The 113,894-nt window shown below is 73.8% G+C and carries 92 protein-coding genes, 1 tRNA gene and 1 riboswitch (1 of these 94 cut by a window edge); of the genes, 38 read left to right on the top strand and 55 right to left on the bottom strand.

What is annotated here, in order from left to right; genetic code table 11:
* The first annotated feature begins 330 nt into the window (after positions 1-330).
* Positions 331-1,710: a YncE family protein gene (locus tag ACZ3IL_RS24925; RefSeq protein ID WP_467393576.1), complete on the top strand. Its 1,380-nt coding sequence runs from the start codon at positions 331-333 to the stop codon at positions 1,708-1,710.
* Between the two features lie 16 nt (positions 1,711-1,726).
* Here the strand turns inward: ACZ3IL_RS24925 and ACZ3IL_RS24920 are convergent, their stop codons facing one another.
* Positions 1,727-2,092, bottom strand: a complete 366-nt coding sequence (locus ACZ3IL_RS24920) for a hypothetical protein (protein ID WP_467393574.1) — start codon at positions 2,090-2,092, stop codon at positions 1,727-1,729.
* Positions 2,064-2,687: an RNA polymerase sigma factor gene (locus ACZ3IL_RS24915; RefSeq protein WP_467393572.1), complete on the bottom strand. Its 624-nt coding sequence runs from the start codon at positions 2,685-2,687 to the stop codon at positions 2,064-2,066. Before ACZ3IL_RS24915 ends, ACZ3IL_RS24920 begins: the two co-directional genes overlap by 29 nt.
* A gap of 325 nt (positions 2,688-3,012) precedes the next feature.
* Here ACZ3IL_RS24915 and ACZ3IL_RS24910 point away from each other — a divergent pair, with 325 nt between their 5' ends.
* Positions 3,013-3,387, top strand: coding sequence for a hypothetical protein (locus tag ACZ3IL_RS24910; RefSeq protein WP_467393570.1), 375 nt, complete (start codon positions 3,013-3,015; stop codon positions 3,385-3,387).
* A 26-nt stretch (positions 3,388-3,413) separates the two neighbouring features.
* Here ACZ3IL_RS24910 and ACZ3IL_RS24905 read toward each other — a convergent pair whose 3' ends face one another.
* Positions 3,414-4,043: a LysE family transporter gene (locus tag ACZ3IL_RS24905; protein ID WP_467393568.1), complete on the bottom strand. Its 630-nt coding sequence runs from the start codon at positions 4,041-4,043 to the stop codon at positions 3,414-3,416.
* Complete coding sequence (locus ACZ3IL_RS24900; RefSeq protein ID WP_467393566.1) at positions 4,043-4,354, bottom strand: DUF2087 domain-containing protein; 312 nt, start codon at positions 4,352-4,354, stop codon at positions 4,043-4,045. The genes ACZ3IL_RS24905 and ACZ3IL_RS24900 overlap by 1 nt, the downstream gene beginning before the upstream one ends.
* 270 nt (positions 4,355-4,624) lie before the next feature.
* Between ACZ3IL_RS24900 and ACZ3IL_RS24895 the strand changes: the two genes are divergently transcribed.
* Positions 4,625-5,737, top strand: a complete 1,113-nt coding sequence (locus ACZ3IL_RS24895; protein WP_467393564.1) for an ABC transporter substrate-binding protein — start codon at positions 4,625-4,627, stop codon at positions 5,735-5,737.
* A gap of 89 nt (positions 5,738-5,826) precedes the next feature.
* Here the strand turns inward: ACZ3IL_RS24895 and ACZ3IL_RS24890 are convergent, their stop codons facing one another.
* Positions 5,827-6,198: a ClpX C4-type zinc finger protein gene (locus ACZ3IL_RS24890; RefSeq protein ID WP_467393562.1), complete on the bottom strand. Its 372-nt coding sequence runs from the start codon at positions 6,196-6,198 to the stop codon at positions 5,827-5,829.
* A 239-nt stretch (positions 6,199-6,437) separates the two neighbouring features.
* On the opposite strand from ACZ3IL_RS24890, the gene ACZ3IL_RS24885 reads away from it, so the two are divergent.
* Entirely contained in the window at positions 6,438-7,112 is a 675-nt protein-coding gene (locus tag ACZ3IL_RS24885) for an HD domain-containing protein (protein WP_467393560.1), read from the top strand.
* Positions 7,113-7,215: 103 nt separating this feature from the next.
* On the opposite strand, the gene ACZ3IL_RS24880 is transcribed toward ACZ3IL_RS24885, so the two are convergent.
* Entirely contained in the window at positions 7,216-8,334 is a 1,119-nt protein-coding gene (locus tag ACZ3IL_RS24880) for a serine hydrolase domain-containing protein (protein ID WP_467393558.1), read from the bottom strand.
* 168 nt (positions 8,335-8,502) lie between these two features.
* Between ACZ3IL_RS24880 and ACZ3IL_RS24875 the strand changes: the two genes are divergently transcribed.
* On the top strand, positions 8,503-9,162 hold the full coding sequence (locus tag ACZ3IL_RS24875) for a TetR/AcrR family transcriptional regulator (protein ID WP_467393556.1): 660 nt from the start codon (positions 8,503-8,505) through the stop codon (positions 9,160-9,162).
* A 160-nt stretch (positions 9,163-9,322) separates the two neighbouring features.
* Here the strand turns inward: ACZ3IL_RS24875 and ACZ3IL_RS24870 are convergent, their stop codons facing one another.
* Both ACZ3IL_RS24870 and ACZ3IL_RS24865 read right to left on the bottom strand, forming a co-directional pair.
* Positions 9,323-9,592, bottom strand: a complete 270-nt coding sequence (locus ACZ3IL_RS24870) for a DUF4031 domain-containing protein (protein WP_467393554.1) — start codon at positions 9,590-9,592, stop codon at positions 9,323-9,325.
* A gap of 46 nt (positions 9,593-9,638) precedes the next feature.
* Positions 9,639-9,995, bottom strand: coding sequence for a hypothetical protein (locus ACZ3IL_RS24865; RefSeq protein ID WP_467393552.1), 357 nt, complete (start codon positions 9,993-9,995; stop codon positions 9,639-9,641).
* A gap of 132 nt (positions 9,996-10,127) precedes the next feature.
* Here ACZ3IL_RS24865 and ACZ3IL_RS24860 point away from each other — a divergent pair, with 132 nt between their 5' ends.
* Both ACZ3IL_RS24860 and murQ read left to right on the top strand, forming a co-directional pair.
* A complete protein-coding gene (locus ACZ3IL_RS24860; RefSeq protein ID WP_467393550.1) occupies positions 10,128-11,045 on the top strand; it encodes a MurR/RpiR family transcriptional regulator in 918 nt (305 codons plus the stop codon).
* Between the two features lie 79 nt (positions 11,046-11,124).
* Positions 11,125-12,069 (top strand): N-acetylmuramic acid 6-phosphate etherase, encoded by a 945-nt coding sequence (murQ, locus tag ACZ3IL_RS24855; RefSeq protein WP_467393548.1) that lies wholly within the window; start codon positions 11,125-11,127, stop codon positions 12,067-12,069.
* A 123-nt stretch (positions 12,070-12,192) separates the two neighbouring features.
* Here murQ and ACZ3IL_RS24850 read toward each other — a convergent pair whose 3' ends face one another.
* The 5 genes from ACZ3IL_RS24850 to thrC all read right to left on the bottom strand — a co-directional run bounded on the left by ACZ3IL_RS24850 (position 12,193) and on the right by thrC (position 18,757).
* Positions 12,193-13,884 (bottom strand): eCIS core domain-containing protein, encoded by a 1,692-nt coding sequence (locus ACZ3IL_RS24850; RefSeq protein ID WP_467393546.1) that lies wholly within the window; start codon positions 13,882-13,884, stop codon positions 12,193-12,195.
* Positions 13,885-14,196: 312 nt separating this feature from the next.
* Complete coding sequence (gene groL / locus ACZ3IL_RS24845; RefSeq protein ID WP_062753193.1) at positions 14,197-15,825, bottom strand: chaperonin GroEL; 1,629 nt, start codon at positions 15,823-15,825, stop codon at positions 14,197-14,199.
* A 659-nt stretch (positions 15,826-16,484) separates the two neighbouring features.
* Positions 16,485-16,688: a cold-shock protein gene (locus ACZ3IL_RS24840; protein ID WP_015035246.1), complete on the bottom strand. Its 204-nt coding sequence runs from the start codon at positions 16,686-16,688 to the stop codon at positions 16,485-16,487.
* Positions 16,689-17,136: 448 nt separating this feature from the next.
* Positions 17,137-17,415: a MoaD/ThiS family protein gene (locus tag ACZ3IL_RS24835; protein WP_467393544.1), complete on the bottom strand. Its 279-nt coding sequence runs from the start codon at positions 17,413-17,415 to the stop codon at positions 17,137-17,139.
* Positions 17,416-17,446: 31 nt separating this feature from the next.
* Positions 17,447-18,757, bottom strand: coding sequence for a threonine synthase (gene thrC, locus ACZ3IL_RS24830; RefSeq protein ID WP_467393683.1), 1,311 nt, complete (start codon positions 18,755-18,757; stop codon positions 17,447-17,449).
* Positions 18,751-18,898, bottom strand: a riboswitch (SAM riboswitch). Its footprint overlaps the gene before it by 7 nt.
* 149 nt (positions 18,899-19,047) lie before the next feature.
* On the opposite strand from thrC, the gene ACZ3IL_RS24825 reads away from it, so the two are divergent.
* The 4 genes from ACZ3IL_RS24825 (at position 19,048) to ACZ3IL_RS24810 (ending at position 22,766) form a co-directional block, all read left to right on the top strand.
* Positions 19,048-19,989: a glucosyl-3-phosphoglycerate synthase gene (locus tag ACZ3IL_RS24825; protein ID WP_467393542.1), complete on the top strand. Its 942-nt coding sequence runs from the start codon at positions 19,048-19,050 to the stop codon at positions 19,987-19,989.
* 38 nt (positions 19,990-20,027) lie between these two features.
* On the top strand, positions 20,028-20,327 hold the full coding sequence (locus ACZ3IL_RS24820) for a hypothetical protein (RefSeq protein ID WP_467393540.1): 300 nt from the start codon (positions 20,028-20,030) through the stop codon (positions 20,325-20,327).
* Between the two features lie 94 nt (positions 20,328-20,421).
* The gene (locus tag ACZ3IL_RS24815) at positions 20,422-21,789 is read left to right on the top strand and encodes an alpha,alpha-trehalose-phosphate synthase (UDP-forming) (RefSeq protein WP_467393538.1); all 1,368 of its coding nucleotides are present in this window, start codon (positions 20,422-20,424) and stop codon (positions 21,787-21,789) included.
* Between the two features lie 353 nt (positions 21,790-22,142).
* Positions 22,143-22,766 (top strand): histidine phosphatase family protein, encoded by a 624-nt coding sequence (locus ACZ3IL_RS24810; protein ID WP_467393536.1) that lies wholly within the window; start codon positions 22,143-22,145, stop codon positions 22,764-22,766.
* 93 nt (positions 22,767-22,859) lie between these two features.
* Here ACZ3IL_RS24810 and otsB read toward each other — a convergent pair whose 3' ends face one another.
* The 3 genes from otsB to ACZ3IL_RS24795 all read right to left on the bottom strand — a co-directional run bounded on the left by otsB (position 22,860) and on the right by ACZ3IL_RS24795 (position 25,444).
* Positions 22,860-23,702: a trehalose-phosphatase gene (otsB, locus tag ACZ3IL_RS24805; protein ID WP_467393534.1), complete on the bottom strand. Its 843-nt coding sequence runs from the start codon at positions 23,700-23,702 to the stop codon at positions 22,860-22,862.
* Positions 23,703-23,794: 92 nt separating this feature from the next.
* Positions 23,795-24,148 carry a DUF3263 domain-containing protein gene (locus tag ACZ3IL_RS24800; protein WP_467393532.1) on the bottom strand — a complete coding sequence of 118 codons (354 nt, stop codon included), beginning with the start codon at positions 24,146-24,148 and terminating at the stop codon, positions 23,795-23,797.
* Positions 24,149-24,160: 12 nt separating this feature from the next.
* Positions 24,161-25,444 (bottom strand): extracellular solute-binding protein, encoded by a 1,284-nt coding sequence (locus ACZ3IL_RS24795; RefSeq protein WP_467393529.1) that lies wholly within the window; start codon positions 25,442-25,444, stop codon positions 24,161-24,163.
* A gap of 209 nt (positions 25,445-25,653) precedes the next feature.
* Between ACZ3IL_RS24795 and ACZ3IL_RS24790 the strand changes: the two genes are divergently transcribed.
* The 3 genes from ACZ3IL_RS24790 to ACZ3IL_RS24780 all read left to right on the top strand — a co-directional run bounded on the left by ACZ3IL_RS24790 (position 25,654) and on the right by ACZ3IL_RS24780 (position 28,792).
* Entirely contained in the window at positions 25,654-26,604 is a 951-nt protein-coding gene (locus ACZ3IL_RS24790; protein WP_467393527.1) for an ROK family protein, read from the top strand.
* On the top strand, positions 26,604-27,749 hold the full coding sequence (gene nagA / locus ACZ3IL_RS24785) for an N-acetylglucosamine-6-phosphate deacetylase (RefSeq protein ID WP_467393525.1): 1,146 nt from the start codon (positions 26,604-26,606) through the stop codon (positions 27,747-27,749). The genes ACZ3IL_RS24790 and nagA overlap by 1 nt, the downstream gene beginning before the upstream one ends.
* 122 nt (positions 27,750-27,871) lie before the next feature.
* A complete protein-coding gene (locus ACZ3IL_RS24780) occupies positions 27,872-28,792 on the top strand; it encodes a 1-phosphofructokinase family hexose kinase (RefSeq protein WP_467393523.1) in 921 nt (306 codons plus the stop codon).
* Positions 28,793-28,845: 53 nt separating this feature from the next.
* On the opposite strand, the gene ACZ3IL_RS24775 is transcribed toward ACZ3IL_RS24780, so the two are convergent.
* Together ACZ3IL_RS24775 and cdgB are read right to left on the bottom strand one after the other, a co-directional pair.
* The gene (locus ACZ3IL_RS24775) at positions 28,846-29,814 is read right to left on the bottom strand and encodes a CBM35 domain-containing protein (RefSeq protein WP_467393521.1); all 969 of its coding nucleotides are present in this window, start codon (positions 29,812-29,814) and stop codon (positions 28,846-28,848) included.
* 108 nt (positions 29,815-29,922) lie between these two features.
* Complete coding sequence (gene cdgB / locus ACZ3IL_RS24770; RefSeq protein WP_467393519.1) at positions 29,923-31,659, bottom strand: diguanylate cyclase CdgB; 1,737 nt, start codon at positions 31,657-31,659, stop codon at positions 29,923-29,925.
* A gap of 273 nt (positions 31,660-31,932) precedes the next feature.
* Here cdgB and ACZ3IL_RS24765 point away from each other — a divergent pair, with 273 nt between their 5' ends.
* Positions 31,933-32,499 (top strand): flavin reductase family protein, encoded by a 567-nt coding sequence (locus ACZ3IL_RS24765; RefSeq protein WP_467393517.1) that lies wholly within the window; start codon positions 31,933-31,935, stop codon positions 32,497-32,499.
* A gap of 125 nt (positions 32,500-32,624) precedes the next feature.
* On the opposite strand, the gene arfB is transcribed toward ACZ3IL_RS24765, so the two are convergent.
* Positions 32,625-33,053, bottom strand: coding sequence for an alternative ribosome rescue aminoacyl-tRNA hydrolase ArfB (arfB, locus tag ACZ3IL_RS24760; protein WP_467393515.1), 429 nt, complete (start codon positions 33,051-33,053; stop codon positions 32,625-32,627).
* Positions 33,054-33,195: 142 nt separating this feature from the next.
* Here arfB and ACZ3IL_RS24755 point away from each other — a divergent pair, with 142 nt between their 5' ends.
* Both ACZ3IL_RS24755 and ACZ3IL_RS24750 read left to right on the top strand, forming a co-directional pair.
* Positions 33,196-33,771 carry a TerD family protein gene (locus tag ACZ3IL_RS24755; protein WP_467393513.1) on the top strand — a complete coding sequence of 192 codons (576 nt, stop codon included), beginning with the start codon at positions 33,196-33,198 and terminating at the stop codon, positions 33,769-33,771.
* 163 nt (positions 33,772-33,934) lie between these two features.
* Entirely contained in the window at positions 33,935-34,537 is a 603-nt protein-coding gene (locus tag ACZ3IL_RS24750; RefSeq protein ID WP_467393511.1) for a hypothetical protein, read from the top strand.
* A gap of 175 nt (positions 34,538-34,712) precedes the next feature.
* On the opposite strand, the gene ACZ3IL_RS24745 is transcribed toward ACZ3IL_RS24750, so the two are convergent.
* Positions 34,713-36,116: a M1 family metallopeptidase gene (locus ACZ3IL_RS24745; RefSeq protein WP_467393508.1), complete on the bottom strand. Its 1,404-nt coding sequence runs from the start codon at positions 36,114-36,116 to the stop codon at positions 34,713-34,715.
* 367 nt (positions 36,117-36,483) lie between these two features.
* Entirely contained in the window at positions 36,484-37,023 is a 540-nt protein-coding gene (locus tag ACZ3IL_RS24740; RefSeq protein ID WP_467393506.1) for a GlcG/HbpS family heme-binding protein, read from the bottom strand.
* A gap of 385 nt (positions 37,024-37,408) precedes the next feature.
* Between ACZ3IL_RS24740 and ACZ3IL_RS24735 the strand changes: the two genes are divergently transcribed.
* From ACZ3IL_RS24735 to ACZ3IL_RS24720, 4 genes are all read left to right on the top strand, one after another.
* Positions 37,409-38,578 carry a sensor histidine kinase gene (locus ACZ3IL_RS24735; protein ID WP_467393504.1) on the top strand — a complete coding sequence of 390 codons (1,170 nt, stop codon included), beginning with the start codon at positions 37,409-37,411 and terminating at the stop codon, positions 38,576-38,578.
* A complete protein-coding gene (locus ACZ3IL_RS24730) occupies positions 38,578-39,201 on the top strand; it encodes a response regulator (protein WP_388688607.1) in 624 nt (207 codons plus the stop codon). The genes ACZ3IL_RS24735 and ACZ3IL_RS24730 overlap by 1 nt, the downstream gene beginning before the upstream one ends.
* Positions 39,202-39,312: 111 nt before the next feature.
* Positions 39,313-40,518: an FAD-dependent monooxygenase gene (locus tag ACZ3IL_RS24725; protein ID WP_467393501.1), complete on the top strand. Its 1,206-nt coding sequence runs from the start codon at positions 39,313-39,315 to the stop codon at positions 40,516-40,518.
* Positions 40,519-40,694: 176 nt separating this feature from the next.
* On the top strand, positions 40,695-41,195 hold the full coding sequence (locus tag ACZ3IL_RS24720; protein ID WP_467393499.1) for a hypothetical protein: 501 nt from the start codon (positions 40,695-40,697) through the stop codon (positions 41,193-41,195).
* 36 nt (positions 41,196-41,231) lie between these two features.
* On the opposite strand, the gene ACZ3IL_RS24715 is transcribed toward ACZ3IL_RS24720, so the two are convergent.
* Positions 41,232-41,909 carry a pentapeptide repeat-containing protein gene (locus tag ACZ3IL_RS24715; protein WP_467393497.1) on the bottom strand — a complete coding sequence of 226 codons (678 nt, stop codon included), beginning with the start codon at positions 41,907-41,909 and terminating at the stop codon, positions 41,232-41,234.
* Positions 41,910-42,010: 101 nt separating this feature from the next.
* Between ACZ3IL_RS24715 and ACZ3IL_RS24710 the strand changes: the two genes are divergently transcribed.
* Together ACZ3IL_RS24710 and ACZ3IL_RS24705 are read left to right on the top strand one after the other, a co-directional pair.
* Positions 42,011-43,201: an NAD(P)-binding protein gene (locus ACZ3IL_RS24710; protein WP_467393495.1), complete on the top strand. Its 1,191-nt coding sequence runs from the start codon at positions 42,011-42,013 to the stop codon at positions 43,199-43,201.
* A 43-nt stretch (positions 43,202-43,244) separates the two neighbouring features.
* The gene (locus ACZ3IL_RS24705) at positions 43,245-44,243 is read left to right on the top strand and encodes a zinc-binding dehydrogenase (RefSeq protein ID WP_467393493.1); all 999 of its coding nucleotides are present in this window, start codon (positions 43,245-43,247) and stop codon (positions 44,241-44,243) included.
* A 47-nt stretch (positions 44,244-44,290) separates the two neighbouring features.
* On the opposite strand, the gene ACZ3IL_RS24700 is transcribed toward ACZ3IL_RS24705, so the two are convergent.
* From ACZ3IL_RS24700 to eccD, 12 genes are all read right to left on the bottom strand, one after another.
* The gene (locus tag ACZ3IL_RS24700) at positions 44,291-44,641 is read right to left on the bottom strand and encodes a hypothetical protein (RefSeq protein WP_467393492.1); all 351 of its coding nucleotides are present in this window, start codon (positions 44,639-44,641) and stop codon (positions 44,291-44,293) included.
* A gap of 66 nt (positions 44,642-44,707) precedes the next feature.
* Positions 44,708-46,231, bottom strand: a complete 1,524-nt coding sequence (locus ACZ3IL_RS24695; protein WP_467393490.1) for a hypothetical protein — start codon at positions 46,229-46,231, stop codon at positions 44,708-44,710.
* 47 nt (positions 46,232-46,278) lie between these two features.
* On the bottom strand, positions 46,279-48,852 hold the full coding sequence (locus ACZ3IL_RS24690; protein WP_467393488.1) for a hypothetical protein: 2,574 nt from the start codon (positions 48,850-48,852) through the stop codon (positions 46,279-46,281).
* A gap of 257 nt (positions 48,853-49,109) precedes the next feature.
* Positions 49,110-62,060: a WXG100-like domain-containing protein gene (locus ACZ3IL_RS24685; RefSeq protein WP_467393486.1), complete on the bottom strand. Its 12,951-nt coding sequence runs from the start codon at positions 62,058-62,060 to the stop codon at positions 49,110-49,112.
* Between the two features lie 6 nt (positions 62,061-62,066).
* On the bottom strand, positions 62,067-62,387 hold the full coding sequence (locus tag ACZ3IL_RS24680) for a hypothetical protein (protein ID WP_467393484.1): 321 nt from the start codon (positions 62,385-62,387) through the stop codon (positions 62,067-62,069).
* Positions 62,384-62,881, bottom strand: a complete 498-nt coding sequence (locus tag ACZ3IL_RS24675; RefSeq protein ID WP_467393482.1) for a YbaB/EbfC family nucleoid-associated protein — start codon at positions 62,879-62,881, stop codon at positions 62,384-62,386. Before ACZ3IL_RS24675 ends, ACZ3IL_RS24680 begins: the two co-directional genes overlap by 4 nt.
* Positions 62,882-62,936: 55 nt before the next feature.
* Positions 62,937-65,906, bottom strand: coding sequence for an AAWKG family protein (locus ACZ3IL_RS24670; protein WP_467393480.1), 2,970 nt, complete (start codon positions 65,904-65,906; stop codon positions 62,937-62,939).
* Between the two features lie 54 nt (positions 65,907-65,960).
* Positions 65,961-66,449: a type VII secretion system-associated protein gene (locus ACZ3IL_RS24665; RefSeq protein WP_467393478.1), complete on the bottom strand. Its 489-nt coding sequence runs from the start codon at positions 66,447-66,449 to the stop codon at positions 65,961-65,963.
* A 65-nt stretch (positions 66,450-66,514) separates the two neighbouring features.
* Positions 66,515-66,850, bottom strand: a complete 336-nt coding sequence (locus tag ACZ3IL_RS24660; protein ID WP_467393476.1) for a WXG100 family type VII secretion target — start codon at positions 66,848-66,850, stop codon at positions 66,515-66,517.
* 47 nt (positions 66,851-66,897) lie between these two features.
* Positions 66,898-67,257, bottom strand: coding sequence for a hypothetical protein (locus tag ACZ3IL_RS24655; protein WP_467393474.1), 360 nt, complete (start codon positions 67,255-67,257; stop codon positions 66,898-66,900).
* A 196-nt stretch (positions 67,258-67,453) separates the two neighbouring features.
* Positions 67,454-68,920, bottom strand: a complete 1,467-nt coding sequence (gene eccB / locus ACZ3IL_RS24650) for a type VII secretion protein EccB (protein ID WP_467393472.1) — start codon at positions 68,918-68,920, stop codon at positions 67,454-67,456.
* A gap of 13 nt (positions 68,921-68,933) precedes the next feature.
* Positions 68,934-70,340, bottom strand: coding sequence for a type VII secretion integral membrane protein EccD (eccD, locus tag ACZ3IL_RS24645; RefSeq protein ID WP_467393470.1), 1,407 nt, complete (start codon positions 70,338-70,340; stop codon positions 68,934-68,936).
* A 320-nt stretch (positions 70,341-70,660) separates the two neighbouring features.
* Here eccD and eccCa point away from each other — a divergent pair, with 320 nt between their 5' ends.
* Complete coding sequence (gene eccCa / locus ACZ3IL_RS24640) at positions 70,661-74,731, top strand: type VII secretion protein EccCa (RefSeq protein WP_467393468.1); 4,071 nt, start codon at positions 70,661-70,663, stop codon at positions 74,729-74,731.
* Between the two features lie 105 nt (positions 74,732-74,836).
* Here eccCa and ACZ3IL_RS24635 read toward each other — a convergent pair whose 3' ends face one another.
* From ACZ3IL_RS24635 to ACZ3IL_RS24625, 3 genes are all read right to left on the bottom strand, one after another.
* The gene (locus ACZ3IL_RS24635) at positions 74,837-76,018 is read right to left on the bottom strand and encodes a S8 family serine peptidase (RefSeq protein ID WP_467393466.1); all 1,182 of its coding nucleotides are present in this window, start codon (positions 76,016-76,018) and stop codon (positions 74,837-74,839) included.
* Positions 76,019-76,240: 222 nt separating this feature from the next.
* Positions 76,241-79,543, bottom strand: coding sequence for a right-handed parallel beta-helix repeat-containing protein (locus ACZ3IL_RS24630; protein ID WP_467393464.1), 3,303 nt, complete (start codon positions 79,541-79,543; stop codon positions 76,241-76,243).
* Positions 79,544-79,689: 146 nt separating this feature from the next.
* Positions 79,690-80,580 (bottom strand): aminoglycoside phosphotransferase family protein, encoded by an 891-nt coding sequence (locus tag ACZ3IL_RS24625; RefSeq protein WP_467393462.1) that lies wholly within the window; start codon positions 80,578-80,580, stop codon positions 79,690-79,692.
* Positions 80,581-80,703: 123 nt separating this feature from the next.
* On the opposite strand from ACZ3IL_RS24625, the gene ACZ3IL_RS24620 reads away from it, so the two are divergent.
* Entirely contained in the window at positions 80,704-82,092 is a 1,389-nt protein-coding gene (locus ACZ3IL_RS24620) for an NAD(P)/FAD-dependent oxidoreductase (RefSeq protein ID WP_467393460.1), read from the top strand.
* 204 nt (positions 82,093-82,296) lie between these two features.
* Here ACZ3IL_RS24620 and ACZ3IL_RS24615 read toward each other — a convergent pair whose 3' ends face one another.
* A complete protein-coding gene (locus ACZ3IL_RS24615) occupies positions 82,297-84,411 on the bottom strand; it encodes a restriction endonuclease (RefSeq protein ID WP_467393458.1) in 2,115 nt (704 codons plus the stop codon).
* Positions 84,412-84,597: 186 nt separating this feature from the next.
* Positions 84,598-85,050 carry a MerR family transcriptional regulator gene (locus ACZ3IL_RS24610; RefSeq protein WP_467393456.1) on the bottom strand — a complete coding sequence of 151 codons (453 nt, stop codon included), beginning with the start codon at positions 85,048-85,050 and terminating at the stop codon, positions 84,598-84,600.
* Positions 85,051-85,541: 491 nt separating this feature from the next.
* On the opposite strand from ACZ3IL_RS24610, the gene ACZ3IL_RS24605 reads away from it, so the two are divergent.
* Entirely contained in the window at positions 85,542-87,053 is a 1,512-nt protein-coding gene (locus ACZ3IL_RS24605; RefSeq protein ID WP_467393454.1) for a SulP family inorganic anion transporter, read from the top strand.
* A gap of 104 nt (positions 87,054-87,157) precedes the next feature.
* Here the strand turns inward: ACZ3IL_RS24605 and ACZ3IL_RS24600 are convergent, their stop codons facing one another.
* Positions 87,158-87,571, bottom strand: coding sequence for an Imm10 family immunity protein (locus tag ACZ3IL_RS24600; protein ID WP_467393452.1), 414 nt, complete (start codon positions 87,569-87,571; stop codon positions 87,158-87,160).
* A 125-nt stretch (positions 87,572-87,696) separates the two neighbouring features.
* Positions 87,697-87,957 carry a hypothetical protein gene (locus ACZ3IL_RS24595; RefSeq protein WP_467393450.1) on the bottom strand — a complete coding sequence of 87 codons (261 nt, stop codon included), beginning with the start codon at positions 87,955-87,957 and terminating at the stop codon, positions 87,697-87,699.
* Positions 87,958-88,283: 326 nt separating this feature from the next.
* Between ACZ3IL_RS24595 and ACZ3IL_RS24590 the strand changes: the two genes are divergently transcribed.
* Positions 88,284-88,589, top strand: a complete 306-nt coding sequence (locus ACZ3IL_RS24590) for a hypothetical protein (protein ID WP_467393448.1) — start codon at positions 88,284-88,286, stop codon at positions 88,587-88,589.
* A gap of 433 nt (positions 88,590-89,022) precedes the next feature.
* Here the strand turns inward: ACZ3IL_RS24590 and ACZ3IL_RS24585 are convergent.
* Positions 89,023-89,096, bottom strand: a tRNA-Thr gene (locus ACZ3IL_RS24585).
* Between the two features lie 182 nt (positions 89,097-89,278).
* Here ACZ3IL_RS24585 and ACZ3IL_RS24580 point away from each other — a divergent pair.
* The 3 genes from ACZ3IL_RS24580 (at position 89,279) to ACZ3IL_RS24570 (ending at position 91,944) form a co-directional block, all read left to right on the top strand.
* Entirely contained in the window at positions 89,279-90,376 is a 1,098-nt protein-coding gene (locus tag ACZ3IL_RS24580) for an ABC transporter ATP-binding protein (RefSeq protein WP_467393446.1), read from the top strand.
* A gap of 215 nt (positions 90,377-90,591) precedes the next feature.
* Positions 90,592-91,002 (top strand): hypothetical protein, encoded by a 411-nt coding sequence (locus ACZ3IL_RS24575; protein WP_467393444.1) that lies wholly within the window; start codon positions 90,592-90,594, stop codon positions 91,000-91,002.
* Positions 91,003-91,227: 225 nt separating this feature from the next.
* Positions 91,228-91,944, top strand: a complete 717-nt coding sequence (locus ACZ3IL_RS24570; protein ID WP_467393442.1) for a nucleotidyltransferase family protein — start codon at positions 91,228-91,230, stop codon at positions 91,942-91,944.
* Between the two features lie 76 nt (positions 91,945-92,020).
* Here ACZ3IL_RS24570 and ACZ3IL_RS24565 read toward each other — a convergent pair whose 3' ends face one another.
* The 6 genes from ACZ3IL_RS24565 to ACZ3IL_RS24540 form a co-directional block, all read right to left on the bottom strand.
* A complete protein-coding gene (locus tag ACZ3IL_RS24565; protein WP_467393440.1) occupies positions 92,021-93,619 on the bottom strand; it encodes a DoxX family membrane protein in 1,599 nt (532 codons plus the stop codon).
* Positions 93,620-93,726: 107 nt separating this feature from the next.
* Entirely contained in the window at positions 93,727-94,683 is a 957-nt protein-coding gene (gene rlmB / locus ACZ3IL_RS24560) for a 23S rRNA (guanosine(2251)-2'-O)-methyltransferase RlmB (RefSeq protein ID WP_467393438.1), read from the bottom strand.
* A gap of 76 nt (positions 94,684-94,759) precedes the next feature.
* Entirely contained in the window at positions 94,760-96,160 is a 1,401-nt protein-coding gene (gene cysS, locus ACZ3IL_RS24555; protein ID WP_467393436.1) for a cysteine--tRNA ligase, read from the bottom strand.
* 81 nt (positions 96,161-96,241) lie between these two features.
* Entirely contained in the window at positions 96,242-96,769 is a 528-nt protein-coding gene (gene ispF, locus ACZ3IL_RS24550; RefSeq protein WP_467393434.1) for a 2-C-methyl-D-erythritol 2,4-cyclodiphosphate synthase, read from the bottom strand.
* A complete protein-coding gene (ispD, locus tag ACZ3IL_RS24545; protein WP_467393432.1) occupies positions 96,759-97,508 on the bottom strand; it encodes a 2-C-methyl-D-erythritol 4-phosphate cytidylyltransferase in 750 nt (249 codons plus the stop codon). Before ispD ends, ispF begins: the two co-directional genes overlap by 11 nt.
* Positions 97,509-97,933: 425 nt before the next feature.
* On the bottom strand, positions 97,934-98,416 hold the full coding sequence (locus tag ACZ3IL_RS24540; protein WP_003953493.1) for a CarD family transcriptional regulator: 483 nt from the start codon (positions 98,414-98,416) through the stop codon (positions 97,934-97,936).
* A 645-nt stretch (positions 98,417-99,061) separates the two neighbouring features.
* Here ACZ3IL_RS24540 and ACZ3IL_RS24535 point away from each other — a divergent pair.
* On the top strand, positions 99,062-99,700 hold the full coding sequence (locus ACZ3IL_RS24535; RefSeq protein ID WP_467393430.1) for a copper chaperone PCu(A)C: 639 nt from the start codon (positions 99,062-99,064) through the stop codon (positions 99,698-99,700).
* Between the two features lie 97 nt (positions 99,701-99,797).
* Here ACZ3IL_RS24535 and phoP read toward each other — a convergent pair whose 3' ends face one another.
* Positions 99,798-100,469 carry a two-component system response regulator PhoP gene (gene phoP, locus ACZ3IL_RS24530; protein WP_465270246.1) on the bottom strand — a complete coding sequence of 224 codons (672 nt, stop codon included), beginning with the start codon at positions 100,467-100,469 and terminating at the stop codon, positions 99,798-99,800.
* A gap of 5 nt (positions 100,470-100,474) precedes the next feature.
* On the bottom strand, positions 100,475-101,704 hold the full coding sequence (phoR, locus tag ACZ3IL_RS24525) for a two-component system sensor histidine kinase PhoR (protein ID WP_467393428.1): 1,230 nt from the start codon (positions 101,702-101,704) through the stop codon (positions 100,475-100,477).
* A 404-nt stretch (positions 101,705-102,108) separates the two neighbouring features.
* Here phoR and phoU point away from each other — a divergent pair, with 404 nt between their 5' ends.
* Positions 102,109-102,789, top strand: a complete 681-nt coding sequence (phoU, locus tag ACZ3IL_RS24520) for a phosphate signaling complex protein PhoU (protein ID WP_467393426.1) — start codon at positions 102,109-102,111, stop codon at positions 102,787-102,789.
* Between the two features lie 123 nt (positions 102,790-102,912).
* A complete protein-coding gene (locus ACZ3IL_RS24515; protein WP_467393424.1) occupies positions 102,913-103,065 on the top strand; it encodes a hypothetical protein in 153 nt (50 codons plus the stop codon).
* Positions 103,066-103,109: 44 nt separating this feature from the next.
* Here ACZ3IL_RS24515 and ACZ3IL_RS24510 read toward each other — a convergent pair whose 3' ends face one another.
* Positions 103,110-103,613: a GNAT family N-acetyltransferase gene (locus ACZ3IL_RS24510; RefSeq protein ID WP_467393422.1), complete on the bottom strand. Its 504-nt coding sequence runs from the start codon at positions 103,611-103,613 to the stop codon at positions 103,110-103,112.
* A 351-nt stretch (positions 103,614-103,964) separates the two neighbouring features.
* On the opposite strand from ACZ3IL_RS24510, the gene ACZ3IL_RS24505 reads away from it, so the two are divergent.
* Positions 103,965-105,086, top strand: coding sequence for an endonuclease NucS domain-containing protein (locus tag ACZ3IL_RS24505; protein ID WP_467393420.1), 1,122 nt, complete (start codon positions 103,965-103,967; stop codon positions 105,084-105,086).
* A 263-nt stretch (positions 105,087-105,349) separates the two neighbouring features.
* Here the strand turns inward: ACZ3IL_RS24505 and ACZ3IL_RS24500 are convergent, their stop codons facing one another.
* Together ACZ3IL_RS24500 and ACZ3IL_RS24495 are read right to left on the bottom strand one after the other, a co-directional pair.
* A complete protein-coding gene (locus ACZ3IL_RS24500; RefSeq protein ID WP_467393418.1) occupies positions 105,350-105,679 on the bottom strand; it encodes a hypothetical protein in 330 nt (109 codons plus the stop codon).
* Between the two features lie 823 nt (positions 105,680-106,502).
* Positions 106,503-107,264: a phosphoglyceromutase gene (locus tag ACZ3IL_RS24495; RefSeq protein ID WP_467393416.1), complete on the bottom strand. Its 762-nt coding sequence runs from the start codon at positions 107,262-107,264 to the stop codon at positions 106,503-106,505.
* 124 nt (positions 107,265-107,388) lie between these two features.
* On the opposite strand from ACZ3IL_RS24495, the gene ACZ3IL_RS24490 reads away from it, so the two are divergent.
* Positions 107,389-108,741 carry an MDR family MFS transporter gene (locus tag ACZ3IL_RS24490; RefSeq protein WP_467393414.1) on the top strand — a complete coding sequence of 451 codons (1,353 nt, stop codon included), beginning with the start codon at positions 107,389-107,391 and terminating at the stop codon, positions 108,739-108,741.
* Positions 108,742-108,778: 37 nt separating this feature from the next.
* Here the strand turns inward: ACZ3IL_RS24490 and ACZ3IL_RS24485 are convergent, their stop codons facing one another.
* Both ACZ3IL_RS24485 and mshA read right to left on the bottom strand, forming a co-directional pair.
* Positions 108,779-109,348: a type III secretion system chaperone family protein gene (locus ACZ3IL_RS24485; protein WP_467393412.1), complete on the bottom strand. Its 570-nt coding sequence runs from the start codon at positions 109,346-109,348 to the stop codon at positions 108,779-108,781.
* On the bottom strand, positions 109,341-110,708 hold the full coding sequence (mshA, locus tag ACZ3IL_RS24480) for a D-inositol-3-phosphate glycosyltransferase (RefSeq protein WP_467393410.1): 1,368 nt from the start codon (positions 110,706-110,708) through the stop codon (positions 109,341-109,343). Before mshA ends, ACZ3IL_RS24485 begins: the two co-directional genes overlap by 8 nt.
* A 436-nt stretch (positions 110,709-111,144) precedes the next feature.
* Between mshA and ACZ3IL_RS24475 the strand changes: the two genes are divergently transcribed.
* The 3 genes from ACZ3IL_RS24475 to ACZ3IL_RS24465 form a co-directional block, all read left to right on the top strand.
* Positions 111,145-111,939, top strand: coding sequence for a class I SAM-dependent methyltransferase (locus tag ACZ3IL_RS24475; protein WP_467393408.1), 795 nt, complete (start codon positions 111,145-111,147; stop codon positions 111,937-111,939).
* 387 nt (positions 111,940-112,326) lie between these two features.
* On the top strand, positions 112,327-113,376 hold the full coding sequence (locus tag ACZ3IL_RS24470; RefSeq protein WP_467393407.1) for a C40 family peptidase: 1,050 nt from the start codon (positions 112,327-112,329) through the stop codon (positions 113,374-113,376).
* Positions 113,377-113,673: 297 nt separating this feature from the next.
* Positions 113,674-113,894, top strand: the start of a protein-coding gene (locus ACZ3IL_RS24465; RefSeq protein ID WP_467393405.1) for a PP2C family protein-serine/threonine phosphatase. 1,015 nt of this gene lie beyond the right edge of the window; 221 of the gene's 1,236 nt are visible here — the first part of the coding sequence; its start codon is at positions 113,674-113,676; its stop codon lies beyond the right edge, outside the window.

The following is a 113,894-nucleotide window of genomic DNA, read 5'->3' as shown; positions in this document are numbered from 1 at the left end:
GGCCGAGCGCGTCAATGGTCTGGACCAAGCTTGAACAAGTCTTGGACTAGACCACTTGCCCCCCGTCGTGCGGGGCGCGGACGCCGGAAGGGGGCGCGTACTGCGGCGATGCGCGCGGACGCCCCGGGCGATCGGGGGGAGCCACCCCTTCCGCGCGAAGCGCGCCGGGGGGTGCGGCGCGGAGGCCGTCAGGTGGTCCTGCCGGAGGTCTTGCCGGGCGGGGTCCGGGTCGTTACTTTCCAGTAGCCGGAACATGAACAACGCTCAGCTCTTCCCATGCCCCTCACCCGCGGCCCGCCCCCGGCCGGCCGCTCCATGGAAGGAACAGCGATGTCCTCTTCGAGACGGTCCCCCGACAGCACGACACCCGCCGGCACGGAACCCGGCACCACGGCACCCGGCACCACGGCACCCGCCGGCACGGAACCCGGCTCCGCGAAGGCCGCCCCGGCACGCTCCCCCTTCCGCGCGTGGCGCACGGCCGTCCCGGTGGCCGCCGCCCTCGCCCTGTCGGTCGCCGCCGGCGCCGCGCCGCCGGCCGCCGCGGCGGAGAACGGCCCGGCCGCCCTGCGCGAGGTCATGTTCGTCGGCAACAACTGGGACGGAACCGCCGACGTCATCGAGGACCGCGGCGCCTTCTCCAGGATCGCCCGGGTGAACGTCGTACCGGACAAGACGCAGCGCCTGGCCGAGATCTACCTGAACCCGGTCAAACTCGCCTTCTTCCTCGGCGTCCGGCTGGGGCCGGGCGAGGGGCACGACCAGTTCGTGGACGACATGTACTCCACGCCCGACGGCTCGGCCATGGTCGTCTCCCGCCCGAGCTTCGCGGACGTCGTCTCCATCGACCTGGCCACCGGGAAGCTCAGGTGGCGCTTCCCGGTCTCGGGCTTCCGCGCCGACCACATGACCGTCTCGCCCGACGGCAAGCGGGTCGCGGTCTCCGCCTCGACCTCCAACACGGTGCACGTCCTCGACATCGAGACGGGCGTCCAGGTCGGTTCGTTCGCGACCGGGGACAAGCCGCACGAGAACGTCTTCAGCGCGGACGGCCGGTACCTGTGGAACATGTCGATCGGGGAGGTGACGACCGCGCTCGACGACCCGTTCTGGGACTTCACCAAGGGGGACCGGAGGATCACGGTCGTGGACGCGCAGACCTTCGAGCAGGTCCGCGTCATCGACATGCGCGAACGGCTCGACGCGTTCGGCCGCAAGGACCTGTCCGACGCGGTCCGCCCGGCGGTGTTCTCGCCCGACGGGTCGAAGCTGTACTTCCAGGTGTCGTTCTTCAACGGCTTCCTGGAGTACGACGTCGCCACCGACCGCATCACCCGCGTCAAGACGCTGCCGAAGAACCCGGCGACCAGCGAGGACCGCACCACCTGGGTCAACGACTCCCGCCACCACGGCATGTCCATGAGCCCGGCCGGCGACAAGCTGTGCGTCGCCGGGACGATGGACGACTACGCGACGGTCGTCGACCGGGCCACCCTCCAGGAGGGGCCGCTCGTCCCCGCCTCGAAGCCGTACTGGGCGACCGTCAGCGGGGACGGGAAGGCGTGCGTCATCTCCGAGAGCGGCGCCGACGCCGTCACCGCCATCGACTTCGCGACCGGCCGGAAGGTGGCGACGGTGACGGTGGGCGACCACCCGCAACGCGTACGCGCCGCCCGGGTCCCGGTGGGCTGGACCGGCCCGGTCGGCTGACGGCACCACCGCACCGCTACGGCCCGGCCGGGCCCGGTGACCCGGCCGGGCCCGCAGGAACGGCCGGGACCGCCGGAACGGCCGGGACCGCCGGACGCCCCTCGTGGTCCCGGTCCGCGACGGCCAGCCGGCACACGCCGTCCTCGCAGTCGCGTCGCAGACGGCCCCGCGAGACGGTCTGCGCCAGGCCGACGATCCAGCACACCGGGCAGCCGCGCAGGGCGAGCACGCCGACGGGCAGGAGGAGCAGGGAGGCCGGGCCGGCGACCGGGAGGAGCGCGACCGAGCCGGCCAGGCCCCCGAAGCCGATGGCGCCCCGGACCAGATGGCGGGCCAGGGAAGGGCTCGCGAAGTCAGAACCGGCTGTTTCGGCTTTCGCCACGAGGTCCTCCAGATGCGGACGGAAGTTCGGACGGGGCACGCAGGGACCGCCGGACCGCGGCACGGGCGCGGTGCAGACGGGATTTCATGGCGGCGTCGCTGAGGCCGAGCGCCTCGGCGACCGCGCGTCCGCCGTGGCCCTGGACGTCCCGCATGATCAGGACGTGCCGCTGCTCGGCGGGCAGGGCGGCGACGGCGGCCGCCACCCGGCCCGCCTCGATGCGCCGCAGGGCCGTCTCCTCGGCCGAGTCCACGACGGCGCCCGGCACGACCGCCCCTCCGGCCGGGCCCCCGGTGTCGTCCGGCAGGGGCGCGTGGGCCCGCGTCGCCCGGACGCGCCGCAGACACTCGTTGCGGACGATGCGGAACATCCACGACGCCAGGGCGCCGGACGCGCGCAGCATCCCGATCTTCCGGTAGAGGATGATCAGGGCTTCCTGCGCCGCGTCCTCGGCGTCCTCGGGAGTGGCGCAGAGCGAACGGGCGAACCGCCGCACGTTCGGGTGCGAGCCCGACACCAGGGCGGCGATCGAGTCGGCGTCGCCGTTCCGGGCGGCGGTGACCAGCCGTTCGCCGGGCCAGGACGCGTCAGCCACGGGTCTGCTTCCGCTTGCGCGTGAGGGCGTAGGCGCAGGTGCAGAGCAGTACGGCTCCGGCGGCGACGACGATTCCGACGATCATGAGGTCCTCCTTGTCCCGTCCCGACGTCCGTCGGCACGTGTACAGGAGGCACGGGAGCGCCGAAAGGATTCGGCCCGCACCGGAAGAAAAAATCCGATCACCCCGGGGCCTCCCCCTCCCGCCGGTGCGCGCACCCCGGACGTCCCTCCGGTCGCGTGCGCGCTCCGGGGCCGGGGCCTCCCCCGGCCGCGGCGGTCCCGCGTACTCCCGGCGGGCCCCCGCCGTCCCTAGGATCGCCCCATGGCCTCCACGTCCCCCGCCCGCGCCGGCGGTTCGCAGTTCTCCCTCTGGTCCAAGGACTCGTTCCTCTCCATCGGTTCCGTGGGTTCGATGCTCTCCATCGGCTCGGTGGGCTCCTTCCTCTCCATCGGCTCGGTGGGCTCCGCCCACTCGGTCGCCTCGATCGGCTCCTGGGCGAGCGTCGCCTCGGTCGGTTCCGCGCTGTCGGTCGCCTCGGCCGGTTCCTGGGCGAGCGTCCGTTCGGTGCTCTCGGTCCGCGCGAAGGACTCGTTCCTCTCCCTGGGCCCGTGCCGCGGGACCGTGACGGCGGGGGCGGCCGTGGGCCTGGTGGCGGGAGCGGTCCTCCTGACGGCGGGGGTACGGCGGGGCCGCTGACGTCCGGTCCCGGCGCCCGCCCCGTCTCAGGTCACCATGCCCACCGCCAGGGCCGTGATCAGCACGCCCGACGCGAGGGCCGTCGCCAGACGGCCCCGGGGCCCCGTGACGGCGCGCCCGAGGAGGGTGCCCGCGGTGGACAGGAGGAGCTGCCAGCTCGCGGAGGCGGCGAAGGCCGCGAGGACGAAGACGGCCGCCCCGGCCGGTCCCTCCGCCGGGCGTCCGCCGAGGACGAGGGCGGTGAAGTAGAGCGCGGTCAGGGGGTTGAGGAGGGTGATCCCCAGAAAGACCGGGAAGGCCGGGAGGGCGGGGGACGCGCGCCGGGGAGCGGGCAGGGGGTCCGGCTCCGCGCCCGTGGCCGCGCGGTACGCGCGTACGGCCCGCCACGAGGAGCGCGCGGCCAGGGCCACGAGGACGAGGGCCGAGGCCAGGCGCAGGGGTGTCGCCACCGGGGCGAGGAGGGGGACGAGGGCGGTGCCGCCGAGGACGGCGAGCAGCGCGTACAGCCCGTCGGCGGTGGCGACGCCGAGCGCCGCGCCCGCCCCCGTACGCCAGGGGGAACGGGCCGCGACCGCCACCAGGTGGACGCCGACGGCGCCGACCGGGACCGCGATGCCGTAACCGGCCAGGAGGCCGGCCGCCACCGCGTCCGTCATCACGCGACGGCGGTGGTCGCGCCTCCGGGGGAGCCGGCCCGCTGCTGTCGGCGGTAGGCGGAACCGTCCTTCGTCCGGACGAGGAACCCGCCGGTCACGAGGTACCGGCGCAGGGCCGGAAAGTCCTCGTGCACGGTGCGCAGCGCTTCGTTGACCTCGGGTTCGCCGTAGGCGCGGCCGGTGTCGAAGAGGGTGGCGGCGAGGTGCGCGAGCAGTGCCTCACGGCGCGCGGCGCGGCGCGGGACCGCCTTGAGACGCCCGTCGGCGGAGAACAGGTCCGCGACGGAGGAGGAGGAGGAAGGGGTGGTCATGGACGGGAAGCCTGGCGCTTCGGCTCCGCGCGCCGCAAAGGGTTTTCGGCCCGGGCGGCGGACCCGCGCGGGGGTGGACCCGCGCGGACGGCGGGGCACGGAAGGGCACAGGGGGCGCGGGAGGCCGGGCGCTCCGCCCGGACGTCCGCCGCCGCGTGCCGCGATTCCTGAGAAGATCCGTTCGGCGTCGCCGTCCCGCGCGGCGCCGGCCCCCGGCGAAGGCTTCCGGGGCCCCCGCCCGAACCGGTCCGCCCAGGAGGACGTCCGCCCGTGCACACGCCGTCACCTCCGGCCGGAACAGGGGGCTCCGCCCCGGCGGCCGTCCGCATCGGCTTCCTCGCCCCGCTCTCCCGGCCCGGCTGGACCGAGGCGGGCCGTCACCTGCTCGCCGGGTTCGAACTGGGCGTACGGGACGTCAACGACGCGGGCGGAGTCGCCGGGAGGCCGCTCGAACCGGTCGTACGGGACACCGCCGCCGACCCGTCGAGGGCCGCGGCGGCCGTGGACGAGTGCGCGCGCCTGGGCGTGGCCGCCGTGGCCGGGGAGTACCACAGCGTCGCCGCCCGCGCCGCCGCCGCCGGGGCCGACGCCCTCGGCCTGCCGTTCCTGTGCTCGTCGGCCGTGCTCGACGCGCTGACCGAGCGGCCGACGGAGTGGGTCGCCCGCCTCTCCCCGCCGCAGTCCCACGGCTGGCGGGTGTACGCGGACCACCTCCTCGGCGCGGGCCACCGCCGCGTGGCCGTGGCGGCCGAACCCGGCGCGTACTGGGCCTCGGGCGTCCGCGTCCTCCGGGACCACCTCGCCCCGCGCGGCGGCGCCGTGACCGTGTTCGACGCGCGCGCCCTCTCCCCCGCCGCCCTGTGCGACGCGCTCGCCGCCGACGGCGCGACGGCCCTCCTCCTGCTGACCGGTTTCCCCGGACCGGCGGTCCCGGTCGTCGCGTCCGTCCGCCGCGACCCGCGCCTCTCCGGGGTCCTGATCGGCGCCCCGGCCGGGCAGCCGGAGTTCGCGGAGTGGGAGGCGCTGCTGGGCGGCGACGGCGCCTCGGTCCCGTTCCTGCGCTATCTGCCCGAGCGCCTCACCCCGCTCGGCACACGGGTCGGGGCGGACCTCCGCGCGCGCCTCGGCGGGGCGCACTCCTTCGTCGCGTTCGAGGGGTACGACACGGCCCTCGTCCTCGCCGGCGTCCTGCGCGCCCACGGGCCGGAGCGGACCCGCACGGCCCCGGACTGGTCCCGCGTCGCGGTCGGGGGCACGCGGGGGGAGATCCGGTTCTCCCGCGTGCCGGGCATCGGCGTCCCGCAGTCGTCCTGGACGGCGGTCCAGGTCGTGGACCGGGACCCGGCGGACCCCGGCCGCTTCCGGGTCCTCCGTTCGGGCTGAGGGGGCGCCGGGAGGCCGGGGGCCGGGGCGCCGCGAGGAGAGGGCCGGCCACGGCCGCGCGCGGGGCGGTGGCGGGATCGGTGGCGGGGTCAGGCCTCCCCGGAGAACCGTTCCCAGGCCGACTGGCGGGTGATGCCGAGCGCCTCGCCGATCCTGGCCCACGTCACGCCGCGCCGTCGCAACTCCACGACCCACAGGCGCACATCGGCCTCGACCTGGTCGGCCACGGCCGCGACCCGGGGCAGCCGTTCCAGCATCTCCGCGTCGGCGAGACCGCCCCACGTCGGCATCCGCAGTTCGGCCGGTCCCGGGCGGTACTCGGCCACGATCGAGGCGGCCAGGTCCACGCACTCGTCGCAGATGTTCACCCCCGGCCCGGCGACCAGCTTGGCCAGTTCCGCTTCGGGCTTGCCGCAGAACGAGCAGATCCTGCCGCCGTGTTCGGGCGTTCCGCCGGGCATGGTGCCTCCTTCGCGGGCCACGTCCCGACCGCCGGGCCGTCCCCGACGGGCAGCGTACGAACGTCAGGGCCACCCTGACAAGCGACGGCCGCGCCGGGCGAGCGGTCCGTCGGGCGAGCGGTCCGTCGGACAGGGGCGGTCCACCGGGCAGGGGCGGTCCACCGGGCCGGCAAGCGGCCCACCGGACGGGGAAGCGGGTCCTCCGGCGGCCCTGGCGGTCCGGTGGGCAGAATGCCCCCATGACCGCCGAGGAAGACCACGCGCTGCTCCACCGCTGGAACGCCACCCTGCTCGCCGCCCGCGCCGGCCGCGAGGGCCCCGACCCCGCCCCGTACGGACGGAACCTGCTGGCCCGCTGGTCCGAGCCGCAGCGCCGCTACCACACGGTCGACCACCTGCGGTCGGTCCTCGACCGCGTCGACGAACTGGCCGACCAGGGCGGCGAGGGCGGGGAGCTGGAACTGGTCAGACTGGCCGCGTGGTTCCACGACGCGGTCTACCGGCCCGAGCGCTCCGAGAACGAGGAGCGGTCGGCGGCCCTGGCCGGGAAGGCCCTCACCGAGGCGGGCCTGACCGCGCGCGAGGTGACCGAGGTGGCCCGTCTGGTGCGCCTGACGGTCTCCCACGACCCGGCCGCGGGCGACCTGAACGGCGAGACCCTGTGCGACGCGGACCTCGCGGTCCTGGCGGGCGACCCCGCCGCGTACGACGCGTACGCGGCGGCGGTCCGCGAGGAGTACGGCTTCGTCCCCGACGACGCCTTCCGCGAGGGCCGCGCCGCCGTCCTCCGCCACCTCCTCGACCTGCCCCGGCTCTTCCGGACGCCGTACGGGGCGGCGGTGTGGGAGGAGCGGGCGCGGGAGAACGTGGAGCGGGAACTGAAGGAGCTGACGGGGCCGGTCGCGCGGGGCTGAGGCCGGGAAGCGGCCCGGCTCCCCGGGGCCGCGCGGGACCGGGGGCCGGGAAGCGGCCCGATCCCCAGTCCCGCGCGGCCGGCCGTGCCCGGCGCCACGCGGCTCAGCCGTACATCGCCACGTGGTGCAGACGCGCGAGCGCGCCGTCGACGGGGTGGGGCAGCGGCCTGCCGGAGGGGTCGAGCCGGTTCCACCTCTGCGTGTTCACCGCGACGGCCATCTGCCGTCCGCCGTCGGCGCGGATCACGGCGAGCGTTCCGGCGCCCCAGACCGTGCCGCCGTGGCCCCAGAAGGTGTCCCGCCCGGGTTCCTCCACCGGGTGCAGGCCGAGGCCGTAGGGGATCGTCCTCCCCTCCTGGGAGACGACCGGGACGGTGTGCCGCATCTGCTCCAGCGACGACGGGGTGACGATCTCGCCGGCCAGCAGGGCGCGGTAGAAGCGGTTGAGGTCCGTGACGGTCGATATCAGCGAGGCCGCCGGCCCGACCCACGACATGTCGTGGACGCTGTGGTCGCGCGGCGGGTCGATCATGCCGAACCAGCACTCGTACATCCGCGAGTGCGGCCCGTCGATGCCGGCTCCGGTGGGGAACCCGGTGTCCCGGAGCCCGGCGCGCTCGATGACGTCCCGGGTGACGCAGCACTCGGCCGTGGTGCCGGTCACCCGTTCCAGAAGCAGGGTGAGCAGCAGGTAGTTGGTGTTGGAGTACGTCCCGGGGGTGCCGCCCGGGGTGCCGGCGGGGGGCGCGGCGACCCCCGCCGCGATCAGTTCGGCGGGGTCGAACCGCGTGAACCGGTGGTCCTCCAGGCTCTGGGGCCCGGTGTCCGCGAGGGCGGGGAACGCCTTGAGGGAGGGATAGACGTGGGGGAGGTACTCGGCGAGGCCGCTGGTGTGGTTCATCAGCATGCGGACGGTGATCGCGTCACCGCGCGCTCCGGGAACCAGCTCCGGGAGGTACCGGCCGACCGGCGCGTCGAGATCGATCCGGCCCCTCTCGGCCTGCCGGAGGACCGCGGCGGCGGTGAAGGTCTTGGTGACGCTGCCGACCCGGTGCCGCATGCCGGCGGTGACGGGGCGGCCGGTGGCGAGGTCGGCGACGCCCGCGGCGCCGCGCCAGACCCGGTCGCCGTCGCGCACCTCGGCGAACAGGCCCGGCACTCCGGCGCGGTGGACGTCCTCGAGGGCGGCGTCCAGCGCCGCCGCGTCCAGGTGGTTCCTCACGGCATGTGTCCTTCCGGTCGTTCGGGTGGGACCCGCGCCGGCCGTCCGGTCCGGACGGCGGGGAGCGTGGGGCGTGCCGATACGGCCGGCACGCTCATGTCCTCATTATGCACGCACCGCGTGCAACGCCAAGTGCACGAGTAGACTGAGCGCGGCGAGAGGAGCCGGATGACAGGCCGAAGGCGTTGGTCGACCGAGGAGATCCTGGACGCGGCGGCGGAACTGCTGCGCACGAGCGGCGCGGAGTCGTTCAGCGTGCGCAAGCTCGCCGCGACCCTCGGGACCGACTCCTCCAGCCTGTACCGGCACTTCCGCAGCAAGACCGAGCTGCTGCGCGCGGTCGCCGACCGCATCCTCCTGGCCGCGATGGACGGCTACCGTCCCGAGGGCGACTGGAAGCGGCGCGTCACCACCCTGGCCCTGTGTCTGCGGGAGGCCTTCGGCCGGCAGCCCCAGCTCGCCGCGGTCTGGGGACGCTACGCCTCGGGCGGCGCCGGCTCCCGGCTGGTCATGGAAGAGGTGCTGGGGGCCCTGCGCACGTCGGGACTGCCCGACGAGGAGATCCCGGCGCGCTACCACCGGCTCGCGGTGCTCATCGCCTCGCTGATCGCCTCCGAGGCCGGAGTCGGCACCGTCACCCCGGAAGAGCACGAACAGGGCATGGAGCTGTTCCGCGTCGCGGTGCTCGGCGCCGACCCCGAGCACTTCCCCGCCCTGGCCCACTTCGCCCGTGACATGCGCCCCCTCGGAGCGGACCGCCGGGCCGCGTTCGAGGAGATCCTCGCCGCCCAGCTCGCCCACATCGAGGCCTCGGTCCGCCCGGCCTAGGCGTATTGCCCTGTGAGGCGCCTGTGGGGCGGGGGACGCGCCCGGACGCGGCGCCGTCCGCGCGGAGGGCGGGCCCGGGGCCGGGGCCGCGCCGGGCCCGGGGCGCGGGCGGGCCCGGGACGCGGGCGGGCCCGGGACGCGGGCGGGTCCCGGGCGGGCGTCAGGCCGCCGGACGCCCCTTCGGCCGCCGCAGGCCCGCCCCCGTGAGGCGGCGGAGCAGCTCCTTCGAGCCGACCTCGACCGCGCCGCCGGACACCGCGGCCGCGTACCGGTCGGACGGGATGTCGTAGTGGTCCCGCTCGAAGGCGCGGAGCGGGACGCCCAACGCGGCGGCGAAGGCGTGCAGTTCCTCGAAGGAGACGTCGCTGACCAGGTGCGACCACATGCGTCCGTGGCCGGGCCAGGTCGGCGGGTCGATGTAGAGGGTCATCCGCGCGCCCCTTCCGGCCCGGACCTCCCGGCCGTCCTGCGCCCCCTCACGTCAGGCCGCCCACCGGTGCCACCACCACGCCCTGCTTGCCGCAGACCCAGTGCGGGTCTGGGCCCAGCTCGGGCTCCACGTCCAGGGCGTGCGGGTCGCCCGAGGAGCAGACCGGGCAGATCGGCCAGCGGCCGTACCGTTCGAGGAGGGCGTCCTGCACGTCCTGGGCGACGAGCCCCGCGACGTACGCCACCCCCTCCGGCCACTGCTCGACCCACCAGCGCCGGTGGGTCACCGCGTCCTCCACCATCGACACCATCTCGGCGGCGGCGACCTCCCGGGCCGCCAGGTCGGCCAGTACCAGCGCACGGGCGGTGTGCAGCGCCTGCTCCACGGGGTCGATGTCGTCCATGCCCTCATTGTCACCCGACGGGGGCCGAGGACGACGGGCTCCTTCCCGGCCGGAGCCCTCCGGGGCCTCCAGGGCTTTCCGGAGGCTTCCGGGGGCTTGTCGCCCCCCGCTTTCCGAAAGTATCTTTCAGATGTGATCAATGACGTGAAGGAAAGTTTCAGCGGCGAGGCGCCCCCCGCCCCCGCCGCGCTCGCCGCCAAGGTGCGGACCCTCGCGCCGTCCATGACCCGCTCCATGCAGCGGGTCGCCGAGGCCGTCGCCGGCGACCCCGCCGGCTGCGCCGCCCTCACCGTCACCGGCCTCGCCGAACTCACCGGCACCAGCGAGGCGACCGTCGTCCGCACCGCCCGCCTCCTCGGCTACCCCGGCTACCGCGACCTGCGCCTCGCCCTCGCCGGGCTCGCCGCCCAGCAGCAGTCCGGCCGCGCGCCCGCCGTCACCGCCGACATCGCCGTGGACGACCCGATCGCCGACGTCGTCGCCAAACTGGCCTACGACGAACAGCAGACCCTCGCCGACACCGCCGCCGGGCTCGACACCGTCCAGCTCGGCGCCGCCGTCGCCGCGCTCGCCACCGCCCGCCGCGTCGACATCTACGGCGTCGGCGCCTCCGGCCTCGTCGCCCAGGACCTCGGCCAGAAGCTGCTCCGCATCGGCCTGGTCGCCCACGCCCACAGCGACCCGCACCTCGCCGTCACCAACGCCGTGCAGCTCCGCTCCGGGGACGTCGCCCTCGCCATCACCCATTCCGGTTCGACCGGCGACGTCATAGAACCGCTCCGGGTCGCCTTCGACCACGGCGCCACCACCGTCGCGATCACCGGCCGCCCGGACGGCCCCGTCACGCAGTACGCCGACCACGTCCTCACCACCTCCACCGCCCGCGAGAGCGAACTGCGCCCCGCGGCCATGTCCTCCCGCACCAGTCAACTCCTGGTGGTGGACTGCCTGTTCACCTGCGTCACCCAGCGGACGTACGAAACGGCCGCCCCGGCCCTGGCCGCCTCGTACGAGGCCCTGGCCCACCGCCACGCGCCCCGCGCCCGCTGAACCGCGCCCCGCACCCGCCGGGGCCCGCCTCCGTGAAGCCCCGGCCCCGACGCCGCCCCCCGTACCGAAAGAGCCGCACGTGTCCCCTTCCGCTTCCACGTACTCCGAGCTCCGCGCCCAGCTCGCCACCCTCGCCACCGAGGCCTTCCGCTCCGAGCTCGCGGAGATCGACCAGCTCCCGACCCTGGACATCGCCCGCACCATGAACGGCGAGGACCAGAGCGTCCCCGCCGCCGTCGCCCGGGTGCTCCCCGCCGTCGCCGCCGCCATCGACGCCACCGCCGAGCGGATGGCCCGGGGCGGCCGGCTCGTCTACATGGGCGCCGGGACCGCCGGACGCCTCGGCGTCCTCGACGCCAGCGAGTGCCCGCCCACCTTCAACACCGATCCCTCGCAGGTCGTCGGCCTGATCGCGGGCGGACCCTCCGCCATGGTCAAGGCCGTCGAGGGCGCCGAGGACTCGCGCGAACTCGCCGCCGCCGACCTGGACGCCCTCGGCGTCACCGCCGACGACACGGTGGTCGGCGTCTCCGCCTCCGGCCGCACCCCGTACGCCGTCGGCGCCGTCGAACACGCCCGCGCGAAGGGCGCGTTGACCATCGGACTGTCCTGCAACGCGGGCAGCGCGCTCGCCGCCGCCGCCGAGCACGGCATCGAGGTCGTCACCGGCCCCGAACTGCTCACCGGCTCCACCCGGCTCAAGGCGGGCACCGCCCAGAAGCTCGTGCTCAACATGATCTCGACCATCACGATGATCCGGCTCGGCAAGACGTACGGGAACCTCATGGTCGACGTCCGCGCCTCCAACGAGAAGCTCCGGGCCCGTTCGCGGCGGATCGTCGCCCTGGCCACCGGCGCGCCGGACGAGGAGATCGAGGCCGCTCTCGCCGCCGCCGACGGCGAGGTGAAGAACGCGATCCTGATCATCCTCGCCGACGTCGACGCCCCCACCGCGGCCCGCCGGCTGAAGGACTCCCAGGGCCGTCTCCGCGCGGCGCTGCATCCGGCCGGGCCCACCGCGTGACCGCACCGCTCCGCCGCCACCGCGACCCCCGTCGGCATCGGCGGAGCCCGGACGGAGCCCCTGCCCCACGGAGGCCCTGATCGTGTCGTCCACGAGCGTCGTCCACGCTCGTGGACGACACGTTCAATCCGCCTGGGAGTTCCGCCGGGTGTTGGGCGGCGTCTTGGACTCCCTGAACGTGAGGTCCTCGCCGTGCGCGCGGAACAGCTCGCTGACGTACGCGTCGAACTCGGCGACCCGGGACTGGCGGGAACGCAGCGCGGAGAGCTCCTCCCCCTGCTGCTTGTTGACCTGGCTCTGCTTCTCGTGCCAGGCCCCGTCACCGGGGGCCTTGGGCACACGGTCGAACTCCTCCTGGTTCCGTACGAGGAAGCTGCCGACCTGCACCAGTTCTTGCCGACCGGACTTCGCGTCGGGTTCCGCCCGGTAGACGACGATCTCGAGTCCGTCCGCCTGCCCGGTTCTGATCCGTTCCCTGAGAAGGGGCCACTCGATCCGGTTGAGCACGCTCGAATCCGTCGTGCCGTCCAGAACGCTGGCCGTGACACGGCCCGTCAGGGCCTCCACGTACGAACTCGACAGCCGCTCCCAGAGCGCGCTGAAGGTCGGGGACGAAGTCCACCCCGGGAGGCCGAAGAGCAGGCCGTCGAAGATCCGGCCCTGGATCGAGGACTCCAGCACCACGCCGCGCCCCACGCTCGCGTTGTCGACGGAGACGGCCGCTCCCAACTTGGACCAGAGGTGGGCGTGGTCCGCGGACTGTGCCGCACAGCGTTCCAGGGCCTGGCCGAACCCCTCTTTGCCCTGGTTCCTGACGTACCAGTCGTACTGGATCCTGTTGCCGTACACCCCTTTCTGCTGCAGTCCCTCCATGACGCGGCCGATGACCGCGCCGTTCACGGGAGTCGGCCCGTCGGCCGCGAGGTCCCGCTCGACGATCGCGAGCAATTCGTCGATGGCACCGGTGAAGCCGGAGTCCTCGGCGAGCCTGCCGATACGCGAGATCCGCTGCTTCAGCTCGGCCCGGTCGGCGGAGAACGCGCTCCGCCGCTCGGCGGTCCCCGGCCCCGAGGAGGCCTCCGAACCCGTGGAGCCCGTCGGGGACTTCTCCGGCAAGGTGGCCGGTGCCCGTTGTACCGACGCGTCCCCGGGCCGCGCTCCCGCGCCGTGGGGCGCCGCGTCGGCCTCCGCCCGCCGACCGGGGGCCGGGGCCGACATGACGCGGCGCGCGTTGGCCTCGGCCGCCCGCTCGAAACGGTCGGACGGGTCGGAGACCTGCAGGCCGGAGCCGTTGTCGGCGCCCGCGACCGGGCCCTGGCGCTGCTGGACGACATGGGTGAGTTCATGGGCGAGGGTGTGCCTGTCGCCGCCTCCCTCACCGATGACGACGTGACTGCCGGAGGTGTAGGCGCGGGCCCCGATCTCCGCCGCCGAGGCCCTGGCGGCTCCGTCGTCGTGGACGCGCACGTCGGAGAAGTCCGTGCCGAAACGGGACTCCATGTCGGCGCGCGTCGTCTCGTCGAGCGGCCGGCCGCCGGAACGCAGGACGTCGTGGACGGCGGAGCGCTGCACCGGGGGCCCGTGGCCGCAGCCGGCGTCGTGCCGGTGCTGTTCCCGCGCGTCGTCCCGCGCTCCGGGGTGCCCGGCCCGGCGGAGCAGCTGGACGACGGCGGCGTTGCCCGCGCCGCTCTGCAGGGCGAGGAGAGCGGCCTGCGGGGTTCCGGCGCCGCCGGCCTGCCGGGCCGGGGGTGCGGGGCTCTGCGCGCGGCTGTCCTTTTCCGGGGCCGAGCGCCGGACGTTCGCTTCGGTCGACACGAGTCCTCATTCGGAAGGGGCGGGGGCTCTCTTCTGGATACCGGGCCCGTGGGCGCGCGGACAGAGCCGGAAGGGCAGTGCCGGGGGCCGGCGGACGGGACCGGAAGGGCAGCAGCCGGTACGGCCCGGGGAGGCGGGTGTCGCGGGAGCGGCGGGAGTCGCGGGAGCGGCAGGGGCCGGGAAGGCGCGGGCCGCCGGGGCCGGGAGGCGCGAGTCGTGGTGTTCGGGAAACGCGCCGAGGGCGGCACCCCCCTCACGGGGGGTGCCGCCCTCGGCTGTCGCGTTCGGCGACGAACCACCGATCCCTGGGGATCAGAAGTCCATGTCACCGCCCGGCATGCCGCCGCCGGCCGGCGCGGCGGCCTTCTCCGGCTTGTCGGCGATGACGGCCTCGGTGGTGAGGAACAGCGCGGCGATCGACGCGGCGTTCTGCAGCGCGGAGCGCGTCACCTTCGCCGGGTCGATGATGCCCTCGGCGATGAGGTCGACGTACTCGTTGGTCGCGGCGTTCAGGCCGTGGCCGACGGGCAGGTTGCGGACCTTCTCCGCCACGACGCCGCCCTCGAGGCCGGCGTTGACGGCGATCTGCTTCAGCGGGGCCTCCAGGGCCAGCTTCACGATCGCGGCACCGGTGGCCTCGTCACCGGAGAGGTCGGCCTCCAGCTTCTCGAAGACGGTCGACGCCTGGAGCAGGGCCACGCCACCGCCGGCGACGATGCCCTCCTCGACGGCCGCCTTCGCGTTGCGGACGGCGTCCTCGATGCGGTGCTTGCGCTCCTTGAGCTCGACCTCGGTCGCGGCACCGGCCTTGATGACGGCGACGCCACCGGCGAGCTTCGCCAGGCGCTCCTGGAGCTTCTCGCGGTCGTAGTCCGAGTCGCTGTTCTCGATCTCGGCGCGGATCTGGTTCACGCGACCGGCGACCTGCTCGCTGTCACCGGCACCGTCGACGATGGTGGTCTCGTCCTTGGTGATGACGACCTTGCGGGCGCGGCCCAGCAGGTCGAGGCCCGCGTTCTCCAGCTTGAGGCCGACCTCCTCGGAGATGACCGTGCCGCCGGTGAGGATGGCGATGTCGTTCAGCATGGCCTTGCGGCGGTCGCCGAAGCCCGGGGCCTTGACCGCGACGGACTTGAAGGTGCCGCGGATCTTGTTGACGACCAGGGTCGACAGGGCCTCGCCCTCGACGTCCTCGGCGATGATCAGCAGCGGCTTGCCCGACTGCATGACCTTCTCCAGGAGCGGGAGCAGGTCCTTCACGGAGGAGATCTTGGAGTTGACGATCAGGAGGTACGGGTCGTCGAGCGACGCCTCCATGCGCTCCATGTCGGTGGCGAAGTACGCCGAGATGTAGCCCTTGTCGAAGCGCATGCCCTCGGTGAGCTCCAGCTCCAGACCGAAGGTCTGGGACTCCTCGACGGTGATGACGCCTTCCTTGCCGACCTTGTCCATCGCCTCGGCGATGAGCTCGCCGATCTGGGTGTCGGCGGCGGAGATGGAGGCCGTGGAGGCGATCTGCTCCTTGGTCTCGACATCCTTCGCCTGCTCGAGCAGGGCGCCGGAGACGGCCTCGACGGCCTTCTCGATGCCGCGCTTGAGGGCCATCGGGTTGGCACCGGCGGCGACGTTGCGGAGGCCCTCGCGGACGAGCGCCTGGGCGAGGACGGTGGCGGTGGTCGTACCGTCGCCGGCGACGTCGTCCGTCTTCTTGGCGACTTCCTTGACCAGCTCGGCGCCGATCTTCTCGTACGGGTCCTCGAGCTCGATCTCCTTGGCGATGGAAACACCGTCGTTGGTGATCGTGGGGGCACCCCACTTCTTCTCGAGGACGACGTTGCGGCCCTTGGGGCCAAGGGTGACCTTGACGGCGTCAGCGAGCTGGTTCATGCCGCGCTCGAGACCGCGCCGGGCCTCCTCGTCGAACGCGATGATCTTGGCCATGTGAAGTGGTCCTCCCGGACATGGGGTGGATAACGCTCCAGGACCGCGCCGACGCCCGCGACGGACGGCCTCCGGTTGCTCCGCGCGGTTCCTTGCCCCACGCGGCCGACGGCCTCGTCTACCCGATCCTCGTAGCACTCTCACCTTCCGAGTGCTAACGCCAATGATTAGCACTCGCCCTATGAGAGTGCAAGCGACTCTCGGGTTTCGGGCGGGGAACCGGGGGTTCCGGAAGGCGGCACGGAAGCCCGGACGGGAAGCCCGGCGGGCGGGAAGCCCGGCGGACGGGAAGCCCGGCGGGCGGGAAGCCCGGCGGGCGGGAAGCCCGGCGGGCGGGAAGCCCGGCGGGCGGGAGGGCCGGCGGGCGGGAGGGCCGGCGGGCGGCGGCCCGGAGGACGCGGGGCGGGGCGGCCCGGGTTGCGCGCGGACCGGGGGCCCGGCGGGCGGCGACTCGGAGGGCGCGGGGCGGCCCGAGTCCCGGGCGGACGGAGGCCCGGCGGGCGGTGGGGCGGAGGACGCGGGACGGGTCCCGCGCGGACGGGACGCCGGCGGCCGGCGGCCGGGAAGGCCCCCCGGGCCGGGAACGCGTGAGGGGCCCGCGTCCCTTCCGGGACGCGGGCCCCTCGACGGCGTTGCGTCGGTGGCCGATCGCGCCGCGCTCAGACGGCGAGCTTGACCATGTCCGCCTGCGGACCCTTCTGGCCCTGCGAGATCTCGAACTCGACTCGCTGTCCTTCTTCGAGGCTGCGGTAGCCATCCATCTGGATCGCGCTGTAGTGGACGAAAACATCCGCACCACCGTCGACCGCGATGAAGCCGTAGCCCTTCTCCGCGTTGAACCACTTGACGGTGCCCTGAGCCATGCCTAACTCCCCTGTTACTGGCCCTTGCGCGGGGCCGCACTTCACGAACCCCGGGTCAGACCCTGCGCCGGAACGCGTCGACCGCGGCTGAATGTATCTGCCCAACTGCCCTCTGCAACAGGCCGTTCGAGCGAGAATTCTGGGCACGCCGGAAAGGAGGAAAAGGGAGAATCCCTTGAATCTTCGGGCAAGTCGGGCCCGGCAAAGCGCGCAGAAGGTGCACAACGTGCGCACGGTTTGGCCACTTCTTGTCATGTCGAGGGGCGTTCTCATATGCGCCCGGCATGAGCGGGAGAGGGGGCTTCCCCAACTCTACCGCGTTCAACCATGCAGAATTGCCCCTTCCGCTTACGGGCGCGGAAGGGGCAATTCAAGGGCGATTCAAGAAGGACGGGACGGGAGGGGCGGGAGAGGAGGGGCGGGACCGCGGAACGCGGGCGCCCTCCGTTCAGCAGCCCCCGGCGACCGCGGGGATGATCGAGACGCCCGCGCCGTCCGGCGTGGCCGTCTCCAGACCCTGCTCGAAGCGCACGTCGTCGTCGTTCACGTACACGTTGACGAAGCGGCGCAGCTTGCCCTGGTCGTCCAGGACGCGGGCGGCGATGCCCGTGTGGTTCTTCTCCAGGTCCGCGATGACCTCGGCGAGGGTCGCGCCCTCGGCCCGCACCTCGGACTGCCCGGCGGTGTAGGTGCGGAGGATGGTGGGGATACGGACGTTCACGGCCATGACTTCGTAACCTTTCGGGGACCGGAGGGCTTCAGCGCGCCAGGCCGGCGTCGCGGAACGCGTCCAGGCTCGGGCGGATGGTGGCGGTCGCCTGCGAGGTGTCGGCCACGGCGTCCAGGGTCTTGAGGCCGTCACCGGTGTTGAGGACGACGGTGGTCAGTTCCGGGTCGAGGAGGCCGTTCTCCACGAGCTTGCGGGTGACGCCGACGGTCACGCCGCCCGCCGTCTCCGCGAAGATGCCCTCGGTCCGCGCGAGCAGCTTGATCGCGTCCACGATCCGCTCGTCGTCCACGTCCTCCACGGCACCGCCGGTGCGGCGGGCGATGTCCAGGACGTACGGGCCGTCGGCCGGGTTGCCGATGGCGAGCGACTTGGCGATCGTGTCCGGCTTCTGGGGCCGTACGACGTCGTGGCCGGCCTTGAAGGCGGCCGACACCGGGGAGCACCCCTCGGCCTGGGCGCCGAAGATCCTGTACGGCTTGTCCTCGACCAGGCCCAGCTTGACGAGCTCCTGGAGACCCTTGTCGATCTTGGTGAGCTGGGAGCCGGAGGCGATCGGGATGACGAGCTGGTCGGGAATGACCCAGCCGAGCTGCTCGCAGATCTCGTACGCGAGCGTCTTGGAGCCCTCGCCGTAGTACGGGCGCAGGTTGACGTTCACGAAGCCCCAGCCCTCGCCGAGCGGGTCGCCGATCAGCTCCGAGCAGAAGCGGTTCACGTCGTCGTAGTTGCCCTCGACGGCGACCAGGTCGCCGCCGTAGACACCGGCCATGACGACCTTGCCCTGCTCCAGGTCGTGCGGGATGAACACGCAGGAGCGGAAGCCGGCGCGGGCGGCGGCGGCGCCGACGGCCCCGGCCAGGTTGCCCGTGGAGGAGCAGGAGAGGGTGGTGAAGCCGAAGGCGCGGGCGGCCTCGATGGCCTGGGCGACGACCCGGTCCTTGAAGGAGTGGGTCGGATTGCCCGAGTCGTCCTTGACGAACAGCTTCCCGGGGGCGACGCCGATCTCGCGGGCGAGGTTGTCGGCCTTGACGAGCGGGGTCCAGCCGGGGTTCAGGTTCGGCTTCTCGGCCACGTCGGCGGGGACGGGCAGGAGGGGGGCGTAGCGCCAGATGCTGGCGGGGCCGGCCTCGATCCGCTTCCGCAGTTCCTCGGGGTCGCCGGCCGGCAGGTCGTAGGCGACTTCGAGCGGTCCGAAACAGAGTTCGCAGGCGAAGATCGGGCCGAGGGCGAAAACTTCACCGCATTCGCGACAGGAGAGCCCGGACGCGGGACCGAGGTCGACGGCGGTGGAGGGTGCGACGGTCTGTACAGCCATGGAGGCGAGGCCCTTTCTCCTCATCTTTCCCATGACGAATTTTTCGCCATGAGACGGATTTGGCACCTTCCCTAGCCGGTGGACCCCGATGGAGTACGAGACTGACCGACTGGAGGGTTGCCGGGGCTTCAACGGGCCGTTTCCCTCTGCCCCTCTGGATGAGCGGTATTCGGTTGTGGAACGCGGCGGACTTTCGTTCTCGCGCTCCGGCGCGGATGCCACCCCGACGTGCGGAGGGCGGTCGCGTTGTTCAAGACTGTAACCGAAGGCCCGGGTGCTTGGACGGCCCGTCCGAACCGCGAGATGGAGATGACGTGCTGGAAGAGGTGGAGCGCTGGCTGGCCCGGCGGTCCTGGTCCGTGGCGGACCGGCCGATGGAGCGGATTCTCGCCGCCAAGCGTGCGACGACGGTCAGCGTGGTGCTGCCGGCGCTGAACGAGGAGGCGACGGTCGGGGACATCGTCACCGTGATCCGGCGCGAGCTGATGTCGGAGGCGGTGCCGCTCGTCGACGAGCTGGTGGTGGTCGACTCGGGCTCCACGGACCGCACGGCGGAGGTCGCGGCGGCGGCCGGCGCCCGGGTGGTCGCGCGGGACGCGATACTCCCCCGCATACCGGCCGTGCCCGGCAAGGGCGAGGTCCTGTGGCGGTCGCTGATGGCGACGCACGGGGACGTGGTGTGCTTCGTGGACGCGGACCTGCGGGACTTCTCCGCCGACTTCGTCACGGGGATCGTCGGCCCGCTCCTGACCGACCCGGAGGTCCACCTCGTCAAGGCGATGTACGACCGTCCGCTGGACGGCGCCCCCGGCCAGGGCGGCCGGGTGACGGAGCTGATGGCGCGCCCGCTGCTCAATCTGCACTGGCCGCAGCTGGCCGGGTTCGTCCAGCCGCTCGGCGGCGAGTACGCGGCCCGCCGCTCGCTCCTGGAACGGCTGCCCTTCCCGGTCGGCTACGGGGTGGAGCTGGGCCTCCTGGTGGACGCGCTGCACACGGTCGGCCTGGACGCGCTCGCGCAGGTGGACGTGGGGGTGCGCAAGCACCGGCACCAGGACGGGCACGCGCTGGGCCGGATGGCGGCGACCATCTACCGGACGGCGCAGCTGCGACTCTCGCGGGGCCATCTGGTGCGGCCGTGGCTGACCCAGTTCGAGCGGGGCGAGCAGGGCTTCGAGCCGCGCACGTACGCGGTGGACACGGAGGAGCGGCCGCCGATGGGCGGGATCGCGGAGTACGCGCGCCGCCGCGTGGCGTAACACCGTCCGATGATCCGCTTTGTCTACCTTTCTTCTCCATGGGCTTCGGACGACGTGCGGGCAGGGCGCTGACGGTGACGGTCCTGGCGACGGCCGCGCTGGTACCGGTGACGGCGGGCCCCGCGCCCGCCTCGCCCCCGCCGGGGCCCGCACCGGCGGTGTCGCCGGTTCCGGGCCCGGAGGGCCGCGCCGTCCTTCCCGCTCCCGCCCCGGCCCCGACCCGGGGCGGGGCCGGGGGAACCACCGAACGGCTGTGGCTGCTCGGCGGGCTCGTGGCGGCGCTCGCGGGAACGGGATGGGTCGCGAGGACGGCGGCGCGCGGCACGACCGCCCCCTGACCGGCCCGGCCCGCGTCCGTGACCCTCCGTGGCCGGATCTCCTCGTCTCGTATCCGTACGTTTGAGCGTTTACGGGACGGGCTAGGTTCGCCACATGGCTACTGTGCTCGTGGCATCCAACCGGGGTCCGGTCTCGTACGCGCTCGGCGAGGACGGTTCGCTCGACACCCGGAGGGGTGGCGGCGGCCTGGTCTCCGGGCTGAGCGCCGTCTCCTCGCAGGACAGCCTGTGGGTGTGCGCGGCCCTCGGCGAGGGCGACCGGGAGGCGGTCCGGCGCGGCGTCGGGGAGCCCGGCGTGCGGATGCTGGACATCGACCCGGCCGTGTACGCCGACGCGTACAACGGCATCGCGAACTCGGTGCTGTGGTTCCTCCACCACCACCTGTACGACATCCCGCGCGAGCCCGTCTTCGACGCGGAGTTCCGGCGCCTCTGGGAGTCGTACCGCGCCTACAACCGCGCCTTCGCGGAGGCGCTGGCCGCCGAGGCGGACGAGGGCGCGGCGGTCCTGGTGCAGGACTACCACCTGGCGCTGGTCCCCGGACAGCTCCGCGAGCTGCGCCCGGACCTGCGCATCTCGCACTTCACCCACACCCCGTGGGCCTCCCCCGCGTACCTGGGGATGCTGCCGGACGACATCCGCGAGGAGCTGCTGTGGGGCATGCTCGGCGCGGACGAGGTGGGATTCCACACGCGGGCCTGGGCCGACGCCTTCACCAGCGGCGCGCCCGTCGAGGGCACCGGGACGCGCGTCGCGGTGTACCCGCTCGGCGTCGACGCCGAGGAGCTGCGGGCGCTGGCGTACCGGCCGGCCGTGGACGAGCGGCTGGCGGAGCTGCGGGCCGAGGTCGGCGACCGGAAGACCATCGTCCGCGTCGACCGCACCGAACTGTCGAAGAACATCCTGCGCGGCCTGCTCGCCTACCGGGAACTCCTGAACGCGCGCCCCGAGTGGCGCGGCCGGGTGGTCCACCTGGCGTCGGCGTACCCCTCGCGCCAGGACCTGGAGGTGTACCGCTCGTACACGGCCTCGGTGGCGGCGCTCGCGGAGGAGATCAACGCCGAGTTCGGCACGGAGGACTGGACGCCGGTCCTGGTCTCGGTGAAGGACGACTTCGTCCGCTCCCTGGCGGCCTACCGCCTCGCGGACGTGGCCCTGGTGAACCCGGTCCGCGACGGCATGAACCTGGTCGCCAAGGAGATACCGGTCGTCTCCGAGAACGGCTGCGCCCTGGTCCTGTCCCGGGGGGCGGGCGCGTACGAGGAGCTGCGCGAGAACGCCCTCACGGTGAACCCCTTCGACGTGTCGGAGACGGCGGAGGCCCTCCACACCGCCCTTTCCATGCCCCCGTCCGAACGCGCCGACCGCACCAAGCACCTGGCGGCGGCGTCCACGGCCCTGCCGCCGCAGCGCTGGTTCCTGGACCAGCTGGAGGCGCTCAGGAGCCCGGGACGGCCCTGACGGACACGGCGGCGCGGCCCGCGCCGCTCCCACGTCGTCGCCGCCGTCGGTGACGGTCGGCACGGGGTCCTGCCGCCGGTACGGGTCTGCCGGTACGGGTCTGCCGGTACGGGCCGGGGCGCCGTCGGGGGCGCTCCGGATCACCCTGGCCCGGGTCTCGGGCCGCGCGAGCCCGTGGTCCTCGCGGTTCCGCGGGACGCACCCGGTGCGGAACGGCCTGCGGCACGCTCCGCCGGGGCCGGTGAGGACCCCGTGCCCCTTCGTGGTGAACCCGTCTCGCCGGAACCGGGCGGCGCGGGCGGGCGTCCGTCCCGAGGACAGCACGATCACACATCCCGGTGAAGGACCCGCCCATGTCGGCAACGGCCGCCCGCTACCTGTACCTCACCCGGCACGGCGAGGCGACGCCGGACGAGAGCGGGCTGACGGACGACGGCCGCCGTCAGGCCGTCCTGCTCGGGGAGCGGCTGCGCGGCGCCCCGCTCGCGGTGGTCCACCACGGCCCGCTCGCGCGCGCCGAGCAGACCGCGCGGCTGGTCGGCGAACAGCTCGACGGCGTACCCCTGCGGCGTTCCGCACCGGCCGGCGACTACATCCCCTCCGTGCCCCTGCGCGAGGAGCTGCCGCCGGAGTCGGCCGACGCCCTGCTCGCCCACCTGGCCCGGTTCCCGGCGGAGGAACGCGAACAGGGCCCCGGCCTGGCCCGGAGGGCCCTCGCGCTGTTCACGGGACCCGTCGCCGGTGACGAGCCGCGCCACGAACTCGTCGTCACCCACAACTTCCTCATCGGCTGGCTCGTCCGGGCCGCCCTCGGCGCCCCGGAGTGGCGCTGGACGACCCTGAACCACGCCAACGCCGCGCTCACCGTCATCCGTTACGCGCCGGGCCGGGCCCCGTCCGTCCTCCTCTTCAACGACACCGGCCACCTCCCCGCCGGACTCCGGTGGACCGGCTTCCCGCCCGACCTCCGCGTCTGAGAGCGGCCGGAGCACCGGGCGGCACGGCGCCGGGCCCGCGCGGCGCCCGCGTGCCCGGGCGCCGTGCGAGGAAAGGGTGAGGGCGCCGCCGCGCTACGCGCCCCGCACCGCCTCCGCGAGCGCCGCCAGGAGGTCCACGACGCCGGCCGGGCCCGGGACCGAGAGGTCCGCGCGGCCGGAGAGTTCCGGGACCTCGCCGGAGTCGCTGCACACCAGCAGGCCCGGGGTGCCGTCGGAGCGGAGCTTCTCCACGGCGGCGAAGGCCGGCAGGTCGCCCAGGTCGTCGCCCGCGTACAGCACGGCCCCGGCGCCCGTCTCCCGGGCGTACGCGCCGAGCGCCACGCCCTTGTCCACGCCCGGGGGCCGCAGTTCGAGGACCATCCGGCCGGGCTCCAGGACGAGCCCGTGGCCGGCGGCCAGCGCGGCGAGCGGTTCCTTCAGCGCCTCGAAGGCGCCCTCGGGGTCGGCGGCCCGGCGGGTGTGGACCGCGACCGAGCGGCCCTTCTCCTCGATCCGGACGCCCGGCCGGGCCCCGGCCCGCTCCAGGAGACCGGGCAGTTCGGCGCGGACGGCGGCCACGCCCGGGTGGACGGGGGCGGCCTCCACGGCGCCGGTGGCGGCGTCCCAGCGTTCGGCGCCGTAGTGGCCGAGGACGACGAGGTGTTCCAGGCCGGGGACGCCGGCGAAGCCGCCGTGGCGGACGGCGACCTCGGCGGGCCGGCCGGTCACCACGACGACGGAGGCGACGGCGGGGGCGAGGGCCGCGAGGGCGGCCACGGCGCCGGGGTGGGCGCGGGCCGCTTCGGGGTCGGGGACGATGTCGGCGAGCGTGCCGTCGAAGTCGAGGGCGACGACGGTCTCCCCGGGGCGCGCGAGGATCGCGGCCAGACCGTCGCGGCCGGCGGACGTGGTCGGGTGCGGAAGGCTGGTGGCCATGGGTCCGACCCTACCCACGGCTTCCCTCCGTACCCGTGCGGAACGCCCGCGCCCGGGGTCGCGTCCGGGCCGGGCCGTCCCCGCCGCCTCCCCTACCTCCTGCGCTGCCGCTCCTCGCGGACCCGGCGCAGCCGGTTGACGGTCACCGGGTCGTGCGCGAGGGCGCGCGGGTCGTCGAGGAGGGCGTTGAGCAGCTGGTAGTAGTGCGTCGGGGAGAGGCCGAGGCGTTCGCGCACGGCCCGCTCCTTGGCACCGGGTCCGGGCCAGGAACGGCGCTCGACGGCGAGGAGCTCCCGCTCCCGCTCGGTGAGTCCCCCGCCGGGGGCCCCGGACCCGCCGGACGCGTCAGTACTACGGGACCCCTCGGCCCCGACAACTCCGTCGCGTCCGTCCGCGCCGGTCTCCCCGCCGTCCTCCTCGTGCTCCGCTTCCCGGTCCTCGGTCATACGACCAACCTATTACTCGGCGGCCTCCGCCGCCGTCGCCGCTCGGCCGATCGAGCCCAGGACCTCGGAGGGCCGCCCGTTCGGGGCGACGGCCCTGCCGATGTTCTGCTTGACGTTCTCGCTGACCTTGGCCCAGGAGGTCTTGCCGACCGGCGGGAGCTGCGCGTCGGGGAGGACCTTGAGGAAGACCCGCAGCTTGGCGTGGGCGGGGTCGGTCTCCATGCGGGTGGAGGCGCTGACGGTGACCGGCAGCAGGTCGTTGTCCCCGGCGAACTTCAGGACGTTCTCGTCGCTGAAGACGAAGTTGAGGAAGTCGCCGATCTCCTTGCGGTGACCGTTCTGCTTGAAGCCCATGATCCAGTCGGCGACGCCCATGGAGGTCCTGGGCGGGCCGTCGACGCCGGGGAGGGGCACCTGCCCGACCTTGACGCCCTTCTTCGCGGCCTCCTTGAGGAGCGAGGGGTGGCCGTTGAGCATGCCGACCTCGCCGTTCGCGAAGGCGGTGAAGGCGGCCTTGCGGTTGAGCTTGCCGGGCGCGACGGGGCCGGTCAGTCCCTTGCCGACGAGGTTGGTCCGCAGCCATTCGAAGGTGCGTATGTTGGCGTCGGAGTCGACGGCGTAGTGGTCGGTGGCGTCGGTCCAGCCGCCGCCTCCGGCGAGCAGCCACATCATGGCCTCGGCCTGGGCCTCCTCGGGGCCGAGCGGCAGCGCGAAGGGGGTGGGGACGCCCTTCTCCTTCAGCTTCCCGGCGGCCTCGGCCAGCTCGTCCCAGCTGGTGGGGGGCGTGGCGCCGGCCTTCTCGAAGAGGTCCTTGTTGTAGAAGAGGGGCCGGGTGGAGGCGACGAAGGGCATGCCGTACTGGGTGCGCCTGGTCTCGCCGGCGGCGACGAGCGGGGGCAGGAAGTTGGCCTGCACCGGTATGGAGAGGAGCTCGTCGGCGGAGTAGAGCTGCCCGGCGTCCGCGTAGTCGGCGTAGGCGCCGATCTGCGCGATGTCGGGGGCCTTGCCCGCCTTGACCATCTCGGCGACCTTGCGGTCGACGTCGTCCCAGGACTCCACCTGGACCTCGATCTTGACCTTGGGGTGCTTCTCCTCGAAGGCGGAGGCGAGGGCGGTCCAGTACTTCTTGGTGCTGTCACCGCCCGTGAGGTCGTACTCGGCGGCGACCAGTCTCAGGGTCACGTCGCCGGAGCCGCCTCCCAGAGAGCCGCAGCCGGAGACCGTGGCGGTCAGTCCGAGGGCGGCGGCGGCCGCGGTCAGTCCAAGGAATCGTCGCCGCTCCACGGCTTCATCCACCTTTTGCTCGTCGTTGAGCTGCACGTTTGCTCAGGTCAAGGCCGCAAGTCTGCCTCGCGCGCGGGCGTGAGGTCTACACCACTCGGGTATCACTTCCGCAACACCGGGGGACGGCCCGCCCGAAGAGGGTGTTCGATTTTGTACCCGCACGCAACAATCCCCGAAAGTGGACTAGACCTTTTGGGGTGCCGGGCGTCAGACTGTCCCCCGTGAGACACGTCATCGCCCTGGATGTGGGCGGCACCGGCATGAAGGCCGCCCTCGTCGGGGCGGACGGCACCCTGCTGCACGAGGCCCGCCGCGCCACCGGGCGCGACCGCGGCCCGGAGGCCGTGGTCGGGACGATCCTCGACTTCGCCGAAGAGCTGCACGCCCTCGGCCGGGAGCGGTACGGACGGCCCGCCGCGGCCGCCGGGGTCGCCGTCCCCGGCATCGTCGACGCCGGCAACGGCATCGCCGTCTACGCCGCCAACCTCGGCTGGCGCGACGTCCCCCTCCGCGCGCTCCTCGCCCGCCGCCTCGGCGGCATCCCCGTCGCCCTCGGCCACGACGTGCGCACCGGCGGCCTCGCCGAGGGCCGCATCGGCGCGGGCAGGGACGCCGACCGCTTCCTCTTCGTCCCCCTCGGCACCGGCATCGCCGGCGCCATCGGCATCGGCGACCGCATCGAGGCCGGCGCCCACGGCTACGCGGGCGAGATCGGCCACATCGTCGTCCGCCCCGGCGGCACCGCGTGCGGCTGCGGCCAGCGCGGCTGCCTGGAGCGGTACGCCTCCGCCTCGGCCGTCTCCCTCGCCTGGTCCGGGGCCGGCGGCGGTCCCGGCGCGGACGCCGCCGACTGCGCGAAGGCCGTCGCGTCCGGCGACCCCGCGGCCGTACGGGTCTGGCAGGACGCCGTCGACGCCCTCGCGGACGGCCTGGTCACCGCCCTCACCCTTCTCGACCCCCGCACGCTCATCATCGGTGGCGGTCTCGCCGAAGCCGGGGAAACCTTGTTCACACCCCTCCGGGCCGCCGTGGAGGAGCGCGTCACGTTCCAGAAGCTGCCCGCCATCGTCCCGGCGGCCCTCGGGGACACCGCCGGCTGCCTGGGCGCGGGCCTGCTCGCCTGGGACCTGCTCGCCGACCCGCGCCCCACCGACTCGGAGGTTTCCGCCTGATGGCCGATCACAAGGTTCTCGCCGGCGCACGCGTCGTGCTGCCCACCGGGATCGTCGAGAACGGGCGCGTGATCGTCGACGGCGAACGCATCGCCGGCAGCGCCCCCGAGGGCGCCCCCACCCTGGACCTCACCGGTCACTGGGTCGTCCCCGGCTTCGTGGACATGCACAACCACGGCGGCGGCGGCGCCTCCTTCACCTCCGGCACCGCCGAAGAGGTCCTCAAGGGCATCCACACCCACCGCCTGCACGGCACGACCACCCTGGTGGCCTCCTTCGTCACCGGCGACATGGACTTCCTCACCGAGCGGGCCGGACTCCTCTCCGAGCTGGCCGAACAGGGCGACCTCGCCGGCCTCCACTTCGAGGGCCCGTTCATCTCTCCCTGCCGCAAGGGCGCCCACGACGAGACGCTGCTGCGCCACCCCGACCCGGCCGAGGTCCGCAAGCTGATCGACGCCGGACGCGGCCGGGCCAGGATGGTCACCCTCGCCACCGAGCTGCCCGGCGGCCTCGACTCCGTGCGCCTCCTCGCCGAGCACGGCGTGATCGCCGCCATCGGCCACACCGACGCCACGTACGAGCAGACCGTCGACGCCATCGACGCGGGCGCCACCGTCGCCACCCACCTCTACAACGCGATGCCCGCCCTCGGGCACCGCGCGCCCGGCCCGATCGCCGCCCTCCTGGAGGACGAGCGGATCACCGTCGAGCTGATCAACGACGGCACCCATCTGCACCCCGCCGCCCTGGAGCTGGCCTTCCACCACGCGGGCGCCGGGCGCGTCGCGCTCATCACCGACGCCATGGACGCCGCCGGCTTCGGCGACGGCAGCTACATGCTCGGCACCCTGGAGGTCGAGGTGAAGGACAGCGTCGCCCGGCTGGTCGAGGGCGGTTCCATCGCCGGCTCGACCCTCACCCTGGACCGCGCCTTCAAGCGCTCCGTCACCGTCGACGGCCTCCCCGTCGAGTCGGTCGTCCAGGCCGTGTCCGTCAACCCGGCCCGCCTCCTCGGCGTGTACGACCGGGTCGGCTCCCTGGAGCCGGGCAAGGACGCCGACCTCGTCGTCCTCGACGCCGGCTTCGACCTCAGGGGAGTCATGCGCAAGGGCACCTGGATCGTCGACCCCGCCTCCGCCTGACCCCGGCGGCGTACGGAAGAGCGGCGGGCGCGGGACTGGGCCAACCGCCCTCCGTTTGGCATGATCAGGGACCGCCGGAACACACGTTCCAGCGGTCTCCACAGGGAACACGGGGTGGACAGGTGATTGTGACGGTCACCCTCAACACGGCGCTGGACCTGACGTACCGGGTCCCCGCCCTCGTCCCGCGCGCCTCGCACCGGATCACCCAGGTCGTCGAGCGTCCCGGCGGCAAGGGGCTCAACGTGGCCCGGGTCCTCGCCGCCCTCGGGTACGAGACGGTCGCCACCGGCTTCGCGGGCGGCGCCACCGGGGCCGTGCTGCGGGAGGCGCTCGCGGCGACCCCGGTCCGCGACGAGCTGGTCCCGACGGCGGGCCCGACCCGCCGCACCGTCGCCGTGGTCGACGCCGCCGACGGGGACACCACCCAGCTCAACGAGCCCGGCCCGACCGTCTCCCCCGCCGAGTGGGAGTCCTTCCGCGAGCGCTTCGTCCGGCTCCTCGGCGGCGCGGCGGCCGTCGCCCTCTGCGGCAGCCTCCCGCCGGGCGTCCACGTCGGGGCGTACGCGGAACTCGTCCGGCTCGCCCGCGCCGCCGGCGTGCCCGTCCTCCTCGACACCAGCGGCGAGCCGCTGCGGCGCGGCATCGCCGCCCGTCCCGACCTGATCAAGCCCAACGCCGACGAACTGGCCCTGCTCACCGGTTCCCGCGAGTCCCGCCGGGCCACCCTCGACGCGCGCCGCCGGGGCGCCCACGCGGTGGTGTCCTCGCTCGGCCCCGAGGGCCTGCTCGCCGCGACCCCCGACGGCTTCTGGCGGGCGGCGCCGCCCGCGCCCGTCCGGGGCAACCCCACGGGCGCGGGCGACTCGGCCGTCGCCGGCCTGCTCTCGGGCCTGGTCGACGGCGCCCCCTGGCCGGACCGCCTCGCCCGGGCGGTCGCCCTCTCGACGGCGACGGTCCTCTCCCCGGTGGCCGGGGAGTTCGACGCGGAGGCGTACGAGGAGCTGCTGCCCCGGGTGAAGGTCACCGAGGAGATCGTCTAGGCCCCGGGGGAGCGGGCCCCAGGGGGGAAGCGGGCCCCGGGGGGGGCCGCGCGTCAGCCCTTGCCGGTGTGTCCGGCCTCCAGGTAGACCTGGTCCAGGATCGCGTCGCAGGAGTTGCCCGCCTCGCAGGAGATCTTGAGCGAGTTCGAGCCCTTGCCGAGCTTCACGTAGGCGTAGGTGTAGGTCCAGCCCTTCTCCCAGTCGCCCTCGGCGGCCTTCGCGAAGTTGGACATGTTGACGTCGCGGGGGGCCTCGCCGTTGACCGTCAGGGAGGTCTTGGCGTCCTTGCCGGGCACGCTGTACGTGATCCGGAGCGTGTAGTCGCCGCTCTCGGGCACGTCCACGGACCAGCTCGCGGAGCCGCCCGTGCCGTTGAAGGTGACGTAGGCGCCGCCCGGGCCCTTCGCGCCCTTGACGGCCGTGTCGAGCTTCGCGGGGCCGCCGAGCTTGAGCGTGGCCGCGTCCTGCCTCGGCAGGGCGGACGGGGTCGGCGCGGCCGTGCTGGGCCCGCCGCTGGGGGTCTCGGCGGGCTGGGAGGAGGAGGTCGGCGGGGGCGTGGTGCCCTCGGCCCTGTCCTTGCCCTCTCCCCCGCCCTTGTTCGTGATCACCGCGGCCGCGATGCCGATCACCACGACCGCGACGACCGCGACCGCGCCGATCAGCAGGCCGCGGGTGTTGGGTCCCCGGCCGGAGCCGCCGCGCTGCGGGGCCTGGCGGGACTGCTGCCGGCCGCCGTAGGTCTCGGGCGCGGCGTACTGTGCCTGCGGCTGGCCGTACGGCGCCTGCTGCTGCGGCGGCACGTACGGCTGCGTGTGCTGCTGCCCGCCGTACTGCCGTTCGCCGACCGTTCTGACCTGGTTGTACGAGGTCCTGGGCACGCCGGGCTGGGCGGGCGCGGGGCCGGGGTAGCCGTAGCCGCCGCCCTGCGGGGGCTGGGCACCCGCTGCCTGGCCGTCCGCGTACAGGTAGCCGAACGGATCGTCGTCCTCGGGCTTGTTCGCGCCGTCGTTACCGGCAGCCATCCGGGTCATCCTCTCCATGCTCGCCAGCCGTCGCCGACCGGCCGAGCCTACCCCGAACGGACCATCGGCCGACCCGGGCCCTCGGCCCGCCCCCGGCCGGCGCGTGCGTCAGCCGGCCCGGCGCTGGACCTTGGCCCGGGAGCGCTTCTCCACGTACATGCGCTGGTCGGCGGAGTTCAGGACCTCTTCCACGGTCATCCCGCACTCGGCCCAGCCGATGCCGAAACTGGCGCCGACCCGGACCGCCCGCCCGTCCACCCGGATCGGCGGGATGATCGCGTTGCGGAGGCGTACGGCCAGGTCGGCGGCGTCGGCGGCGCCGAGGCCGTCGGCGAGGACGACGAACTCGTCACCGCCGAGCCGGGCGACGGTGTCCCCGTCCCGGACGCCGGTGGTGAGGCGGCGGGCCACCTCGATGAGGACGGCGTCGCCGGTGTGGTGGCCGAAGCGGTCGTTGATCGACTTGAAGCCGTCGAGGTCGCAGAAGAGGACCGCGAGCCCCTTGGTGCCGTCGTCGGTCTCGCCGCCCGGGGGCGCCGCCATGTGGACGTGGTGGTCGTAGGGCCCGGCGGCCCCCGCCGGCTCGAAGCCGAAGCCGTGCTCGTGCTCGTAGGGCTCGTAGGGCTCGTACGGTTCGCGCTGTTCGTACGGCTCGTAGCCGGGGCCGCCGTCGTGCGCGGGGCCGTACCCCGTCCCGTACCCGCCGTACGCGGCCTCGTCGCCCGTCGTGCGGGACGCCGGGCGCTCGCAGAGGCGGGCCGAGAGCCGGGAGCGCAGCTCGGCGCCGTTGGGGAGGCCGGTGAGGGCGTCGTGCGAGGCGCGGTGGGCGAGCTGGAGTTCGTGGCGCTTGCGCTCCTCGATGTCCTCGACGTGGGTGAGGAGGAAGCGGGGGCCGTCGGTGGTGTCGGCGACGACGGAGTTGCGCAGGGACACCCAGACGTAGGTGCCGTCGCGGCGGGCGAGCCGCAGCTCGGCCCGGCCGCCCTCGGCGGAGGTCCGCAGGAGGGTGCCGATGTCCTCGGGGTGGACGAGGTCCGCGAAGGAGTAGCGGCGCATCACGGAGGCGGGCCGGCCGAGGAGCCGGCACAGGGCGTCGTTGGTGCGCAGGAGCCGGCCGTGCTGGTCGCCGCCCATCTCGGCGATGGCCATGCCGGAGGGGGCGTACTCGAAGGCCTGCCGGAAGGATTCCTCGCTGGCGCGGAGGGCCTGCTGCTCCCGTTCGAGCCGGACCAGGGCCCGCTGCATGTTGGAGCGGAGACGGGCGTTGCTGATGGCGATGGCCGACTGCGAGGCGTACATCTGGAGCGCCTCCTGCCCCCAGGGGCCCGGGTGCCGGCCGTTGCGCGGGCGGTCGACGGATATGACGCCGAGGAGTTCGCGGCCGGAGCCCCCCGTGCGGGCGGAGCCGAGCGAGGGGGAGTACATCGGGGCGTAGAGCCGGTCGTGGGGGTGCCACTCGTCCTCGAAGCGGGGCGCGGGGCCGTCGGTGTGCCACTGGGGGACGTCGTCCTCCAGGAGGACCCAGCCCTCGGTGTGCGGGATGAACCGCAGCTCGCCCCAGGCGACGCCCATGGAGAGGCGGCGGTCCCAGGCCTCGCGGGAGCCGACCCGGCCGGTGATCAGGGCCTCGGCGGCGGAGCTTCCGGCGAAGGCGGCGACGACCAGGTCACCGTCGGGGCGCACGAGATTGACACAGGCCAGCTCGTAGTTGAGGCCGGCGACCACGCCGTCCGCGACGGTCTGCAGGGTGTCCGCCAGGCTGCGCGCGGTGTTGAGGTCCGCCACGACCTGGTGCAGCTGCCGCAGGGTCGAGAGACGGACGTAAGGCTCCGACTCGGTCTCCATCGCTCGCTCTCCCCGAGACCTCGACAGCAACTCCAGGGTTCTCATCGACTTCGCGTTGCACAGTCACGATTCGCAGTGCACTGTCACCGCCACTGAATCACAGCGAGCTGCGCACCCGGTACACAGGGTCAACAAATACTTCCTCCTGTGACTCAAGTCACAAGCCTCTGTGGTGGTTTGCGCGAGCATACGCGGGTCCTAGGACCCGCGGGGGCGGCGGTCTGGTCCCCGGGCCCGAGGCGGTCCCCCCAGGGGGCGGGCTAGCGTCGGGGCATGTCCCGGAAGACCCTCTCCCCGCCTCCCCCGTCCGCTCCCGCCGTCCCCCATGCTGAGGGGGTGAGCAACGACGAGTTCCGGGCGGCGATGTCCCGCCTCGCGTCGGGCGTGGTCCTGGTGACCGCGCACGATCCCGACGACGGCCCGCGCGGCGAGGACGTCGGCATGACGGCCACCGCCTTCGTGTCGGTCTCCCTCGACCCGCCCCTGGTCCTGGTCAGCCTGCGCAACGGCTCCCGGATGGACGACCTGCTCGCGGAGGTCCCCTGCTGGGCGGTCTCCGTCCTCACCGAGGGCCAGCGGCACGTCGCCTCGCGCTTCTCGATGAAGAACCGCGTGAGCGACCGGCTCCTCTTCGCCGGGGTGCCGCACACCCGGGGCGCGGCGAGCGGCGCCCCGCTCGTGGACGGCGCGCTGTCGGTCCTGGAGTGCCGCACCGAGAGCCGCGTGGTGGCCGGGGACCACACGCTCGTCGTGGGACGGGTCCTGACGGTGGGCCTGTCGCCGGAGGACGGCAGCGGGCCGCTCGCGTACTTCCGGGGGAGGTACCGGCGGCTGGACTGAGGGGGCGCCGGGGCCCCGGGACGGAGGCGCGGGAGTCGGGAGGGCTCGCGGTGGTTCCGGGGGGTGCGGTGGTTCCGGGGGGGGCTCGCGGTGGTTCCGGGGGGGGTGCGGTGGTTCCGGGGGGCTCAGCCCCAGTCGCGGGACCGCCGGGTGCGCTTGGTCTCCGAGCGCTGCTTCTTCTCCCGCAGCCGGCGCTCGTTGACGCCGCGCGGGATCTTCGTCGGCCGCCGGGGCTTCGGCGGCGGGGCCGTCGCCTCGGCGAGGAGGGCGGCCAGGCGGACCGCCGCCGTCTCGCGGTTGCGCCACTGGGAACGGTGCTCGGAGGCGCGTACGGTCACGACGCCGTCGACCAGGCGGGAGGCGAGGCGCTCCAGGGCGCGGGCCTTCCACACCTCGGGCAGCGCTTCCGTGGACGCGAGGTCGAAGCGGAGTTCCACCCGCGAATCGCTGGTGTTGACGTGCTGTCCGCCCGGCCCCGACGCACGCGAGAAACGCCACTGGAGCTCGGCCTCGGGGAGCGAGACGGAGCCGCGGACGGGATACGGACCGGACATGACCACCATGTTCCCCGCACTGGGCCATCGGAGTCATCCCGATTTCCGTCCCCGGCGCACGGGAACCGTCGGACGGCCGCGCGCGTTTCTCCAGGCGACGACAGCACGACGAACACTCTGCACACGATGAAAGGGACTTTCCATGGCTGTGAGCCTGTCCAAGGGCGGCAACGTCTCCCTGACCAAGGAGGCCCCGGGCCTCACCGCCGTCACCGTGGGCCTCGGCTGGGACGTCCGCACCACCACCGGCACCGACTTCGACCTCGACGCCTCCGCGATCGGCGTGGACGCGGCCGGGAAGGTCGCCTCCGACGCCCACTTCGTCTTCTTCAACAACAAGTCCACGCCGGACCAGAGCATCGTCCACACCGGTGACAACCGCACCGGCGAGGGCGGCGGCGACGACGAGCAGATCAACGTCAACCTCGCGGCCCTCCCGCCGAACGTCGACAAGATCGTCTTCCCGGTCTCCATCTACGACGCGGTCGCCCGCTCGCAGAACTTCGGCCAGGTCCGCAACGCGTACATCCGCGTCGTGAACCAGGCCGGCGGCGCCGAGATCGCCCGCTACGACCTCTCCGAGGACGCCGCCACCGAGACCGCCATGGTCTTCGGCGAGCTGTACCGCAACGGCGCCGAGTGGAAGTTCCGCGCCGTCGGCCAGGGCTACGCCTCCGGCCTGGAGGGCATCGCCCGGGACTTCGGCGTCAACCTCTGACACCCGGCCGGCCCCGCGCCGGCACCCGGACGCCGGTTCCGGAACCACGCGTGTGGTTCCGGAACCGGCGTCTTCCTTTTTCCGCGTCTCCACCCTCCCGGACCGGTCGCACCGTCCTATAACGTGCCCCCTTCGATCATCTGAACGACCCGTGGGGGGCCTGATGTACGACAGCGACGACACCGGCAGAGGGAGCGGGGGGCTCCGCGGAAGCGGAACGGGACGGCACGGGGACGGGGAGCCCACCGCGGCGCGCCGCCACGGGTACGGGCCCCGGGCGGCCCGGCTGGTGCGGCGGACCCTGGCGGGCCTGGCGCTCGTGGGCCTCACCGCCGCCTGCGGGCCGGCCTCGGCCGGCGGAGCCGCCGCCCCGCCCCCGGTCTCCGCCCCGGCCTCCGCGTCGCCGGTGCCCGTCCCCACCATGACGGAGCCCACGCCGGCCCCGACGACCGCGGCCCCCACGACGGAGGCCCCGAAGGCCACCACCGCGGCGCCCCCGCCCCCGAAGGCGAAGCCCACGACCCCGGCGCCGGCGGAGCCGACGGCGACCCGGGCCCCGAAGCCCACCACGCACGCCCCCGCGCCGAGGCGCACGACCGAGGCACCGGCCGCCGAGGCCACCTGCGAGATCGTCTCCAACGCGGGGAACTGCTACAACGCCGGTCAGTTCTGCCGGAAGTCCGACCTCGGCAGCTCCACGCACGCGGCCAACCGCCGCATGATCCACTGCGTCATGGACGGCAGCCGCGCCCGCTGGACGTACTGAGCCCCGACCGCGACCGGGCCCGCCGGCACGTCCGGCGGGCCCGGTCGCACCCTGTCCGGCGGGCCGGTCGCGGTCGCGGCGGGTGGCCGGTCGCACCCTGTCCGGCGGGCCGGTCGCGGTCGCGGCGGGTCCGGACGCGTCCTGCCCGGTGGGCCGGTCGCGCGTCCGGCGGGGCTCAGGGGCGCTCCGGCCGCCCGTCGCCGTACAGCCAGACCTCCCACAGCGCGCCGAGGTCCCGCCCGGCGGTCTTCTCCGCGTGGGCCGTGAAGTCCGCCGTGGAGGCGTTGGCGTGCCGGTGCTCCCGGGTCCAGCCGCGCAGAATCCTGTCGAAGGTCCCGTCCCCGACCGTCTCGCGCAGCTTGTGCAGGACCATCGCGCCCCGCTGGTACACGGGCGGGTCGAAGAGGTGCGCGGCGGTGGGCGGGGCGGCCGGCGGAAAGGCCCAGTTGGCCTCGTCCGCGAAGGCCCGCTCGAAGGAGGTGCGGGCGGGCACCTTCTCGTACTCCTCCGCGTACAGCCACTCCGCGTACGTCGCGAAGCCCTCGTTCAGCCACAGGTCCCGCCAGCCGGCGGGCGTCACCGAGTTGCCGAACCACTGGTGGGCCAGCTCGTGGACGAGGGTCGTCCGGCCGAAGGAGGCGACCGGGAAGACGGGCCGGGTCTGGGTCTCCAGGGCGTAGCCGAGGGTCCCGTTCGCGACGACGACCGCCCCGGCGGCCGAGAAGGGGTACGGACCGAAGCGCCGCGCCTGCCGGTCGAGGATCGCGGGGACCTCGGCGCGCAGCGCGGCGGTGTCCGCCGCGACCGCCGGCTCGGCGGCGGTCAGGACGGGCACGGAGCCGAGGGCGGTCGCCGTCGCCGTCCGGTACCGGCCGATCGCGACCGTCGCGAGGTAGCTCGCCATCGGCTCGGGCGCGTGCCACGTGGTGGTGACGCGTCCGTCCGCCTCCGTCCGCCGGCCGGTCCCGACCCCGTTGGAGAGGGCTTCGAGCCCGGCGGGGACGGTGAGCGCGATGTCGTACGCGGCCTTGTCGGAGGGGTGGTGGTTCCCGGGGAACCAGGTCATGGAACCGGCCGGCTCGCCGACCGCGACCGCCCCGTCCCCGGTGCGCAGCCAGCCCTCCCGGGAGCCGTCCGCGTCCGTGACCGGTTCGGGCACGCCCCCGTACGTGACGGTGGCGCGGAACTCCGTGCCCTTCCGGACCTCCTCGCGCGGACGGAGCGTCAGCTCGTTCCCGGCCCTGTGGTACGCGACGGGGACGCCGTCCACGCTCGCGCCGCCGACCGCGAGTCCCGACAGGTCGAGGTTGAAGGCGCTGAGGTCCTGGGTGGCGACGGCGGTGAGGACGGCGGTGCCGTCGAGCCGCCCGGTCCCCGGGTCGTAGGAGAGGGAGAGGGCGTAGTGCCGCACGTCGTAGCCGCCGTTCCCCAGCTTGGGGAAGTACGGGTCGCGGAGGCCGGCGGCCCCAGGGGTGCCCCGGACGCCACCGGTGGCCCCGGTGCAGGCGGACGCGAGCAGGGCGAGCGCGGTGAGGGCGGCGGCGAGGGCGGCGGCGCCGGTCCGGCTGCGCTGGGTCACGCACCGATCCTAAGCAGCCGCTTCCGGCGGGGCCGGGTGGGAGCGGCCGAGCGGGGAGGGCCGGGCCCGCCGGGGCGGGAAGGGCCGGGGGCCCACCGGGAGGGGAGGGCCGGGCCCGCACTGGGAGTGGAGGACCGGGTTCGCACCGGTCGGGAAGGGCCGGGCCCGCCGGACCGGAGCGGCCGGCCCCCCGCCGGGCGAGGACGTCCGGCGGAGGGTCCGGGCGTCCTCATCGTTCCCCGGGGCGGTCCGGGCGGGTCCTCACCACCCCGGGGCGGTCCGGGCGTCCTCACCGTTCCCGGACGGCCCGGGCGGTCCTCACCGTCCCAGGGCGGCCCGGGCGGCCCTCAGCGTTCCCGGGGCGGCCTCACCTGCCGAGGGAGGCGACACCCGCCTGGGCGAACTTCTCGTCGAGGTCGCCGGAGGGGGCGCCCGCGACGCCGATGCCCGCGACCGGCGCGCCCTTGGCGGTCACCGGGGCGCCGCCGGCGAGGAAGAGGGTGCCGGGGATGTCCTTGAGGGTGGGGGCGTTGGCGAGGCGCTTGACCAGCTCGGAGGTCGGGGCGTTCCAGGAGACGGCGGTGTACGCCTTCTTCACGGCCGACTCGTACGACTGCGGGCCCGCGCCGTCGCCGCGCAGGGTCACGAGGGTGTTGCCGTTGCGGTCGACCACGGCGACGGAGACGCGCTGGTTCTCCTTCTGGGCCGCCTTCAGGGCCGCCTGCGCGGCCTTCGTCGCGGCCTCGACCGTCAGGTGCGTCGACTGCTGGAGGTTGCCGTTGCCGGCGTCGGCGCGGACCGCGACGGCGGGGGCGGCGGCCGGGGCGGTGGCGTTCGCGGAGACCACGCCGAAGGTGCCGGCGGCGAGGACGGCGGCGGCGGTGGCACCGAGGAGGATCTTCTTCATGGGGAACTCCGTGGGACGGGCCGGTGAGGCGGTGGACCGGGTGGTGGGACGGGCGGTGGTGACGGACGATCCGTTCGTCCGTCCCGCTCCGGTATCCATCCTGTGGCCGCCGCCGGGGCCGCCCGGTCCACGTTCCGGCTGTCCTCCGGAAGCGCACCGGTGGACGGCCGGGTCAGCCGATCGGCTGATGCCGGACCGGTCCCGCCGGGTCAGGATGGAGGCGCGCCCCCGGGAGGCACCGGCGGCCGGCCGGCGGAGCGGGACGGCCGGGGCGGTGCGGATGACGGAGCGGCCCGGACGGCGGAAGCGCACGCGCGGCCGGCGGGGCGGCCCGGACGAGGGAACGGCGCGGCCGGCGGAGCCGCGCGGAGAGAAGGACGGAACCATGGAGCGGGACCCGGACGCCCGCCGGCTGGCGTGGATCATGCACACCGCGTTCTTCCTCCTGCTCGGCGCCTCGCTCGCCCGCTTCCTGCTGCGGCACGGCTGGGAGGCCCGCAGCCCCTGGATCGTCGCCCTCGCCGGCGTGCTCGCCGTCCTCCACCTCCTCGGACCCGTCCTCGGCACCCGGGCCACCCCCCGCCGGATCGCCTGGCTCGGCACGGTCGTCGCCGTCTGGGTCGTCCTCGTCGTCCTCGCGCCCAGCTTCGCCTGGTGCGCGGTGCCCCTCTTCTACACGGGGCTGCGGACCCTCCCGCCGCGCGCCGCGCTCGGTCTGGTCGCCCTGCTCACCGCGTTCGTGGTCTTCGCCCAGGTGCAGCTCTCGCACGGCGGGTGGGACCCGAACCTGATCGTCGCCCCGCCGGCCGTGGCCGCCCTCGCCACCGGGGTGTTCGTCCACTCCCAGCGGCAGGCCGGGCGCCAGCGGGACCTCATCGACGACCTGATCCGCACCCGGCGCGAACTCGCCGCCACCGAGCGCCGCGAGGGGACCCTCGCCGAACGGCAGCGGCTCTCCATGGAGATCCACGACACCCTGGCGCAGGGCCTGTCCAGCCAGCAGATGCTGCTCCAGGCGGCGGACCGCCTCTGGGACGCCGACCCGGCGACCGCCCGCCGGCACGTCCGTACCGCCGAGGCCGTCGCGGAGCGCAACCTCGCCGAGGCCCGCCGGTTCGTCCACGACCTCGCGCCGGCCGACCTGGCGGGCGGCGCCGGCCTGGAGGAGGCCCTGCGGGGGCTCGCCGCCCGCGAGTCGGCGGCCTTCCGGGTCGACGGGGTCCCGGTGCCGCTGCCGGACCGCACCCAGTCGGCGCTGCTGCGGATCGCGCAGGGCGCCCTCGCCAACATCCGCGAACACGCCGCCGCGGACTCGGCCGCCGTGACCCTGACGTACCTGGACGACCAGGTGGTCCTGGACGTCGCGGACGACGGGCGCGGCTTCGACCCCGTGGAGAGGCCCGGCGGGGTGCGCGGCCACGGGCTGCCCGCCATGCGGGTGCGGGCCCGGCAGCTCGGCGGCACCCTGACGGTCGAGTCCACCCCGGGCGAGGGCACGGTGCTCTCCGCCGCGATCCCGCTGACCCCGCCGCCCCCGCTCCCCCAGGAGTCCTGATGTCCCCCGTACGCATCCTGCTCTGCGACGACCACGCCGTGGTCCGCGCCGGTCTGCTCGCCCTGCTCGGCAGCACCCCCGACATCGACGTCGTCGGGGAGGCCGGCAGCGGCGAGGAGGCCGTCGCCATGGCGGCGAAGCTGAAGCCGGACGTCGTCCTCATGGACCTCCAGCTCGGTCCGGGCATCGACGGCGTGGAGGCGACCCGCCGGATCGCGCCGACCGGCGTCCACGTCCTCGTCCTCACCACGTACGACACGGACGCCGACATCACGCGGGCGATCGGGGCGGGCGCCACCGGCTACCTCCTGAAGGCCGAGCGGCCGGAGGAGCTGTTCGCGGCCGTCCACGCCGCCGCGCAGGGCCGCACCGCCCTCTCCCCTCCGGTCGCCGGCCGGGTCATGGACCGGATGCGGGGCGCGGCGGGTCCGACCCTCACCGACCGGGAGCGGGACATCCTCGGGCAGCTGGGCCGGGGGCTCGGCAACCGCGAGATCGCGCGGGCCCTGTTCATCAGCGAGGCGACGGTGAAGACCCACCTCGGCCGGATCTACACCAAGCTCGGCGTCGACACGCGGGCGGGCGCGGTGGCGGTGGCGAAGGAGCGCCGGCTGCTGCCGTAGGCCGCCCGGAAGACGGGGCTGCGCCGCTCCCGGCGCGTCACCGCCCCCGCTGCTACCGTGCGTTGCCTTCCGGTAGCACCGTGTCACACCTCAGTCCCCGTGGGAGCGCCCATGAAGATCGCGATCGTCGGCGGCGGCCCCGCCGGCCTCTACCTCTCGGTCCTGCTGAAGCGGCGGGACCCGTCCCACGAGGTCGTCGTCCACGAACGGAACGCGGAGGGCTCCACCTACGGCTGGGGCGTCACCTACTGGGCCGGGCTCCTCGACAAGCTGCGCGCGGGCGACCCGGAGTCCGCGCGGGCGGTCGCGGACGCCTCCGTGTCCTGGACCGACGGGGTCGCGATCGTCCGCGGCGAACGGACCGTCCACCGCGGCGACGCGGGCTTCGGCATCGGGCGGCGGCGGATGCTCGCGCTCCTCGCGGACCGCGCCCGCGAGCTCGGCGTACGGATCGCGTTCGAGCACGCGGTCACCGGCCCCGACGCGCCCGAACTCGCGGACGCGGACCTCGTCGTCGCCGCCGACGGGGTGAACAGCGCGCTCCGCACGGCGTACGCGGACCACTTCGGCAGCCGGGTCGCGAACGGCCGCAACCCGTACGTCTGGCTCGGCACGACCAAGGTCTTCGACTCGTTCAGCTTCGCCTTCAAGGAGACCGCGCACGGCTGGATCTGGTGCTACGCCTACGGCTTCAGCGGCGAGCGCTCCACCTGTGTGGTCGAGTGCTCCCCGGAGACCTGGACCGGCCTGGGCCTCGACGCGCTCGGGGAGGCCGACAGCCTGCGCCTCCTGGAGAAGCTCTTCCACGACCTCCTCGACGGGCACGAGCTGATCGGCCGGGACCGGGCCGACGACCCCGCCCGGTGGCTCACCTTCCGCACGCTCACCAACCGCGTCTGGCACCGGGGCAACCTGGTCCTGCTCGGCGACGCCGCCCACACCACGCACTACTCGATCGGCGCGGGCACCACCCTGGCCCTGGAGGACGCGCTCGCCCTCGCGGACGCCCTCGGCGGGGGCGGGGACCTCGACACGGCCCTGACCCTGTACGGGAAGCGGCGCCGCGCCGAACTCCTCTCCGCCCAGAGCGCCGCCCGCTACAGCGCCCGCTGGTACGAGAACCTGCCCCGCTACATGTCCCTGGAGCCGGCCCGCATGTTCGCCCTCCTCGGCCAGCGCCACTCCCCCCTCCTCCCGCACGTCCCGCCGCAGCTCTACTACCGCCTCGACCGCGCCGCCAACCGCCTGGAGTCCCTGCGCCGCCTCAAGCGCTGGCTGGGCCCGAGGGTGGCCCGGGCGGTGCACGGCCGGCGGTGAGCCGGGGCGCGCCCGGCACCGCCCGGCGGTGAGCCGGGGCGCCCGGCACCGCCCGGCCGCGCCCCGGCGCACGCGGACACCCCGGCCCCCGGCGTATGGGCCCGGCCCCCGGGCGCGGGTCCGGCCGCCGCTCCTCGCGTACGGTCCCGGCCCGGTCCCGTGACACCATCGGTCCCGTGCTCGACATCGGCTACTCCCTCTCGCGTCGCTTCCCCGACCCCCCGCAGACCGACTACCGCCGCGCGGACGTCCACGCGCTGCGGCACGACCTGTTCTGCGGGGACGTGTACCTCGCGGACACCGAGACGGACCGGGAGGTGTCCACGGCCTGGGGATGGGTGCCGGTCCTCGACTTCGCCTGGGCGCTCTGCGACATCGTGGAGCAGCTCGACCGGGACCCCCGGGGGAGCCGGGCCGCGCAGCCGCAGTACGCGGAGATCGACTTCACCGAGTCCACGGACCGGATGCTCTTCGAGCGCCGCTTCGGCTGGGTGGAGGTCGAGGCCGACTGGATGCCGGGCGACGAACCCCCGGTCACCTTCGGCCACGCCGAACTGCGCCGCGAGGCCCGCGACTTCCTGCACGACCTGATCGCCGACCTCACGGACATGCACGAGGGCCTGGCCGACAACCCGGCCGTCTGGTCCCTCCAGGCCCGCTTCCCCCGCCTGCCGTGAACCCGGCCGGAGCCGGAGGGGGCCGCCCCCGGGGCGCTACTCCACCCGCACCCCCAGCCGCGCCGCGAACACCGGCGCCAGGTCGAGGAGCTGGGAGGCCGAGATCACCGCGCCCGCCAGGGAGTCCACCCCGCGCGTGATCTCCAGGCGCCGGACCCCCCTCAGATCCACGTCCTTCAGCCGCGCGCCCGTGAAGTCGGCCTCCGTCAGGACGCAGTCCACGAACTCGACCCGTTCGAGGACCGCACCCCCGAAGTCCGGCTCGCTCAGCACGCACCCCTCGAAGACGACGTCCCTGAGCTTCGCGGACCGCAGGTTCAGGCAGTCGCCCTTGCCGCCCCGCACCACGACCCGTTCGAGGACGGCCCCGTGCAGCTGCGTCCCGCCGAGCCGCGCGTCCACGACCTCCACGTCCCGCAGCTCCGCCCCCGCGAGGTCGGTCCCCACGCCCCGCACCCCGCTCAGCACCGAGTCCAGGAAGCGCGCGTTCGCCAGCCGCGCGCCGTCGAGTCCGCACCCGCGCAGCGCGCAGTCCAGGAACCGGGCCCCCTCCCCCGGCTGCCCGGCCAGGTCGAGCCCGGACAGTTCGAGACCGTCGTAGTCCCCGTCCGGCTCCAGACCGCCCCCGTACGCCACCAGGGGCGGCAGCCGCACCTCCGGCCGCCGCGCCCCCGGCACCTTCCTCTTCCGTGTCGTCGCCTCGTGGTTCGCCATCGACCCATGGTGGGGTACGCCACTGACAACGGCCCCGTGTCACGAACGCCGTCCCCCGCCCCGTCCCCCGTACGAGACCCCCACCGGAACGGGAGACGGACATGCGGAAGCTCACGATCGTCGGCGGCGGCTTCGCCGGACTGACCGCGGCCATCACCGCCGCCGAGACCGGTACCGCCGTGACCCTGTACGAGGCCCACCGGGCCCTCGGCGGCCGGGCGCGCACCGCCGGAGGGCCGTACCGCGTGAACGACGGGCCGCACGCCCTCTACTCCGGCGGCCCGCACCGGACCTGGCTGAAACAGCGCGGGCTCCTCGGCCCGCTCGCCCCGCTGCCGCCCGCCGAGGGCCTCCGCTTCCGCTTCCACCGCGACGGCGCCCTCCGCCGCGTCCCGCCGCCCGGCCTGGTGCGCCAGTCCCTCCGCGACGCCGGACGGGCCCCCGTGGACACCGACTTCCACACCTGGGCCACCGGGCTCGCGGGCGAGCGGACCGCCCGCGTCGCCGCCGCGTACAGCGGGGTCGCGCTCTTCCACCACGACCCCGGCGCGCTCTCCGCCCGCTTCGTGCAGGAACGGCTGCACCGGGCCGCCGCCCTGCCGCCCGAGGCGCACTACGTCCGGGGCGGCTGGGGCGCCCTGATCGGGCGGATGGCGGGCCGGGCCCGGGAGCTCGGCGTACGGATCGAGACCTCGTCCCGGGTCGACGCGCTGCCGTCCGGCGGGGGCCCGGTGATCGTCGCCACCGCCCTGCCCGCCGCCGCCCGGCTCCTCGGAGACCCCTCGCTGACCTGGGAGAGCGGCCGCACGGTCCTGCTCGACCTGGCGCTGCGGACCCGGAAGGGAGACCCGTTCGTCGTCTCCGACCTGGACGCGCCCGGCTGGATCGAGCGGTTCACCGCGCAGGACCCCTCGCTCGCCCCCGCCGGGCAGCAGCTCCTCCAGGCGCAGCTCCCCGTCGGCCCCGGCGGGACGAAGGCGGACGGGGTCGCGCACGCGGAGCGGCTCCTCGACCTCGGCTTCCCCGGCTGGCGCGAACGGACGGTGTGGCGGCGCGCGTCCGTGTCCCAGGGGCGCACGGGAGCGGTGGACCGTCCCGGCACCACGTGGCGGGACCGGCCCGCCGTCGACCGGGGCGACGGGGTGTACCTGGCGGGCGACCAGGTGGCGGCGCCGGGCGTGCTGTCGGAGGTGTCGTTCACGAGCGCCCTGGAGGCGGTGTCGTGCGCGAGCGGGGCCCGGTCCGTGCCGGCGGCACCGCGCCGGAGGCGCCTTGACCTCAAGCGCGCTTGAGGCCGGAGGCTCTTCCCGTCAGCACCGACGACAGGAGAGTCCCATGCGCGCCATCCGCCTCCACGCCTTCGGGCCCGCCGGGAACCTCGCGTACGAGGAGGTGCCCGACCCCGTCCCGGGCCCCGGACAGGTCCGCGTCCGGGTCGCGGCGGCCGGGGTGCACCTCCTCGACACGGTCCTCCGGGAGGGCGGGACGGGCCCCTTCCCGGCACCCGCCGCACTGCCCACCGTCCCCGGCCGCGAGGTCGCCGGCACGGTCGACGCGCTCGGCGGGGGCATCGACCCGTCCTGGCTCGGCAAGCGGGTCGTCGCCCACCTCGGCACGGCCCCCGGGGGGTACGCGGAGCTCGCCGTCACCGACGCCGCCCGGCTCCACGCCCTGCCCGGCCACCTCGGCGAGGCGGAGGCCGTCGCCATGATCGGCACCGGGCGCACGACCCTGGGCATCCTCCAGTTCACGGAGCTGGGACCCGAGTCGGTCGCGATCGTCCCGGCGGCGGCCGGCGGCATCGGGACCCTGCTCGTCCAGTACGCCAAGAACGCCGGCGCCACCGTCGTCGGCCTCGCGGGCGGACCGGCGAAGACGGCCCTGGTCCGGGAGAACGGCGCCGACCTGGCCGTCGACTACCTGGAACCCGGCTGGCCGGAGGAGGTCCGCGCATACCTGGGCGGACGCGCGGCCACGGTCGTCTTCGACTCGGTCGGCGGCGACACCGGCCGGGCCGCCGTGGACCTCCTCGGCAGGGGCGGACAGCACCTCGTCTTCGGCTGGTCCGGGGCCGGTCTCCACGACGGCGGGCCGCTCGTCCTCACGCCGGAGGAGCTGGCCGGGCGCGGCATCACCTCGGAGTCCGTCCTCGGCCCGGTGATGATCCGGAAGGCGGGCGGCGACCTCCGGAACCTCGAACGCGCCGCCCTCGCCGCCGCGGCCGCCGGCACCCTCCGCCCGGCGCTCCACCGCTTCCCCCTCGCGGACGCGGCGGGGGCCCACCGCGCCCTGGAGAACCGGGGCACGGTGGGCAAGGTGGTCCTGGTCCCGTAGACCTCCCGGTCCCGTGGACCTCCCGGTCCCGTGGTCCGCGTGCGGGGTCAGACCGCCCCGACCACGTCCCAGGAGTGCGCCTTGAACTCCTTCAGGAAGTCGGGGTGGTCCTCCCACATGCGGGCGACGGACCGCAGCACGTCCCAGTTGTGTTCGAGGGCCTGGTCCACGACCTGCCGCAGCTCCGGGGCCGTCGCCCGCTTCTCCACGAGGCCGCCGACGGCCGACGCGGCCTGCACGGTGTAACGGGTGGCCCGCAGCGCCCGGGAGGTGTCGTCCATGCCGAAGCCGTGGTCGCTGCCGTTCGCGGGGTCGAAGAGCGGCGTCAGCCGCGCCTCGATGAAATCGGTGATCCGCCGGAACCGCTGCTCGATGTCGTTGTCGTTGTCGTTGTCCATGGCCCTTTCCTACACTCCCGCCGCGCCGCCGGGTCCCGCCAGGGCCCCCCGGGGGGGCGGGGCGGGTCAGGAGGCCGTGCAGTCGACGCGGACCGGGGCCACCGCCGCGTGGCGGTTGTCGGCACCGCTGCCCCGGTTGTCGAGGACGACGGAGATCTTGTTGTCCGTCACCGGGAAACGGCCGGCGGAGACCCACGCGCCCAGGTGCGAGGGCTGGTTGATCTCGAAGGTGCCGACGGCGTAGCTCTTGCTCTGGGTGAAGGACCGGTACACCGTGTAGTGGGCGGGAGTGCCGCCCACGTACGAGATGTCGCGCACGTTGGGGATGAACACCTGCACCGCGCAGGTGCCCTTCCTGACCGAGCCGGTGGTGAACTTCCACTGCGCCCATATGCCGTCGGACCGCGAGCTGCCCGACATCGGCATGCTGTAGTAGAGGCCGCTGCAGCCGTACGAGGTGGTGCTTCCCCAGCTCTTCCGCCAGCCCTCGTCGCCGTCGGTGTACATGTCGCCGACGGCGAAGCCGGGGGTGTCGCAGCCCAGGCCGATGAGGTGCTTGTACGTGACCGCCGCCGGGGCCACCGGGGGCTTGGCGGCGGGCGAGGAGCGGATCGGCGCGGGCTGGTTCGGGGCGCTCGTCCCGGCCGGGGCGGGGGCGGTGGTCCTCGCGGTGCCGGGGGCGTTCGGAGCGGTTGTCTTCGGGGAGCCGGGGGTGCGCGGGGCGTCGGTGGCGCGCGGGGCGCCGGTGGGGTCCGTGCCGACTTCGTGGAGGCCGTCGACGGCGCCTGCCTCGTGGATGCCGCCGACCGGCCCGAGGCCCTTCGCGTCCCTGCCGGAGGACGGGGCCCGGCCCGGCGCCCCGCCGGCGTTCTTGCCCGCCGTCGGGCCGGGGGCGACGAGCCGCTGCTCGCTGGGGACGATGCCGGTTCCGGTGCCGTCGGGGTGCATCGTGCTGCCCGCCGGGCTGCCCGCGACCGACGGACGCGGCTTCTCGTCGGGGCCCGAGACGAGGAAGGGCACCCCGATCAGCACCAGGCCGCCGAGGACGGCGGCGGCGATCATCGGCTTGTTGGGGCGGCCCAGGGGCGGCGCGGTCTCCGTGTCGGTGGAGGGAGGGGAGGCGGCCGTGGCCGTGGCCGTGGCCGTCGCCGAAGCGGCGGCCGTCTTCGGAGCGGCGGCCGTGGCCGTCGCCGCCGCCGAAGTCGCGGAGGTGGCCGTGGCGGGGGCGGTTTCCGTCGTGGGGTTCGTCCCGGTGGTGGTGCCGGCCGCCGTCCCGGCCCTCGCCGGGGCCGGTGCGGCGGCCGTGGAGGAGGTGTCCGGCGCGGTCGCCGTCCGCGCGGCGGTCCCGGTCTCCGGAGCCGGGGCCGCGGCGGCCGACGCGGCTCCGGCCGTCGCGGTGGCGGTCGCCCCGGCCGTGGCCGCGACGGCGGCCGGCGCGGTCTCCGCCGCCGTGCCGCCGCTCGTGGCGCGCGGGGCGGCGGGGAACAGCCCGGCGGACGGCTCCTCGCTCAGGACGGCCAGCGCGGCCGCGCGCGGCACGGGCGAGGACCCGGCGCTCTCCCCTGCGGGGGTGGACTCTCTGCTGGTCATAGCTGCTCTGCCTTTCTCGACGGGAAAGAGGTGCGCGGGGCGCCCGTTCAGCGGGGCGGCGGGACGTGGAGGAACGGGCCGGTGCACCGGTCGGGCCAGGGCACCGCCCCCGTGGGGCCGGGCCGGCCCGCGACGGCGTCGAGGCGTTCCAGGACCTCGGCCGAAGGCGCCCTGAACCGTCCCGGGTCCGGCGGGAGTTCGGCCAGCAGGACGCGTGCGGGGCGTTCGCCGTCGGCCTCGTGCCGGGCCAGCACCGTGAACTCCGTACCGGCGGCGAAGAGGGCCTGCACGCCGCTTCCGTCACGGGACAGCACCGAGGTGCGCCGGGCGGTCGTCGGCCGTATGACGTAGCGGGCCCGGGCCGGGGACGGCAGGGGTGCGCCCGGCGCCTCCAGGTGCACCGCGTCCAGCGGCGCGTCGCACGAGAGGACGGCCCCCGGAACCACGTCGTCCGGTACGGAGGCTTCCGCTGCGGCCCGCACCAGGGTGCCCCGCAGGGCGGGCAGCCGGCGCAGCCCGGCCGCCAGGCAGCCGGCGTACGGGCGCAGCCCCTCGTCACCGGCGGCGAGGGCGCGTGCGCCGAACGGGTCCCCGGGCGCGGAGGAGAGGTACAGGCGTACGGCGATCAGGTCCGCCCGCACCGCGTCCTCGTCCGCTCCGCGCAGCGCGGGCATCCGGATCAGCGCCTGTCCGACGGGCCCGCTGTGCTCCTCCCAGACCTTCGCCGCCAGCTCCCGGAACGCCCGCCGGTCCGGCTCTCCGGCCGCCTCCTCCCGCAGCCGGCGCGTGCGCCTCACCGAGGCGGGGACGGCGGCGGACGGGGAGGGGGAGGGAGGGGTCGCGGGCAGGGGGGACGCGGCGGACACTGCGGATACGGGTGCGGATACGGGTGCGGACTCGGGGGTCGGTGCGGAGAGGGCCGGTGCGGCCGGTGCTGTCGCGACCGCCGAGGGGGGCACGGAGACGAGCGGGGGGAACGGGGCGGGGGCGGCCGGGGACGACGGGGCGGGGTCCGGCGCCGGGGACGGGGACGGGTCCGGTGCTTCGCCCGGCCGCGCGTCCGGTTCCGGCTCCTGTCCTGCTTCCTGTTCCGCGTCCTGTTCCCGCACCGGTTCCGGCTCCGTGCCCGGTGCCGTGTCGGCTCCCGTGCCCGTGCCCGCGTCCGTACCCCCGCGCGCGTCCGGCTCCGTCGCCGGTGGCGGGGGTGCGGGGGCCGGGGCCGGTTCCCCGGGGGTTCCGGGCGTCTCCGGGTGGGGGGCGGCCGCCAGGGAGAGGCCCGTACGGACCGCGAAGCGGCGCAGGGCGGCGACCACCTCCGGTTCCGTCCCGCCGGAGACGGCGAGTTCGGCGTGGGCGCGGGCCGCCGGGTCGAGGGCGGCGACGAGCGCCGACAGGTCGCGCAGGGTCGCCGCGCGGACGGCCTCTCCGGCCAGGCACTCCGGTGCGATCTCCACCCGCAGGGCGCGCGGTTCGGCCGCCCGGTCCCGGACCCCGGCGGGCGGTTCGCCCGTGGGGCCGATCCAGAAGCCGGAGCGGACGGCCACCGCACGGGCCCCGGAGGGCATCCGCAGGGTCGCGGGTTCCGGCTCCGGGACTCCCGCCGATTCCGGGAACGTCCAGGCGGTGGGGCGGGGCGCGGGGCGGGAGCCGTCGGGGGCGAGGGGGAAGCAGAGGAGGGCGGCGAGGGGCGCGGGCCAGGCGAACGCGCCTTCGGCGGAGACCAGCCGGACGGTTTCCCCGGGCGCGCCGGCCCCGTCCCGGCCCCCGGCCCCGCCGCCCTCGGACGGTTCGGTCGGTTCGGATGGTTCGGTCGGTTCGGATGGTTCGGTCGGTTCGGCGGCGAGCGGAGGGCCCAGGGTCACCTCCAGCTCCGTACCGAGGATGTCGCACACCTCCTCGGCCAGCGCGGTCGCGTCGCGTCCGTCCACCGGCACCAGCCGCAGGGCGCGGCGCACCTCGGACGGCAGGGAGGCCAGGAGCGTGGCCAGGTCCTCGGCCGCGACCGGCTCGGCGCGCGACGCGCCCAGCAGGACGGCGGGGCGGTCGGGGTGGACGGCGACGGCGTAGGCCGGTTCGTCGGGGCGGGGCGGGGCGGAGTCCGCCGGGGCGAGGACGAGGCCGGCGGGCACGGCGCGGACGACGCTCCCGCCGACCGGCCCCAGCGGCACCCGGGCCAGGGCGCGCTGCCAGCGCGGTGCGGGCAGCCGGACGCCCAGGGGCTCCGGGGCCTCCCCCGGGGCGAAGCGCCACCAGCCGCCGCCGGGCGTGGCGGGCTCGGTGACGTGGAGCAGACCGCCGGGGGCGAGGACGGCGGGCGCGTCCGGCGCCTCCAGGGTCACGTTCCAGGCGTCGGCGAGGCGCTGGGCCAGCGGTCCGTCCTCGCCCGCCGGGGCGGCGGCGCCGGACAGGACGAGACGGATCGACAGCGGCTCCTCGTCGCGCAGCCGGGCGAGCAGCGCGCCGAGTTCCCCGCCGAGGTTCCCGGCGGCCGCCTGGGGGACGTCGACCACGACGGCGGGCCGCCGGGGGTCGGCGGGCAGCGCGCGCACGAGGGCGCGGACCGGCGAGTCGGGGGCGGCCGACGAGCGCAGGAGGTAGCGGTGGGGGAAGTCGTCCCGCACGGTGTGCGGCGCCTCCGGTTCCGTTCCTCCGGAAGTCCCGGCCGAAGCCCCGGCCGGGGCCGTCCCGGGGCCGGGCGCGGCGGGTTCCGCGACGGCCGGCGCGGGGGCGTTCCGGCGGCGGGTGAGTCTCCGCAGCAGTCCTCCGGGCCCGCCCTCCGGGGTTCTTCCCGCCCGTTCGCCGTCACCCTGTCGCATGCGCCCTCCCCTGTCCGGTCGCTCCGATTCGATCATGGGCGCCTCGCCCGTGCGGAGGGCGGTCACGAGGAGCTGCCGGTGAGCTTGTCGAAGGCGCTCTGGGCGAGGGGGGAAATGCCCGACGGGGAACCCGGCTCCTTCCCGGACCCCTGCGGTTCCCCGGGGTCCTCCGGACTTTCCCGCTGGTCCGCCGGCCGTACCGCGCGCCAGCCCACGCCGTCCTGCCAGGTCACCCGGATCGGCGGGAGGTCGCTCTCGGGGCCGAAGCCGCGGGTCGTCCCGTCGGGGGCGGTGACCTCCAGGGGACGCCCGAGCGCGTGGGCGTAGAGCTCCAGGAGGAAGGTCGCGGACGCGTCGAGGGAGAAGACGGGGGGCCTGCTCGCCGAGGAGGTCCCGTCGCCCGTGTCCGGGAAGCGGTAGTGGTCGAGCGGGTGCTCCATCGGGTGGAGGCGTCCGGTGAAGATCCGGGCCGTGAGGTCGTCCACGTGCAGACCCGCTGCCGCCGCTCTCGCGAGGAGCTGCCGGGCGCTGTCGGTCGTGCGGTGGTTCTCGTAGAGGGTGGTGAGCATGCTCCGTACCTCGGGGGCGGTCCTGAGGCTCTGGAGGCCGGCGTGCCCCCGCAGGTCCTCCTCCGAGGAGGGCGGGGCCTGCGGGGAAGGCAGGTCCGCCGGCGCGTACGGCTGGCCGTCCGGGAGGAACGCCTCGGTGAGCGCGGCGAAGAAGGAACCGTAGGGGGCCCTCAGCCGCCGTTGGAAGGGAGGGGGGTCGGGTACGGGGCCGGTGGGGGCCACGGCGCTGTCCAGGTCCGGGGGCGGGGTCTCCGCGATGCCGTCGCCGGCGAGGTAGGTGGCGGCCACCTCGTGGAAACTGCGCTGGATGTACCCCTCGTCGGAGGAGTACAGCAGGTTGATCGCGTGGCGCACCTTGCTGGCCGGGTCGTTCGGGAGGCCGGTGCCGTTTTCGTCGGTGCGCGTGCGGGAGACCTTCGTCATGAGGTTCTTGCCCGCGAATTCCTCGAGGACCTCCCTCGCCCTGCCGGCGGCCTCGGCGTCCTGCCCCGGGAAGTTCGTCCACGGGTCGTCGGCGGAGAAGTTCAGGCGGAGCGCGTCCCCGCTGTCCTGGAGGTCCGCGAGCTTCTTCTGGTTCGTCCCCCTGGCGTGGAAGTCGCCCTCGTGGAAGAGCTTCAGGTAGGGAACCGGGGAGGTGTGGCTCTGGGCCACCTGGATCTTCCCCCACTGCGTTTCGTTCAGGTCGCCGCCGACCTCCAGGGACTTCACCTTCCAGGACACGACCATGTCGACGAACAGGCGGGAGAGGTCGGTCTGGGTGGTGGTCCGGAACGAGGTGAAGAAGGCGGTTCCCCGCGCGGCGGGAAGAGGGGTCACCGCAGCGGCGTCGGAGGACTCCGGGGTGGAGTCGTTCGTGTAGCTCTGCCCGATCTCCCAGGCCGCGAACTTGGCGAGGTTCTCGGCCAGACCCTCGAACTCCGCGTTGGACTCACTGAAACGGACCGCAGGGGGGTTCCCCTGGGCACCCCCGTCCACCATGACGGCCAGAGCGTCCACGAAGAGGTTCGGTTCGGGCGAGTAAGGCAGGAGGGGGAACTGGGACGCCATTCTGTCCCGCGTGCGCATGTCGTTCTCGACCTTCTGGACGAACCTTTCCATCAGGGTGTCGAGTTCGATTTCCGACGGAAAATCTCCCAGGGCCAGGAGGGGATCGCCCTCCTTCTTCTTCTTATTCGCCTTCTTCTCCACCTCTTCCTTCTCCTTGGGCCACCTCCCCTTCGTCTCTTCGATCAGCTTTTGATAGAGATCGGACTCCCCGGAATGCGGCGCCCTGTACCCTCCGGACATCATCAGGGGGCGCAGAGGGGCAAGGAGAGGTTTCGAGGCTTTACCGGGAGAGGTCTCGTCGAAACTGAGCTCCCTGGAGAAGTGGTCGAAGATGTGCGGGCCGTCGGGGGTGGTGTGCTTGTAGGCGTCGAAGTCCATGAAGGCCACGTAGGGGTGGTACTCCTTCATGACCAGGGCGTCGATCGCCCTGAAGGTGGCCTCGCTCGTCATGGTGAGGTTGCGGGCCCGGCCGTACGGGAAAGATTCCTTTCCCCACCTGGGCATCGGCGTGGCGACTGCGGCGACGGGAACCTCGATGCCTGCCCTTTCGAGCCTTTCGACGAACTCCTTCTCTTCGGCCTCCTTCGCCTTTTTCGACTTGAAGCCGCCGATGTAACCGCTGCTGTTCACTCCGACGACGATCGCGACCCGACCGCGCATGTCCTCGGAGAGGCCATTGGTGACCCATTCGACGAATTTTTCGAGATTACCCTCCCCCATGAACGTTTCCTTGCTCACGATCGCGTTCACGACGTAGGAGATCTCACGCTTCCCCTCGTGACTGTCCTTCACCCTCTGCCGGTATTCATCGGGCGTCAGGAGTGAGGGACCCCGCGTGCTCCCCTCGACGAACTTCTCGAAGGCGGAGTTCGTGAAGGAGAGCGAATCCATCGCGCTCCCCGGGGCCCGGCTGCTCTGTCCCTCGAACCCTTCGTCGCGGCCGGGGCCGAGGTCCTCCCGGTCCGCGGGCACGGTGGCGGGGGCGGTGTGGAGGGGGATGACCGCGTTGTCGCTGACGGTCTCGATGGTCCGCAGGTAGTCCTGGGGGAGCTCGCGCAGGGTCTCCTCGCGGGGACGGACCATCAGGCCCTCGGTCCGTACGCCGCTCGCCCGTTCGTCCCGCCGGAAGAGGTGGCGGTCGTCCCTGTCGGCGTCGGTGTCGACGTACTCGTCGGCGAGGCCCAGGTAGTGCAGGAGCTCGTGGGTGATCGTGGCGTCGCTGTCGTTGACGTCCCAGTGGAGCTGGTCGGCACGGGCCGGCGCGTCCGTACGGGAGAGGGTGACGGCCTCGCTGTGGTCGGGCGCGTGCACGAACTCGGCGGTGACGTACAGCTGGTCGCCCGAGCCCGGCAGCCGGTAACCGCGGTTGACGTGCTGGTCGAGGGTCTTCTGCATCCGGTCCCGGTGCTGGGCGAGGTCCCCGGTGGTGAGCCCGTCGGCGAGCTTGAAGGGCAGGGTGACGAAGAAGTGCCGCACCGTCCGTCCGTCGGCGAGCTGTTCGCGGCGCACGCTGTTGCGGATGAGGGTCCACGAGCCGTTGAGCCGGCCGGCGGGCCGGTTCTCCTGGCCCCTCTTGGGGTCGAAGCGTTCGGTGTGCACCACGGTGTTCTTCGCGCCGCGGAAGGAGGTCAGCTCGTCGGGACGGACCGGCTTCTCCACCAGCCGGCCCTTCTCGCGGGGAGGGGACTGCTCGGTGGTGGTGTCGGTATCGGTCGTCCGGGTGTCCGGGACCGGGGCCGCCGAGGTCGACAGGTTGGCCGGGGCCGCCGAAGCCGACGAGGCCGACGTGTTGGCCGGGGCCGACGGAGCCGACGCGTTGGCCGGGGCCGACGGAGCCGACACGTTGGCCGGGGCCGTCGAGCCGGCCGTCGTCGGCGGGGCCTGCCTGGTCACCTCGGCGCCGTCCGGGCCGTACGTCGTCAGGTACGTGCCGTTCTCGTCCTGGAAGACCAGGTGCACGGTCCGCCGGTGGTCGGCGGCGAACCCCCTGGCCCGCTCCTCCGCGTTCGTCCGCGCGGCGTTCCGGTCCACGGCCGCGTCGAGGTTCAGCCACATCTGGAGCTCCGGCGGCGGGGTGTCCTGCCGCGTGTCCTGGAGCCACGTCCTGATGAGGTCGTCCACCCGGGGCGCGTGGGTCACGGGGTCCGTCCCGCGCGCCTCGCGCGTACCGGCGGACAGGTCCCAGACGCCGTTCCCGCGGTCCGCGTCCGGCAGGACCCCGAGGCCGAGGAGCACCTGCTCCGGGACGCGGATGACCGCCGTACCGGTCACCTGCCGCGTGTCGCCCTTGGTGCCGGTCACGGTGGTGAGCGTGTCCACCACGACCTCGTGGGTCTTCATGCCGCTCCGGGCGTCCTGCCGCCCGGCCGAGCCGATCTTCGTCCAGAGGCGGGCGGTCGTCCCGACGCCGCCGCCCTGGCCCCCGGGGATCGTCTGGTGGTGCAGCGTCGGCACCGTCGCGCCGATGCCGAGGCTCATCTCGTTCCGCGGTGGCGCCAGCGGGGTCGTGAACTTGTGCTGTCCGGTGACGGAGAGGGGGGACGAGTAGGTGCGGGTGGTGGCCGAGGAGGTCGCGGACGTCGTACCGGTGACGCGCGTGTGGTCGCCGGTCACGCCCATGGTCCGGTCGAGCAGGCGGGGGTTGCTCATCCGGAGGTCGAGGCCGACCCGCCCCTTGCCCGGAAACCCGCCGAACGCGGCGGCGGCGCCGGTCGGCCCGAGGGTCGAGACGTTCTTGCGGAGCACATCCGTGAACAGGACCGCGACGGCCTCGTGGGCGGTGGCGCCGGGCCGCTTCGCGTCGATCAGGCCGGGCGCGACCTGGGTGATCGCCTCCTTCAGCTGCTCGATGTTCGTGACGGCGGTGACCGTGACGGCCTCCTGGAGCCGCAGCTTCGGATGGCGCTCCAGGCGCTCCCTGACCCCCGGGGGGAGGCTCTCCGGCGAGTGGACCTCCGGGGGAAGGTCGTGGGCCGTGTCCAGGGAAGCGGGGCCGAGACCCTGGTCGCCGCCGAGGCGCAGGGTGACCCTGGCCTCGACCGGGGGGGAGGAATGCCTGACGGGCCTGCCCGTCACGTACGCGGGGACGTCGAGGACGGCGGTGAACCGGTAGCGCAGGTCGAACTCGGTGCCGCCGTTCGTGCGTCCCCAGGCACGGTTCTCGGCGACCGTCGCGTTGGCCACGGTCGTGGCCTGGGAGACCCCGAGCCCCGGGGTCGCCGCTGCCTTCACGGGGACGCCCGCGAGCGGGAAGGAGACGCTTCCGGACACCCCGGCCGACCACTTCGTGGTGCGCGCGGTGCTCGTGCCGGTGTCGAGCGGACGGTGCTGCGAGTAGTACTCCAGCTCCGCGCCGGACGGCGCGGAACGGCCGCGCAGGGCGGACAGTTCCCGATGGCTCATGGCCGGCTCGGTGGTGACGGTCAGGGACAGCGTGGTGGTCCCGAACACGCTCTTGTACGGGAAGCCGAGCGGGGGCAGCGAGGACGGGGTGCCGTCCTGGTTCTTCCCCCGGCCGACGAGCTCGGCGAGGGCGGCGGTCGACGCGTACTCGGCGATCATGGTCCGCAGGCCGGGGACGTACCGGTGGTCGCCGGGGACGAGGGCGCCGGGGGCGTGCTCGTTCACCAGGGCGGTCAGATGGTCGCGCAGCAGGTGGTACGGGGCCTCCACCCGGCCGTTCGCCGGGACGTGCGGGGTCCCCTCGTCCTGGGCCTGGGGCGCGGTCGCCTGCGCGTCCTGCGGCGCGTCCTGCGGCGACGAGTCGCGGCCGAGCGGGACCACCGAGAGGACGGCGTCCGTGCCGAGCGCTCCGTACTGGAGGAAGCGGACGGGCAGGGGGATGCCCGTCCCGGGCGGGACGGTCCGCTCGTCGGCGGGGAGGAAGTCCTTCAGCACCCCGCCGTCGCGCTGTATCTGCTCCTTGGAGGCGACGAACTCGATCCCTCCGGGGACGACGACCGGAGGGGTCCGCGTGGTCGAGACCCCGTGGGAGACGTTGAGCGTGCTCGTCCCCCGCAGGACGGTCACCTGGTACTCCACGTCCGCGCGGATCCGCCGCTGGGTGCTGTTCTCGGCCGCGACGCGCACGACCTGGAGGGAGGAGGACTCCGTGGTCGTGCGGGCCGTCCCCCGGCCGTAGGCGCCCTTCCCCGACAGGGTTCCGGTGACGGGGTTGGAGGGCGCCGGCACGCCGGCCTCCGGCCGTGTGGTCCCGAACTTGTAGCCGCCCTCTCCGCTCACCTCCCAGGCGAAACGCGTCCGGCTCGTCTGCTTGGTGCCGCCCTGGCCGATCGAGAGGTCCGTCTCGCCGAACTGGCTGACGGGCCCCAGGTCGACCGGGTTCTTGAGCACCATGCGCACTTCGACGGCCACCTCCTCGTCCCCGAGGAGGCCGGGGGCGAAGAGGCCGTCGATCACGTACACGCCCTTGCTCATCTGGTGGGCCCTGGCGAGCAGCGCGGACGGGCTGACCTGGTGGTTCAGGGAGCCCTCGTAGCCGGAGACGGGGCGGGGCGGGACGGTGTCCCCGGAGGCCGGGGCGGTGGTGGGGGTGGTGGAGGACAGGCCCAGCATCCGCTTCGTGGCCTCGGCGAACTCCGCGAGCCGCCGGAGGGCCGAGGAGGGGGCGGGCCGGTTCACGTCCCCGGTGTGCAGCGGGAGCCCCGCGCCCTGCTGGTGCGCGGGAGACAGCCGGGTGCCGGTGCCCAGGTGGGCGGGATCGTCGGTGGGCCGGTGGCGCAGGGCCTCCGTCAGTGCCTGCTGGAGGGCGTCGCTGCCGAGGAGCACGTCGACCTGGGAGCCGTCCGGCAGCACCACCGTCTCGTCCCGGTGTTCGGGGCGGAGGGTCCCGCCCGGCGTGTACCGGCTCGGCGGCACGGCGAGGTCGAGGACCACGGAGGTGGGATCGGCGTCGGCCGGGGACACCCGCACGGTCGTGGAGACCGGGCCGGGGGCGGGCGTGAGCGAGGACGGGGCCGTGGGCACGGGGACCGGGGCGGGCACGAAGAGGGACGGGGGAGCGGACGCGAGCAGGGTGTTCCCGTTCTCCAGGATCTCCATCCGCAGACGGGCGGGGAACCGGAACACCTCCACGCGGGCCTCGCTCGCTTCGGAGGTGACGGGACGGACGGACTGGGAATGGCCGAACGAGGTGGTGGGAGCGTTGGACCAGACCGTCTGGGGACCCGCCTTGAAGCCGGCGGCGAGGTTGGGCAGGACGTCCTGCTGGGACACGTCGCCGCCGATGCCGAGGTTCCAGGACAGCGTGCTCGACTGCTGGTTGTTGCTGGTGTCCGTCAGGCCGCCCGAGTTCGAGACGAACACGTTCGCGAGGGTGGTCCGGTGGACGACGGGGGCGGACTCGTCGCGTTCCAGACGCAGGACGACCTCGACCTGGCGGACCCGGCCGTCGGGGCTGACCGTGGTGAAGGGCAGCCGCAGCCCGCCGTCCGTCAGCTCGTCGACGGAGGCCAGCAGGGCCGCCTCGCCGGTGAGCAGGTCGAAGCTGCGGAGGTTGTCCAGCCGGCTCCGGGTGTTCTCCGCCGTCGTGATCCCCGACCTGGGCAGGAAACCGTTGTCCCGCAGCCAGCCGCGCGCCTGGTCCAGCGCCGTCGTCAGGCCCGTGCCGCTCAGGTGCAGCGGGGTGACGGAGAGGCCCACGCCCCGGAGGTTGGCGAGGTTCTCCGGCAGGGCGGCGACGGGATCGTCCGGGTAGGAGCTCCGCGGCGGGGACGGCGGAGTGCTCGGGGAGGAACCCGACGCGACCGCCGTGGACGAGGAGTCCGGCAGCGGGGGGCGGACGGGAGCGGGGGGCGGGGCCTGGCCCAGGGCCCGCATCCGGGCCTCCACGGTGACGGGAGCGGGCGCCTCGGTCACGGTGCCCGTGGCGGAGATGAACTCCACGCGGTAGGAGACCAGGGCCGGGAACAGGACGTTGGCCGCGGACGCCCGCATGTTGCGGTTGGTGCTGTGCGTCGTTCCCGTACCGAGGGAGTTGTCCTTCTGCCAGCCGAGGTTCGCCTTGCCGAGGATCTGACCGCCGACCCCGAAGTCCCGGTACGCCTTGTTCACCGGAGAGGCGTCCTGGTGCAGGCCGACGCCTCCGAAGCCCTCGACGCTGAAACCGGAGGTGATCTTGCGCAGGGTGTCCTGTTTGACCTGGCGCTCCACGTACCGCTCGAAGCTGTAGCGGTCGGGCACCCACACCCCCGGCTCCCGCCGGGAGTCCGGGGTGTCGGGCTGGTGCGTGACATCGGCGACGATCCGGAACATGCCGACGGCCGCGCCGTTCTTGTCCACCAGGACCGGGGAGAGGGTGCCGGCGGTCCTGGTGCCGCCGGTGTCCTTCCGGCGCTGGAGGGGGAGGGCACCGAGCTGGTGCTCGATCCCGAAGAACTGCTCGACCTCCCGCAGCGAATCCGGGGAGAGACCGGCCAGTTGAGGGGCGAACTGCTCCTTCGCCGCACGCAGCAGCCGGCCCGGGTCGGAGAGCGAGTCCAGCGCCCAGACCGGAGTGGCGTCGAGGTGCCGGTTCAGCGCCTCGTCGCCGTCCCAGAAGACCGTGATCTCCTCGGCGGCGTCCCGGTCCGTCTTGAGGTGCTCGGGGAACCAGGCCGTGACCGTGAACGGGGACAGACCCTCCGGCCGGGTCCACGTGGTGTCGTGCGGCCCCTTCAGCTGCACGGTGGCGTCGTAGTCGTACGGATGCGAAGGCTCGGAACTCCGGTGCAGGCTCGTACTGTTGACGCTCACCGTCCGGGTGCTGCTCGTCGCCAGCTGCCAGTGGGTGAAGCTCAGGGAGCCCCCGACGGGGTAACCGGTGACGAAGGCCGACGGCTCGCTGGTCGGGATCGTGAGCGAGAGGGTCGGGATCGAGAACCCCCGGTAGAGGGTCGTACCCGTCTGCCGGGTCTGGGAGGAGGCCGCCGTCTGGCGCTGCTCGTTGTTGTGGGTCGGCAGGGCGCCGGTGACGCCGGCCAGCACGGACGGGCGGGGGCCGGAGAGGTTCACCTTCAGGTGGAACGACAGCTCGGTGCCGTCGTCGTCCACCGTCATCCGGTGGCCGTCCCGGCTCATCAGCATGTGCCGGTTGTCGATGAGCGTCTGCGAGGTGATCACCGTCCGCAACTGCTCCTGAATCGCGGCCCGGCGCTCCGGCGGCACGCCGAGGGAGTCCAGGACGCCGTCCCGGAGGGACGAGACGACGTCGTCCGCGATCGGGGAGAGCTGCACGCCGCCGACTCCCCTGTGACCGTCCTGGCCGAAGGCGAGGACGTGGCGGGAGGGGGGCGGAGGGGGCTGGACGGCCTGGGTGACCTGGGCGACCTGGGAGGTCTGGTCGTCCTGGTCCTCCTGGTCGTCTTGGTCGTCTTGGTCGTCTTGGTCGTCTTGGTCGTCTTGGTCGTTCTGATTGTTCTGGGCGGGCTGGTGGTTCTGGTCGTCCTGCTGGTTCTGGTCGGCCTTGTCGGCCTGGGTGGTCTCCTCGACCTGTTCGGCTTGGGGAACCTGGTTGTTCTGGACGTCCGGGGCGGGCCGGCTGTTCTGGTCGTCCTGCTGGTTCTGGTCGGCCTTGTCGGCCTGGGTGGTCTCCTCGACCTGTTCGGCTTGGGGAACCTGGTTGTTCTGGGCGTCCGGGGCGGGCCGGCTGTTCTGGTCGTCCTGCTGGTTCTGGCCGGCCTCCTCGACCTGCTCGACTTGAGGAACCTGATTGTTCTGGACGTCCGGGGCGGGCTGGTTCTCCTGAGTGCTCCGGTCGCCCTGGTCGCCCTGGTCGACCGTCGAGGCCCCGCCCACGGAGGTGGTGGGGCTGGTGGGAGCCGGGACGACAATCGGAACTTCGGTCTCCTGGACCTGGTTTTCCAGGGACGTGGACTCCTCCCCGGAGTGTTCCTGAAGGTCCGTGGGCCTGGTGGTCGCGAGAGGGATGCCGGTCTGGCCGTCCTGCTCCGACTCCTCAGTCTCCGAGGTCTCGACCGCCGGGGTTTCGGGAAGCGGCGATCCGACCGTCTGGGACACGGGCGCAGGAGACCCCGGCGTCTGATTTTCGGCCGCAGAGACCTCGGTCTCCTGCTCCTCGATCGCCTCGGCCCGGGAATCCTGGTCTTCGGCAGACAGAGGTTCGGGCGTCTGGCTCCTGGGCGTCTGGTTTCCGGGCGTCTGGTTCCCGGCCACCGGAGACACAACCACCGGACCCGGCACATCCCGGGCCTCGTCTTCCCGGGTCTCGGTCTCCTGAGACTCGGCCCCCCGCTTCTCGGTCTCCTGAGACTCGGTCGTGCGGATCTCGGCGTCCTGGACCTCGGACTCCTGGGTCTCGATCTCCGGGGCCTCGGTCGTGCGGGTCTCGGAGTTTTGGACCTCGTCTTCCCCGCTCTCGGACTCCTGGACCTCGCCCTCCGAGGAGTCGGGCGTCCGGGACGTGGCCGACGGGACGTCGACCGTCCGGTCCCCGGTCTCCGAGGTCTCGACCGTCAAGGTTTCGGGAACCGGCGACCCGACCGTCTGGAGCACGGGCACGGGAGACCCCGGCGCCTGCTCCCCCTCCGTCGGGTGGGGGGCCGTTCGGGACGTGGGCCTCTCCTGGAGGTCCGTGGACTCGGTGGCCGAGGGGGGAGGAAGGGGGATGTCAGCCGGATTGCTCCGGTTCGGCTCTTCGGACGTCAGGGAGTCCTGGGTCTCGTTCGCCAGGGGTTCGGGCGTCTGATTCCCGGGTGTCTGGTTCCCCGGCGTCTGGTTCCCGGTTGTCCGAGGTCCGCCCGTAGGGGGTGCGGGCCGCGGAGACACAGGGGGCGGGGGCGGGGGCGCGACCACCTGGGGCGCGACCCCCTCTTCCTGGAGAGCTTCCTGGAGGTCCCCCTGGAGATCCGTGGACTCGGTCGTCAAGGGGGGAGCGACAGCCGGGGCGTTCGACTGGACGGCGATGGGGGCGGTGGCCTCCGGGGAGGACGCCACAACCGTCTGGGTGTTGTTCCCCTCCGGGCGGGACGACAGGGCGACCATCTCTATCTCGTCGTCCGGGCTCGTCTGCGACGTCGGGAACGCCGGCTCGTCGTACGAGGGGGGCAGGGTGCCCTCGACGAAGAACTCGGTCGTGGACGACGAGGTGGCCGGAACCTGGACCGTGGACGGCTTCGCCTCGGTCTCCTCCTCCGCCCCTTCCTTCTTCTTCTCTTCCGTATCCGCCGCGTTCTCGCGGGACTCGGTGTTCTCCGTGATCTCGGTGGTCGCGGTGGTCTCGGTGGAGAGGCCCGACGGCTGCACGGGGGCGGTGGAGGCGTTCTCGCCGTTCGCGCCCTTGGCGTCCGTCCTGGTCGGGGACGCCTCCGAACGCTGGCCGGAGGACGCCTGGTTCTGGTTCCCGGACGTGTTCTGCGTGCTCTGCGTGCTCTGCGTGCTCTGCGTGCTCTGCGTGCTCTGGGTGTTCTGCGTGGTGGACGACGCGGTGTTCTGCGGGCCGGACGCGGCCGGCGAGGCCGAGGACACCGGCGCCGTCGAGGTCGTGGCGACCGGAGCGGCCCCGGGCTGGTGCTGCTGCCCGCCCTGGGGGGTCCCGTCGCCGACGTCGAGGTACTGGAGGTCCTCGTCCTCGTCCTCGTCGGTGACGTCCAGTACCTCGATGTCGTCCTCGTCGGTGACGTCCAGGTCCTGGACGTCGTCGTCGGTGACGTCGAGGTTCTGGAGGTCCCCGGAGGAGACCGTCTCCGGCTTCGCGTCGGTCGAGGCGTCTGTCGACGCGTCCGCCACGGGGCCCGCCCCGGAGCCCGACGCGTCGCCGGGGGTCCCGAAGTCCGGGGTCTTCATGCCGAGGGAGTCCCGCATCCCGAGGCCCAGCTTCTCGCCGCCGGTCTCCAGGAGGTGGCCCAGGCGGCCCTCGACGATGCCGGAGCCGAAGGTCAGGCCGGAGGTCTTGAAGGTGTGGTCGTCCGAGAAGAGCAGGTTGTACATGCCCTCCGAGACGGCCGCGTGGGCGCCTTCGAAGAGTCCCGTCACGCCTTGTTCGCGCAACGACCTGAAGATGCTGGAGCCCATCGCGTCGGCGGTGCCGTTCGTCAGGACGTCCCGCATGTTCTTGTCGAGCACGGTGTCGCCGAGGGGCTTCAGGACGTTGTCCAGCGCGTTGGGCAGGTCCGGCCGGCCGGTCTTCGAGAGCAGGGTCTCGGCCCACTTCTCGCCCACCTCGCGGGTCCCCTTGCCGAGGTGGTTCTCGAAGGCGTCGCCCATCTCCTTGACGAAGTCGCGTGCGAACTTCTCCGGGTTCGGGCCCGCCACTCCGGGGAGGTTCTTGCGGAAGGTGTCGGTGACGTCCTGGCCGAAGGTCGGCTTCGGCGGCGGCGTGGGGCCGGCGTCGCCCTTGCCCTTCGGGGGAGGGGTGGGGCCGACGTCGTCGCCCTTGCCCTTCGGCGGCGGGGTGGGGCCCGCGCCGTCGCCCGCGCCCGTGCCCTTGCCCTTGGGCGGCGGGGTGGGTCCGGCGCCGTCGCCGCCCGTGCCCTTCGGCGGGGGCGTGGGGCCGACGTCGTCGCCCTTGCCCTTGACCGGCGGGGGGGCGATGTCGTCGCCCACCGTGCCCTTGGGCGGCGGGGTGGGGCCGAGGTCTCCGGCGGTCTTCTTCGGCGGGGGCGGCAGGTCGCCGCCGAGCTTGTTCTTCGGCGGCGGCACGTTGTCCAGCTTCTTGCCGATCAGGCCGCCCGCGTCGTCGCCGAACAGCTTCGCGAGACCCTTGTTGAAGATCTTGCCCAGCGCCTGGAAGGGGCCCGCCAGCAGGCCCTGGACGGCGCCGGAGAGCGCCGCCGCCTTGGTGAGGTCGTGGTCCCACTCGTCGCGGGTGCCCTGGTTGAGCTGGATCCACTGGGAGAGGCCGTCCATGACGACGCCCATGCCGACGTTGATGATCTCGTGCATGAGCAGGGCGACCAGCAGCCGGCCCAGCCGGGTGCGGATGATCAGCCGGACGATCGCCTGCTTCTGGAGGTACGCGGCGATGGAGGCGCCGAAGAAGAAGGAGAGCGCCGCCGCCACGGCCGCCTCGACCAGCAGCTCCACCAGCTGGGCGATGATCATGTACTTGGTGTACTGGAGCTGGGTGGCGCTCTTGCGGGTGAACGTGGCGATCAGGTCCGCCTGGTCCGTGACCGCGTTGAAGTAGTCGAGCCCCTTCTGGCCGCCGAGGAAGGACTTCATCGCCTCCTGGTACATCTCGGCGGCGGTGCCGTCGAAGTTCTTCCGCGTGTAGCCGAGGGCCTCGGCGACCTGCCGCTGGATGTCCCCGTTGAGCTTCCCGTGCAGCCCCTTGTGCGCCTCGGCGAGGGCGAACAGCTTGTCCTCGTCGCCGTCCGGCGGGACCTCACCGGTCAGGGCCGCGAACAGCCAGGCGCACTCGGGCGGGAAATGCAGGGACATGGCGGGTCAGCGCTTCTTCGTCTGGGTGTTGAGGTTCTCGTTGATGCCGTCCTGGGTCTTCTTGAAGCGGTCGGAGGCGTCGCCGAGGCTCTGTCCGCTGGCCTTGAGCGCCTCGACCAGCGCTTCGCTCCCCTCCACGACGAAGCCGAGCCCCTGGTAGTACTTCTTGGCGAAGGCCTCGCCGAACTCGCCCGTGCCCCAGCAGCCCCGGTAGCTGGTGATCTTGTCCATGTACTCGTCGCGGGCGACCTTCAGCTCCTCGCCCACGTTCTTGACGGCTTCGCCGCCCTTGTCGAGGCCGCCGCTGTCGACGTTCAGTTCGCTCATCGCGCCGTCTCCTCCCCCGCGGCCCCGGTGCTGTCCTCGTCGTCCACCAGTTCGTCGAGCAGGGCGCCGCCGGAGGTGGCGGTGGACCGCGAGGAGGGCACCACCAGTTCGGGGTCGAGCCGCAGCGGGGCGAGCAGTTCGTCCCACTCCACGGGCGCGAAGCCGCCCTCGGCGTCCGGGTTCAGCCCGGGGACGGGGCCGAAGGGGCGGTACACGTCGAGGAGCCGGGAGGCGGCCTGGGAGCGGGCGGAGGCGATGGTGGCCATCAGCACGTTCGCCAGTTCGGCGGGGGCCATCGTGCGGTAGCGGGAGGTGGGGAAGCGCAGGCCGGTCAGCTCGCCCTGCGCTCCCACGGTCGCCTCCACGGTGCGGTCCTTGGAGGTGACCGTCACGGAGATGCGGGCCGCCTCGGCCGCGGCCTCGTCCAGGCGGGCCCGGGTCTCCTCGAACTCCGCCAGGGCCTCCGCGAGCCGTTCTTCCAGGGGGTTGCTCATCGTCCTGTACCTCTTCCTCGTTCGCGCGTCGCCGGGGTGTGTCCCGAGGGGCCGTTCACCGGCCGATCACTCCCGCGACCCCGCCCTCGTCGGTGCCCCAGACGTCCTCGTCCTCGCTGATCCAGGTGGAGCGTTCGCGTTCGTCGCTCTGGGTGCCCTGGCCGCCGCCCGCGCCTCCCATGCCGCCCATGGGGGGCATCATCGGCATGCCGCCGGACGTGGTCGCCGGGCGGCGCATCGCGACGGCCTCCTCGGCGGCGAGCTGGGCGGCGCGGGCGCGGCCGGCCGTCACCTCGCCGGCGGTCGTGGTCCGGAGGCGTTCGGCGGCGGTGGCGGCGGCGAGGCCGGAGGGGGAGGTGGGGAAACCGACGCCCGGACCCAGGGGGTTGGCGGACAGCAGCGGCATCCGGCCGGAACCGCCGTACCCGCTGCTGCCGCCGCCGCTGCCGCTGCCGGGCGGTGGGACGGAAAGCTTGTTCTTTCCGTCGAGGAAGTCGTAGTAGCCCGTGTTCGCGCCGAAGCCGCCGGTGCCGGAGGTGCGGAAGCCGCCCGGCCCGCCGGTCACGGAGACCGTGCGTCCGTCGGCGTCCGTGGTGACCGTCCGCCCGTCCGGATAGGTGATCTTGTGGCCGCCGTCCTTGAGGGCGTGGTCGACGGTGCCGTCCGGGTAGCGGGTGGTGGTGGAGCCGTCCGGGTTGTGCTTGGTCTCGGCGCCCGCGTTCCCGCCGAGCGGGTTCAGGTGCTCGGTCTTCTTCTGCCCGTCGGGCTCCGTGGTGGTGTACGTGCCGTCGGCGGCGAGCCGGGTGGAGGAGCCGTCCTTGTACGTGGTGATGACGGTGCCGTCCTTGTCCACCGTGGCCACCGAACCGTCGGCGTACTCGATCGTCGAGCCGTTCTTGCCCAGGTGGGAGACGGTCTTGGTGCCGTCGGGGTCGATCGTGGTGATCGTCCCGTTGGGGCTCACCGTCGTCCTGGTCCCGTTGGCGTGGACCGTCGTCGTGGAGCCGTCCTTGCCGAAGGTCGTGGTCGAGCGGTCGGGGTTCTGGACGCTCTGCCCCGGCTCCGGGCGGGTGACCTTCTTGTTCCCCTCGGGGTCGGTCGTGGTGAGGGTGCCGTCGGCGGCGCGGCTCTGGACCGTGCCGTCCTTGTACTGCGTGACGCTGCCGCCGTCCGGACGGAACGTGGTCTTCGTGCCGTCCTGGTAGGTGATCGTCTGGCTGCCGTCCTTGCGCAGCACCGTGGTGGAGCCGTCCGGGTTGACCGTGGTGATCGTGCCGTCGCGGCCCACGGTGGTGGTGGTCCCGTCCTTGTGGGTGGTGGTGCGGGAGCCGTCCTGGTTGTACGAGGTGGTGGAGCCGTCCGGGCCCTTGACGGTCCGCAGCGCGGCGGGAGCTCCCGTGCCGGTACCGAGGCCGGGGCCGGCCGGGTTCGGCTGGAGCAGGGGCGGCAGCATGCCGGGGGGAGTGGTCTCCTTGCGCCCGTCGGGGTGGGTCGTGGTGTACGAGCCGTCGGGGTTGCGGACGATGGTGGAACCGTCCGGGGTGCGCACGGTGTTGCCGCTGCCGAAGCCACCGTTGCCGAGGCCCCCGTTGCCGCCCGTGAGGTCGTTGGGGTTCAGGAGGGGCGGGGGCTTGACGCCGGTGTCGAGGCCCGGGGGCTTCTGTCCGCCCGTGTCGCCCGTGCCGTTCCCGTCCTTGTCGCCGCCGAGGCCGCCGCCGAGGTCGTTGGGGCCCAGGGTCGGCGGCTTGTCCCCGCCGAGGTCGTCCTTGCCGGGGCCGTCCTTGCCGGTCTTCTCCTCCAGCTCCTTCTGCTTGTCCTCCAGCTCCTTCTGCTTCTGCTTCGTCGCCTCCTCGACGAACTTCGCCTTCAGGTCGGCGAAGCCGGGGTTGAAGGTGAAGGTGGTCGCCTGCACGCTCCGGAGGGCGTCGTTGACGATCCGCGCCTGGGTGGTGGCGGCCGTGTCCAGCTTCGCCTCGACGTTGGCGAGCCACGCCTTGTACGCCTGCCGGGCGACGTTGCGCCACGCCTCCTGCTGGGTGAGGTCGCCGTACAGGGGGTGGTAGATGCTGAACCCCGGCAGGAGCGAGTATCCCCCCCTCTCGCCGAGCTTCACCTTGCCGATGTTGTTCTCGTTGAGGTAGTGGACGGCCTTGTCCACCTCGAGGTTGAGGTAGTAGGTGGGGATGTACGTCCTCACCGGTGTATCGGCCGGTGCGCCCTCCGGAGTTGCCTTCAGCCAGTTGCTCCAGGCGTCCGCGAAGGCCGAGGCCGCCTTGTGGATGTCCCCCGCGCACCGGAGGATCTCCTGCCCGATGGTGGAGGTCGCCTTGTACTGGGTCGTGTCGAACGGGAGGGGGCCCGGCGGGGTGCCGAAGGGGGTGAGCCTCTCCTGGAGGTCCTTGTAGCCGTGGCGCACGCCGGTGACGAGCGTGCGGAACACGTCGGCGGCCGAGCCCTGCCAGGCGGCGTCCTCACCCCCGAGGTCCTTCACCCACTTGTCCAGCTCCGTGCCGTAGTCGGTGAAGAACGTCAGGGCCTCGTCGAACGCCTTCATGGAGGGGAGCAGGGAGCCCAGGTCGACCGCGTCCTCCTCGGTGATCTGGGGGATGCCGGTGCACGAGTGCGTGAAGGTCTTCGTGCTGCCCTGGCTCACGAGGTGTTTCAGGGCCTGTTCGTAACCGTGGTCGAAGGCGCCGGCGTACCCGTTGTCGCTGAAGTCGTTCCCGTTCTCGTTCCACGGGAGGGACAGGGTGATCTTGAAAAAACCGTTGACCTTGTTGGTGTCGTGGTTCCAGTCGTAGAACCTGATGACCCTGTTCATCGAGTCGGGCAGCGTGTTGCTGAGGGGTGGGGCGTAGGACTCCCGCTCGATCTTCGCCCGCAGCCACCCGCCCCCGTCGGCCGACCCCTGGTCGGCCGTGCTGCCGATCCCGGCGACCTTCTCCCGCGTCGGCCCGAGGAAGCCGGTCAGCTGGGTCGCGAGGACTTCGGCCCGCGTCGTCTTGTCTCCGGCCGGATCGGGCATGGCGGCGGTTCCTTCAGGAGTGCGGGGAGGACGGGTGGCGGGGTGGGGCGGAGGTCACTTGGGAGGGGTGACGCCGCCCGTGGGAGCGGCGGGGTTCAGGATCGACGGCCACTCGTCGAGGATCTTCTGGCCCTCGATGTTCTCGAGGCTGTTCTCCTTGGCCGTCTTCATGTCCTTGATGGTGAACTCCAGTTCCCTCTTGATGTTCTCGAAGAGGATCTTCTGGTTCACCAGGACGTTGCCGAGGCTCTGGGCCGTCGTCTTCAGGTTGGCCGTCAGGGTCTTGCCCATGAGCTCCTTGCTGGACTCCGCCTTCATCTCGGCGAGGAGCTTGCCCAGGGCCGGGCCGCCGGAGGCGATGTCCGCCGTCGGCGTGTCGATGATCAGGGCGAGCAGGTACAGCGACAGGTACCCGGCCTTGGACTCGGTGGCCCCCACTTCGGCCAGCCTCTTGGTGAACATCGGGATGCCCTGCCCCTCGACCCTGAGGAACCTCTCCAGGGCCTCCACGTCGAGGTGGGACAGATCGGTCTTCTCGGCCATGCGCTCTCTCCCTCGGGCTGCGGGGCGGGGGCACCGCGGTGGTCGTACGGCGGGACGGCGGCGGGTCAGGCGCCGGGGACGCGGACGCTCGCCCAGTTGCCGGCGCTGGTGTTCTCGTGCTTCTTGTAGGTCTCGCTGATCGTGTTCAGGAGGGCGCTGTTGTCCGCCAGGACCGCGCCGAGGCGGCCGATGGCGGCGTTCCACTGGCCCTGCTTCTCGGCGTAGGTCGCGGCGTCCGAGCCCTGCCAGGCGGCCTGCAGGCCGGTCAGTTCCTGGTTGAGCGCCTCTACGGTCTTCTTGATGGCCTCGGTCTGCATCCGCATGTCCTCGGCGGCGTTGTCGACGTGCTTGTACTGGACGTGGATGACGCCGTCGGACTTGTTGTCGTAGAAGTTGGGCATCGGGGACTCCTCGGCGGGGTGACGGGTGGGGAGGGGCGGAGGCGGGATCAGCCGTTGAGACGGGTCTCGATGCCCTGGGAGCGCGCGGTGCGCTTGGCCGCCTCGATGAACTCGTTGATCTCGGACTGCGTGCGCGTCTGCGCCATGCCGGTCTCGGTGAGCTTCTGCATCAGTTCGCCCATGCTCCGGATGATCACGTCGACCTCGTCGGTCCAGGACTTGAGCAGCGCGCGGAAGGCCGAACCGTCGCTGCCGCCGTAGGCGTTGATCAGCCCGTTCATGACGGTCTCGACGTCGGCCCGGGACCTCCCCACGCCGTCCTTGGCCTGCCAGAGGGCGTTGTAGGCGCGCTGGTTCTCGCTCTGACTCGAAGTCTGGGTGTTGCCGACGGGCGGCGGAGTCGTCATGGAAGGAGTCCTTGTCTGACGCGCGGACGGGGGCTGACGAGGAGGATGAGTCGAACGCTCGTCTGGAGGTTCCCGATGCTAGGGAGAACAAGGCGACGCGGGCAACGACTTGGGGTGTCTTCTGAGCTTCTTCTGATGTTCCTTCCGGGTACGGGTCCGGGGCCCGCCGGCGGAACACCGTACGGGCCCCGGGAATTCACCCGCAGTTCGCCCCGGAGGGGGACAAGTCCCCCGTGCCGTCCGGCCGTACGATCCCCCGCGCCGACGCCACGTCCAGGCGCGGGCCCGTCGGCAGCATGTCCAGGAGCCGGGACGGCACGGCCTGGGCGTGGCCGCCCTTGAGGCCCAGCCGCTCCACCGCGGCGGCGTCCGCCAGCCGGTGCTTCACGCCGGCGTCGGTGACCAGGTACGTCGTGGTGCCGCGCACCCCGCCGCCGGCGCCGAGCGCCTGCACGAGGGCGCCGCCGCCGGGCCGTACCGCGACGCCCTCCACCGGCAGGCAGGCCGGGGCGATCCCCGGTCCGGACGCCGGATCGGGCACGGTGCCGGTCTCCGTCACCAGGGCGAGCCGGACCCGGGGTGCCAGCCCCTCCGGCTGGATCTGGGCGCAGGGCGCCGTGCCGGCGGCGGGCCGCACGGACGGGGGCGTGGCGGGCCAGCCGGCGGGGCCGGCGGGGGCCCCGCCCGCCGCCTGCCGCCGGGTCAGTTCGTCGGCGGTCAGCGGGAGGGCCGCCGGGGCGGCGCCCCGGTAGGCCTGGCGGGCGGTGCGCTCGTCGCCCAGGACGAGGGCCGCGGCCAGGGGGGTGAGCGGCCGGAGACCGGCCTTCTCCAGGAGGAAGTACTGCCGGTCGGTGCCCGGCGAGGACAGGGCGAAGACCTGGCCCACCCGGGCCGGGGCCCCGCCGACCGTCCCCGACTCCGTCCCCCTGCCGTCGATCTCGGGCGCCACCAGGTCCGCCCCCGCGGGCAGGCTGTCCAGGAGGGCGGCCGTGACGGGCGTGGCGGCGGTGCCGGACCAGCCCAGGGCCTGGAGGGCGCCGTGCCCGCCGATCCGCAGCCGGTGGTCGGACCACAGCAGGTACGTGTGCCCGTCGGGGCCCGCGGCGAGGACGCCCTCCCCCTTCCCGGGGAACGCGCCGCCGGCCGCGAAGCCGATCCGCAGCGAGGTGCGGGCGGCGGGCCGGCCGGTGCCGGCCGGTGCCGGGGCGGCGCAGACCTGCCAGGCGCCCGTCTCCAGGTCGCCGGGGCCGGGCAGCACGTCCGGGGCACCGGGGATGCCGACCGGGGTGCCGTGGGCCTCGCCGCGCAGCGAGGCCGAGGAGACCGTGACGGTCCGCGGGTCGCCGGAGGAGAGCAGCCGGGCCGAGGCGTAGTTGAGCACCGGCCGCAGGCGCCCGTCGAGGTACAGGTAGCGGGTGCCGGTCTCCTTCTGCACGATCAGGGCGTTCTCGGTCCGCCAGGACTTGGTGCCGGCCGGGGAGATCATCCCGAACAGCAGGAAGCCGAGGACGAGGACCACCCCCAGGCCGATGCCCCAGGCGAGGCCCCGGTTGGTGCGGCCCACGGGGCTCTCCGGCGCGTCCGGGTCCTGCCGCAGCATGCCGCTGACGAGCCGCCCCATGACGAACATGTGGGCCTGGACCTGGTCTTTTCTGGACTGCATGGCGGGCCCCCCGTCAGCCGGACACGGAGCGCAGGGCGCCGTAGACGCCGAGCATCCACAGCACCAGCGGGATCAGCGCCACCGCGGCGCAGGTGTGCAGGATGTCCCCGGCCCGGCCCCAGTGCGGTACGAGCCGGCGGCCCGGCACGGTCCAGGAGGCGACCGCCGTCGTGCCCGCCAGGGCGAGCAGGCCGGCCAGCAGCAGCGGCCGGTCGCCCGGCGCGAGCCCGGCCGCCAGGGTGAGGACGGCGAGCAGCAGCCCGTACAGGCCGGGCAGGAAGACCGCCGTGCGCTGCCAGACGTTGCCGATGTTCCGGGAGTGCAGCAGCAGGAGCAGGCAGAGGGTGCCCGCGGTGGCCAGGGCCGGGCCGTCCGGGTCGTCCAGGACCAGGGCGGTGAGCACGGCCGCGCAGACCAGGCCGACCGCCGCGTACAGGGCGGTCATCCACTGCTCGGCGAGCGCGGTGCGGTCGACGACGCGCGCGTGCGGATGCGGGTCGATGCCCTCCTGGAGTTCCTCGGCGTTCGACGGCAGGGCGGGCAGCCGCAGTCCGGAGAGGCGGAAGGAGAGCCCGGGGACGAGGCCGCCGACGGCGACCGCGAGCACGGCGACGACGGCCGCCGCCGGGCCCGGGGCGAGGTCCAGGGTCAGCATCAGGACGCCCGCGATCGCCCCGGCCAGGGCGATCACCGCGATCGACAGCAGCAGCGGGACGAAGGCGGCGACGGCGGCGACGGACAGGACCGCGCCGCCCGCCGCCGCGGCGGACGCGGCGAGGAGCCGGGCCCCGGTCAACTGCCCGCCCCCGTCGGCCTCCCCGACCGGCAGCAGGGCCCCGGCCAGCGCCAGGAAGGGCGGGACGAAGGCGCCGAGGGCGGCCCCGGCGGCCGAGTCCCCGACCGCGCGGGAGGCCGCGGCGGCCCCGAAGAGGACCAGCAGGCCGGTGACGCCCGCGACGGCGGCACGGGCCGGCCCGTCACCGCCGGGCAGCGCGCAGACCACCCACGCGGCGGCCAGCACCAGCACGGCCGCGGCGCGCAGCGTCCAGCGGCCGGTGCGGGCGGTCCAGCCGTGCGGCCGCTCCCGCATGCTGCCGGCGACCCCGTCCACGAGGTCGTCGAAGTGGATCTCGGGCAACGCCTCGACCCGGGGCCGCAGATGGAGGGTCTCCCCGTCGCGGAGCGCCAGGGAATCCGGGGTCCCCTCCTCGGCCAGGGGCGCTCCGCCGAGGCGCTGGAGGACCCAGCCGCCGTGCTCGATGCCCTCCTCGGCGAGCTCTTCGCCCGCGTGGTCGAGCAGGGTCGGCAGGAGGTCTGCCAGGGGGACGTCCACGGGGACCGCGAGGTCGAGGAGACGCCGGGGGGTCCTGACCGAGAGACGGCAGAGACCGGGGCTCGATATGCCCGAAGTTTCACTCATGGCGGGTGGCCGCACCTCTCCGAGGGGCCGGGGTACCAAAGCTGGGTAGCGCACATTACCTTGGTCCCCACGTCAGGTCGCAGGCCCCCCGGGCCCGTTGCCACCTGCACCGCGCCCCCTTCCCGCGCGCCTCCGTGCGGCCCGGGGCGACGGAGAACCCCGTACGCCACCGGTTCCGGCGGGCCGCCGGGACCGGGCCGTGCCCGGCCCCGGACGGACCGCCCGGCCGGAACCCCACCGCCGGACCCGGGCCGACCACCGGGCCCGGACGCGGCACCGGGACCCGCCCCGGACGCGACCAGCCCGAGGAGACACCCAGCGTGAGCACCGTCCTCTTCCGCAGGCCCGCGCGGCGGCGCGGGCCCGACATGCCCGACGGCGAACTCGCGCTCCAGGAGCCGCCGACGCTGCCGGAGGCGGAGCCGAACACGTCCGCGATGTGGACGTACCTGCCGATGGGGCTCACCTCGCTGGCGATGCTCATGATGTTCCTGCGCCCCGGCCAGGCCAACGCCTTCAGCTACGTCGCCATCGGGCTCATGCTGGTCTCGTCCGTGGCGATGGTCCTCGCCCAGCTGATCCGGACGGCCGGCGAGCGCAAGCGCAAGCTCAAGGGCGAACGCCGCGACTACCTGCGCTACCTGGCCCAGATGCGCCGCCGCATCCGGGTCACGGTCGAGGAGCAGCAGAAGGCCCTGGCCTGGCGCCATCCGGCCCCCGCCGCCCTGTGGGCGCTGACCGGCACCAGCCGCCAGTGGGAACGCCGCCCCTCCGACGACGACTTCGCGGAGGTACGGGTCGCGGTCGGGGAGCAGAAGCTCGCCGTACGGCTCGCGCCCCTCGCCACCAAGCCCGTCGAGGACCTCGAACCCCTCGCCGCGCACGCCCTGCGCAGCTTCATCCGCGCGTACGGCACCGTGCCCGGCCAGCCCATCGCGCTCTACCTGCGCGCCTGGTCGCGGGTGCTGGTCCGGGAGGAGGGCACCGGGTCCGGCGCGGGCGGCACGGGTCCGGGGGCGGCCGGCGGGTCCGGTACGGACGCCGGTGCGGGCGCGCGTGCCGGCGGAGGGGCCGGTTCCGGCGGGGAGGGCGAGCGGTCGCGGGCCCTGCTGCGGGCCCTCCTCGCCCAGCTGGCCGCCTTCCACGCCCCCGAGGAACTCACCATCGCGCTCTGCGTGAGCGACGAACGCCGGGCCGACTGGGAGTGGCTGAAATGGCTCCCCCACGCCCAGCACGGCTACCAGCGCGACGGCGCGGGCCAGGCACGGCTCGCCGCGGCCGACTTCCCGTCCCTGGAGGAGCTGCTCGGAGCGGACTTCACCCAGCGGCCCCCCTTCGACCCCGAGACCCCGCCCAGCCGCGACGAACCCTTCACCCTCGTGGTGGTGGACGGCGGCATCGTGCCCCCCGGCCACCGGGTCACCGGCCCCGGCTACCGCAACACCGTCCTGGTCGACCTCGGCGGGGCGCTGCCCTGGAAGGCCGCCCGGGCCACCCTGCGCCTCCGCCTCGACGGAGCGGGCCTGCACCTCGTCCGCACCGACCGCGAACGCAAAGAACAGGCCACCTTCCTCGGGCAGCCGGACGCCCTCGGCCCCGCCGCCGCCCGCGCCCTGGCCGCCCGCCTCTCCCCGTACCGGCTCGGCGGCGGCGTCACCGCCTCCGAACCCTTCGTCGCCGACACCGACCTCACCAGCCTCCTCGGCATACCCGACCTGCGGAAACACGAGCCCGACCGGCTCTGGAAGCACCCCGTCGAAGGACGCGGGCGGCTGCGGGTGCCCATCGCGGTCGGCGAGGACGGCGCCCCCGTCGAACTCGACATCAAGGAGTCGGCGCAGGGCGGCATGGGCCCGCACGGCATGCTGATCGGCGCCACCGGCTCCGGCAAGAGCGAACTGCTGCGCACCCTCGTCCTCGGCCTGGCCCTCACCCACTCCTCCGAGACGCTCAACTTCGTCCTCGTCGACTTCAAGGGCGGCGCGACCTTCCTCGGCATGGACGAACTCCCCCACACCTCCGCCGTCATCACCAACCTCGCCGACGAGGTCGCGCTGGTCGCCCGCATGCAGGACGCCCTGCACGGCGAGCTGATCCGCCGCCAGGAACTGCTGCGCAAGGCCGGCAACTACGCCTCGGTGCTGGAGTACGAGCGGGCCCGCGCCGCCGGCACGCCGCTGGCCCCGCTGCCCAGCCTCTTCGTGGTCGTCGACGAGTTCAGCGAACTGCTCGCCGCGCACCGCGACTTCATGGAGCTGTTCGTCATGATCGGCCGCCTCGGACGGTCACTCGGCGTTCACCTGCTGCTCGCCTCCCAGCGGCTGGAGGAGGGCAGGATGAGCGCGCTGGAGGGACACCTCTCGTACCGCATCGGCCTGCGCACCTTCTCGGCCATCGAGAGCCGGGGCGTGCTCGGCGTGCCCGACGCCTACCACCTGCCCTCGCAGCCCGGCAGCGGCTACCTCAAGAGCGGCGTCGAGGCGCTGACGCGCTTCCGCGCCGCCTACGTGTCCGGCCCGTACAAGGCGCCCCGGCGCACCGTCCGCCGCGAGCAGATCGCCCGCCAGGTCGTGCCCTGGGGCACCGAGTGGATCGTGCCGCACACCCTCCCCGCCGCCCCCGACCCGGAGCCCGAGACCGAGCCGGAGACCGAGGAGAGCCTGCTCGGCATCGCCCTCGACCGGCTCCGCGACAGCGGGCCGCCCGCCCACCAGGTGTGGCTGCCGCCGCTGGACCGGGCCCCCAGCCTCGACGCCCTGCTCCCGCCGCTGACCCCCGACCCCGACCTCGGCCTGACCACGGCCGGTTCCGCCGACCGGGGCCGGCTGCGGGTTCCCGTCGGCCTCGTGGACCGGCCCTTCGAACAGGTCCGGGACCTCCTCACCGTCGACCTCTCCGGCGCCGGCGGGCACTTCGCCGTCGCCGGCGGCCCGCAGAGCGGCAAGAGCACCCTGCTGCGCACCCTGGTCTGCTCCCTCGCCCTCACCCACTCCCCGCGCGAGGTGCAGTTCTACTGCCTGGACTTCGGCGGCGGCGCGCTCGGCGCCCTCGCCGGACTGCCGCACGTCGGCGGGGTCGCCGGCCGGCTCGACCGGGAGCGGATCGCCCGCACCTTCGCGGAGGTCCTGTCGCTGCTCAACCGGCGCGAACTGTTCTTCCAGGAACAGGGCATCGACTCGATGACCGCCTACCGCAAGAGGCGCGCGGCGGGCGAGTTCGCCGACCAGCCCTTCGGGGACGTCTTCCTCGTGGTGGACGGCTGGTCCACGGTCCGCAGCGACTTCTTCGACGACATCGCCGTCTTCGGCGAGATCGCCGCCCGGGGCCTCAACTACGGCGTCCACCTGGTGATCTCCACCGCCCGCTGGATGGAGCTCTCCGCCGCCCTCCGCGACCAGATCGGCACCCGGCTCGAACTCCGCATGGGCGACCCCATGGACTCCGACGTGGACGTCCGCAAGGCCGCCACCGTGCCCGTCTCGCCCGGCCGCGGCCTCAGCCCCGACAAGATGCACTTCCTCACCGCCCTGCCCCGCATCGACGGCCAGGAACGGACGGAGGACCTGGCGGAGGCGGTCGCGGACCTCGTCGAGGCCGTCGCCGAGAGCTGGGACGCCCCGCCCGCCCCGGCCGTACGGATGCTCCCCACCCGGCTCGCCCTGGCCGAACTCCCCGCCGCGGAGAACCCGCTGCGGTTCCCCATCGGCCTGGACGAGACGGAACTCGCCCCGGTCTGGCACGACTTCGCCCAGAGCCCGCACCTGTACGTCGTCGGCGACACCGAGAGCGGCAAGACCGCCGCGCTGCGCATGATCGCCCAGCAGATCATGCGGACGCACGGCCCGGACCGGGCCAGCTTCCTCGTCGCCGACTACCGCCGCGAACTCATCGGGGCGATCCCGGAGGAGTACCGGCTCGGGCACGCGGTCTCCGCCGACCCGCTGCGGGAGTACGTCGACGGCGCCGCCCGCGCGATGACCGGCCGGCTCCCCGGCGAGGACATCACCCCCGCCCGGATGCGCCGCGCCGACTGGTGGAGCGGACCGCGCCTCTTCGTCCTCGTGGACGACTACGAGATGGTGGGCTCGGCCTTCGACGGGCCGTTCGACCCGCTGCTGCCCCATCTGCCGCTCGGCTACGAGATCGGCCTGCACTTCATCGTGGCCCGCGCCTCCACGGGAGCGGGCCGGGCCGACCCGCTCGTCCGGAAGCTGGGCGAGGTCAACTCCTCGGCGCTGCTGCTGTCCTGCCCGCCGTCGGAGGGCTACCTCCTCGACGGCGTCAAGCCGCGCATCCTGCCGCCGGGCCGCGCCCAGAGCGTCGTCCGCCGCAAGACCCGCCTGGTCCACCTCGCGCTGCCGGACCCGGAGGAGACCGGGGAGACCGAGTAGTCCGGGGAGACCGGGTAGTCCGGGGAGCCCTGGGAGGCCGGGTAGCCCGGGGAGCCCGGAGAGCCCTGGGGAAGCCGGCGGAGGGGTGAGGAGGCCGGGGCCGCCTCAGGCCCGCGGGCGGCCCGCGGCGTCCAGGCGGCCCGGCCGCCAGCCGCGGGCCCGGCCCCGAGGCAGGACCACCGCGAGGAGGCCGACCAGCGCGATCGTCCCGCCCGCCCCCGCCGCCACCAGATAGGCGGTCGCACGGGCCCCCGACGTGTCCGGGGGCTCCGGCAGACGGACCGGGGCCGGGGTCACCGCCGCCGGAGCGGCGCCGGGGGCGACCCCGGAGACCGCCCCGTACGGGTCGAGGGCGGGCAGGTCCCCCGGGTACGCCCCGCGAAGGAGCCGCGCGCGCACCTCGGCGGCGGTCAGCCCGGGATGGTACGACCGCACCAGGGCCGCCGCGCCCGCCGTGACCGCCGCGGCGAAGGACGCCCCCGACCCGGTCCACTTGCCGTCGCCCACCGGGCCCGGCCCCATCAGCGCGCCGCCGGGCGCGGTCAGGTCCGCGTGCCGGAAGGGCGGCGCGGCGTCCGGACGGGTCCCCTGCGGCCCGGTGTCGAGCACGGCGAGGGCCTCCGGCGGGGCCACCGGGGCGGGCTGCGGCGCGGTCGTGCCCGGCGGGACGCCGTCGGCCGCCGCCGGTACGACGACGAGGGCGTCATGTGCGCGGGCCGCGTCCATCGCCGCGCGCACCCGCGGGTCGGCGCCGTCCAGGGGCGCCGCCACCGTGATGACGTCCGCCCCGGCGGCGGCGGCCTCCCGCACCCCGGCGGCCATCCGGGCGGGGTCGGGCTCGCCGCGCTCCCCGGTGCCGCGCACGGCCAGGACCAGGGCCTCGGGGGCCACCCCCGAGAAGCCCTGGCCGGGCAGGGCCGCCCCGGCGGCCAGGCCGGCCTGGAAGGTCCCCCGGCCCACGCAGTCCCCGCCGGGACCGAGGGCCCGCACCCGGCCCCTGAGGACGGCCGGGCCGTCGCTCACCCCGGTGCCGACGACCGCGACGGTCACCCCGCGTCCCCGGGAGAGCCGCCAGACCTGGTCGAGCCCGAGGACGCGGCGCGTCCAGGGCGCGGCCGCCGTGTCCGTGCCCCGCAGCGTCGTGCAGGGCTGGTCGGAGGCGAGCCGTTCGGGCACGCCGGGCAGCGCGGTGCCGCCGTCCGCGGCCCCCGCGAGGGGCGCGGGTCCGGCGAGCGCGGCGATCAGGGCGGCGCACAGCAGCGGGCGGGTACGGCGACGGCGGCGCATGGCTGTCCTCGGTTCGGCCCGCCCGGCGGGGCGGGACTGAGCTGGGTCTTCGGGCAGGGGCAGGGGCGGGGGCTCCGGGGAGAGGGGGCCTGGCCGGGGCCCGGGTGCGGGAAGGAGACTCCGGGGAGAGGGGACCGGGCCGGGGCCCCGGGTGCGGGAAGGGGGCTCCGGGAGGGCGCGGGGCGGGCGCCGGGCCGGTACGGGTCCGTCGCCCTCCCCCGCTCAGTCCTCCCGCAGGTCCTCCGGCAGCAGCATCCGCAGGTCGTCCAGGCTGGGCGCGGCCACGGCGCTGAGCCGGCGGGCCTGCCGGGTCATCATGGCCTCCAGCGTCTGGCGCGCCAGACGGGCGTTGCCGAAGGTGCGGCCGCGGGGCATCGCCTCGAAGTGGGCCAGCAGCGCCGACGCCGTGCCCGGGGCGCACTCGTACCCGTTCTCCACCGCGTGCCGGCGCACGATGGTGACCAGCTCGTCGGAGGAGTAGTTCGGGAACTCGACGTGCCGGGTGAAGCGGGACGCCAGGCCCGGGTTGGAACCGAGGAAGCGGTCCATCTCCTCGGTGTAGCCGGCCACGATCACCACCACCTCGTCGCGGTGGTCCTCCATCAGCTTCAGGAGCGTGTCCACCGCCTCCTGGCCGAAGTCGGAGGAACCGGCGGCACCCTGGGGCGTCAGCGTGTACGCCTCGTCCACGAACAGCACGCCGCCGAGCGCCCGCTGGAAGACCTCCTTGGTCAGCTGCGCGGTGTGGCCGACGTACCGGCCGACGAGGTCCGCGCGGGCCACCTCCACCAGCTGGCCGCGCGGGAGCACGCCGAGGGAGGCGAGCAGCTCGCCGTAGAGGCGGGCCACCGTCGTCTTGCCGGTGCCGGGCGGGCCCGCGAAGACCAGGTGGTTGCTGATCCGGGGGGCGGGGAGCCCCGCCGCCGCCCGGCGGCGGGCCGTCGCGAGCAGGTTGACGAGGTCGCTCACCTCGCGCTTGACCGCCGCCAGGCCGGTCAGCGCGTCCAGCCGCAGCAGCGGGTCCCGGTCGTCCCCGGCGGCGGCCGGCGGCAGCCCGACGTCCTCCGCCGTCAGCAGGGCCAGGTCGTGCTCGCCGACGTCGCCGCGCGCGGCGAGCCGGGACGCCTGCCGGTCCACCATCTCCTCGAAGACCTTCCGGGCGGTGCGGCCGTTGCCGAACCCGGCGTCGCGGGGCATCCGCTCGAAGTGGGTGTGCAGCGCGGACCGGGCGTCGCCGTCCAGCTCGTAGCGGTGCGCCGAGCACATCCGCTCCACGATGGTGACCAGCTCCGCCGACGTGTAGTCGGAGAACTCCACGCTGCGGGTGAAGCGCGAGGCCAGACCGGGGTTGGAGGCGAGGAAGTCCGTCATCTCCTTCGGGTATCCGGCCGCCACCACCACGACGTCCTCGCGGTGGTCCTCCATCAGCTTCACCAGCGTGTCGATGGCCTCCCGGCCGAAGTCGGCACCGGAACCGGAGGAGTCGGAGAGCAGCGTGTACGCCTCGTCGATGAACAGCACGCCGCCGAGCGCCTTCGTGAAGGTCTCGGTCGTCTTGATCGCCGTGCCGCCGACGATCTGCGCGACCAGGTCGGCCCGGGAGACCTCCACCAGGTGGCCCGAGCGCAGCACGCCCAGGGAGGCGAGGATCGACCCGTAGAGACGGGCCACCGTCGTCTTGCCGGTGCCGGGCGGGCCCGCGAAGACCAGGTGGCGGCTCATCGGGGGCGCCGGCATGCCGAGGCCGGCCCGGCGCTGCGCCATCCGGTTCAGGTTGATCAGCGTCAGGACCTGGTCCTTGACGTCGTCCAGGCCGATCAGGGACTGGAGTTCCGCCACGGCGCCGCTCTCCGCGGCCGTGTCGGCCGCCGTCACGACGGCCCCGCCGGGCAGCCGCCCGTCGCCCGCCGCCTCGGCGTCGGCGGCGCTGCCCCAGGCGTCCGGGGCGCCGTTCCCGGTGCTCGTCAGCTGCTCCACGGCGACCCGGTCGCCGGCCACGGACTGGCGCAGCCCGCTGCCCTTGTTGTCCCGCAGCGCGCAGTTGATCACCGAGACCGGGTCGGGGCCCTCCACCCGCACTCCGTCGGCGCCCGATCCGGTCACCTCGCAGGCGTTGAGCGACGCGCGGGCGCCCGCCGCCACCAGCACGCCGTGCCCGCCGGAGTCCCGCACCCGCGAGCGGGCCGCCGTGAGGTCGCCCTGCTCCTCGACGCGCAGGCCCGCGTCCCCGCAGTCGTCCACCTCGGTGTCGCGGAGGGTCACCGCGCCGAGGGCGCCGACGAGCACGCCGGAGCCCTTCGCGGCCCGCAGCCTGCCCTGGCCGACGTACAGGCTGCCGTGGCCGGAGACGTGCACGGCCGCGCCCTCGCACTCCTCGACCAGGCACTCCTCCAGGCGTCCGCGGCCGTCGGCGAGGACCTCCACGCCGTGCCCGGCCGCGCGGGAGACGGTGATCCGGCGCAGCAGCGGGTTGGCGCTCGTGCGGACCAGGACGCCGGCGCCGCCGCTGCCGGTGACCTCCAGGCCGTCGATCTCGGCGACGGAGTTCTCCTCCAGGAGCACGCCGGTCCGCTCCGGGTCCCGGACGGTGGTCCCGACGAGGACGGGGGACGAGAAGTCGGTCACGCGGACCGCGGCGTCCCGGGCGTGGGTGAACACGCACTCCTCGAACCGGCCCCGGCCGCGCTCCGTCACGAACAGCCCGTGCCCGGCGGTCCGTTCGGTGCGGCAGCGGCGCAGTTCGGGGGAGGAACCCGAGCCGACGACGAAGCCGTGGCCGGTGGTGTTCCGCACGGTCACGTCCTCCAGGGAGGTCGCGCCCGTGGTGTTCACGAAGACGCCCACCACCGAGTCCGAGACGGTGGTGCGCGCCACGGTGACGCCGCTCTCCTCCTCGGCGGCGATGCCCGGCTTGTCGGCGGCGGAGATCTCGCACTCCTCCACGCGCACCTGCGCGCGCCCGTTGGCGAGGACGCCGTTGCCGCGGGCGTCCCGGAGCCGTCCGGCCCGCACGGAGACCCGGCCCCGTTCGCCGGCGACCACGGCGGAGGTGCCCAGGTGCTCGACGACGCACTCCTCCAGGAGGCTCTCCTCCGCGGAGGTGGACACCACGCCCGCGCCCTTGGGGTTCTCGATCCGGCACTGGCGGACGGCCAGCGAGCCGGAGCCGCGGGCGAACAGGGCGGTCCAGGAGGACCCGTACACGTCGCACCGGTCGAGGAGGAGCTGCCCGCTCGGGACGTCGACCACCGGCAGGTCGTCGTCGTGGCCGCGCAGCACCAGCGAGTTGACCATCGCTGAGTCGCAGGCCAGGGTCAGGGCGGAGCCGCGCCGGGGGGCCAGCTCCACGGTGCCCCGGCCCTCCGTGGTGGTGAGGGTCAGGGAGGTGGCGAGGGTGAGGCTCTCCTCGTAGCGGCCCGGGGCGACGCTGATCAAGGCTCCGGTACGGGCCGCCCGAAGGGCTTCTGAGATGGTGCGGCAGTCGCCCGTACCGTCCTGCGCGACGGTGAGCACCTGGCGTGACACGTTCTGACCTCCCGGGCGCCCCGGTGTCGCGCCGCCGTGCGGCGTCCGATCGCTCCGGGACGTGTGGAACTGGTGTGCCCATCATGCCTGTCGGGACGCACGGGCCGCCAGCACCCCCGGCCCACCGGACCCCTCCGGAGCCCCCCTCAGGCCCGCCGCTCCCGCAGGACCCGCGCGACCGCCGCCTGCCCGGCGTCGAGGGACGGTTCACCGTCCCCGACGTCCCACAGGCCGTTCTGCAGCACCCGGCCCAGCGTCCACGCCGCCGCGCGCCGCCGGTCGCCGACGGCCTCGGCGAGGAGGTCGAACCGCCACAGCACCTCGCCCGGATCGGGGTCGAGCCGGTCCACGAGGGCCGGAAGGAGTTCGAAGCCGGGGTCGCCCGCGAGCGGCTTCGGGTCGATCGCCAGCCACGGCTCGCGCGCCGCCGCCAGGACGTTCCCCGGATGCAGGTCCCAGTGGAGCAGCCGGTCGCCCGGTTCGCCCGCCACCTCCCGTACCGCCGCCGCGCAGTCCCGCAGGAGCGCCGCGTCCTCCGGGCCGAGCCGGGCGGCGGCCCCGGGCGCCCCGGCGAGCATCCCGACCGCGACGGCGCCGAGCGTCCGGAGACCGGGCGGCGCCGGGACGGCCGCGAGCCGGGCGAGGAGACCCGCCACGACCCCCGTCACCTCCCGGGTGTCCGCGAGGGACGCCAACGGCCGGCCCCCGTCCAGGCGTTCCAGGAGCATGGTCCCGGTCGCGGGGTCGTGGCCGAGGAGCCGTACGGCACCGGCCCCGTCCCAGGCGCGCAGCGCGGCCGCCTCACCCCCGGTCTCCTCGTCGAGGAGCTGCGTCTTCAGCGCGGCGCGCGTCCCGTCCCCGCACCGCTCCACCGGCAGGACCAGCGAGGCCACCCCGTGCATCGGCGGCCCGGTGACCCGCAGCCCCCACCGGTCGGGGAACTCCCCGGCGAGCGAAGGGAGTCTGGCGACGAACGCCCGCCCCGCCGCACCGTTGTGCCTCGCCTGCGACCGCGCGAACTCCTCCGGTACGCGCATCACACCCCCCGGCCCCGGACACCGTGCCGGGTCCCGTCCCGGAAATCCCTCCGGAACGTCTGTGTTCCCGTCGCGCGGGCCCGGGTAACGTCCCGCCCACGCATCCGGAATCCAGGGGTACACATGAGCACGGTCAACGGCGGCATCTCGTTCTGGTACGCGCGGGAGGGCGCCTCCGCCCCCCGCGAACCGCTCCCCGGCGACACCACCGCCGACGTCTGCGTCGTGGGCGGCGGCTACACCGGCCTGTGGACCGCCTACTACCTGAAGAAGGCCGCGCCCTTCCTCGACATCACCGTCCTGGAGGCGAAGTTCTGCGGATACGGCGCCTCCGGGCGCAACGGCGGCTGGCTCTACAACGGCGTCGCCGGACGCGACCGCTACGCGAAGCTCCACGGCCACGACGCCGCCGTCCGCCTCCAGCGGGCCGTGAACGCCACCGTCACCGAGGTCGCCGACGTCTGCGAACGGGAGGGGATCGACGCCGACCTCCACCGGGGCGGCGTCCTCGAAGTCGCCCTCTCCCCCGCCCAGCTCACCCGCCTCAGGGAGTTCCACGCCGCCGAGACCGCCTTCGGCGAGACCGACCGGGTGCTGTACGGGGCCCGCGAGACCGCCGAGCGGATACGCGTCACCGGCGCCGTCGGCTCCACCTGGACCCCGCACGGCGCCCGCCTCCACCCGGTGAAGCTGGTCAAGGGCCTCGCGGCCGCGGTCGAGGCGCTCGGCGTCACGATCCACGAGTCGACCCCCGTCACGGAGATCAGGCCGAAGCACGCGGTCACCCCGTACGGCACCGTCCGCGCCCCGTACGTCCTGCGCTGCACCGAGGGCTTCACCGCCTCCCTCGCCGGCCTGCGCCGCACGTGGCTCCCCATGAACTCCTCGATGATCGTCACCGAGCCCCTCACCGACGCGCAGTGGGAGTCCATCGGCTGGGAGGGCCGCGAGACGCTGGGCGACATGGCGCACGCCTACATGTACGCCCAGCGCACCGCCGACGGCCGCATCGCGCTCGGCGGCCGGGGCGTCCCGTACCGCTTCGGCTCGAAGACCGACAACGACGGCCGCACCCGGCCGCGGACCGTCGAGGACCTGCGCGAGATCCTGGTCCGCTTCTTCCCGGGGCTCGCGGGGGTACGGGTGGACCACGCCTGGTCGGGCGTGCTCGGCGTCCCCCGCGACTGGTGCGCCACCGTCACCCTCGACCGCTCCACCGGCCTGGGCTGGGCGGGCGGCTACGTCGGGTCGGGCGTCGCCACCGCCAACCTCGCCGCCCGCACCCTGCGCGACCTGATCAGGGAGGACTCGGGCCAGTCGGGCCCGACCGACCTCACGACCCTCCCCTGGGTCAACCACAAGGTCCGCAAGTGGGAACCGGAACCCCTGCGCTGGCTCGGCGTCCAGACCCTGTACGCGGCCTTCCGGGGCGCGGACCGGCGGGAGTCGGCGGGGCGCTCGGCCCGGACGGTCCGGGTGGCGGACCTGGCGAACAGGCTGAGCGGAAGGTAGCCCGGGGCGGGCGCCGCCAGGACGGACGGGACCGCCGGGACGGACGGGGCCGCCGGGGCGGGCGCCAGGACGGACGGGGGCCGCCGGGACGGGCGGGCCCCGCCGGACGGACGGGGGCCGCCGGACGGACGGGGGCCGCCGGGACGGGCGGGCCCCACCGGGCCGAACGGACCCCGCCAAACCGAACGGGCCCCGTTCCCGGTCTCACTCCACCTCGATGCCGAAGTCCCCGACCAGCTCTCCGAGCCCGCCCCCGTACCCCTTCCCCCCGAGCACGAAGTCCCAGTCGCCACCCGCCCGCCGCCGGAACGAGCCGAGGACGAGCGCGGTCTCGTCGGCCCGCCCCTCGGAGACCTCCAGGCGGTCGAGTTCCGTGCCGGAGTCGTCGCGGAGCCGGATGCCGGCCTCCGTGAACCCGCCGAGGTCGGCGTCCGGGTTGACCTCGGGGTCGACGGCCGCGACGAGGACCAGCCGGTCGGCCCGCGCGGGGAGGGCGTCGAAGCCGACGCGGACGGCGGCGCGGTCGCCCGGGGCGGCGGGCACCATGGCGACCGAACCGTCCGGCGTGGAGGGGTTGTTGTAGAAGACGAACCACTCGTCGCCGAGGACCCGGTTGCCCGAGCAGACCAGGGCGCAGACGTCGAGGGCGACCGAGCCCGACCAGACCATGCCGAGGAGGTTGAAGTCGTCGGAGGGGTCGGCGGAATCGGCCCGCCCCGGCGCGGCCCGCCCGGACGCGGGAACGGCCTCCGGGGCGGAGGCGGTGCCGGGGGCCGGGGCGGCGGCGGGGGCGGTCTCCGCCGGGCCGGGCCCCAGCCGCCCCCGCAGTCCGTGCTGGTGCAGCAGGTCGACCAGCTCGTTCCCCGGGATCAGCGTCAGCGGCTTGCCGTTGGCGAAGGTGTACGAGCCGGGGCCGAACCGGGACGTGGTGACGAGGACGCCCTTGTTGGCGCCGGCGCCCTGCACGGTCCCGTAGAGGTCGCGCACGGCGGACGGCGGCACGGTGTTCCGGTACCGCTTCACCTGGACGACGATCGAACCGCCGCTGATGGGGTCGGGATCGAGGGCCTCGACGTCGACCCCGCCGTCGTTGGACCGCCGGGTGGTGACGGCCTGGAGGCCACGGGCCCGGAAGAGTTCGGCGACGAGCCCCTCGAAGGCGATCGGGTCCATGGAGAGCAGATCGGGCTCCTCCCCGTCCCCCTGCACCACGATGTCGGACCCGACCTGGTCGGGCGTGCGGAACGGAACGACGGCCGCCCGCTCGTCCGGCCTGGCGGAGAGCCGCCCGGCGAGGCCCCCGGTCAGGCAGTCCACGGGGACGACGAGCTCCAGGTTGAGCCGTTCGAAGTCCCGCCGCCCCACCACCACGGAGGCCACGCACACCCGGGAGGCGAGGCCGGTGGCCGGGTCGACCACGCCCACGTACCCGTTGAGCGCGACGGTCTCCAGGGCCCCGAAGCGGTCGGCGGCGAACAGCTCCCGCACGGCGAGCAGCACGCTCTGGGCCAGCACGTCCCGGTACAGCGCCCGCCGCTGCGTGACGGGCCGGGGCACCTCCCGCTCCTGGTCGGTGCCGGGCAGGTACTTGACGCCCTTCGCCCCCGGCACGACCTCGTACCCGGGCAGGTCCCAGTCCAGGACGAACCCGCGCCCGGCCCGGTCGTACGCGGCGGACACCTCGCGCGGGAACCCGTCGGGCCAGGCCGTGGAGGCGAAGAGCACGGCGGAGAAGTAGTCGACGACGGTCCCGGGCTCGCCGGCCGACAGGGCGGCGGCGATCCCGGCGACCCCGCTGTTGTACGCCCGGATCTCCGCGATCCGGGCGGCCGCCCACTCGTCGTACTGCCTCCGGTACGCGGCCAGCATCTCCAGCCGCCGCGCCTCGGCGGCCCGGGCGGCGTACCAGTCCCGCTCGAACCGCGCGCGGCCGTCACGCCCCTGGTAGTGCCGCTGGTCGGGCACGGCCACGGGCTCCCCCAGGGGGCCGGGCGCGAACGGCGCGACCTCCTCGGCCCGCCGCAGCGACTCCACGCCGAACGCCGGCGCCCGGCACCCCGCCGCGAGCAGCCCTTCGAGCGCGGCGACGCGCTCGTCGAGCTCCCGCGTCCTCCGCAGGGCGTCGGCGTCCCGGTGCCGCCGGTACGCGGCCCGCTGCTCCCGCCGCATCCGGGACAGGTCCCGCTCGTACGCCCGCTCCACCCGCTCGGCGTCCCGCCGCTGCCGCAGCACCGCCTCCTGCTGCCCCTCCCGCTGCCGCTGCGCCACCCGCTGCTGCTCGGCCCAGACCCCGATCAACCCCCCGGAACGCCGCCCCATGCGCGTACCCCTCCCACGAACACCCCGCCCGACCCGTACACCCCCGTGACCTCCAAGTGTCCCGGACGACGGGCCGCTTGCACACAGAAAACACACAAGTGAGGACGGGAGCCCCGAGGCCCCGACGCCCCGGGAACCCGGGTCGCGGAGCGGCCCCGCACGTCCGACCCGAAGCCTCCGCCGGGTTCAGGGGACGCGGGAGGCCGGGACGTCGCCGTCCAGGCGGGCGCGGAGGGTGGCCTCGAAGTCCTCGGCCCGGGAGAGCTGCACGCGGAGCCTGGCGACCTGGTCGGCCGCGGCCCGCTGGTACTCCCGGACACGTGCCAGAAGGGCCTCGCGCTCGGTCGCGCCGAGGCGGCCGGTGGCGTCGGGGCGGTCGGTGGCGTCGGGGCGGTCTTCCGCGTCGAGGCGGTCGGTGGCGTCGAGCAGGTCGCGCATCTGGTCCAGGGTGAAGCCGAGGGGCTTCATGCGGCGGACGACCATGAGCCGCTGCACGTCGTTCTCGGTGTAGAGGCGGAAACCGCCCCGGGAGCGGGCGGAGGGGACGACGAGGCCGGTCTCCTCGTAGTGGCGGATGGTGCGCAGGGACAGTTCCGTGCGCGCGGAGACCTCGCCGATCCGCATGTGCTCGCCGTCCACGCCCGTGCCCCTCCGGTCCTTCTCGTCCCCGGCGGCCCGGGTCCCGGCACCGGTCTTGGCCCCGACTCCGGCTCTGGTCCCGGTCCCGACTCCGGCCCCGGCTCTGGTCCCGTCCCGGTCCCGGAGAGACGTCACCGAACCCTACCCTAACGTTAGGGTAGGGTTGCCGGACGGCGAGAGCGGTGCTCCGCTCGCCCGCCGTCGTCATGCCGGGGCCGACGGAGCCCCCGGCGAAGATCCGATGCCCGCAGGAGAGAAGCGTGCGCGAGCCCCTGACGCCCGGCGCCGCCGCCTGCCCGCCGTGACGCCCCTCCGCCACCGGACCTGAGCCCGGCTGCCCCGTCGCGCGGGCCCCTCCGGTCCCCTCCCCGCTTCGGGGCCCCGTCGTTCCGGAGCCGCCCGCGGGGTGCCGGTCCGGCGCCTCCGCCCCTTCACGTACGCCCCGGACCGCCGGACGGCGGCGTACCCGAGCACGACAGGTTCCCCCTCCTTTGTCCTCCACCGCCACCGCCGCGTCCCCGGCCGAGCGCCTGCGCGGCCTGAAGCCCGACTGGCTCCACGACCCGAAGGTCTGGCGCACCGAGGTCCTCGCCGGTCTCGTCGTCGCCCTCGCGCTGATCCCCGAGGCGATCTCCTTCTCGGTCATCGCCGGCGTCGATCCGGCGATCGGCCTGTTCGCCTCGTTCACCATGGCCGTGGTCATCTCCGTCGTCGGCGGCCGGAGGGCGATGATCTCCGCCGCCACCGGTGCCGTCGCCCTGGTCATCGCGCCCCTGAACCGCGAACACGGCTTCGGCCACCTGGTCGCGGCCGTGATCCTGGCCGGCGTCTTCCAGGTGGTCCTGGGCGCCCTCGGAGTGGCCGGGCTGATGCGGTTCGTCCCCCGCTCGGTGATGGTCGGCTTCGTCAACTCCCTCGCGATCCTGGTCTTCATGACGCAGGTGCCCGAGATGACGGACGTGCCCTGGCCGGTGTATCCGCTGATCGCCGCCGGGCTCGCCCTGATGGTGTTCTTCCCGAGGATCACCACCGTCGTCCCCGCCCCGCTCGTCTCGATCGCCGTCCTCACCGTGATCACCGTCGCGGCCGGCATCGCGGTGCCGACCGTCGGCGACAAGGGGGAGCTTCCCTCCTCGCTGCCGGTGCCGGGCCTGCCGGACGTGCCCTTCACCATGGACACCCTGACGACGGTCGCCCCGTACGCGTTCGCCATGGCGCTGGTCGGCCTGATGGAGTCGCTGATGACCGCCAAGCTGGTCGACGACATCACCGACTCCCCCTCGAACAAGACCCGCGAGTCCATCGGCCAGGGCGTCGCCAACATCGTCACCGGCTTCTTCGGCGGCATGGGCGGCTGCGCCATGATCGGCCAGACGATGATCAACGTGAAGGTCTCCGGCGCCCGCACCCGGCTGTCCACGTTCCTCGCGGGCGCGTTCCTGATGGTGCTGTGCATCGTCTTCGGGCCGGTCGTCTCCGACATCCCCATGGCCGCCCTCGTCGCCGTCATGGTCATGGTGTCGTTCGCGACCTTCGACTGGCACTCCATCGCCCCCAAGACGCTCAAGCGCATGCCCCTCGGCGAGACCGTCGTCATGCTCGTGACCGTCGCCTGCGTGATCGCCACCCACAACCTCGCCGTCGGCGTCGTCGTCGGCTCGGTCGCCGCCATGGTCGTCTTCGCCCGGCGCGTCGCCCACCTCGCCGAGGTCACGGCGGTGGCCGGCCCCGACGGCGGAACGGTGGTCTACCGCGTCACCGGCGAACTGTTCTTCGCCTCCTCCAACGACCTCGTCGGCCGGTTCGACTACGCGGGAGACCCGGCGAAGGTCGTCATCGACCTGTCCGCCGCCCATGTCTGGGACGCCTCCTCCGTCGCCGCCCTCGACGCCGTCGAGACCAAGTACGCCCGGCGCGGCAAGACCGTCGAGATCACCGGCCTCAACGACCCCAGCTCCCGGCTGCACGACAGGCTCAGCGGCGAACTCGCCTCCGGCGCCTGAACGGACGCGGCCACGGTGGGGGCGGGGGCGGGGAAAACGGCTCCGGCGGGAGGGCGACGGCCCCGGCGGAAGGAGAGGTGCCCCGGCCGGGGAAAGAAGCTCCGTCAGGCGCCGATCCATACGGGACGGGCTTCCGGACGCCCGTACCGGAGGATGCGCGGAAGGACTTCCCGCATGCGCGCCAGGTCCTCCGCGGGGGCACGAAGCAGCGCCTCGACGACGGGATCGGCCAGTCCGAGGCCGTCCAGCGACTCGGGGTCCAGGGTCACCCGCAGTACGTCGTCGTCCAGCCGCACCTCGCGCACGCAGCCGTAGGCGGTGCCCTGATCGGGCGTGACAAGGCAGTGCGTGTCCATGCCCAGGGCCACTTCCTGCGCGTCGGGCTCCTCGAAGTCGCACATGAACAACAGGGAGAACCCCTCCTCGCCGTCCGACTCGGCCACTCCTGCCATCAGACAGTCGTCCACGTCGGGATCATCGAACCCGCACGCGAACGACGCCGTGAACCTGTACGTCATCCGGATGTTCTAGCACCGAGGACCGACAACCCGGGCGCCCGCGCACCTCACACCCCGCCGGTGCCTTCTGTTCCCCGTACTTACCCGCTCGTTCGGGTGCGGGCGGGGCACGGGCGGGAAGCCGATCAGCGCGGGGCCTCGACGGTGTGCCCCAGAGCGACGAGTCCGAGCCCGACCACGAACAGGCTGGGAATGCCGAACCCGAGACAGCCGACAAGCACCGCACCGCTTCCCCAGAGCCTGGGCTGACGGACCCGCCCCGCGAGCCGGCGTCCTGGGAGGCGCCCGAGGAGCAGGGCATGGATGCCGAGGACGACGCCTGTGAGACAGAACCCGACGACGATGACCATCACCGGCAGCAACATGATCGTGAACGACGTCGACACGGCTCCCCCTCCGTACTGCCACACCTTGGGGCCAAGCCTAGAACTACGTCCGGCGGGGCGGAGATTCGCCCCGGGCCCCGGGCCCCGAGCCCCGGAAGCCGACGGTCTCGAAGGCCGTCGTGACGCGAATCGTCGCGGGCCCACACCCCGCACCCGCCGCCAGGTGAAGGGCCCCCGGCCGGACGAATAACCGGAGCCATCCACCTGCCCGGACGGCATGACAATCCAATGTCCCCCGTGACGCCCGCCAGATCGGGCATGGAAGGGGACACAGCAGTCGTCGGGGCGACTGCCGAGCCTCCTTCCCCTGCTGCTTCGATCAGAGCATGACCCACTCCGATGATCCGGCCGGCGGTACGTCCGGGCAGATGAGCCGTTCCGTCGTCTGCGGTGCGGCTTCCGTCGCGTTCTGGTTCTGCTGCCCGCTCTGGATGCTCGTCTGGATTCTTGCCCTGCCACTCGGCCTCACGGGTCTCGTCCTGGGTGCCGTCGAATGCCGCGCTGCCTCACGACAGGGCGTCAGCCGCGCGGGGCCCCTGACCGGCCTGGCGCTCTCGTCGGCGGGTACGGCAGCGGCCGTCGCGTACATGCTCTTCGTGTTCGCCCACCCGGACCTCCCACTTCAGGAGTAGCCCGGCGGAGCGGCTTCGGGCTGGTGCCGCTTCGGGGCGATTGATCACGGCCCCGTGAGCTTCCGGCACGTCGGGAAGTCTGTGGACCTGTCCGGTGAAGCAAGACGCTGGGGCCGTGATCTCAGGGGATCTTCCCGGAGCGGCTGTCCAAAAGCGCCCCGGCCACAGAGGGCGGTCTCCTCTTCCGTTCCCGCAGCCGCCGGGCACGGCCGACCGGAACGAAGACAGGAGACAGGCCGCGCCGCGAAGACGGCGCGCCCCCATGCCGTGCGCGGGCCTTGGTGAAGGAAAGCAACCCGTAACGACTCCCGACCGCTCCCCGGCCAGGACATCCGCCCCCTCATCCCGGCCACCCCCGGGCAGCACGGACGTGCTCACGCACGCGAAAGGACCGGCACCGGGGAAACGCCCCCGCACCGGCCCTCGCGCCACGAGCCCCCTGTCGGGTTCGAACCGACGACCCCCGCTTTACAAGAGCGGTGCTCTGGCCAGCTGAGCTAAGGAGGCAGCCCGTGCAGTGTATCCAAAGACGGTCCGGCGGTGACCGGGAATCTCATGGGCCGGAGGGTGCTGACAGATCCCCCCGCGCCGGGTAGCGTCACTTGCGGTTCATCCAGGTGGACTAGACCTCAATCCTTCCTTTACTCGGATCGTCCGGCACGTTCCTGCCGGTGAAGGGGCACATCACCATGGCTTCCGTCACGTTCGACAAGGCGACCCGGATCTACCCCGGCGCCACCAAGCCCTCCGTCGACCAGCTCGACATCCAGATCGCCGACGGCGAGTTCCTCGTCCTCGTCGGCCCCTCGGGCTGCGGCAAGTCGACCTCCCTCCGCATGCTCGCGGGCCTCGAGGACGTCAACGCCGGTGCCATCCGCATCGGTGACCGCGACGTCACGCACCTGCCGCCCAAGGACCGGGACATCGCCATGGTGTTCCAGAACTACGCGCTCTACCCGCACATGACCGTCGGCGACAACATGGGCTTCGCGCTCAAGATCGCCGGCGTCAACAAGGCCGAGATCCGGGCGAAGGTCGAAGAGGCCGCGAAGATGCTCGACCTCACCGAGTACCTCGACCGCAAGCCGAAGGCGCTCTCCGGCGGCCAGCGCCAGCGCGTCGCCATGGGCCGCGCCATCGTGCGCGAGCCGCAGGTCTTCCTCATGGACGAGCCGCTGTCGAACCTCGACGCCAAGCTCCGCGTCTCGACCCGTACCCAGATCGCGAGCCTCCAGCGCCGCCTGGGCATCACCACGGTCTACGTCACCCACGACCAGACCGAGGCGCTCACCATGGGCGACCGCGTCGCCGTCCTCAAGGACGGTCTGCTCCAGCAGGTCGACTCCCCGCGCAACATGTACGACAAGCCCGCCAACCTCTTCGTCGCCGGCTTCATCGGCTCCCCCGCCATGAACCTCGTCGAGGTCCCGATCGCCGACGGCGGCGTGAAGTTCGGCAACAGCGTCGTCCCGGTCTCCCGCGAGGCGATCGCCGCGGCCTCCGCCAAGGGCGACACCACGGTGACCGTCGGCGTCCGCCCCGAGCACTTCGACGTCTCGGGCCCGACGGGCAAGGACGGCCTCGCCGTCACCGTCAACGTCGTCGAGGAGCTGGGCTCGGACGGCTTCGTCTACGGCTCCACCCGCGTCGGCGGCGAGGACAAGGACCTGGTCGTCCGCGTCGGCGGCCGCGACGTCCCCGCCAAGGGCTCCACGCTGCACGTCGTCCCGCGCGCCGACGAGCTGCACGTGTTCTCGTCCTCCACGGGCGAGCGCCTCAAGAACTGACTCCGGCAACGTCCCGGAACGGCCCCGCGTCCCTCCCGGACGCGGGGCCGTTCCGCCATCCCCGCCCCCACGGTGGTTTACGGGGGAAAACCCCGGCGTTCAGGGCCCGTACCGCGCCCGGACGTCAACACCGGATTCGAAAAGCGCCCTCGAACCGTCCCCCGCGCGAGTGACTGAATGTCGCCATGGCGTTACCGGCCGCTACGCTCGTCCGCGTGACGCACACCGCCCGCCGAATCGGCCGCTCCCTCGCCCTCGTCCTCCCCGTCGTCCTGGTGCTCTCGGGAACGCTCGCCGTGTCCGCCGTCCCGTGGGCCGGCCAGGGCGCCGGGACCCAGCTGACGGCGTCCTCCAAGGACGTCTCCGTCCCGGCCGAGTCCCGCGCCCCCCAGGACGTCCTGCGCGACAGGCTCATCGTGGAGCTCCGGGAGAAGGACCCCGGCACCGCCCTCACCCACCTCCAGCGCGAGGTGGAGAACCGGCCCTCCCTCGCCCGGCACTGCTTCTCCATCGCCCGCGCCCTCGGCCGCGCCGCCGTCGAGCACTACGGCCCCGCGCGCGCCCAGTCCTTCTCCCGCCCGGTCTGCGACACCTCGTACGCGGCCGGCGTGATGCGCGCGAGCTGATCCCGTACGGCACACCGCCGCCCCACCCCCGGCGCGCCCCCGTACGGGTCGCCCGCCCGCGGCACCAACCCGCCCCCGTACGGTGCGCCCGTCCGCGGCACCGGTCCGCCCGCGCGGCGGGGCCGCGCCCTCCGTACGGCACCGCGCTCCCCGTACGGGGCCGCCGCGTGCCCTACGGGGCACGGCCGTGCCGATCCTCCGCGCCGGGCGCCTATCGTTCGCCGTATGCACATCTCTCCGACGCAGGCCGTGGTCCTGGCGGGCGGCCAGGGTTCGCGGCTGCGCCCCTACACCGACGACCGCCCCAAGCCGATGGTCGAGATCCCGGGCACCGGGACCCCGATCATCGGCCATCAGCTGTCCTGGCTGGCCTCCGAGGGCGTGACCGACGCCGTCGTCTCCTGCGGTCACCTCGCCGAAGTGCTGCAGGAGTGGCTGGAGAACGCCGACCTGCCCCTCAAGGTGACGACGGTCGTCGAGACCGAACCCCTGGGGCGCGGCGGCGGCCTGAAGTACGCCGCCGGGCACCTGCCCCACCCGGACCGGCCCTGGTACGCCACCAACGGCGACATCTGGACCCGTTTCTCGCTGCGCGAGATGGCCGCCTTCCACGCCGAGCGCGACGCCCTCGCCACCCTCGCCCTGGCCCGCCCCCGCATCCCGTGGGGCGCCGTCGAGACCGACACGTTCGGGCACATCACCGACTTCGTCGAGGCGCCGCCGTCGCCGTTCCTCATCAACGCCGGCGTCTACGTCTTCTCCGCCGCCTTCACCGAGCTGCTGCCCGCCCTCGGCGACCACGAGCGGACCACCTTCCCCCGCCTCGCCCGCGAACGGCGCCTGGCCGGCTTCCCCCTCCCCCAGGGGGCGTACTGGCGGGCCATCGACACCGCCAAGGACCTCACCGAGGCCGCCCGGGAGCTGGCCGCCCAGCGGGCCTGAACCCGTACGGACACGACGGAGGGGCGGCACCACGTGCGCGGTGCCGCCCCTCCGTCGTGTCCGTACGGGTGCCGCCTCAGCCCAGCAGGCCGCCGAGCGGGTTCCTGGCGCCGCCGTCACCGCCGCCCGTCGGGCCGCTCTCCGACGGGGTGCCGGTCGTGCCGGTCGAGCCGGTGGTGCCGCCGCCGCTCGACGTGGTGCCGGAGCCGGACGGGGTGTCGCTGGTGGACGGCGGGGGCTCCGGGTTCGTCCGCGTGGGTTCCCGGTCGCTCGTGCCGGTGCCGGCGCCCTGCGTGGCGGTCGGACGCTGTTCCCGGGTCCGGGTGGACTCGCGGGACGGCTCCGTCGGGCGGGTCGTCGCCTCCCGGGTCCGCCCGCTCTTCTCCGGGGCCCGGGTGGTCGCCGTCGGCCGGGGCGCGGCGGGCGCGGTCCTGGACGCGGAGGGGGCCCGGTCCTGCGGCTCCTCGGGGAGCGGGCGGCCGGGGAGGTGGTTGACCGGGTCGTTGTCGGGCCCGGGGACGGTGACCATCTCGGTGGAGCGGACCGCGCCGCCGAGGACGGAGCCGACGAGGAGGGTGAGGCCGACGACGACGGAGGCGAGGAGGGTTCCCCGGCGCAGGACGCGGCGGCGGAGGTCGAGGAGGTCGGCGCGGGGCCCGAGGGTCCGCCAGGCCTCGCCGGCGAGGCGGCTGTCGACGGAGTAGACCGGGGCGCCGGCGATGATCAGCGGGGACCAGGCGGCGAGGAAGATGATGTCGGCGGAGTCGTAGGCCGGGACGCTCCTCCAGCTGACGGTGAGGAGCAGGGCGGCGGAGAGCAGGGCCCCGCCGACCGCGGCGACCCGCTGCCAGAGGCCGAGGACGGTGAGGACGCCGACGACGACCTGGAGGAAGGCGACGGTGAGACCGGCGCCGACGGGGTGCTGGAGGGCGAAGTCGCGGAGGGGTTCGGCGAGGGGCCAGGGGTGGAGGGAGTTGAGCCACTTCACCATGGAGCCGCGCTCGCCGCCGTCGAAGTAGACGGGGTCGCAGAGCTTGCCCATGCCCGCGTAGACGGAGATGAAGCCGAGGAAGACGCGGAGCGGGAGGAGGACGACGCCGAGGTTCATCCGGCGCCCGGGGTAGTAGGCGTGCCGGACGGAGTCCTGGCCGTTGCGCCGGTCGGCCCGGCCGCGCGGCGCGGGGTCCTCGTGCGGCTCGTGGCCGGTCCCGGGTCGCGGCTCGTACGGCTCGTCGTAGGCGCCCTCGGCGCGGCGCATCGGCGGCAGCAGCGGCGCGGTCCCGGCGGGCACCACGGGGGTGGGCAGGGTGTCGCCGACGCGCGGGATGCCCTGGGTGGTGACCGTGTCGAACCCGCCGTGCCCGGCGGGCGCGCCGGGTCCGCCGACCGGTTCGAGGGTGGCGACGGAGGACTCGCGCACGGCCTGGAGGAGGCCGGTCGCGCCCGGGGAGGACTTTCCGGTCCACACGACGGGGCGCCGGCGCGGGCCTCCCGCGCCGGACAGGGCCGCGGCGCGGGAGGCGGCCGCGAACTTCGGTCGCGGGGCCGGCGCGAGCCGCACGCGGAAGCTGGCGTGGTTCACGATCACCTGGGCGGGATCGGAATCCACCTTGACCATGCTCAGCGCGGTCTGATCGTCGAACCCCGGCCGGGGCGTTCTGGTGTCCACACTCATCTAACCGAGTGATCCGGGTTTAGGACACTGCCTTGACGGCTCACAAATGTCCGAGACCCGTCAAGGTCGACGCCTCGGCCGGGGACCCGGCGGGGGTGCGGCCGGTGTCAGCCCATGCGGCGGCGGGCCGCCTCGTACAGCACGACACCGGCGGCGACACCGGCGTTGAGCGACTCGGCGCCGCCCGGCATCGGGATGCGGACGAGGAAGTCGCAGGTCTCGCCGACGAGCCGGGAGAGGCCCTTGCCCTCGGAGCCGACCACGATGACGACCGGACCGGACAGCGCCTCCAGCTCGTGGACCTCGTGGTCGCCGTCGGCGGCGAGGCCGACGACGGCGAGGCCCGCCTTCTGGTACGCCTCCAGGCAGCGCGTCAGGTTGGTGGCGCGGGCGACCGGGGTGCGGGCGGCGGTGCCGGCCGAGGTCTTCCAGGCACCGGCGGTCATGCCCGCCGCGCGCCGCTCGGGGACGACGACGCCGTGGCCGCCGAAGGCGGAGACGGAGCGGACGACGGCGCCGAGGTTGCGCGGGTCGGTGACGCCGTCGAGGGCGACGATCAGCGGGTCCTCGTGGTCGTCGAAGGCGGCCGCGGCCAGGTCCTCGGGGTGCGCGTACTCGTACGGCGGGACCTGGAGGACGAGGCCCTGGTGGTTGAGGCCGTTCGTCATCCGGTCGAGCTCGGGGCGCGGCGCCTCCATGATGTGGATGTTGCCGCGGCCGGTGGCGAGGTTCAGGGCCTCGCGCACGCGCTCGTCGTTGTCGATGAACTGCTGGACGTAGAGGGTCGTGGCGGGCACGCCGTCGCGCAGGGCCTCGAAGACCGGGTTGCGGCCGACGACCATCTCGGACAGGCCCTTGCCGCCGCGGCGGGCGACGGGCTTGCGCTTGGCCGCCTGCCGGGCCATCGCGTTGGAGACGCGGTACGCCTTGTGGCCCTTGCGGTTCTCGGCCCTGGGCGTCGGGCCCTTGCCTTCGAGGCCCTTGCGCCGCTGGCCACCGCTGCCGACCGTCGCACCCTTCTTGTTCGACGTGCGGCGGTTCCTGCGCTGGCTGTTCCCGGCCATGACTACCTGTTTCCTCTGCTGACGTACAAAGTCTGTCATTGAAGTGTGCCGCCCGGAGGTCCGAGCGGCACGTCTTCTAACGGTTGCCCAGCGTCCAGCGGGGGCCGTCGGGGCTGTCCTCGACGGCGAGGCCGGACCGGCCGAGCTGGTCGCGGATCGCGTCCGCGGCCGCCCAGTCCTTCCGCTCGCGCGCCGACTCGCGCTGCTGGAGCACGAGCCGCACGAGGGTGTCGACGACGCCGTGGAGCTCCTCGCCCTCGCCGGACTCCTCGGCCCAGTGCGGGTCGAGGGGGTCCAGGCCGAGGACGCCGAGCATGGCGCGGGCCTCGGCGAGGCGGGCGACGGCCTCGTCCTTGTCGTCCGCGGCGAGGGCGCTGTTGCCCTGGCGGACGGTGGTGTGGATGATCGCGAGCGCCTGCGGGACGCCCAGGTCGTCGTCCATGGCCTCGGCGAAGGCCGGCGGCACCTCGGCGGCGGGGGCGACGGGCGCCCCTGCCTTCTCGGTGGCGCGCTGGACGAAGCCCTCGATGCGGGCGAAGGCCGACTCGGCCTCGCGCAGGGCCTCCTCGCTGTACTCGATCATCGAGCGGTAGTGCGGGGTGCCCAGGTAGTAGCGCAGGACGACGGGGCGCCAGTGCTTCACCATCTCGGAGACGAGCACGCTGTTGCCGAGCGACTTCGACATCTTCTCGCCGCTCATGGTGACCCAGGCGTTGTGCACCCAGTAGCGCGCGAACTCGTCGCCGAAGGCCTTGGCCTGGGCGATCTCGTTCTCGTGGTGCGGGAAGACCAGGTCGAGGCCGCCGCCGTGGATGTCGAAGGCGGGGCCCAGGTACTTGTGGGCCATGGCCGAGCACTCCAGGTGCCAGCCGGGACGGCCGCGTCCCCAGGGCGTCTCCCAGTCGGGCTCGCCCGGCTTGGTCGCCTTCCACATGGCGAAGTCGCGCGGGTCGCGCTTGCCGGTGATGCCCTCCTCGGCGGGCTGGCGCAGGTCGTCGATGTCCTGGTTGGACAGCGCCAGGTAGTCCGGGAAGGAGCGCACGTCGAAGTAGACGCTGCCGTCGGCCTCGTAGGCGTGGCCGCGCTCGATGAGGCCGCGCATCATCTCGATCATCTCGGGGACGTGCCCGGTGGCGCGCGGCTCGTAGGTCGGCGGCAGGCAACCGAGGGCGTCGTAACCGGAGTTGAAGGCGCGCTCGTTCTCGTACCCGATGGACCACCAGGGGCGGCCCTGCTCGGCCGCCTTCGCGATGATCTTGTCGTCGATGTCGGTGACGTTGCGGACGAACGTGACGTCGTAGCCGCGGTACTCGAACCAGCGGCGCATGATGTCGAAGTTCAGCCCCGACCGGATGTGTCCGATGTGCGGGGCCGCCTGGACGGTGGCACCACACAGGTAGATCGAGACGCAGCCCGGCGTGAGCGGGGTGAAGTCACGGATCTGCCGGGCGCTGGTGTCGTACAGGCGAATGGTCACCCCCCCAGGGTAGTGGGCGCGGGGTGGTGCCCCGCGACCCGTTCCCGGGCGCGGGGCACGTTTTCCGGCGGGTGCGCCGCCTCAGGGGGCGGTCACGGGGTACACCAGGGCGGTCGCGAGGGCGGCGAGGCCCTCGGCGCGGCCGGTGAGGCCGAGTCCGTCCGTGGTGGTGCCGGAGACGGAGACGGGTGCGCCGGCCGCCTCGCTCAGCGCCTTCTGCGCCTCGTCGCGCCGCTTGCCGATCTTGGGGCGGACGCCGACGACCTGCACGGCGATGTTGCCGATCTCGTACCCCTCGGCGCGGACGATCCGGGCGGCCTCGGCGAGCAGGGTGACGCCGGAGGCCCCGGACCACTCGGGGCGCGAGGTCCCGAAGTGGGCGCCGAGGTCGCCGACGCCGGCGGCGGAGAAGAGGGCGTCGCAGGCGGCGTGGGCGGCGACGTCGCCGTCGGAGTGCCCGGCGAGCCCGTAGCCGTCGCTCTCGGCGGCGTCCCAGAGGAGGCCCGCGCACCACAGCGCGCGGCCCTTCTCGAAGGCGTGGACGTCGGTGCCGATGCCGGTGCGGGGGAGCGCGGGAAGCACGGGAAGCGCGGGCGGCTCAGAAGCCATCGTTGGCCCTCCTGCGGGCGAGTACGGCCTCGGCGAGGACGAGGTCGAGGGGGCGGGTGACCTTGAAGGCCTCTTCGTGGCCGGGCACGACGACGACGGGCGCGCCGAGCCTCTCGACCATGCCGGCGTCGTCGGTGGCGCCCTCCCCGGCGAGGGCGACGGTGGCGTGGGCGTTCACGAGGGTGTCGCGGTCGAAGCCCTGCGGGGTCTGGACGGCGCGGAGGCGGGCGCGGGGCGGCGTGGCGACGACCTGCTCGGGGTCGCCGGGCCCCTCCGCCGGCTCGACCTCCTTGACGGTGTCGGCCACGGGCAGCGCGGGGACGACGGCGACGGCCCCGTCCCGTACGGCCTCGATGACGGCGTCCACGGTGTCGACGGGGACCAGGGGGCGGGCCGCGTCGTGGACGAGGACGGTGGTGACGCCCCCGGGGAGCGCTTCGAGTCCGAGGCGCACGGACTCCTGGCGGGTGTCGCCGCCGGGGACGACCAGGTAGTCGGTGCGTTCGGGGAGGGCGTGGGCGTCGAGGAGGTTCTTGACCTCGGCGGCGCCGTCCGGGGGGGCGACCACGACGACGAGCGAGACCGCGCGGGAGGCGGCCATCGCGCGGACGGCGTGGATGAGCATGGGGGTGCCGCTCAGCGCGCGCAGCGCCTTGGGGGCGCCCGGGCCGAGGCGTACGCCCCGTCCGGCCGCCGGGATCACCACGGCGGTACGACGGGGACGCGCTTCGTCTGACATCGGTTGCACTCCGGCAGGTTTGTTTCCGCGGCCGACATGGGTAAGGCACTCACCGTGCCGGACGCTCCGCCTTGACCGGGCCCTTTCCGTGACGACGGTCGAGGCGTTGCCGCCCAGCACAGGGGGTTCGGACACAGCGGGGCACGCGGGCACTCATCGGCCGCTCCCCGGCTGCTTCTCCACTTGTTCTCGGCGCCGTACGCGCGCGTCCGGGTCCGTGCGTACCGGCCGTGCGCGCGGCGTTCACGCACGCGGTCGCGCGAGGACGTGTGTGAGACGCGCGCGAACGGTTATGAGTGGTGGGGATGGTACGTACGCGAACATGCCGCGGCGCCCGGCGACAGCACTGTGTGGATCACAGCGCGTCGGCGGGCACCACGGCATCGCTTCGCTCGGCAACGCGCTCCGGTGTGGTCGGAGCGCGCTCAGGACGCGAGGACCTCGTCGAGGAGGGCCTCGGCCTTGTCCTCGTTCGTGTTCTCCGCGAGGGCCAGCTCGCTGACCAGGATCTGCCGCGCCTTGGCGAGCATGCGCTTCTCACCTGCGGAGAGACCCCGCTCGCGCTCGCGCCGCCACAGGTCGCGGACCACTTCGGCGACCTTGATGACATCGCCGGAGGCGAGCTTCTCGAGGTTCGCCTTGTACCGACGGGACCAGTTCGTCGGCTCTTCGGCGTACGGCGCGCGCAGTACCTCGAAGACCCGGTCCAGCCCGTCCTGCCCGACTACGTCGCGGACCCCGACGAACTCCGCGTTGTCCGCCGGCACGCGGACCGTCAGGTCACCCTGCGCGACCTTGAGCACCAAGTAGGTCTTGTCCACGCCTTTGATCTGGCGAGTTTCGATGGCCTCGATCAGCGCGGCCCCGTGATGGGGATAGACCACGGTGTCGCCAACCTTGAACGTCATGTGACAGGTACCCCTTCCGTGGCTATCCAGGGTAACACGGATACGGCTTCTTCTGAATGGCGTTTTCGCAGGTCAGGGCATATCTCGGGGCTTGACAACAGCGATGCGGACGTGCTGCGGAAGGCTTCCGGAGGGAGGTATTCGCAGGTCGGAGCGGCTGTCCGGACGGAGAGAAACGCGTACGTTACACCCACTCGCCCCTCCACGAAGAAGGCGTGATGTGCCGTTTTGTCTGCTTCGGAGTGGCCTTCTTCACGTACTCCGTTCGAGGATCGACCACCCGTACGGATGGATCACGGGGTGATTCCCGGAATTGATCAACCGGGATCGGTCGACATCGGCCCGGGATTTTCCGGAGGCGCGGCTCCGGGGAATGCGCGGCGTCCGCGAATTGATCAAGGCGCTTATGTGAACAACAGGTCAATGGGTCGCGATCCGGCCACGCCGACGCGGGCACGGCGGCCGGGGAGGCTCCCGGGGGCGCTCCGCCGGGCCCCGCGGGGGAGGCGGGAGGCGGCCGTCGCGGGTTAGGGGCGGGTCGGGTGCGGGACGGAGAGTGCGGCTCGGTAACCTGATCGCGCTGACACGCCTTTAGTTGGCCCTGGTCCCCCAGTCCGTCCGTACGTCCTAGGAGATGCCGCCGCCGTGAGCCGCAGCCTTCGACGCGGCGCCCTCGCCGCCACCGCCATCGTGTTCTCCGTCGCCGCCCTGTCCGCCTGTGGAGCGGGCAACGACGCGCAGACCCTCCAGATCCGTCCGGACAACGCCGCCGTCACGGTGGACGACGTCAAGATCCAGAACGCGCTGGTGATCACCCAGCCCGAGCCCGGCGCCAAGGGTCCGGCCGCCGTCTCGGCCACCGTCTTCAACGGCGGCAGCGAGCCGCAGACCCTCGACGCGATCACCCTCCCGGGCACCGACGCCGTCGTGAAGCTGAAGCCGGCCAAGGGCAGCGGCCCGGTCACCGTCCCGGCCGGCGGCTCCCTCGTCCTCGGCGGCGCGGGCAACGCCACCGCCCTGATCGAGAGCGGCGCCGAGTCCGCCAAGGACGGCAACGCGCAGAAGGTCGTCTTCAAGCTGAGCAAGACCGGCGAGGTCGGCCTGGCCGCCTTCGTGGTCCCCGCCACCAGCTACTTCAAGGACTTCGGCCCGTCGATCGTCCCCGCTCCCCCGGGCGCCTCGCCGTCCGCGTCCGCGTCGGCATCGCCGTCGGGCGAGGCCGGACACGGCGCGGAGGGCTCCGCGTCGCCGTCGGGCGGGGCGAGCCACGGGACCGGCCACTGACCGGCCGCACCCGCCTGCGCGTGAAGGGGCGCCCCCCTGGGAGGGGGGCGCCCCTTCACGCGTGCGCACGGTCCGCCGCGGCGAACCGCCGTTCCTCCTACGGCTCGAACTTGTAGCCCAGGCCGCGGACCGTCACCAGGTAGCGCGGGGCGCCCGGGTCCGGCTCGATCTTGGCGCGCAGCCGCTTCACGTGGACGTCGAGGGTCTTGGTGTCGCCGACGTAGTCCGCGCCCCACACCCGGTCGATGAGCTGCATGCGGGTCAGCACGCGGCCCGCGTTGCGCAGCAGCATCTCCAGGAGGTCGAACTCCTTCAGCGGCAGGTCCACCTTGCCGCCGGAGACCGTCACCACGTGGCGGTCGACGTCCATGCGGACCGGACCGGCCTCCAGGGCCGCCGGGGTGACCTCCTCCGGCTCGCCGCGGCGGCGCAGCACCGCGCGGATGCGGGCGACCAGCTCCCGCGAGGAGAAGGGCTTGGTCACGTAGTCGTCGGCCCCTATCTCCAGGCCGACGACCTTGTCGATCTCGCTGTCCTTGGCGGTCACCATGATGACCGGGACGTTCGAGCGGCCGCGCAGCTGGCGGCAGACCTCGGTACCGGGCAGGCCCGGGAGCATCAGGTCGAGGAGGACGAGGTCGGCTCCGTTGCGCTCGAACTCGTCGAGGCCGTCGGGCCCGGTCGCCGCGACGGCGACCTCGAATCCTTCCTTGCGGAGCATGTACGACAGGGCGTCGCTGAAGGATTCCTCATCCTCGACGACGAGCACTCGGGTCACGGAAGGACCTCCGGGGCGGGAAGCGGTTCGGTCATGAGATCGGGGGTGAGCGACGAGGCGGGCCGGCGGTCCCGTACGGAGCCCGCCTCGGGCAGCCGCAGGGTGAAGGTGGAGCCCTGGCCCTCGGTGCTCCAGACGGTGACCTCGCCGCCGTGCGAGGCGGCCACGTGCTTCACGATGGCCAGGCCGAGGCCCGTGCCGCCGGTGGCACGGGAGCGGGCGGGGTCGACGCGGTAGAAGCGCTCGAAGACGCGCTCCTTGTCCTTGTCGGGGATGCCGATGCCCTGGTCGGTGACGGCTATCTCGATGAGGTCGCCGCCGGGCGCGGCGACCTTGCGGGCCGCGATGCCGACGCGGGTGTGGGCCGGGGAGTAGTTGACGGCGTTCTCGACGAGGTTGCCGAGGGCGGCGGCGAGCTGGCCGCGGCTGCCCCAGACCCGCAGGTCGGCGGAGCCTCCGGAGACCATGGTGATCTGCTTGGTGCCGGCGGCGTGCCGGGAACGGTCGATCGCCTCGGCGACCAGCTCGTCCACGGGCACCGGCTCGGAGTCCTCCAGCGGGTCGTCGTTCTGCACGCGGGAGAGGTCGATCAGCTCCTGTACGAGGTTGGTGAGCCGGGTCGCCTCGATCTGCATCCGGCCGGCGAAGCGGGTGACCGCCTCGGGGTCGTCCGAGGCGTCCATGACCGCCTCGGAGAGCAGGGAGAGCGCGCCGACGGGCGTCTTGAGCTCATGGCTCACGTTGGCGACGAAGTCCCGGCGCACCGCTTCGATGCGCCGGGCCTCGGTGAGGTCCTCGACCAGGAGCAGGACCAGACGGGAGCCCAGCGGGGCGACGCGGGCGGAGACCGCGAGGGCCTCGCCGCGCCCGGTGCCGCGCCGGGGCAGGTCCAGTTCGACCTGCCGTATCTCCCCGTCGCGGCGGGTGTCGCGGGCCATGGTGAGCATGGCGTCGACGGCCAGTTTGCCGCCCCGGACCAGACCGAGCGCGTACGCCGCCGAGCTGGCCTTCACCACGGAGTCGCTCTCGTCGAGGACGACCGCGGAGGAGCGCAGCACGGACAGCACGGTGTCGACGCCGGGCGGGAGCACGGCGTCGGTGTGCAGCGAGGTACGGGTGGGTCGCGTCTGGTCGCGTTCGCTCCAGCGGAACGCCAGCATGGCGATCACGCCGGTGCACACTCCGGCGATCGCTGCCAATGCGGCGACCGCCGCGTTCACGTCCATGCCTCAAGGTTATGCGGGCCGGAGGACGCTCTCCCAGCCGTACGAGTGGCTGCTCGAACACTCGTCGCCCAGAGTTCACCCTGGGGACGGGGCCGGTTCACTTGCCCCGGCGGACGCGGTGGCGTGCGTCGCCCAGAGTTCACCTGGGAGACGGGACCGGTTCACACGAGGAGGTGGAACCGGACGCGTAGGGGGCCGAACGTGGGAACGTGGGGGTCCGAGCCCCACCCGGACCGGAGCATCCGGGACGCCCGGAGCCCCCGGACGTCCGGGTCTCCGATCTCCCGGACCTTCCGGGATCTCCGGGTTTCCGGGGTCCCCGGAGTTTCCGGCCTTCCGGGTTTCCGGATCTTCCGGTCTCCCGGACCTTCCGGAGCCTTGCGCAGAGCTAGAGAGGGACATCGATGCGGGACGCGTACCACGAGGAACTGGACTCGATCGGCGAGAGCCTGGTCGAGATGGCCCGACTCGTCGGATCGGCGATCGGGCGCGCCACGACGGCGATGCTCGACGCCGACCTGAAGCTCGCGGAGAGCGTGATCGCGGCGGACCAGAAGGTCGACGACCTCCAGCACGACCTGGAGGCGCGGGCGATAGCGCTGCTCGCCCGCCAGCAGCCGGTGGCGACGGACCTGCGGATCGTGGTGACCTCGCTGCGGATGAGCGCCGACCTGGAGCGCTCCGGCGACCTGGCGCAGCACGTCGCGAAGCTGGCGCGGCTGCGGTTCCCGGAATCGGCGGTGCCGCGGGACCTGCACGCGACCATCCTGGAGATGGGCCAGCTCGCGCAGCGCCTGATGGCGAAGGCGGCGGAGGTCATCATCACGAAGGACGTCGACCTGGCGCTCCAGCTGGAGCAGGACGACGACGAGATGGACCTGCTGCACCGGACGCTGTTCCGGCACCTGATGGACGACCGCTGGAAGCACGGCATCGAGACGGCGGTGGACGTGACGCTGCTCGGCCGGTACTACGAGCGGTTCGCGGACCACGCGGTGTCGGTGGCGAAGCGGGTGGTGTATCTGGTGACGGGCGAGCACGCGGACGAGCTGCAGGCGGCGGAGGCGCCGGTGGAGGGGGCGTAGCGGCTCCCCGCCGGACCGCCCGGGGCGCACAGGTGTGCGGGCTCCGGTGCGCCGTTGATGCGCCGGTCCGGGTGGGCATGCAATGGGGGGAGGCGATCCGCGCCTCGAAAGGGAGGGACCCTCATGGCCGATTCCCCGATGACGACCGAATCCGGGACGGAGCCGCCGCGCGAGGCGGTCCTGCTGCCCGTCCTCGGCGCCTGCGGCTGCGGCTCGGGCTGCGGCTGCGGATGCCAGTCGGGCGGTCCGTGCCAGTGCGGGGGCTGCTCGGGCTGAACGGGGGGAGGGGGGTGCGGCGAGCCGCATCCCCCTTTTCCTCCTCACCGGAGGTCGAGCACCCCGACGACCTGCCGTCCGCTGTGCTCACCGGTGGTGCGGAAACCGAGCCGGCGGTAGAACGCGCCGGGCCCGTCGTCGCCGGGCTCCCAGGTGACGTACATCCGCTCCGCGCCGCGCCGCCGCAGCTCGTCGGCGACGGCGCGGACCGCGAAGCGCCCGTACCCCTCGCCCTGCGCGTCGGCGGAGATGGCGAGCCGCCAGAGCCCGCTGCGGCGGTCGGCGGGGTCCTCCTCCTTCCACGCGATGTCGACGAAGGCCATGAGGAACCCGACGAGCCGGTCCCCGTCGAGGATCAGCCGGGGCCAGGCGGTCTCGCCGAAGGCGTAGGCCTCGGCGAGGGAGCGCACGACGGGGGCGACGTTCCGTTCCTGGTGGGGGTGGACGCGGAGGCCGAGGGCGGCGTCGACGTTGGCGGGGGTGATCTCCTCCAGACGGAGCGAGGTGCCCGTACCGTTCGTGCTGCTCAGGGGGCTCATGGTGCTCATGGTGCGGACGCTAACGACTCCGTACGCGTCCGTCGCGCGATTTACCCGCGCCCGCCGGAACGCGGGGGCTCGTACCGGCCGGTGAAAGGAATCGCCGGGGCGGCGGGGGCACGCCCGTTCCGGGCGGACCGGTCCGGTCCGGTCGGGTCGGGTCGAGGCCGGTCCGGTCGATGCCGACCCGATCCGGTCCGGTCGGGGGCCGATCCGGTCCGGTCCGGTCGGGGGCCGATCCGGTCCGGTCCGGTCGGGGGCCGATCCGGTCCGGTCCGGTCGGGGCCGGTCCCGCGCACCCGGTTCTCCGCCACCGTGCCGTCTGCTTGACTTCGGTCCTGAGCGGAGGGGAGCGCGTACGTGCCACTGGAATTCGGGTTGTGGCGGGTGGACGACAAGCCCGTGCGGGTCGTGACGCGGCCGATGCCGCTGGAGTCGCGGCTGGAAGGACTGATCGAGGCCGATCCGGAGATCCTGGGGAAACCGCTCCTCCTGATCGGCCGCCAGGTGCCCACGCGGCACGGCACGTTCGTCGACCTCCTCGGCATGGACGCGGAGGGGAGCCTGCACGTCCTCGAACTCAAACGGGACCGCACGCCCCGTGACGTGGTCGCACAGGTCCTCGACTACGGCTCCTGGGTCCAGGAGCTGACCAACGAGCAGGTGCGCGACATCTACGGCTCGTACGCCCGCGAGAGGAACCTGCCCGCGGAACTGGACGAGGCCTTCGCCCTGAGGTTCGGCGGCAGCCCGCCGGAGGCCCTGAACTCCACCCACTCCCTGACCGTCGTCGCGAGCGAGGTCGACGCGGCGACGGAGCGGATCGTCGGCTACCTGGCCTCCGGGTTCCAGGTGCCGGTCAACGTGCTCTTCTTCCGGTACTTCGAGGACGGGGGCCGCTCCTACCTGGCCCGCACCTGGCTGATCGACGACGCCGGGGCGGCGGCGCCGTCGGCGGGGGCGAAGGGGCGCGGAAAGCGGGAACCGTGGAACGGGACGGACTGGTACGTCTCGTTCGGCGACGAGCGCGAGGGCCGCAACTGGGACGACGCGCGCCGCTACGGCTTCGTGTCGGCCGGCGGCGGGGAGTGGTTCTCCCGCACGATCCGCTCCCTGCCGGTCGGAGGGCGCGTCTTCACCCACATACCGAAGGCCGGGTACGTGGGGGTCGGCACCGTGTCGGGCGAGGCCCGTCCCTTCGAGGAGGCCCTCCTCGTCGTGGAAGGCGAGAGCCGGCTCATGAGCGGCCTGCCCCTGGCGGGCACCTACCGGCCGGCCGGGACGGACGCCCCGCGGGACGGGGAGGACCGCCGCGAGTGGATCGTCCCGGTCACGTGGGAACGCGCCGTGCCCCGCGAGGAGGCACTGTGGCGCCCGGGCTTCTTCGCCAACCAGAACTCCGCCTGCAAACTCCGGGCCCGCTTCACGATCGACGGGGTCTCCCAGCACTTCGGCGTGAGCGAGGACACCGCCGACGCCTGAGCACCGGGAGGACCGTCGCCACCGGCCATCAGGGCCGCACGCCCTGGACCGATGGGCTGGGGCCGGGGCGGGTGCACGATGCGACCACCCCGGCACGGCGATCACACCACCCGGAGAACCGAACAAGATCGCTTTGCCGCACCTGCACGCAGCCGGAGAGGAAGCCCGGCACCGGCACTCGTCGAAGCGCATCACCGTCGAGCACGCACCAGCTCGTTGGTTCGTGTCCGACCGGGCGAGGGGGAGGCACGCAGAGGGAGAGGTCAGTAGGTACCGCGCCAGATGGTCAACTTCAGGGTGACGTATCCCTCCTTGTCTCCACCCCCGGTCATCTCGGCGAGTGCGATGAGTCCGGTCGGGGCGAGGATGCAGAAGCGGTCACCGACTGACAGGGAGTAGATGGAGATGCGGTTCGTGAATCGAGTGACCGTGCTGCACGTGTCGTAGGTGCCGGGTTCCTTCCGGTCCAGATAGACAAACTGTCCCGTGTCGGTGTGCAGATGGCCCGAGTACCAGTAGATCTCCCGCTGATCATCGCGGCTGACGGGGCGCAGCTCGTCGAGGGCGAAGCCGTATTCCTTCGCCAGCTCCACGGTCTGGACTTTGTAGACGTCGGAAGGTCGTCCGGTGGGCGCAGACGCCGGCGTCGTTGACGTCTCCGCGGCGGGACTCGGTGTCGGCGATTCCGCCGCTGGGGAGGACACGGTCGCCGGAGGCGCCGGGGAACTGGCCGTAGGCGAGTGTACAAACACGGGGAGGCCGAGAAACCCGAGGAGCAGTCCTGCCACGGCCGTGACAGCCGAGATCCATGCGGGCACGTCTGCGAAGCGTCCACGCCGGGGTGTTTCGCCGGCTGAATCGGTCCCGGGCCCTGGTGAGTCGGTAGATGGTTCGGGCGCGGCGGTCATGGCTCTCTCCCCCCAGAGTCAGTGTGAAGCGTGCCGCATTCTGGGGTGTGCGAACCTAACCTCAGGCCAGAACCTTGAGAATGGCCAAAACCTTTCCCTGTACCCCGATCATGCCTTTCTCAACGCGGGGAAGGCCTGTGGACGCCGGTTCTTCCGAGCCGCGCCAGTGTCGCCCCGGACGCGCCTGCCGGAACGGCGGGAGGAGCACCACGGCGCCGGGGTGCTCAGGCAGACCAGGAGAAGCCAAGGGTTCAGGCACATAGGAGAGGGTGGCGCCGACAACGCTCCCCCGAGCCCACCACCGTTTGCGCGCTCGGAACCCTCGCTCTCCGGGTCGACATGCCCCGGGAGTGCGTGTCCCCGGCAGTGTTCCTGATCGCGTTCCGCGTCACGTTCCGCGTCGGCACCGCGGCCCGCCGTGCCGCCTGACGGCCCACGGACGTCCCTCAGGTACGCACATGGCCCCCACTCGCGGAGAATCCGCAGGTGGGGGCCACGAACACGCGGGCTACTTCTTCTTGCCCTGGTTCTTCACGGCCTCGATCGCCGCCGCGGCCGCCTCCGGGTCGAGGTACGTGCCGCCCGGCTTCAGGGGCTTGAAGTCCTCGTCCAGTTCGTAGGCGAGGGGGATGCCGGTCGGGATGTTGAGGCCCGCGATGTCGGCGTCCGAGATGCCGTCCAGGTGCTTGACCAGGGCGCGGAGGCTGTTGCCGTGGGCGGCGACCAGGACCGTGCGGCCGGTGAGGAGGTCCGGGACGATGCTGTCGTACCAGTACGGCAGCATCCGCTCCACGACGTCCTTCAGGCACTCCGTGCGCGGGCGGAGCTCCGGCGGGATCGTCTGGTAGCGGGCGTCGTGGGCCTGCGAGTACTCGCTGTCGTCGGAGAGGGCCGGCGGCGGGGTGTCGTACGAGCGGCGCCACAGCATGAACTGCTCCTCGCCGAACTCGGCGAGCGTCTGCGCCTTGTCCTTGCCCTGGAGGGCGCCGTAGTGACGCTCGTTCAGGCGCCAGGAGCGGTTCACCGGAATCCAGTGGCGGTCGGCCGCCTCCAGGGCGAGCTGCGCCGTGCGGATGGCGCGCTTCTGGAGGGAGGTGTGCAGCACGTCGGGCAGCAGGCCGGCGTCCTTGAGCAGCTCGCCGCCGCGCGTCGCCTCCTTCTCGCCCTTCGCGGTGAGGTTCACGTCCACCCATCCGGTGAACAGATTCTTCTCGTTCCACTCGCTCTCGCCGTGGCGGAGGAGGATCAGCTTGTACGGTGCGTCGGCCATGCGTACGAGCCTAATCGACCTCCGGCGCATGGCGCGCGCCCTCAATCGAGTGGTGTCCGGCATGAGAGATGCGTAAGTTACGGATGCATTGGCAGGGGCTTACATCCGCTAGGGGGCGCCACACATGTCCATCAGTACGCTCAGACGATCGGCCCGCGAGACGGTCTCCGGTCTTCCGCCCGGCTTCTGGTGGCTCTGGCTCTCCACCCTCGTCAACCGGACCGGCGCCTTCGTCCTCACCTTCCTCTCCCTCTATCTGACCCTGGAACTCGGGTACTCCGCCTGGTTCGCCGGGCTCGTCGTCGCCCTCCACGGCCTCGGCGGCATCGTCGGCTCCCCGCTCGGCGGCGTGCTCACCGACCGCTGGGGCCGCCGCCCCACCATGATCACCACGCACCTCGCGGGCGCCGTCTGCGCCGCCGCCCTCGCCTTCGTCACCAGCGCCTGGGGAATCGCCGTCGTCGTCCTGCTGATGGGCGTCGCCATGCAGGCCGTCCGGCCCCCCATCAACGCCACCATCGCCGACATGGTCCCCGCCCACGACGTGCGCCGGGCCTACGCCCTCAACTACTGGGCCCTCAACCTCGGCTTCGCCATCGCCTCCATCGGCGGCGGCGCCGCGGCCTTCCTCGGCTACCGCACCCTCTTCGTCGCCGACGCCGCCGCCACCGTCCTGTGCGCCGTGATCGTCTTCCTCCGGCTTCCCGAGACCCGGCCCGAACGCCGGCCCCGGGCCGTGGACGAGCCCGTGGCCGAGGACAAGGTCGGCACGCTCACCGTGCTGCGCGACGCGCCCTTCCGGACGCTCGTCCTCCTCAACCTGCTCGTCTGCCTGGTGTTCACCGCTCCCTGGATCGGGCTCCCCCTCACCATGGCCGGCCAGGGGCTCTCCCCGTCCTCCTACGGCGTCGTGATCGCCGTCAACGGCGTCGTCATCGTCGGCTTCCAGCTCCTCGTCAACAGGCTGACCGACCAGCGCTCCCCGGTCCTCCTGCTCACCCTCTCCGCCCTCCTCTTCGCCCTGGGCACCGGGGCCACCGCCCTCGCCGGGTCCTCCGTCGCCTTCGCCGCGACCGTGGTCGTCTGGACCGTCGGCGAGATGATCCACGTCCCGACGAACGCCGCCGCCACCGCCCGGCTCGCCCCCGAGCACGCCCGCGGCCGCTACCAGGGCGTCATGGGCATGTCCTGGGCCGTCGCCGGTTTCGTCGCCCCGGTCCTCGCCGGCGCGATCGTCGGCGGACCCGGCCCGGACGTCCTGTGGGCGGCCACGGCCGTGGTAGGCGTCCTCGCCGCCGCCGGTTACGCCACCCTGCTGCGGAAGGCCCTCGTGGAGGAGGCCGGGGACACCGGGGAGACCCGGGAGACCGAGGTCGTCGGGGCAGCCGGGGAGGCCGGGGGAACAGGGGGCGTCGTTCCCGTGCCCGTGGCCGTCGTGAAGGACGAGGACGCCGAGGGCACCCCCGTCGGCGCCTAAACGGCCGGGCCCGCTCGGTCCGCGGGCTTCCCGGCCCTCAGTCCACGGGCTTCCCGGACGTCCTGTCGGGGGTCTCCCCGGACGTCTTGCCGGGCGTCTCCCCGGGGGACTTCTCCAGGAGGTGCTTGAACGCGTCCAGGTTCCGGGTCGGCTCGCCCCGCGAGACCCGCCACGCGTACTCGCGCCGGATCGACGTCGCGAAGCCCAGCTCCAGGAGCGTGTTGAAGTCGCCGTCCGCCGCCTCCAGGACCGAGCCGAGCAGCCGGTCCAGTTCCCCGGGCGTGACGGCGGCGAGCGGGAGCTTGCCGGTGAGGTAGACGTCGCCGAGGCCGTCGACCGCGTACCCCACCCCGTACAGCTTGAGGTTGCGTTCGAGGAGCCAGCGGTGGACGCCCGCCTCGTTCTCGTCCGGGTGGCGGACGACGAAGGCGTTGAGGGAGAGGGAGTGGCGGCCCGCGCGGAGGGAGAGCGTGGTGAAGAGCTTGCGCGTGCCCGGGAGCTTGACGACGTAGGAGCCCGGTTCGGGCGACTCCCACTCCAGTTCCGCCTCGTCGAAGGTGGACTCGATGATCTGGCGAACGTCTTCGGCGGTCCTGTCCTCAGCCATGGTGGGAGCGTACGCGACGACGGTTCTCGCGCAGCCGGTGGTCGTGCACGGCGGCCGTGTAGACGTCGGCCGTGGCCGAGGCCGAGGTGTCCCAGCCGAAGGACCTGGCGTGCGCCGCCGCCGCGTCGCCCATCCGGGCCGTCAGGGACGGGTCGGCCGCGAACCGGCCGAGCGCCCGCGCGTAGTCCGCCGGGTCGTGGCCCCGGACGAGGAAGCCGGTCGCGCCGTCCCGCACGGCCACGGGCAGGCCGCCCACCGCCGCCGCGACGACCGGGGTGCCGGCCGCCTGCGCCTCTATGGCGACCAGGCCGAAGGACTCGCTGTACGAGGGCATGACGAGGACGCTGGCCGCGCGGAACCAGTCGGCGAGGCGCTCCTGGCCCACCGGCGGGTGGAAGCGCACGAGGTCCGCGATGCCGAGCCGGGCGGCGAGCTTCTGGAGCCCCTCCGGCCTGGCCAGGCCGCTGCCGCTCGGGCCGCCGACCACCGGGACGACCATGCGGGAGCGCAGGGAGGGGTCCCGGTCCACGAGGAGGGCGGCCGCCCGCAGCAGGACGTCCGGGGCCTTCAGGGGCTGTATGCGGCCGGCGAAGACCGGTACGAACGCGTCGCGCGGCAGTCCGAGGCGGGCGCGGGCGGCGGCACGGCCGTCGGCGGGGCGGAAGCGGTCGAGGTTGACGCCCGGGTGGACGACCGCGACCTTGCCGGGGTCGGCGTCGTAGAAACGGGCCAGCTCGCCGGCCTCCTCGGTCGTGTTCGCGATCAGCCGGTCGGCGGCGGAGACGATCTGGGTCTCGCCGATCACCCGGGCCGCGGGCTCGGGCGTGTCGCCCTCGGCGAGCGCGGCGTTCTTGACCTTCGCCATGGTGTGCATGGCATGGACCAGCGGGACGCCCCAGCGCTCGGCGGCGAGCCAGCCGACGTGGCCGGAGAGCCAGTAGTGGGAGTGGACGAGGTCGTAGTAGCCGGGACGGTGGCCCGCCCACGCGCTCATCACGCCGTGCGTGAAGGCGCAGAGCTGGGCCGGCAGCTCCTCCTTGGCCAGGCCCTCGTACGGCCCCGCGTCCACGTGCCGCACGAGCACGCCCGGCGTCAGCTCGACCACCGGGGGGAGGCCGCCGGCCGTGGCCCGGGTGAAGATCTCCACCTCGATGTCGATGGCGGCGAGCCGCTTGGCCAGCTCGACGATGTAGACGTTCATGCCGCCCGCGTCGCCGGTGCCCGGCTGGTGCAGCGGCGAGGTGTGGACGCTGAGCATGGCCACGCGCCGGGGGGCACGGGCCCGGCCGGGAAGCCGGAGCCGGTTCGGCGCCGGGTGCCGGTGCCGGGTGCCGGCGAACCGGGACACGTACTGGCTCACGTCGGCGGTCCTTCCGCTCGTGGCCCGGGGGCCGGACGCCCGGGCCGGACCGGGACCGGGACGGGAACCGGGCCGGGACCGGAGCCGGCGACCGGGCCTTCGGGCTGAACTGGGCTGGGTCTGAACGGGCTGGGCTGGGTCCGCAGGGCGGCGGGAAGGCAAGCTGCGCCTTCCAGCGGCCACAACACCGGAACGGCCTCTTTCATTTCCGCTGGTGGGGGCGTTTTGCCAATTCATTGCCGGGGAGCCGGGGAAAACGCCGGGGACGTCGGGGGCACCGGGAGGGGGTGGGGCCGGAGGACTACGGAGAGGCCGGGACTCCCCGGGGGCCCCGACCCCCGCCGCCCGGGCCCCGGACCCGGCCCCCGGCTCCCGCCACCCCGGGCCCGGGGCCCGGCCCTCCGTCCCCCTCCCCCGCACCCCGTACGCTCGTGGCATGGCCCCGCGCACCACCCGCCCCGTCGGCACCCCGACCCGCGGGACCACCCACCCCAACCGGCTGCGCCGCATGGACCGCTGGATCGCCGCCGTCCACGGCCCCGTCCTGCGCCGTTCCCCCGTGCCGCCGCTCGCCGTCGACCTCGGGTACGGGGCCGCCCCCTGGACGGCCGTCGAACTGCTCGCCCGGCTGCGCACCGCCGACCCCCGCACCCTTCTGTACGGCATCGAGATCGAACCCGCCCGGGTCGAGGCCGCCAGGCCGTACGAGCGCGAGGGGCTCTCCTTCCTGCGCGGCGGTTTCGAGGTGCCCGTCCCCGGACGGACGGCCCTGATCCGGGCGGCGAACGTGCTGCGCCAGTACGACGAGGAGCAGGTCGCGGCCGTCTGGGAGCGCCTGTGCGGGCGGCTCGCCCCGGACGGGCTGCTCGTGGAGGGCACCTGCGACGAGATCGGGCGCCGGCACGTGTGGGTGGCGCTCGGCCCGGACGGGCCGCGCACGGTGACCTTCGCGACCCGGCTCGGTTCGCTCGACCGCCCCTCGGACCTGGCGGAACGGCTGCCGAAGGCGCTGATCCACCGGAACGTGCCGGGCGAGCCGGTGCACGCCTTCCTGCGGGACTTCGACCGGGCGTGGGCGGCGGCGGCCCCGTACGCCTCCCTCGGCGCGCGTCAGCGGTGGATCCGTTCCGTCCGCGACCTGGCGGCGGACTGGCCCCTGACGGACGGACCGCGGCGGTGGCGGCAGGGCGAGGTGACGGTGCGGTGGGAGGCACTGGCGCCCCGGGGGTGAGGCTCCCCCGGGCGAGGCTCTTCGAGGGGCTCCCCCGGGGAGGCGGAGGCGTCGCGGAGCCGCCCGTAGTCGCGGAACCGGACCGCCCGTAGTCGCGGAGCCGGGCCGCCCGTAAGGGACAACCAGGGCATCACGGAAGGGGCGCCCGTACCTCACGGAAGGGGCGACCCCGGCCTTTCCCCCACTCTCCCCGAATTCCCCGTGCGCGGGGAACGCCCCGCCCGTCACGCTCGTCCCTTGTGGGGGGAAGCGGGAACGGCAGGTCGTGGACGGGTCCGGCAGGGCTCGCCCTCCCTTGTTACTTGCCGGTTTCGCATGGCACCATCACCAGGTCACCATCAGGTTACTGACGGTAAGTCAGTTGTCGTGACACACAAGGGGGAGTTCGTGAACCGACGCCGTCGCGCCACCGCCGCGATCACCGTGGTCTGCGCCCTGACCGTGCTGGCCTCCCCCGCACCGGCCCTCCGGGCCTCCGCCGCGCCGCTCCCCCCGCCACCGCCGAAGAAGAGCCTGGAGCAGGTGCGCGCGGAGGTGAACGACCTGTACCGGCAGGCCGCCGTCGCCACCGACGCGTACAACCTCGCCGAGGAGCAGTCCAAGGAGCAGTCCGCCGAGATCGTCCGGGTCAACCGGATGCTCGCCGAGGGACGCGAGAGGATCGAGGGCCTCAGGAACCAGGCCGGCGCCGCCGCCCGCGCCCAGTACCGCAACGGCGGCCTCCCCGACGGCGCCCGGTTCGTCCTCACCAACGACCCGCAGCTCTTCCTCGACAACGCGGGACGCCTCAAGGCCGGTGCGAAGGCCACCACCGACCTCCTCGCCGAGATGACCCGCACGCAGGCCGCGCTGGACGTCTACGCCCGGGAGGCGAGCGACAACTGGGCCAGGCTGGAGACCAACCGCGCCCGCCAGGACCGGGCGAAGAAGGAGATCAACGGCAAGATCGACGCCGCCAGGAGACTGGAGTCCACGCTCGCCGCCGAGGAGCGGGAGCGGCTGCGGGTCCTGGAGGAACTGGCGCAGAAGCAGTCCCAGACGCGCTGGCTCGGCACCGGCGTCCTCACCGGCCCGAGGGCGGGGGCGACCCCGGAGGGCGCGAGGGCGGTCGCGTTCGCGACGGCCCAGATCGGCAAGCCGTACGGGTGGGGCGACGAGGGCCCCTCGTCGTTCGACTGCTCCGGCCTGACCCAGAGCGCCTGGGGCGTCGCGGGCCGTCCCATTCCGCGCACCTCGCAGGAGCAGTGGCGGCTGCTGCCGCACGTGGACGTCCGGGACATCCGGCCGGGCGACCTGATCGTCTACTTCAAGGACGCGAGCCACATCGGGATGTACGTCGGGAACGGGATGATGGTGCACGCGCCGCGCCCCGGCCGGGACGTGACCCTGGCGGGCGCGGGCTCGATGGAGATCCTGGGCGTCGTCCGTCCGGCGTGACGTTTCTCATGGCCGCCGTCCCCTCCCGGGACGCCGTGCGGGCGACTACCTCCCCTTCCGCGGCATATGCCAAGAGCGGCGCGCGCACGCACGGCCGATCACCATTCCGCTGCGCGCCGCCCTACCGCTAGGGTCCGGGACGGGCGGGGCGCCACCCGGCGCTCCGCGCACCCCCGGGGGGAGGGAAAGGAACCCGGACCGATGCCCGTACCCGTACCGCGCGGAAGGAACGTCTCCGCCGCCGCGGGCCCCGGCGACGCCACCGTTACGGACGCCGGCGCCATGGACGCCACCTCTATGACAGGCACAGTCACAGGCACCGACCGCACCGACCGCACCGACCGCACCGACCTGACCCTCCTGGTCGTCGAGGACGACCCGGCGGGCGCCCTCGCCGTACCCGAGCTGCTCGACGCGGCGGACGCCTCCGGCACCCGCGTGCGCATCCGCACCGCCCGCAACCTCACCGAGGCCGAACGGCTCCTCACCGACGACGTCCACTGCGTCCTGGTCGACCT

It is taken from the genome of Streptomyces sp. NPDC014907 (assembly GCF_055562975.1).
The sequence above is the reverse complement of the archived record's forward strand: the minus strand, read 5'-3'. Positions and strand labels throughout refer to the sequence as shown.

Excerpts from the sequence above, each read along its gene's own strand:
- ACZ3IL_RS24710 (WP_467393495.1), top strand. The coding sequence starts at position 42,011 with ATGCGGAAGCTCACGATCGTCGGCGGCGGCTTCGCCGGACTGACCGCG.
- phoR (WP_467393428.1), bottom strand. The coding sequence starts at position 101,704 with ATGGACGTGAACGCGGCGGTCGCCGCATTGGCAGCGATCGCCGGAGTG.
- eccB (WP_467393472.1), bottom strand. The coding sequence starts at position 68,920 with ATGCAGTCCAGAAAAGACCAGGTCCAGGCCCACATGTTCGTCATGGGG.
- ACZ3IL_RS24670 (WP_467393480.1), bottom strand. The coding sequence starts at position 65,906 with ATGCCCGATCCGGCCGGAGACAAGACGACGCGGGCCGAAGTCCTCGCG.
- ispF (WP_467393434.1), bottom strand. The coding sequence starts at position 96,769 with ATGGCTTCTGAGCCGCCCGCGCTTCCCGTGCTTCCCGCGCTCCCCCGC.
- ACZ3IL_RS24700 (WP_467393492.1), bottom strand. The coding sequence starts at position 44,641 with ATGGACAACGACAACGACAACGACATCGAGCAGCGGTTCCGGCGGATC.
- ACZ3IL_RS24730 (WP_388688607.1), top strand. The coding sequence starts at position 38,578 with ATGTCCCCCGTACGCATCCTGCTCTGCGACGACCACGCCGTGGTCCGC.
- ACZ3IL_RS24510 (WP_467393422.1), bottom strand. The coding sequence starts at position 103,613 with ATGAGCACCATGAGCCCCCTGAGCAGCACGAACGGTACGGGCACCTCG.
- ACZ3IL_RS24655 (WP_467393474.1), bottom strand. The coding sequence starts at position 67,257 with ATGACGACTCCGCCGCCCGTCGGCAACACCCAGACTTCGAGTCAGAGC.
- ACZ3IL_RS24905 (WP_467393568.1), bottom strand. The coding sequence starts at position 4,043 with ATGACGGACGCGGTGGCGGCCGGCCTCCTGGCCGGTTACGGCATCGCG.
- ACZ3IL_RS24565 (WP_467393440.1), bottom strand. The coding sequence starts at position 93,619 with ATGAGTGTGGACACCAGAACGCCCCGGCCGGGGTTCGACGATCAGACC.
- ACZ3IL_RS24685 (WP_467393486.1), bottom strand. The coding sequence starts at position 62,060 with ATGTCCCTGCATTTCCCGCCCGAGTGCGCCTGGCTGTTCGCGGCCCTG.
- ACZ3IL_RS24660 (WP_467393476.1), bottom strand. The coding sequence starts at position 66,850 with ATGCCCAACTTCTACGACAACAAGTCCGACGGCGTCATCCACGTCCAG.
- ACZ3IL_RS24515 (WP_467393424.1), top strand. The coding sequence starts at position 102,913 with ATGGCCGATTCCCCGATGACGACCGAATCCGGGACGGAGCCGCCGCGC.
- ACZ3IL_RS24875 (WP_467393556.1), top strand. The coding sequence starts at position 8,503 with ATGACAGGCCGAAGGCGTTGGTCGACCGAGGAGATCCTGGACGCGGCG.
- ACZ3IL_RS24840 (WP_015035246.1), bottom strand. The coding sequence starts at position 16,688 with ATGGCTCAGGGCACCGTCAAGTGGTTCAACGCGGAGAAGGGCTACGGC.
- ACZ3IL_RS24715 (WP_467393497.1), bottom strand. The coding sequence starts at position 41,909 with ATGGCGAACCACGAGGCGACGACACGGAAGAGGAAGGTGCCGGGGGCG.
- ACZ3IL_RS24625 (WP_467393462.1), bottom strand. The coding sequence starts at position 80,580 with ATGCGCGTACCGGAGGAGTTCGCGCGGTCGCAGGCGAGGCACAACGGT.
- rlmB (WP_467393438.1), bottom strand. The coding sequence starts at position 94,683 with ATGGCCGGGAACAGCCAGCGCAGGAACCGCCGCACGTCGAACAAGAAG.
- eccD (WP_467393470.1), bottom strand. The coding sequence starts at position 70,340 with ATGAGTGAAACTTCGGGCATATCGAGCCCCGGTCTCTGCCGTCTCTCG.
- ACZ3IL_RS24675 (WP_467393482.1), bottom strand. The coding sequence starts at position 62,881 with ATGAGCAACCCCCTGGAAGAACGGCTCGCGGAGGCCCTGGCGGAGTTC.
- ACZ3IL_RS24600 (WP_467393452.1), bottom strand. The coding sequence starts at position 87,571 with ATGACGTACAGGTTCACGGCGTCGTTCGCGTGCGGGTTCGATGATCCC.
- ispD (WP_467393432.1), bottom strand. The coding sequence starts at position 97,508 with ATGTCAGACGAAGCGCGTCCCCGTCGTACCGCCGTGGTGATCCCGGCG.
- arfB (WP_467393515.1), bottom strand. The coding sequence starts at position 33,053 with ATGTCCGGTCCGTATCCCGTCCGCGGCTCCGTCTCGCTCCCCGAGGCC.
- groL (WP_062753193.1), bottom strand. The coding sequence starts at position 15,825 with ATGGCCAAGATCATCGCGTTCGACGAGGAGGCCCGGCGCGGTCTCGAG.
- ACZ3IL_RS24475 (WP_467393408.1), top strand. The coding sequence starts at position 111,145 with ATGGCCCCGCGCACCACCCGCCCCGTCGGCACCCCGACCCGCGGGACC.
- ACZ3IL_RS24815 (WP_467393538.1), top strand. The coding sequence starts at position 20,422 with ATGGCTACTGTGCTCGTGGCATCCAACCGGGGTCCGGTCTCGTACGCG.
- ACZ3IL_RS24750 (WP_467393511.1), top strand. The coding sequence starts at position 33,935 with ATGTACGACAGCGACGACACCGGCAGAGGGAGCGGGGGGCTCCGCGGA.
- ACZ3IL_RS24835 (WP_467393544.1), bottom strand. The coding sequence starts at position 17,415 with ATGGCCGTGAACGTCCGTATCCCCACCATCCTCCGCACCTACACCGCC.
- ACZ3IL_RS24540 (WP_003953493.1), bottom strand. The coding sequence starts at position 98,416 with ATGACGTTCAAGGTTGGCGACACCGTGGTCTATCCCCATCACGGGGCC.
- ACZ3IL_RS24485 (WP_467393412.1), bottom strand. The coding sequence starts at position 109,348 with ATGGCTGAGGACAGGACCGCCGAAGACGTTCGCCAGATCATCGAGTCC.
- ACZ3IL_RS24900 (WP_467393566.1), bottom strand. The coding sequence starts at position 4,354 with ATGACCACCCCTTCCTCCTCCTCCTCCGTCGCGGACCTGTTCTCCGCC.
- ACZ3IL_RS24665 (WP_467393478.1), bottom strand. The coding sequence starts at position 66,449 with ATGGCCGAGAAGACCGATCTGTCCCACCTCGACGTGGAGGCCCTGGAG.
- ACZ3IL_RS24620 (WP_467393460.1), top strand. The coding sequence starts at position 80,704 with ATGAGCACGGTCAACGGCGGCATCTCGTTCTGGTACGCGCGGGAGGGC.
- cdgB (WP_467393519.1), bottom strand. The coding sequence starts at position 31,659 with ATGGAGACCGAGTCGGAGCCTTACGTCCGTCTCTCGACCCTGCGGCAG.
- ACZ3IL_RS24725 (WP_467393501.1), top strand. The coding sequence starts at position 39,313 with ATGAAGATCGCGATCGTCGGCGGCGGCCCCGCCGGCCTCTACCTCTCG.
- ACZ3IL_RS24590 (WP_467393448.1), top strand. The coding sequence starts at position 88,284 with ATGACCCACTCCGATGATCCGGCCGGCGGTACGTCCGGGCAGATGAGC.
- phoU (WP_467393426.1), top strand. The coding sequence starts at position 102,109 with ATGCGGGACGCGTACCACGAGGAACTGGACTCGATCGGCGAGAGCCTG.
- ACZ3IL_RS24865 (WP_467393552.1), bottom strand. The coding sequence starts at position 9,995 with ATGGACGACATCGACCCCGTGGAGCAGGCGCTGCACACCGCCCGTGCG.
- ACZ3IL_RS24635 (WP_467393466.1), bottom strand. The coding sequence starts at position 76,018 with ATGCGCCGCCGTCGCCGTACCCGCCCGCTGCTGTGCGCCGCCCTGATC.
- thrC (WP_467393683.1), bottom strand. The coding sequence starts at position 18,757 with ATGAGGAGAAAGGGCCTCGCCTCCATGGCTGTACAGACCGTCGCACCC.
- ACZ3IL_RS24580 (WP_467393446.1), top strand. The coding sequence starts at position 89,279 with ATGGCTTCCGTCACGTTCGACAAGGCGACCCGGATCTACCCCGGCGCC.
- ACZ3IL_RS24890 (WP_467393562.1), bottom strand. The coding sequence starts at position 6,198 with ATGCCCGGCGGAACGCCCGAACACGGCGGCAGGATCTGCTCGTTCTGC.
- ACZ3IL_RS24705 (WP_467393493.1), top strand. The coding sequence starts at position 43,245 with ATGCGCGCCATCCGCCTCCACGCCTTCGGGCCCGCCGGGAACCTCGCG.
- ACZ3IL_RS24735 (WP_467393504.1), top strand. The coding sequence starts at position 37,409 with ATGGAGCGGGACCCGGACGCCCGCCGGCTGGCGTGGATCATGCACACC.
- ACZ3IL_RS24570 (WP_467393442.1), top strand. The coding sequence starts at position 91,228 with ATGCACATCTCTCCGACGCAGGCCGTGGTCCTGGCGGGCGGCCAGGGT.
- ACZ3IL_RS24810 (WP_467393536.1), top strand. The coding sequence starts at position 22,143 with ATGTCGGCAACGGCCGCCCGCTACCTGTACCTCACCCGGCACGGCGAG.
- ACZ3IL_RS24490 (WP_467393414.1), top strand. The coding sequence starts at position 107,389 with ATGTCCATCAGTACGCTCAGACGATCGGCCCGCGAGACGGTCTCCGGT.
- otsB (WP_467393534.1), bottom strand. The coding sequence starts at position 23,702 with ATGGCCACCAGCCTTCCGCACCCGACCACGTCCGCCGGCCGCGACGGT.
- ACZ3IL_RS24910 (WP_467393570.1), top strand. The coding sequence starts at position 3,013 with ATGGCCTCCACGTCCCCCGCCCGCGCCGGCGGTTCGCAGTTCTCCCTC.
- ACZ3IL_RS24615 (WP_467393458.1), bottom strand. The coding sequence starts at position 84,411 with ATGGGGCGGCGTTCCGGGGGGTTGATCGGGGTCTGGGCCGAGCAGCAG.
- ACZ3IL_RS24755 (WP_467393513.1), top strand. The coding sequence starts at position 33,196 with ATGGCTGTGAGCCTGTCCAAGGGCGGCAACGTCTCCCTGACCAAGGAG.
- ACZ3IL_RS24775 (WP_467393521.1), bottom strand. The coding sequence starts at position 29,814 with ATGGCTGCCGGTAACGACGGCGCGAACAAGCCCGAGGACGACGATCCG.
- ACZ3IL_RS24680 (WP_467393484.1), bottom strand. The coding sequence starts at position 62,387 with ATGAGCGAACTGAACGTCGACAGCGGCGGCCTCGACAAGGGCGGCGAA.
- ACZ3IL_RS24820 (WP_467393540.1), top strand. The coding sequence starts at position 20,028 with ATGGGCTTCGGACGACGTGCGGGCAGGGCGCTGACGGTGACGGTCCTG.
- ACZ3IL_RS24870 (WP_467393554.1), bottom strand. The coding sequence starts at position 9,592 with ATGACCCTCTACATCGACCCGCCGACCTGGCCCGGCCACGGACGCATG.
- ACZ3IL_RS24695 (WP_467393490.1), bottom strand. The coding sequence starts at position 46,231 with ATGACCAGCAGAGAGTCCACCCCCGCAGGGGAGAGCGCCGGGTCCTCG.
- ACZ3IL_RS24800 (WP_467393532.1), bottom strand. The coding sequence starts at position 24,148 with ATGACCGAGGACCGGGAAGCGGAGCACGAGGAGGACGGCGGGGAGACC.
- ACZ3IL_RS24885 (WP_467393560.1), top strand. The coding sequence starts at position 6,438 with ATGACCGCCGAGGAAGACCACGCGCTGCTCCACCGCTGGAACGCCACC.
- ACZ3IL_RS24495 (WP_467393416.1), bottom strand. The coding sequence starts at position 107,264 with ATGGCCGACGCACCGTACAAGCTGATCCTCCTCCGCCACGGCGAGAGC.
- nagA (WP_467393525.1), top strand. The coding sequence starts at position 26,604 with ATGGCCGATCACAAGGTTCTCGCCGGCGCACGCGTCGTGCTGCCCACC.
- ACZ3IL_RS24765 (WP_467393517.1), top strand. The coding sequence starts at position 31,933 with ATGTCCCGGAAGACCCTCTCCCCGCCTCCCCCGTCCGCTCCCGCCGTC.
- ACZ3IL_RS24740 (WP_467393506.1), bottom strand. The coding sequence starts at position 37,023 with ATGAAGAAGATCCTCCTCGGTGCCACCGCCGCCGCCGTCCTCGCCGCC.
- ACZ3IL_RS24925 (WP_467393576.1), top strand. The coding sequence starts at position 331 with ATGTCCTCTTCGAGACGGTCCCCCGACAGCACGACACCCGCCGGCACG.